This is a genomic window from Empedobacter sp. UBA3475, from assembly GCF_002378465.1.
Lineage (GTDB): Bacteria > Bacteroidota > Bacteroidia > Flavobacteriales > Weeksellaceae > Empedobacter > Empedobacter falsenii_B.
In genome coordinates, this window is record NZ_DFRA01000068.1 from 57,672 (window position 1) to 163,412 (window position 105,741).

The 105,741-nt window shown below is 30.9% G+C and carries 101 protein-coding genes and 1 riboswitch (1 of these 102 cut by a window edge); of the genes, 51 read left to right on the forward strand and 50 right to left on the reverse strand.

The window, feature by feature from the left end; genetic code table 11:
* The 7 genes in view from frr to B3I31_RS14070 are tightly spaced (at most 50 nt apart) and all read right to left on the reverse strand, a layout consistent with a single transcriptional unit that may run on beyond the window.
* Positions 1–7: the start of a ribosome recycling factor gene (frr, locus tag B3I31_RS14040; protein ID WP_115000990.1), read on the reverse strand. Its footprint begins 548 nt before the window's first position; the window shows 7 of its 555 coding nt (coding positions 1–7); its start codon is at positions 5–7; the stop codon falls past the left edge of the window.
* Positions 8–15: 8 nt separating this feature from the next.
* A complete protein-coding gene (pyrH, locus tag B3I31_RS14045; protein WP_115000992.1) occupies positions 16–726 on the reverse strand; it encodes a UMP kinase in 711 nt (236 codons plus the stop codon).
* A 50-nt stretch (positions 727–776) separates the two neighbouring features.
* The gene (locus tag B3I31_RS14050) at positions 777–1,544 is read right to left on the reverse strand and encodes a TatD family hydrolase (RefSeq protein ID WP_221855403.1); all 768 of its coding nucleotides are present in this window, start codon (positions 1,542–1,544) and stop codon (positions 777–779) included.
* Positions 1,534–2,523, reverse strand: coding sequence for a GSCFA domain-containing protein (locus B3I31_RS14055; RefSeq protein WP_221855401.1), 990 nt, complete (start codon positions 2,521–2,523; stop codon positions 1,534–1,536). Before B3I31_RS14055 ends, B3I31_RS14050 begins: the two co-directional genes overlap by 11 nt.
* Before the next feature lie 3 nt (positions 2,524–2,526).
* Positions 2,527–3,498 carry a polyprenyl synthetase family protein gene (locus B3I31_RS14060; protein WP_115000998.1) on the reverse strand — a complete coding sequence of 324 codons (972 nt, stop codon included), beginning with the start codon at positions 3,496–3,498 and terminating at the stop codon, positions 2,527–2,529.
* Positions 3,499–3,537: 39 nt separating this feature from the next.
* Complete coding sequence (locus B3I31_RS14065; RefSeq protein ID WP_115001000.1) at positions 3,538–4,035, reverse strand: hypothetical protein; 498 nt, start codon at positions 4,033–4,035, stop codon at positions 3,538–3,540.
* On the reverse strand, positions 4,036–5,025 hold the full coding sequence (locus tag B3I31_RS14070; protein WP_115001001.1) for an LLM class flavin-dependent oxidoreductase: 990 nt from the start codon (positions 5,023–5,025) through the stop codon (positions 4,036–4,038).
* 363 nt (positions 5,026–5,388) lie between these two features.
* Between B3I31_RS14070 and B3I31_RS14075 the strand changes: the two genes are divergently transcribed.
* Entirely contained in the window at positions 5,389–7,101 is a 1,713-nt protein-coding gene (locus tag B3I31_RS14075) for a transcriptional regulator (RefSeq protein WP_286495188.1), read from the forward strand.
* Positions 7,102–7,155: 54 nt separating this feature from the next.
* On the opposite strand, the gene tyrS is transcribed toward B3I31_RS14075, so the two are convergent.
* On the reverse strand, positions 7,156–8,358 hold the full coding sequence (gene tyrS / locus B3I31_RS14080) for a tyrosine--tRNA ligase (protein ID WP_125349288.1): 1,203 nt from the start codon (positions 8,356–8,358) through the stop codon (positions 7,156–7,158).
* A gap of 301 nt (positions 8,359–8,659) precedes the next feature.
* Between tyrS and ybaK the strand changes: the two genes are divergently transcribed.
* Positions 8,660–9,151 (forward strand): Cys-tRNA(Pro) deacylase, encoded by a 492-nt coding sequence (gene ybaK, locus B3I31_RS14085; protein ID WP_125349287.1) that lies wholly within the window; start codon positions 8,660–8,662, stop codon positions 9,149–9,151.
* 1 nt (position 9,152) lies between these two features.
* Here ybaK and B3I31_RS14090 read toward each other — a convergent pair whose 3' ends face one another.
* On the reverse strand, positions 9,153–10,274 hold the full coding sequence (locus tag B3I31_RS14090; RefSeq protein ID WP_038331384.1) for a redoxin domain-containing protein: 1,122 nt from the start codon (positions 10,272–10,274) through the stop codon (positions 9,153–9,155).
* 180 nt (positions 10,275–10,454) lie between these two features.
* On the opposite strand from B3I31_RS14090, the gene B3I31_RS14095 reads away from it, so the two are divergent.
* Positions 10,455–11,225 (forward strand): hypothetical protein, encoded by a 771-nt coding sequence (locus B3I31_RS14095; RefSeq protein ID WP_286495190.1) that lies wholly within the window; start codon positions 10,455–10,457, stop codon positions 11,223–11,225.
* Positions 11,226–11,516: 291 nt separating this feature from the next.
* On the opposite strand, the gene B3I31_RS14100 is transcribed toward B3I31_RS14095, so the two are convergent.
* The 7 genes from B3I31_RS14100 to B3I31_RS14130 form a co-directional block, all read right to left on the reverse strand.
* Complete coding sequence (locus tag B3I31_RS14100) at positions 11,517–11,855, reverse strand: cysteine-rich CWC family protein (RefSeq protein WP_038331257.1); 339 nt, start codon at positions 11,853–11,855, stop codon at positions 11,517–11,519.
* A gap of 274 nt (positions 11,856–12,129) precedes the next feature.
* Positions 12,130–13,419: a branched-chain amino acid transport system II carrier protein gene (gene brnQ, locus B3I31_RS14105; RefSeq protein ID WP_286495192.1), complete on the reverse strand. Its 1,290-nt coding sequence runs from the start codon at positions 13,417–13,419 to the stop codon at positions 12,130–12,132.
* A gap of 325 nt (positions 13,420–13,744) precedes the next feature.
* Positions 13,745–14,344, reverse strand: a complete 600-nt coding sequence (locus B3I31_RS14110; protein ID WP_219034339.1) for a hypothetical protein — start codon at positions 14,342–14,344, stop codon at positions 13,745–13,747.
* Positions 14,326–15,729, reverse strand: coding sequence for a cell envelope integrity protein CreD (gene creD / locus B3I31_RS14115; RefSeq protein WP_286495193.1), 1,404 nt, complete (start codon positions 15,727–15,729; stop codon positions 14,326–14,328). Before creD ends, B3I31_RS14110 begins: the two co-directional genes overlap by 19 nt.
* A gap of 65 nt (positions 15,730–15,794) precedes the next feature.
* Positions 15,795–16,094, reverse strand: coding sequence for a winged helix-turn-helix domain-containing protein (locus B3I31_RS14120; protein WP_038331250.1), 300 nt, complete (start codon positions 16,092–16,094; stop codon positions 15,795–15,797).
* A gap of 9 nt (positions 16,095–16,103) precedes the next feature.
* Positions 16,104–16,736, reverse strand: a complete 633-nt coding sequence (locus B3I31_RS14125) for a hypothetical protein (protein WP_219034337.1) — start codon at positions 16,734–16,736, stop codon at positions 16,104–16,106.
* A 120-nt stretch (positions 16,737–16,856) separates the two neighbouring features.
* Positions 16,857–17,576: a 3-ketoacyl-ACP reductase gene (locus tag B3I31_RS14130; RefSeq protein WP_221856283.1), complete on the reverse strand. Its 720-nt coding sequence runs from the start codon at positions 17,574–17,576 to the stop codon at positions 16,857–16,859.
* A 229-nt stretch (positions 17,577–17,805) separates the two neighbouring features.
* Here B3I31_RS14130 and B3I31_RS14135 point away from each other — a divergent pair, with 229 nt between their 5' ends.
* On the forward strand, positions 17,806–17,991 hold the full coding sequence (locus B3I31_RS14135; RefSeq protein WP_409410630.1) for a DUF1294 domain-containing protein: 186 nt from the start codon (positions 17,806–17,808) through the stop codon (positions 17,989–17,991).
* A 5-nt stretch (positions 17,992–17,996) separates the two neighbouring features.
* Here the strand turns inward: B3I31_RS14135 and arfB are convergent, their stop codons facing one another.
* From arfB to B3I31_RS14175, 8 genes are all read right to left on the reverse strand, one after another.
* The gene (gene arfB / locus B3I31_RS14140; protein WP_286495197.1) at positions 17,997–18,389 is read right to left on the reverse strand and encodes an alternative ribosome rescue aminoacyl-tRNA hydrolase ArfB; all 393 of its coding nucleotides are present in this window, start codon (positions 18,387–18,389) and stop codon (positions 17,997–17,999) included.
* A complete protein-coding gene (locus B3I31_RS14145; protein WP_286495198.1) occupies positions 18,389–19,570 on the reverse strand; it encodes an MFS transporter in 1,182 nt (393 codons plus the stop codon). Before B3I31_RS14145 ends, arfB begins: the two co-directional genes overlap by 1 nt.
* 1 nt (position 19,571) lies before the next feature.
* Positions 19,572–20,525, reverse strand: coding sequence for an aldo/keto reductase (locus B3I31_RS14150; RefSeq protein ID WP_286495199.1), 954 nt, complete (start codon positions 20,523–20,525; stop codon positions 19,572–19,574).
* A 261-nt stretch (positions 20,526–20,786) separates the two neighbouring features.
* On the reverse strand, positions 20,787–23,819 hold the full coding sequence (locus tag B3I31_RS14155; RefSeq protein WP_291059384.1) for a sensor histidine kinase: 3,033 nt from the start codon (positions 23,817–23,819) through the stop codon (positions 20,787–20,789).
* Positions 23,806–24,600 carry a LytR/AlgR family response regulator transcription factor gene (locus B3I31_RS14160; RefSeq protein WP_221856275.1) on the reverse strand — a complete coding sequence of 265 codons (795 nt, stop codon included), beginning with the start codon at positions 24,598–24,600 and terminating at the stop codon, positions 23,806–23,808. The genes B3I31_RS14155 and B3I31_RS14160 overlap by 14 nt, the downstream gene beginning before the upstream one ends.
* An 80-nt stretch (positions 24,601–24,680) precedes the next feature.
* Complete coding sequence (locus B3I31_RS14165) at positions 24,681–25,835, reverse strand: MFS transporter (RefSeq protein WP_286495202.1); 1,155 nt, start codon at positions 25,833–25,835, stop codon at positions 24,681–24,683.
* A gap of 8 nt (positions 25,836–25,843) precedes the next feature.
* Complete coding sequence (locus B3I31_RS14170; RefSeq protein ID WP_291059386.1) at positions 25,844–26,233, reverse strand: VOC family protein; 390 nt, start codon at positions 26,231–26,233, stop codon at positions 25,844–25,846.
* A gap of 3 nt (positions 26,234–26,236) precedes the next feature.
* A complete protein-coding gene (locus B3I31_RS14175) occupies positions 26,237–27,316 on the reverse strand; it encodes an NADH:flavin oxidoreductase/NADH oxidase (RefSeq protein WP_291049159.1) in 1,080 nt (359 codons plus the stop codon).
* 297 nt (positions 27,317–27,613) lie between these two features.
* Here B3I31_RS14175 and B3I31_RS14180 point away from each other — a divergent pair, with 297 nt between their 5' ends.
* A complete protein-coding gene (locus tag B3I31_RS14180) occupies positions 27,614–28,948 on the forward strand; it encodes an NAD(P)/FAD-dependent oxidoreductase (RefSeq protein ID WP_286495204.1) in 1,335 nt (444 codons plus the stop codon).
* Positions 28,949–29,019: 71 nt separating this feature from the next.
* Here B3I31_RS14180 and B3I31_RS14185 read toward each other — a convergent pair whose 3' ends face one another.
* The 8 genes from B3I31_RS14185 to B3I31_RS14220 all read right to left on the reverse strand — a co-directional run bounded on the left by B3I31_RS14185 (position 29,020) and on the right by B3I31_RS14220 (position 36,440).
* Positions 29,020–29,667: a hypothetical protein gene (locus B3I31_RS14185; protein WP_125349271.1), complete on the reverse strand. Its 648-nt coding sequence runs from the start codon at positions 29,665–29,667 to the stop codon at positions 29,020–29,022.
* A gap of 145 nt (positions 29,668–29,812) precedes the next feature.
* A complete protein-coding gene (locus B3I31_RS14190) occupies positions 29,813–30,598 on the reverse strand; it encodes a zinc ribbon domain-containing protein (RefSeq protein WP_115000894.1) in 786 nt (261 codons plus the stop codon).
* A gap of 2 nt (positions 30,599–30,600) precedes the next feature.
* Positions 30,601–31,698: a Nif3-like dinuclear metal center hexameric protein gene (locus B3I31_RS14195; protein WP_409450812.1), complete on the reverse strand. Its 1,098-nt coding sequence runs from the start codon at positions 31,696–31,698 to the stop codon at positions 30,601–30,603.
* Positions 31,695–32,183, reverse strand: a complete 489-nt coding sequence (locus B3I31_RS14200) for a GNAT family N-acetyltransferase (protein WP_221856269.1) — start codon at positions 32,181–32,183, stop codon at positions 31,695–31,697. Before B3I31_RS14200 ends, B3I31_RS14195 begins: the two co-directional genes overlap by 4 nt.
* Positions 32,155–33,186, reverse strand: a complete 1,032-nt coding sequence (locus B3I31_RS14205; protein ID WP_286495205.1) for a phosphotransferase enzyme family protein — start codon at positions 33,184–33,186, stop codon at positions 32,155–32,157. The genes B3I31_RS14200 and B3I31_RS14205 overlap by 29 nt, the downstream gene beginning before the upstream one ends.
* A gap of 6 nt (positions 33,187–33,192) precedes the next feature.
* Positions 33,193–34,113 (reverse strand): nucleotidyltransferase family protein, encoded by a 921-nt coding sequence (locus tag B3I31_RS14210; RefSeq protein ID WP_038331209.1) that lies wholly within the window; start codon positions 34,111–34,113, stop codon positions 33,193–33,195.
* On the reverse strand, positions 34,103–35,473 hold the full coding sequence (locus B3I31_RS14215) for a Gfo/Idh/MocA family protein (RefSeq protein ID WP_286495206.1): 1,371 nt from the start codon (positions 35,471–35,473) through the stop codon (positions 34,103–34,105). Before B3I31_RS14215 ends, B3I31_RS14210 begins: the two co-directional genes overlap by 11 nt.
* 82 nt (positions 35,474–35,555) lie before the next feature.
* Positions 35,556–36,440 (reverse strand): ChaN family lipoprotein, encoded by an 885-nt coding sequence (locus B3I31_RS14220; RefSeq protein ID WP_291059389.1) that lies wholly within the window; start codon positions 36,438–36,440, stop codon positions 35,556–35,558.
* 75 nt (positions 36,441–36,515) lie between these two features.
* On the opposite strand from B3I31_RS14220, the gene B3I31_RS14225 reads away from it, so the two are divergent.
* The 6 genes from B3I31_RS14225 (at position 36,516) to B3I31_RS14250 (ending at position 43,321) form a co-directional block, all read left to right on the forward strand.
* Positions 36,516–37,412 carry an ABC transporter ATP-binding protein gene (locus B3I31_RS14225; RefSeq protein ID WP_291059391.1) on the forward strand — a complete coding sequence of 299 codons (897 nt, stop codon included), beginning with the start codon at positions 36,516–36,518 and terminating at the stop codon, positions 37,410–37,412.
* A gap of 1 nt (position 37,413) precedes the next feature.
* Complete coding sequence (locus tag B3I31_RS14230; RefSeq protein WP_291071491.1) at positions 37,414–38,244, forward strand: ABC transporter permease; 831 nt, start codon at positions 37,414–37,416, stop codon at positions 38,242–38,244.
* A 98-nt stretch (positions 38,245–38,342) separates the two neighbouring features.
* On the forward strand, positions 38,343–39,368 hold the full coding sequence (locus B3I31_RS14235; RefSeq protein WP_291088186.1) for a DHH family phosphoesterase: 1,026 nt from the start codon (positions 38,343–38,345) through the stop codon (positions 39,366–39,368).
* Positions 39,368–39,895: an FKBP-type peptidyl-prolyl cis-trans isomerase gene (locus tag B3I31_RS14240; RefSeq protein ID WP_115000909.1), complete on the forward strand. Its 528-nt coding sequence runs from the start codon at positions 39,368–39,370 to the stop codon at positions 39,893–39,895. The genes B3I31_RS14235 and B3I31_RS14240 overlap by 1 nt, the downstream gene beginning before the upstream one ends.
* A 25-nt stretch (positions 39,896–39,920) precedes the next feature.
* Positions 39,921–41,000 (forward strand): peptidylprolyl isomerase, encoded by a 1,080-nt coding sequence (locus B3I31_RS14245; protein ID WP_038331198.1) that lies wholly within the window; start codon positions 39,921–39,923, stop codon positions 40,998–41,000.
* A gap of 101 nt (positions 41,001–41,101) precedes the next feature.
* The gene (locus B3I31_RS14250; protein ID WP_291060221.1) at positions 41,102–43,321 is read left to right on the forward strand and encodes a glycoside hydrolase family 2 protein; all 2,220 of its coding nucleotides are present in this window, start codon (positions 41,102–41,104) and stop codon (positions 43,319–43,321) included.
* Positions 43,322–43,386: 65 nt separating this feature from the next.
* Here the strand turns inward: B3I31_RS14250 and B3I31_RS14255 are convergent, their stop codons facing one another.
* Positions 43,387–44,358, reverse strand: coding sequence for an N-acetylornithine carbamoyltransferase (locus tag B3I31_RS14255; protein ID WP_286495216.1), 972 nt, complete (start codon positions 44,356–44,358; stop codon positions 43,387–43,389).
* A gap of 86 nt (positions 44,359–44,444) precedes the next feature.
* Positions 44,445–45,326 (reverse strand): DUF72 domain-containing protein, encoded by an 882-nt coding sequence (locus B3I31_RS14260; protein WP_286495217.1) that lies wholly within the window; start codon positions 45,324–45,326, stop codon positions 44,445–44,447.
* 180 nt (positions 45,327–45,506) lie between these two features.
* Between B3I31_RS14260 and htpG the strand changes: the two genes are divergently transcribed.
* Entirely contained in the window at positions 45,507–47,384 is a 1,878-nt protein-coding gene (gene htpG, locus B3I31_RS14265; protein WP_286495218.1) for a molecular chaperone HtpG, read from the forward strand.
* Positions 47,385–48,022: 638 nt separating this feature from the next.
* On the opposite strand, the gene B3I31_RS14270 is transcribed toward htpG, so the two are convergent.
* The 3 genes from B3I31_RS14270 to B3I31_RS14280 are packed head-to-tail and all read right to left on the reverse strand — an operon-like array spanning position 48,023 to position 51,576.
* On the reverse strand, positions 48,023–48,793 hold the full coding sequence (locus B3I31_RS14270) for a succinate dehydrogenase/fumarate reductase iron-sulfur subunit (protein WP_038337216.1): 771 nt from the start codon (positions 48,791–48,793) through the stop codon (positions 48,023–48,025).
* Positions 48,794–48,853: 60 nt separating this feature from the next.
* Complete coding sequence (locus B3I31_RS14275) at positions 48,854–50,866, reverse strand: fumarate reductase/succinate dehydrogenase flavoprotein subunit (protein ID WP_286495219.1); 2,013 nt, start codon at positions 50,864–50,866, stop codon at positions 48,854–48,856.
* 17 nt (positions 50,867–50,883) lie between these two features.
* Positions 50,884–51,576: a succinate dehydrogenase cytochrome b subunit gene (locus B3I31_RS14280; protein ID WP_286495220.1), complete on the reverse strand. Its 693-nt coding sequence runs from the start codon at positions 51,574–51,576 to the stop codon at positions 50,884–50,886.
* A gap of 326 nt (positions 51,577–51,902) precedes the next feature.
* Here B3I31_RS14280 and B3I31_RS14285 point away from each other — a divergent pair, with 326 nt between their 5' ends.
* From B3I31_RS14285 to B3I31_RS14325, 9 genes are all read left to right on the forward strand, one after another.
* Positions 51,903–52,403: an RNA polymerase sigma factor gene (locus tag B3I31_RS14285; protein WP_038337221.1), complete on the forward strand. Its 501-nt coding sequence runs from the start codon at positions 51,903–51,905 to the stop codon at positions 52,401–52,403.
* Positions 52,403–53,044, forward strand: coding sequence for a hypothetical protein (locus tag B3I31_RS14290; RefSeq protein WP_286495221.1), 642 nt, complete (start codon positions 52,403–52,405; stop codon positions 53,042–53,044). The genes B3I31_RS14285 and B3I31_RS14290 overlap by 1 nt, the downstream gene beginning before the upstream one ends.
* 66 nt (positions 53,045–53,110) lie before the next feature.
* Positions 53,111–53,377 (forward strand): hypothetical protein, encoded by a 267-nt coding sequence (locus B3I31_RS14295; protein ID WP_148098210.1) that lies wholly within the window; start codon positions 53,111–53,113, stop codon positions 53,375–53,377.
* A 50-nt stretch (positions 53,378–53,427) separates the two neighbouring features.
* The gene (locus B3I31_RS14300) at positions 53,428–55,812 is read left to right on the forward strand and encodes a TonB-dependent receptor (RefSeq protein ID WP_221855587.1); all 2,385 of its coding nucleotides are present in this window, start codon (positions 53,428–53,430) and stop codon (positions 55,810–55,812) included.
* Positions 55,813–55,819: 7 nt separating this feature from the next.
* Positions 55,820–56,137, forward strand: coding sequence for a hypothetical protein (locus B3I31_RS14305; RefSeq protein WP_038337229.1), 318 nt, complete (start codon positions 55,820–55,822; stop codon positions 56,135–56,137).
* 53 nt (positions 56,138–56,190) lie between these two features.
* A complete protein-coding gene (locus tag B3I31_RS14310) occupies positions 56,191–56,643 on the forward strand; it encodes a DUF4625 domain-containing protein (protein ID WP_115001091.1) in 453 nt (150 codons plus the stop codon).
* Positions 56,644–56,742: 99 nt separating this feature from the next.
* Entirely contained in the window at positions 56,743–57,597 is an 855-nt protein-coding gene (locus B3I31_RS14315; protein ID WP_221855585.1) for a BadF/BadG/BcrA/BcrD ATPase family protein, read from the forward strand.
* Between the two features lie 2 nt (positions 57,598–57,599).
* Entirely contained in the window at positions 57,600–58,304 is a 705-nt protein-coding gene (locus B3I31_RS14320) for a formyltransferase family protein (protein WP_286495224.1), read from the forward strand.
* A 101-nt stretch (positions 58,305–58,405) separates the two neighbouring features.
* Entirely contained in the window at positions 58,406–58,669 is a 264-nt protein-coding gene (locus B3I31_RS14325; protein WP_286495225.1) for a hypothetical protein, read from the forward strand.
* On the opposite strand, the gene B3I31_RS14330 is transcribed toward B3I31_RS14325, so the two are convergent.
* The 4 genes from B3I31_RS14330 to B3I31_RS14345 all read right to left on the reverse strand — a co-directional run bounded on the left by B3I31_RS14330 (position 58,663) and on the right by B3I31_RS14345 (position 64,692).
* Positions 58,663–60,249 (reverse strand): hypothetical protein, encoded by a 1,587-nt coding sequence (locus B3I31_RS14330; protein ID WP_286495226.1) that lies wholly within the window; start codon positions 60,247–60,249, stop codon positions 58,663–58,665. The genes B3I31_RS14325 and B3I31_RS14330 overlap by 7 nt on opposite strands.
* Positions 60,250–60,744: 495 nt before the next feature.
* Entirely contained in the window at positions 60,745–62,307 is a 1,563-nt protein-coding gene (locus B3I31_RS14335; protein WP_115001100.1) for a hypothetical protein, read from the reverse strand.
* 4 nt (positions 62,308–62,311) lie between these two features.
* Entirely contained in the window at positions 62,312–63,358 is a 1,047-nt protein-coding gene (locus tag B3I31_RS14340; RefSeq protein ID WP_280037837.1) for an HlyD family secretion protein, read from the reverse strand.
* Between the two features lie 2 nt (positions 63,359–63,360).
* Positions 63,361–64,692 (reverse strand): TolC family protein, encoded by a 1,332-nt coding sequence (locus B3I31_RS14345; RefSeq protein WP_291088189.1) that lies wholly within the window; start codon positions 64,690–64,692, stop codon positions 63,361–63,363.
* 160 nt (positions 64,693–64,852) lie between these two features.
* Here B3I31_RS14345 and B3I31_RS14350 point away from each other — a divergent pair, with 160 nt between their 5' ends.
* From B3I31_RS14350 to B3I31_RS14360, 3 genes are all read left to right on the forward strand, one after another.
* On the forward strand, positions 64,853–65,665 hold the full coding sequence (locus B3I31_RS14350) for an AraC family transcriptional regulator (RefSeq protein ID WP_038336064.1): 813 nt from the start codon (positions 64,853–64,855) through the stop codon (positions 65,663–65,665).
* Positions 65,666–65,680: 15 nt separating this feature from the next.
* Positions 65,681–66,208 (forward strand): NADPH-dependent FMN reductase, encoded by a 528-nt coding sequence (locus B3I31_RS14355; RefSeq protein WP_221855853.1) that lies wholly within the window; start codon positions 65,681–65,683, stop codon positions 66,206–66,208.
* Positions 66,209–66,298: 90 nt separating this feature from the next.
* Positions 66,299–66,844: an NADPH-dependent FMN reductase gene (locus B3I31_RS14360; RefSeq protein ID WP_125349252.1), complete on the forward strand. Its 546-nt coding sequence runs from the start codon at positions 66,299–66,301 to the stop codon at positions 66,842–66,844.
* Positions 66,845–66,905: 61 nt separating this feature from the next.
* Here the strand turns inward: B3I31_RS14360 and B3I31_RS14365 are convergent, their stop codons facing one another.
* Both B3I31_RS14365 and B3I31_RS14370 read right to left on the reverse strand, forming a co-directional pair.
* A complete protein-coding gene (locus B3I31_RS14365; protein ID WP_286495230.1) occupies positions 66,906–67,322 on the reverse strand; it encodes an OsmC family protein in 417 nt (138 codons plus the stop codon).
* A gap of 192 nt (positions 67,323–67,514) precedes the next feature.
* Positions 67,515–68,606: a M42 family metallopeptidase gene (locus B3I31_RS14370; RefSeq protein WP_286495231.1), complete on the reverse strand. Its 1,092-nt coding sequence runs from the start codon at positions 68,604–68,606 to the stop codon at positions 67,515–67,517.
* Between the two features lie 61 nt (positions 68,607–68,667).
* Between B3I31_RS14370 and B3I31_RS14375 the strand changes: the two genes are divergently transcribed.
* The 7 genes from B3I31_RS14375 (at position 68,668) to B3I31_RS14405 (ending at position 75,750) form a co-directional block, all read left to right on the forward strand.
* A complete protein-coding gene (locus B3I31_RS14375) occupies positions 68,668–69,321 on the forward strand; it encodes a DUF4294 domain-containing protein (protein ID WP_286495232.1) in 654 nt (217 codons plus the stop codon).
* Positions 69,322–69,393: 72 nt separating this feature from the next.
* Entirely contained in the window at positions 69,394–70,377 is a 984-nt protein-coding gene (pfkA, locus tag B3I31_RS14380) for a 6-phosphofructokinase (RefSeq protein ID WP_291060213.1), read from the forward strand.
* 31 nt (positions 70,378–70,408) lie between these two features.
* Positions 70,409–71,413 (forward strand): type I glyceraldehyde-3-phosphate dehydrogenase, encoded by a 1,005-nt coding sequence (gene gap, locus B3I31_RS14385; protein ID WP_286495233.1) that lies wholly within the window; start codon positions 70,409–70,411, stop codon positions 71,411–71,413.
* 199 nt (positions 71,414–71,612) lie between these two features.
* Positions 71,613–72,809 carry an IS256 family transposase gene (locus tag B3I31_RS14390; protein WP_291060211.1) on the forward strand — a complete coding sequence of 399 codons (1,197 nt, stop codon included), beginning with the start codon at positions 71,613–71,615 and terminating at the stop codon, positions 72,807–72,809.
* A 175-nt stretch (positions 72,810–72,984) separates the two neighbouring features.
* Positions 72,985–73,581 carry an RNA polymerase sigma factor gene (locus tag B3I31_RS14395; protein WP_115001114.1) on the forward strand — a complete coding sequence of 199 codons (597 nt, stop codon included), beginning with the start codon at positions 72,985–72,987 and terminating at the stop codon, positions 73,579–73,581.
* 322 nt (positions 73,582–73,903) lie between these two features.
* A complete protein-coding gene (locus tag B3I31_RS14400) occupies positions 73,904–74,869 on the forward strand; it encodes an NAD(P)H-dependent flavin oxidoreductase (RefSeq protein WP_280049291.1) in 966 nt (321 codons plus the stop codon).
* 8 nt (positions 74,870–74,877) lie between these two features.
* Positions 74,878–75,750, forward strand: a complete 873-nt coding sequence (locus B3I31_RS14405) for an acyl-CoA thioesterase (protein ID WP_286496182.1) — start codon at positions 74,878–74,880, stop codon at positions 75,748–75,750.
* Positions 75,751–75,941: 191 nt separating this feature from the next.
* Here the strand turns inward: B3I31_RS14405 and B3I31_RS14410 are convergent, their stop codons facing one another.
* Positions 75,942–76,547 carry a DUF4126 domain-containing protein gene (locus B3I31_RS14410; RefSeq protein WP_221855583.1) on the reverse strand — a complete coding sequence of 202 codons (606 nt, stop codon included), beginning with the start codon at positions 76,545–76,547 and terminating at the stop codon, positions 75,942–75,944.
* Positions 76,548–76,886: 339 nt separating this feature from the next.
* On the opposite strand from B3I31_RS14410, the gene udk reads away from it, so the two are divergent.
* The 12 genes from udk to B3I31_RS14470 all read left to right on the forward strand — a co-directional run bounded on the left by udk (position 76,887) and on the right by B3I31_RS14470 (position 91,377).
* The gene (gene udk / locus B3I31_RS14415) at positions 76,887–77,555 is read left to right on the forward strand and encodes a uridine kinase (protein ID WP_260392473.1); all 669 of its coding nucleotides are present in this window, start codon (positions 76,887–76,889) and stop codon (positions 77,553–77,555) included.
* Positions 77,555–77,944, forward strand: coding sequence for an FtsB family cell division protein (locus tag B3I31_RS14420; RefSeq protein WP_221855581.1), 390 nt, complete (start codon positions 77,555–77,557; stop codon positions 77,942–77,944). Before udk ends, B3I31_RS14420 begins: the two co-directional genes overlap by 1 nt.
* Positions 77,937–79,211 carry a methylmalonyl-CoA mutase family protein gene (locus B3I31_RS14425; protein ID WP_219034475.1) on the forward strand — a complete coding sequence of 425 codons (1,275 nt, stop codon included), beginning with the start codon at positions 77,937–77,939 and terminating at the stop codon, positions 79,209–79,211. The genes B3I31_RS14420 and B3I31_RS14425 overlap by 8 nt, the downstream gene beginning before the upstream one ends.
* A gap of 127 nt (positions 79,212–79,338) precedes the next feature.
* Positions 79,339–80,505, forward strand: a complete 1,167-nt coding sequence (locus tag B3I31_RS14430; protein WP_115001137.1) for a THUMP-like domain-containing protein — start codon at positions 79,339–79,341, stop codon at positions 80,503–80,505.
* Between the two features lie 62 nt (positions 80,506–80,567).
* The gene (locus B3I31_RS14435) at positions 80,568–82,745 is read left to right on the forward strand and encodes an FUSC family membrane protein (RefSeq protein ID WP_280050133.1); all 2,178 of its coding nucleotides are present in this window, start codon (positions 80,568–80,570) and stop codon (positions 82,743–82,745) included.
* Positions 82,746–82,748: 3 nt separating this feature from the next.
* Complete coding sequence (locus tag B3I31_RS14440; protein ID WP_115001141.1) at positions 82,749–84,548, forward strand: ABC transporter ATP-binding protein; 1,800 nt, start codon at positions 82,749–82,751, stop codon at positions 84,546–84,548.
* A 60-nt stretch (positions 84,549–84,608) separates the two neighbouring features.
* Positions 84,609–85,283, forward strand: coding sequence for a hypothetical protein (locus tag B3I31_RS14445; RefSeq protein WP_280037429.1), 675 nt, complete (start codon positions 84,609–84,611; stop codon positions 85,281–85,283).
* Between the two features lie 146 nt (positions 85,284–85,429).
* Entirely contained in the window at positions 85,430–86,812 is a 1,383-nt protein-coding gene (locus B3I31_RS14450; RefSeq protein ID WP_291060206.1) for a TolC family protein, read from the forward strand.
* Positions 86,813–86,816: 4 nt separating this feature from the next.
* A complete protein-coding gene (locus B3I31_RS14455) occupies positions 86,817–87,809 on the forward strand; it encodes an HlyD family secretion protein (protein WP_286475354.1) in 993 nt (330 codons plus the stop codon).
* 6 nt (positions 87,810–87,815) lie between these two features.
* Positions 87,816–88,997 carry an ABC transporter permease gene (locus B3I31_RS14460; RefSeq protein ID WP_291060203.1) on the forward strand — a complete coding sequence of 394 codons (1,182 nt, stop codon included), beginning with the start codon at positions 87,816–87,818 and terminating at the stop codon, positions 88,995–88,997.
* A 34-nt stretch (positions 88,998–89,031) separates the two neighbouring features.
* The gene (locus B3I31_RS14465; RefSeq protein WP_291088192.1) at positions 89,032–90,921 is read left to right on the forward strand and encodes an ABC-F family ATP-binding cassette domain-containing protein; all 1,890 of its coding nucleotides are present in this window, start codon (positions 89,032–89,034) and stop codon (positions 90,919–90,921) included.
* A 68-nt stretch (positions 90,922–90,989) separates the two neighbouring features.
* Positions 90,990–91,089: riboswitch (SAM-I-IV-variant riboswitch) on the forward strand.
* 42 nt (positions 91,090–91,131) lie between these two features.
* Complete coding sequence (locus B3I31_RS14470; protein WP_291060199.1) at positions 91,132–91,377, forward strand: hypothetical protein; 246 nt, start codon at positions 91,132–91,134, stop codon at positions 91,375–91,377.
* A gap of 57 nt (positions 91,378–91,434) precedes the next feature.
* Here the strand turns inward: B3I31_RS14470 and B3I31_RS14475 are convergent, their stop codons facing one another.
* Complete coding sequence (locus B3I31_RS14475; RefSeq protein ID WP_038337038.1) at positions 91,435–92,922, reverse strand: helix-turn-helix domain-containing protein; 1,488 nt, start codon at positions 92,920–92,922, stop codon at positions 91,435–91,437.
* 123 nt (positions 92,923–93,045) lie between these two features.
* On the opposite strand from B3I31_RS14475, the gene aceB reads away from it, so the two are divergent.
* Together aceB and aceA are read left to right on the forward strand one after the other, a co-directional pair.
* Positions 93,046–94,632, forward strand: coding sequence for a malate synthase A (aceB, locus tag B3I31_RS14480; RefSeq protein ID WP_291071502.1), 1,587 nt, complete (start codon positions 93,046–93,048; stop codon positions 94,630–94,632).
* A gap of 77 nt (positions 94,633–94,709) precedes the next feature.
* The gene (gene aceA, locus B3I31_RS14485) at positions 94,710–95,987 is read left to right on the forward strand and encodes an isocitrate lyase (RefSeq protein WP_257468114.1); all 1,278 of its coding nucleotides are present in this window, start codon (positions 94,710–94,712) and stop codon (positions 95,985–95,987) included.
* 195 nt (positions 95,988–96,182) lie between these two features.
* Here the strand turns inward: aceA and B3I31_RS14490 are convergent, their stop codons facing one another.
* Both B3I31_RS14490 and B3I31_RS14495 read right to left on the reverse strand, forming a co-directional pair.
* Positions 96,183–96,620 (reverse strand): hypothetical protein, encoded by a 438-nt coding sequence (locus B3I31_RS14490; RefSeq protein WP_291071504.1) that lies wholly within the window; start codon positions 96,618–96,620, stop codon positions 96,183–96,185.
* 9 nt (positions 96,621–96,629) lie between these two features.
* Complete coding sequence (locus B3I31_RS14495; protein WP_291060193.1) at positions 96,630–97,820, reverse strand: MFS transporter; 1,191 nt, start codon at positions 97,818–97,820, stop codon at positions 96,630–96,632.
* A 292-nt stretch (positions 97,821–98,112) separates the two neighbouring features.
* On the opposite strand from B3I31_RS14495, the gene B3I31_RS14500 reads away from it, so the two are divergent.
* Both B3I31_RS14500 and B3I31_RS14505 read left to right on the forward strand, forming a co-directional pair.
* Positions 98,113–98,988 carry an AraC family transcriptional regulator gene (locus B3I31_RS14500; protein WP_286485602.1) on the forward strand — a complete coding sequence of 292 codons (876 nt, stop codon included), beginning with the start codon at positions 98,113–98,115 and terminating at the stop codon, positions 98,986–98,988.
* Positions 98,989–99,081: 93 nt separating this feature from the next.
* Positions 99,082–101,031, forward strand: a complete 1,950-nt coding sequence (locus B3I31_RS14505; protein ID WP_291060190.1) for an oleate hydratase — start codon at positions 99,082–99,084, stop codon at positions 101,029–101,031.
* Positions 101,032–101,284: 253 nt separating this feature from the next.
* On the opposite strand, the gene B3I31_RS14510 is transcribed toward B3I31_RS14505, so the two are convergent.
* From B3I31_RS14510 to B3I31_RS14520, 3 genes are all read right to left on the reverse strand, one after another.
* Positions 101,285–101,632 carry a hypothetical protein gene (locus B3I31_RS14510; protein WP_125349230.1) on the reverse strand — a complete coding sequence of 116 codons (348 nt, stop codon included), beginning with the start codon at positions 101,630–101,632 and terminating at the stop codon, positions 101,285–101,287.
* 146 nt (positions 101,633–101,778) lie between these two features.
* A complete protein-coding gene (locus tag B3I31_RS14515) occupies positions 101,779–102,033 on the reverse strand; it encodes a helix-turn-helix domain-containing protein (RefSeq protein ID WP_312067372.1) in 255 nt (84 codons plus the stop codon).
* Between the two features lie 521 nt (positions 102,034–102,554).
* Positions 102,555–103,196: a DUF6266 family protein gene (locus B3I31_RS14520; RefSeq protein ID WP_115001161.1), complete on the reverse strand. Its 642-nt coding sequence runs from the start codon at positions 103,194–103,196 to the stop codon at positions 102,555–102,557.
* A 582-nt stretch (positions 103,197–103,778) separates the two neighbouring features.
* On the opposite strand from B3I31_RS14520, the gene B3I31_RS14525 reads away from it, so the two are divergent.
* The 4 genes from B3I31_RS14525 to B3I31_RS14540 all read left to right on the forward strand — a co-directional run bounded on the left by B3I31_RS14525 (position 103,779) and on the right by B3I31_RS14540 (position 105,690).
* Positions 103,779–104,525 carry a DUF2310 family Zn-ribbon-containing protein gene (locus B3I31_RS14525; RefSeq protein ID WP_291060188.1) on the forward strand — a complete coding sequence of 249 codons (747 nt, stop codon included), beginning with the start codon at positions 103,779–103,781 and terminating at the stop codon, positions 104,523–104,525.
* A gap of 242 nt (positions 104,526–104,767) precedes the next feature.
* Positions 104,768–105,127, forward strand: a complete 360-nt coding sequence (locus tag B3I31_RS14530; protein WP_291060186.1) for a WD40/YVTN/BNR-like repeat-containing protein — start codon at positions 104,768–104,770, stop codon at positions 105,125–105,127.
* Position 105,128: 1 nt separating this feature from the next.
* Positions 105,129–105,542, forward strand: coding sequence for a GIY-YIG nuclease family protein (locus B3I31_RS14535; RefSeq protein ID WP_291060184.1), 414 nt, complete (start codon positions 105,129–105,131; stop codon positions 105,540–105,542).
* Positions 105,517–105,690 (forward strand): hypothetical protein, encoded by a 174-nt coding sequence (locus tag B3I31_RS14540; RefSeq protein ID WP_291060182.1) that lies wholly within the window; start codon positions 105,517–105,519, stop codon positions 105,688–105,690. Before B3I31_RS14535 ends, B3I31_RS14540 begins: the two co-directional genes overlap by 26 nt.
* Positions 105,691–105,741: the final 51 nt, after the last annotated feature.

The window sequence follows — 105,741 nt, forward strand, 5'->3', positions numbered from 1 at the left end:
CTTCCATTTCGGGATTTATTTATTTGTTACTAGAGTACCTACGTTATCTCCTAAAATTAATTTTTTCAAGTTACCATCTGTATTCATATCAAATACAATAATAGGTAAATTATTTTCTTCACTCAAAGTAAAAGCTGTCATATCCATTACTTTTAAGTTTTTATCGTAAACTTCTTGATAAGAAATTGTTTCGAATTTCTCTGCTGTTGGATCTTTTTCTGGATCTGCAGTATAAATTCCATCAACACGAGTTCCTTTCAAAATAACATCAGCTTGCGTTTCAATTGCTCTCAAAACGGCTGCTGTATCTGTTGTAAAATATGGATTTCCTGTTCCTGCACCAAAAATTACGACACGACCTTTTTCTAGATGACGCGTAGCTCTTCTTTTGATAAATGGTTCTGCGATTTGCTCCATACGAATAGCCGTTTGTAAACGTGTATTAACACCAGCATCTTCCAAAGCTCCTTGCAATGCCATACTGTTAATCACAGTTGCCAACATTCCCATATAATCTCCTTGTACACGATCCATACCAGAAGCAACACCTTGTACACCTCTAAAAATATTACCACCTCCGATTACGATTGCCACTTCGCAACCAAGTTCAGCAACTTCTCTAATTTGTTGCGCATATTGTTTCAGCATATTTGGATCAATACCATATTGTAAATCTCCCATTAATGCTTCACCACTCAATTTAAGTAATATTCTTTTGTATTTCATCTTGTCAAAGGTTTTCTTTTGCAAATATAATTTTTCTATTCTGATTTATCCTAACGTTCGAAAATGTCAAACGCATTTTTTGTTGTAATTGCTGCAATTTCAGCTGGTGTTTGATGGTAAATATCAACCAACTTATCGCAAACATGTGTCAAATAACTACTTTCATTTCGTTTTCCACGAAACGGAACTGGCGCTAAATAAGGTGAATCTGTTTCGAGAACGATATGTTTGATATCAAAATCACCTAAAAATTGATCTATTTTACCATTTTTAAAGGTTACAACTCCACCAATTCCTAATTTCAAATTGAAATCTATTGCGCGTTGTGCATCTTCTTTTGTTCCTGAAAAACAATGAAAAATTCCGAATAATTTTTCATCTTTCACTTCTTCTAACACTTCAAAAACTTCATTGAAAGCATCTCGACAATGAATGATAATTGGTAAATTCTTTTCTTTTGCCCATTCAATTTGCATTTTAAATGCATCTTGTTGCGTTTGTAAAAATTCTTTTTCCCAATACAAATCAATTCCGATTTCGCCAATTGCTTTAAATGGTCGTTTATCAATCCATTCGCGCACATGAGCCAATTCGTCTTCTATTGTATCTGGATGAACCGAACACGGATGCAAACCCATCATCGCAAACATCGAATCTTGGTGAGCAGCTTCTAACGCCAACATTCTATCCGTGTAACTTTTATCAATTGCTGGCAAATAAAATCGCTCTACTCCATTTTGCTTTGCTCGCGCAATTACTTCATCTATATCATTCTCAAATTGCTCCGAATATAGATGTGTATGTGTATCAATTAACATGTTTTATTTTTGATTTCAAAAGTTCATTTTCAACTGAAAAATCAAGTTGATTTCCTTTTTCTAATTCATTCATCAATGTAATCGTTTTTACTAAAAATTGTTGATAATTGTCTGATCCTTCATTAAAAGGGCGATGATTAATTGCTGAAATAACTTTATTTATTTTTTGAATAATTGTTTGCGTTGATTGCTCGAAATAAGTTTCTGAAAACTTTTCCCAAATATAATCAACGGCTTGTTTCGATGGATGAATCAAATCTTCTTTGAAAAAACGATAATCTCTCAAATCATCTAAAACTAATTCATATGACGGGAAATATTCAACTTGATTATTTTGAAGACTTAATTGATATAAAGCATCCAACAGTCTAGCTTTACTTACATTATTTTCGATCATTCCATCTTTTGTATGACGAACAGGACTAACTGTTGTAATGATGCGAATAGTTGGATTAATTTTCTTCAAATCTGAAACAATCAATTCCAACGATTTTAGATTATCTTCTGTTGTTAATAATCTTTTTTCAAATTGTTTTGCCTCAACTTTATGACAATTCGCGACAACTTGATTTGAAGTTTTCCATTCATAAATCCACGATGTTCCCAATGTAATCATCAACACATCACAAGAATGAATGTAATCATGAACCTGATTGATTGTTGAATTTAATTCCTCTAAAACAGCTTCTTTCGTCAACGCATTAAACGACGAATGTACATCGAAACAGAAAAATTCTTCTCCGTTTTGATGTACATCAGTTATTGTAAAATATTTTTTATGAATGCTTCTTTCTATTAAATTTTGAATGGAATGTGAATTAAAAATCACTCCAAATGGATTAATTAATCCATCAAACTTTAAATCGGTCAAACGCTTTCCAATTTCATCTGAAAAACAAGAACCTATCGTCAATATTTTGTGTTGATGATTGAGTTTAAAATCAGAAGATTGAATTTGAAAAGACGTTCGAAATTGCATTTTTTATCCTTGTCGATCAATTAAAACTTCGCTTAATTCTCTCAAATAAGATTTACGTTCTTCTGGAACATCAATTTGATCCAAATAGCTGTGCGCTTTATTCGTATATTCTCTAATTAACGTTGAAAGTTTACGGTTAACATTCAGTTTTCTGAATAATTTTTCTACCGCATATACCTTATCGATATTATCTGTATTTGAACTATACCAATATAATAATTCCTCTTTTTCTTCTTCGTTTGCCGCTTCTAAAGCAGAAATGTAAAGAATCGTTTTCTTATTCTCGAAAATATCTCCAGCGTGTTTTTTACCTAAATGTTCAAGGCTACCAAAAACATCCAAATAATCATCTTTCAATTGATACGCGATTCCTAAATTCAAACCATATTGGTACAATTTATCTGAATCCTCCTCCGAAGCATTTCCAATCATTGCGCCTAATTTCAAAGCACAACCAAGTAAAACACTCGTTTTTAGAGATATCATTTTGATGTAATCTTCGTATGAAACATTCAATTTTGTTTCATAATTCACATCCAATTGCTGTCCTTCACAAACTTCTAAAGCAGTTTTAGAAAATAATCTTGTCGAACGTTTAAATAATTCTGGTTCTAAATCTTCTAAATATTGATATGCTTTTACCAACATCGCATCACCAGAAAGAATCGCTGTATTTAATCCAAATTTTTCGTGAACTGTTGGTTTACTTCTTCTTAATGAAGCATTGTCCATAATATCGTCGTGCATCAACGAAAAATTATGAAAAAACTCAATCGCTAACGAAGGTTTCAACGCTTTTTCAACTTCACCATCAAACAAATCAGTTCCCAATAAAGTCAAAATTGGACGAATTCTTTTACCACCAATATTCAAAATATAATCCATCGGTTCGTATAATTCTTCTGGATTTTTAGAAAATGGATTTTTATCGATTGTTTCGGCAATTAATTCGTGAAATTTATCAAATGAGTACATAGTTTGATTTTTGTAAAAATTAAGTTTTGGCAAATATAACTAAGAATGATTGATTTTGGGTTGTTTTCTTTTATTTTTGATTGAACCTAAAAATTCGTTTCCGACAATCAAATACAAAAGAATTTGACCAATAATCGCCGCAATAAAATAAGGATGACCTTTTTGTAAAACAATCTCAGCACTTTGCAGCAAAGGAATTGTCCAAAAATAAGTGGAAACAATTACTAAAAGCAACGCATTAAGCCTAAAAATCCAGATTTTATTCATTTTATATGTTCCGAAATGGATAAATAAAGCGCCCAAAAAAGTATAAGCCAATACCTCAAAAAATTCATTCAGCACAAATTGTTCTCTAAATAAGCCAAAAATATCTTTGTGACTTACAAACAAAAATTCTTCAGGAACAAGATAACTCCAATGGTTTGCAATAAAAAATAAAACAAGATTTAGCATCAAAACAATCGTCAATTGATCTTTGAATTGATCAACAAACATTGAATAATACTTGAACTTTGAGATTGATTTCTTTGATTTCATTTAACGAAATAATTCACTTACAATTTGATACGATTTTCGTTTTGCTTTTTGATCAAAAACATTCGTAGAAACCATAATTTCATCAATTTTAGATTCAAAAATAAATTCATCTAAACTCTGCGCCAAAGCACCTTTACTTCCAATAAAAGACAAAGCTGTCATTCCTTTTAGCATATATTTTTGCTCAGGCGAAGCCAATTCTAATTGTGTTTTTTCGGGTGGAACAATTGGTTGGCGTTTATCGGTAATAATATTCAAAAATCCTTGGTACATCGACATCGATAAATAATGCGCTTCTTCGTCTGTATTCGCCGCAATTACATTGACACAAGCAATCGTATAAGGTTCTTGCAAAAATTCTGAAGGTTGAAATTGAGAACGATAAATCTCTACCGCATTATAAAATTGTTGTGGCGCAAAATGCCCCGCAAATGCATAAGGTAAACCTAATTTAGCCGCCAAAAAAGCCGAATCTGTACTTGATCCCAAAATATAAATCGGCACATTTGCTCCTTCTCCAGGAATCGCACGCACTTTACTTTCTTTATTATCTAAACTAAAATAGTTTTGTAGATTTTTGATTTCAGCTTCGAAATCGTAATTCATAAAATTATCTCCTCTACGCAAAATAGAAGCTGTTAATTGATCAGTTCCTGGCGCACGACCTAAACCTAAATCGATACGATTTGGATAAAGCGCATCCAAAGTCCCAAATTGTTCTGCAACTGATAAAGCAGTATGATTAGGTAGCATTATTCCTCCCGAACCAACTTTAATTCTTGAAGTTCCATTTGCTACATAGCCTATTAATAAAGAAGTTGCCGCGCTCGCTACATTCTGCATATTATGATGTTCAGATAACCAATAACGGCTATACCCTATTTCGTCTACAAATTTTGCGTTATCTAACGTGTTTTTGAACGTTTGATTTAATGTATCTCCTTCTCTTACATAAGCCAAATCCAACACTGAGTAGTTTATTTTTCTCATCCGTTCTTTTCTAATTAAAATATTAAACTAAATTACAAAGAAAAAAATTCAAAAAAAATTCCCCCATAACATACATTATGGAGGAGATAATTTTGTAATTGGATTTATAAATAGGTTTAAGTAGTTGAAGAGTCTAAAATTTTTAATTAATAGTTTGATGATAGATTAGTAATCTTTCGAGATACTTAATTCAAAAATAGATAATAAAAAAAATAAATACTCAATTTAGAGGGGGGACAACTGGGGGGACATTTCATATTCATCTAAATATCAATACTTTGAAAATGAAGTAAAACATAAAAATAATTCAATTTTTTGTTAAGATTTACAATTTTTTCGGTCTATATTTGAAAAAATAATATATTGAAAGTTTCTATTTTTTTTACGCTCCTACTCTTTCCTTTTTTATTTTTATCATCATTTAGTTCTATTAGTAAAAATGATGAACGTATTCTTATTGAAAAAATCATCGAACAGAATAAAAATGTGACAGATACTATTCAATTGCAAAATAATTTCAAGAAATTAGATATCTCATCAACTTCTTTTTTATCAAAAAGTCTAAAATCAATTTATCAAGTTTATTTAGCTAATCTCTATGCACAAACCAACGATAAATTAAACAAAAAAAGTAATTCGTTATTTGAGTCTGCATTAAAAGTTTCAAAAAATGTTAACTCACCAGAATTACAAATTTGGGTGAATACACAATATGGGTATTACTATTATAATTTTAGCCAATATCAAAATGCTTATCCATATTTTATGGAAGCATCAAAACTTCTCGACTTAACAAAAGATGAGGATATTTTTTCTAAAAGTGATGTTTACAAAAAGAATGCATTCTACTTTATGAATGTAAAAGAATTTGATAAAAGTGAAAAATATCTTTTGTTAGCTTTAAAATATACCAACAAAAAAGACCACGAATATGGAACAATTCTGAATGCGATTGGTCATGTTTTTATGAATAAAAATAATATTAATAAAGCAAATAATTACTTCGAATTAACAAAAGAATATGCAATTCAAAATAAGGACGAAATTCGATATGCAAAAGCTTTAGGTGATATTGCCTCTATAAATATTCTCAACAAACAGTACGATTTAGCGATTGATAATTTGAAAAAAGATATTGAAATTTCTAAAAAATTAAAAAACGCTCGAAATTTAATGTACGCTAATATTCAATTGGGAAAATTGTACTTGCAATTAAATCGAATTGATGATGCTAAAATAATTTTGAATGAAGCAAAAGAATATGCTTCTCAGAAAATTTATTTGAACAGTTTTGAATATGACATTTATAAAATCTTATTAGAAATTGCTGTAAAAAACAATAATATCAATGAGGAGTTAATTAGCCGAAGAAAACTAGATGAATTGGAGTTAGAGTTGCAAAAAACTGATGGCCAAAATGTGATTAATGAAATTAATTGGAAAATTCAACAAGATAATTTCAACTTTAAATTTGAAGCAGAAAAAGCAGAACAAGAGAAAACAACCATCCTAAAAAATGCATTATTTCTTATTTCTTTTCTATTAATCATTATCATTTTATTTGTAATAATTTCTTATCGTCGAAAAATAAAAATACAAAATTCTACATACGATAATAAAATATTATCTATTCAAAATGAAAAACTTAAATCTGAAAATAAATTAAATAAAACTGCTCAAACTTTAGAATCTTATAAAACTTATTTGTCTGAAAAGAATAAACAAATAGTTACATTAAAAAATGAAATCAATTCTATTTCCAATTCAAGTACCATAAACAAAGAAAAACAATATAATGAATTAGTTAATCTCTTAGATTCGCATTTAATGACAGACGAAAGTTGGGGAAATTTCAAAAATATTTTTGCTCATGAACAAAACGATTTTGTAAAATATCTTTCTCAAAATTTTCCATCTTTAACCGAATCTAATTTGAGAACTATTTATTTGTTAAAATTAGGCTTGAACAATTTAGAAATTTCGCAAATCTTAGGAATTTCGGCTGATTCAGTCAAAAAAGCGAAACAACGCTTAAAAAAGAAATATAAAAATTTTGATCAAATTTTTCAAGATTAAGAAAATAGGAGATAAAAAAGATGATTTACTAAATAGTAAATCATCTTTTCACTATTACTTCAACTCGAAGAAATCTCGTTTTCCTATTTTAATTTTAGTTTCGGTTTTTAATTCAAAATCATCAAAAGCATCCATTTTTTTCTCTCCATTAATTTGTACTGCACCGCTTTCTATCAAACGTCTGATTGCATTTCTCGATAAATCTTTCTTTAATTGATGACAAACATCTAACAATGTAATATTATCATTCTCAAAGTTTAAAGAACTAATTTTAACAACTTCGAAAACTCTATTTTCATCATTTCTTTTCTGAAATTGATTGTTAAAAAATTCTTCTGCTTGTTCAGCTTCATTTACAGAATGGTATTGAATAATAATATTTTTTGCAACTAATTTCTTAATTAACATTGGATTATCTGTTTTTAATCGCTCATTCAAATTCATTTTTTCTTCAATAGAAAAATCCGTTGCTAACGCAATATATTCTTCTAATAAATCATCTGGAATAGACATTGTTTTCCCAAACATTTCATTTGGTTCATCCGTCAAACCAATAATATTATTCAACGATTTACTCATCTTTTCTTTTCCATCGGTTCCTCTCAAAAGTGGCATACACATTACAATCTGAGCAGCTTCTCCATTGGTTTCTTGCAATTGTCGTCCCATTGTACAATTAAATAATTGATCCGTTCCTCCCATTTCGATATCAGCACTTATCTGAACAGAATCGTATGCTTGTAAAATCGGGTAAACCAACTCATGCATTGCAATCGGCGTATTTTCGGTGAAGCGTTTATTAAAATCATTTCGATGCATCAGTTGTGCAACCGTAACTTTTGACAACAACTGAATAATATCCGAAAAAGGTAAATGATCTAACCAGTCTGAATTAAACACAATTTCAGCCTTATTCACATCAATAATTTTTGACAATTGATTAATGTAGGTTTCCGCATTGTTCTGAACTTGTTCTGCATTCAGCGGTTGACGACTTTTATTTTTTCCTGTTGGATCTCCAATCTGAGCTGTAAAACTCCCAACCAAAATAACTATTTGATGTCCCAAATCTTGAAATTCTTTCAATTTCTTCAATACAACGGCGTGACCAAGATGTAAATCTGGTGCGGTAGGATCAAAACCTAATTTGATTCGTAATGGTCGATTTTCTTTTTCAGCTAATTTTAATTTTTCTTCCAATCCATTTTCTGGTAAAAAAATAGCTACATTTTCCTTTAAACTTTTTAAATTTTCCATGATTTTTTTTAAATAAAAAAAGCCCGAGCAAAACTGCTCGGGCTTGTAGATTATGATTAAATTTTTGACGTACAAAATTAATACGAAGTATACACATAGTCTACCCGAGCAAATATTGTACGATAATAAGTGCTAAAAAACGGTAAACGTAATATGTGTTGCAAAAACTTCATTTATAATGCAAAGGTAAGAATAGTTTTGAGAATAGAAATTTTCGTTCAAAAAATTATCTTAGACAATAATTCTATAGAAAAACCTTTATAAAAGTTTTTCGTAATAACTTTGTGTAAATTATTATAGAATGAGCAATAAAACTGCTAAAACAAATGTAGTACGAATTTTAGACACACACAATATTTCGTACGAATTGCGCGAATATGAAGTTGATGAAGAACATATTGATGCTTTGCATGTTGCAAATTCATTGAACGTAAATCCGGAAGGAATTTATAAAACTTTGGTTTTGAAAGGAAATATAGAACCATTTTTAGTTGCCGTAATTCCTGCAAACACACATCTTGATATGAAAAAATTTGCGAAAATTTCTGGTAATAAAAACTGCGAAATGCTTCCTTTGAAAGATTTGCTGAATGTTACAGGTTATATTCGTGGTGGTTGCTCACCTATCGGAATGAAAAAGCAATTTCCTACTTACATAGAAGAACTGGCTGTTTTGCAAGATCAGATTTGTATTAGTGCAGGAAAAAGAGGTTTACAAATTATTCTAAACCCCGAAGATTTAAGAAATTTGATTGAGGCTAAATTTGAAGATATTACACAATTTGATTCATAATTTATTTACTATTCAGAATGATTTTTTCTAAAATAGTTGGAAATTTTGCTTCATCTTCAAACGTCAAATCTGGATTTGCATACACAATAATTCCATTTTTATCAATCACATAAGTTGCTCTATTATTGTAACCTAAACGATTATAAGAATTATACATCAACGAAATTGCATAATTCTCATCATTCAAATACGTAATATTATTTGTTCGCAAAGCTGATTTCCATAATTCTAACAACGGATTTGTAGAACTAGAAACTGCGTAATTTTTTACATTTTGTAACAATGGATTATGATCGATTAATTGAATTTGAGCAGCACAAGTCATTGCTGCTTTCGTATCAATTGACGTAAAATCAGGCAAAATTTGTCCACTAAACGCCGCAGGATAAAACGTTAAAACTTTAAAAGTCGATTTATCATTCAAAAATTTATCTGTCGAATTAGTCTTATAATTCGGTCCATTCAAAATAAAATCTGGTGCTTTATCACCAACCTTCAAGGTTTTATTTTCTGTGATATTTACTTCTATGTTATCGATTTTAGACGTTCTTTTAATCAATCTTTCCAAAGGTTTCAGATGTTCGCCTTGCGCACGATAATCATTATCTCGCATCAAAATTTTATTGTTTTGATCCACTAGAAAAAGAATCGAACTTTCTACTAAAACATTGTTAGAATTTGACGTTGGAATTATACTCGAAATTGAATTTTGCTTAAAAGGTTTCAACCCTATTGCATTGTAAATTTTTCCAACTTCATCATAAATTACCTTCGTTCCATCCAACTTATTTTGATTAGTCGTTTCATTAAAAGCAAACGTTTGCTGCGGTTCTTTACTCCATTTATTATCTTCATTTACAATATAAATCACATCAATTTTTGGTGGATTTTGAGACGAAAATGCCAAATTCTTCACAAAATAATAATTCAGCGAAGTTGTCATCATGCTCGCATACGGATTCGTTTTGTATAAACTTGGCGTAAATACAATAATTTTAAAGTTTGAAGATTGATTGATATTTTCAATTTTATTAATCGGAAACTGAGCGCCAACATTCAAATTTTGAGCTTTTGTAAAACAAAAACCACATATAATTAGTACTATCGAATAGATTCGTAACATAAAACGTTTATTTTAAATAAACTAATAAAAACTACCACAAGATAACTAAAATTCTACTTTCTCAAAAAAACTATTCATTAAATTCTCATTAGAATTGACGATTAACTTTTGAAATTATCAAGTTTTTTTTGCAGTAAATCAGTTACCTTTGTGTTGATTTTTAATTTAAAATTTACACAAATGGAATTCAATGTTAGCAATGCTTTGAAACAATTAAATAATGATTATTCAGAAGATAAGGCGTCAGAAATTATCGAAAATCTATTGTATAATTCAACTGATTTTTCTGATGAAGACCATGAAATAATCGATCAATTGGGTGATAAATTTCTACGAATTGCTGCACAAATTTTTGTGGAAGATTTGGCGTATGATTTCAATACTTTGGTGAATTATTGGGAAGCTTTTATTGGACAATTAACAGAAGAACAATCTCAAAACTTATTGAATTTCGCTATTGAACAAACAGATACAGAATTTGTAGAAGATTTTATTATTGGATACCGAAAATTTTATTCAAATCCCAAAGAAAGTATTACATTTTTCAATAAACTGAATGAAGACGAATTTTACGAAATTAAATTCTTCAAAGCACGTTGTTATGAGGTTTTAGGTGAAAATGAAAAAGCTGTGGAAGCTTATAATAGTTACTTAAATTCTGCACATTTCAAAAAAGAAGAAAATGCTGAACAAGCTGCTGTAAACGAGTTTTATATTAGTCATAGCATTGCGCCTTTGTTAGTGAGCATGAAAAAATATGATGAAGCCAAAACTTACTTTGATCGTGTTTTAGGAAATATCGATTTCGAAGATTATTTAGCTAATTTTGAAGGTTCTAATCAACAAGAAATCAAAAGTTTCTTAGAGGATTATGTAACAACTTTGGAAGAAACTGAAGATAAAACAACTGCTGAAAAAATTTCAAAAAAAATAATGCAATATTTTTCTTAGAATTACAACATTCGGAAATGTAGTATTGATTTTTTAGCAAATATTCATAAATAGGTAAATTTAATATTTTCTTAACATTAATATAAATTCTATCTATTTGAGTATAAAAAAATAAATATAAATTTATTTATCAAATTAAGAAATCTACCTACCTTTGTACCATAAATAATTTATTCATAGTTGTTAAGGATAATGAAGTTGATTTTCTGAAGAAGAATATCCTTAATCAAATAGAGTTTTTTTATAGTATTTTTAGGTTGGTTAGTGGTTCAATGTAAGTTGAACCATTTTTTATTTCTTATAACCATAAGCACAATGTCTGCAACCATTTTGGCAACATTTTCCTTTCTGATAATGGAAAAATTCTGTAAAAACCCAATACCCATTTTCGATATAATAATGTATATGAGGAACAAACTCCGAAGGCATTGTTGGATGTGGATATTCTTGATCTAATTCTACAAAATAATTCAGTTTTTCTATACAAGAATTACACAAACATTTGTAATGCGTTTTCTTCAAAAACTCTTTTATTTCATCTTTTATAACAATTGTAGTACAAGCACAATTCGAAATATCATCTACCTTACACTCCATTGTTTCGTTACAACGCGAACAATTTTCGATCATTTTTTTGGATTATTTTTTTGATTTTTCAAAATACGAAAAATTCATAAACTTATCTTAAATCATGTGATTGAAATTCTCTATAACCATCATAAATAAATAGTTATAAATTAATTCTATCTAGACATAAAAGAAATCATTTAAGAATAATAGATTTAAAGTCAAAACTTTAAGAAATTTGTAAAAGAATAAAAGATAGACATTATCATTATTCAATTAGTGTTTTTATAGTAGTTTTGATTGGTTAAAATCCTCGGAATAATTTTCCGAGGATTTTTTATTTTCTTAATCTATCAACTAATAAACCAATTACAAAACCGATAATCGAAGGTGCAATCCAACCTAAATCGTATTCGAAAAATGGAATTTTATTCAGATTTTCTATAGTCGATTCATCTAACTTTCCTAATAATTTCAATAATCCTAAAATTGCGATGATTGTAGACGCTATTAATGCAAAAATATAAGGAGTTTTGCTTTTAATTGTTTTTCCAAACAACACTATATAAATAACTAACGTGATTGTAATTGGATATACGAAAGCCAAAGGTGGATATGCAAAATTAATAATTTCGTCTACACCTTTTATTGATAAACCAAACGATATTACTGTACATAAAATCACTAAAGCAGTGTAACTTACTTTTCCATTTGTTAAACGTCCAAAAAATGTACCTACCGCAGATGTTAATGCGATTGAAGTGGTAAGACAAGCAAACGCCATACATAACGCAATTGCAATTAACCCATACTGTCCTAATGTATTTCGAGAGATTTCTATTAATAATTCTGCACGAGAAATTTCTGGATTTGTAATTCCAGAAGTAGCACCTAAATAAATCAATCCACCATATACAAATAACAAACAAGTTGTAGACAATAAACCTGATATAATTACAATTTGAGATTTACTTTTTGTATCAGTATACCCTTTATCTCGTGCTGCTGAAATAATAATTCCAGCAAAAATAACAGAAGCCAAAACGTCTAATGTTTGATAACCTTCTATAAAACCTTTCGAAAAAGATTGCATCATCGTTAAGTCTGAAGGTAAGAAATCAGCGGTTGGGTATATAATTCCAATGACTATTAATAAGGTCAATAAAATCAATAATACTGGTGTTAAATAATTTCCAATAACGTCTACCACTTTTGAGGGACGAATCGCTAAAATAAGTGTTACTGCAAAAAATAGTAACGATCCCCACATCGGATCCAATGTTGGAAAAAATGGTTTTAATCCCACTTCGAATGTTGTTGCGGCAGTACGAGGAATCGCAATTAACGGTCCGATACAAATCATAATAATTGTACCTAAAATAGCCGCCAAATGTTTGTTCACACGATGCCCTAAATCATTAAAATTATCACCCGAAAAAACAACAGATAAAATACCAGTAAATGGCAATAAAATACCAGTTAACCCAAATGCTATCATCGCGACGAAATAATTTGAACCCACTTCTAATCCTATCAAAGGAGGTAAAAGAAGGTTTCCTGCACCAAAAAACATCGCAAACAACGCAAATCCAAGTGTTAATACATTGGTTAACTTTTTACTTTTCATATATTTAATAATTCTATCTGTTTTAAAAAACGGTTCGCAAATTACTACAATTGCATTTTCAAGCCTTAAACTTAGTAGAATTATTCGATAATCACACAGCTAATTTATAAATTTGACAGATTTGAATAATAATTTTTATATTTATCAGATTTTAAACTTTATATATTATGAATGTTTTAATCATCGATATCATCAAATCTTAATTGATTTGAAATTTTATCTAAAGTGATAATTCGATTCGTTGGTGTATAACCTTCTCCTTTTGGCTGAAAATATTGAATATCTATCTTCATAGTTTCAAAGTAAACATTCATAACAAAAATTTTTAAGCTTTTAATTTTAAAATTTTTGTAATAATATTTATGAGGTAAATATTAAACATCATAAAACAGATTGATATTGAAGGATACTCAAAAACAGCGAAAAGTATTATAATCAAACTAAAAAATAGTATTAAAACTACCGCTAAAAAAATCGAAAAATAATTAAGATAATTAAAACCTATCGTTTCTTCATCATCAAAATTAGTGTAGAATATTGCTGCAAAAAAATCGACTATAATTAAAAGAAACAATAAATAACCTAAAAGCGGCAAATAAAAACTTAAATCATGAAATCCTCGAATAATTGTTACATCCAAAACAAAAGCTACTGGAATACAAAGCCATGTAATGTTGGTCCAAACAAATATTTGTCCAGAATTAGAGAAAATTTTTCCTAAAAACAACTCCGAAATCTTATCAATTTTCAAATAAAATGACATTGCAAATAAGCAAATCACAAGCTCTAAAATAAGAATAGAAAAGCTGAAAATTGTATCATTATTTTTAATCACAATATCCGTAAAGGAAATTGCCATCAGTACAAGACCGATGACAAAAATCCCAAAAAATAAGTGTGCAAATGTTATTTTGTTTTGTTCCATTCGATGTTTTTTGAATAGTACATTAGGATTGCAACAATGATAAATAATCCTATACTTCCTACTAATAACGCGTGTTCTTTGAGTTGTAAAACACTGTAAATAAATGTGTATAATAAAATTAACATTAATGTAATTTTGAATGTGAAACCAAATGATTTTAGGAAAGAATTGACAAAAAATGTAATCAATAAAATAGTTGCACCAGATGAAATAAAGTAAGCAATATCAAATCCTAAATATTCTGACAACGATAACAATAACACAAAATTGACACAGATTGCAAATCCAACTAACGCATATTGTACCAAGTGAATGTTGAAATTATTTCGGCTTTCGATAAAGAAAAATGCTACAAATGTTAATCCAATGAACAGAATCGCATATTTTGTCGAACGATATGTTTTGTCATAATGATCGTTCATCTGCAAGAAATTAACGCCAAAACTATAATCAGAAAAGTTAGAAGCGTCTTGCCAAATCTGTCCTTGCAAAGGATTTTGTTGATAAATAGACCATTTTACATTTGTTTTTCCATTCTTCGTTTCGGGATCAGAATTAGGTAAAAAATTTCCATCATATTTCAAATCTTTCCAATTTGTAGCCAAATCAACTTTTGTATTAATCGCAGATGGAATGATATTCAACATTTGAGAACCTTTCATCACCAAATTGATTGAAACTTGATTAAAATCGAATGTAGAAGGATCTATTTTTTGAGACATCATTTGCACAGGCATCACTTTTTTAGTGGTACTCACTTGTTCCAAATATTCTCCATTTTCTACTCTAACTTCTGGTTGAATAGTAATTGTAGAAGTTATATTATCCATATTCAATGGATAATTTTTGTTGTTAGATTGTACAATTACTTTGTTCTCATATCCTTTAGAATCAGAGATTCCAAAAACAATTTTAGTCGAAACTACATTTTCTGCACTTACTTCCACTTCATTAAGCATATCGCTATAATTCTTAAATTTCGAATTGATATTCAGTTTCGAATTGTAAACTACTGCTTCATAAATACTACGACTTTTTAACTGCGTATCAATCGTTCCATTTATATTTAAATCATTAGCAGAAATATACTTTTTCACTTGTTGCTTCACAACTTTTCCTTGTCCATCATTTACATTTTCCATGTAAGTAACCTCGATAAAAGGACCATAAATCGTCTGTTTCCCACTCCATTTATCTGAAATTTCGGTAATTACTTTTTCCTTGTTTCCTTGTCGTTCTTCAATTAAATTTAATATGAACGGAATCGGAATTAAAAGTCCTAAAACTAAAAGACATACCAAAAATCCTTTTATCATTGTTTTGTTTTGTGAATAAACTGATTGATTTTCAGGTTGATATTCATTTTTTAAATCATTGTTTTCCATAAGTTTGAATTTTATTATTTATTTTAAAAAGTACTTTGTTTTTCAAAGTTTAAATGCAAAAAAAATTATTTTATATTCTTTATTAATTTTTCAAGATAGTTCAAATGCTCCTGAAAAGCTTGTTTTCCAAGTGCTGTTATCGAATAAGTTGTATTCGTTTTTCGACCTATAAATCCTTTGTGTACAGTAATATAATCGTTTTCTTCTAGGTTTTTTAAGTGCGAAGCCAAGTTACCATCAGTCAAATCTAAAAAGTCTTTCAAATCCTTAAAAGAAATTTCTTCATTCATGACCAAAGCACTCATAATTCCCACACGAATACGATTATCAAAGACTTTGTTTAATTTATTAAGATTAAAATCCATGTTGCAAATTTAAGCTTTGTAATCATATTTTCGTACCATCCAAATCCCAAAAATTAGATGTAAAAGCCCGAAACCGATAAACCAAAACAATAAACCATTGAAAATAAAATAGAAAGCCAATAACCCTAAAAATATTTCGCACATTGCCAAATATTTTATTTCTACAATTGTGTCACGTTCTACCGTATACAAAGCTAAGCCGTAAAACAAAAGCGTTGCTGGAGCTACATAAGCAAAACTAAAATTATTGATAAAAATCAAACTTACTATTCCTCCAACGATTAAAACAAAAAGAAATTTACGCAATATTCGTTTTGTAACTGGATTTATAAATTTAACGTCATCTTTTGTCGATTTTCTGGTCATAAAAAAGAAACCTCCAATACATGCAACCATTAAAGTTACAATTCCTAAAATGAATAATTTAATTTCTAAATTATTCATTAAAATAGGTGTCAATGTTCCTCTATAATTTACTTGAAGTGCATCTTGTAGAATCAAAACATAAGCGATAAAAGCAGAAATCATTCCCACTACTCCAACCCAAACACCACTCCATCCACTAATACTTGTGAATTTTGATGTGCGTTGCATCATTGATTTGATTTCGTTTAAACTTTCTACAGGATTATTTGTGCTCATATTAAAAGTACTTTGCAATTCAAAGTTAATATAAAAAATGATTCTGCAAAATATTTTTTCAAAAAAAATCCAATTTCTAAATGAAATTGGATTTTATAAATATGATTAATTAATCAATTTTTAAGGATTTGTAGACCACAAAGAAGCTGATGCCAACATTGCGCGTTTATCTAATTTTAATAAATCGACAATTAATTGAGCAAAATCTTCAGGCTGAAGCACTTTTTCTGGATTTCCGTCTGTGATTTTCAACACATCTTTTGACATCTCAGATGCAATTGTACTTGGAGTTAAAGTCGTAACACGAATGTTTTTCTTTCTTAATTCGAACATTAATGATTCTGATAAACCTATCAATCCCGCTTTTGAAGCTGAATAAGCAGAAGTTACTGCGTTTCCTTTTAATCCTGCAGTTGAAGATACATTGATAATATCACCACTTCCTAACTCTACCATCGAAGGAATTACAGCTTTAGAAACATAATATGGTCCAAATAAATTGGTACGCACAATCTCTTCCCAATCATTTTCTGGCATTTCCAAAAAACTTCCGAAAGCCGCAATACCGGCATTATTAATCAAAATATCAAACGCTCCAAAACTCTCAATTAATCGTTCAAGTTGCATTTTCACTTCAACTTTTTCAGCTACATTAAAAATCGAATAATCCGCTTTTACTCCAAAACTTTTGATCTCTTCTACAGTTTCTTCTAATGTCTTTGTATTTCGTCCTGTCACAGCTACATTAACACCTTCTTTAGCCAATGCCAAAGCAACAGCTTTTCCTAAACCTCTACTACCTCCTGTGACTAAAGCATTTTTCCCTTTTAAATCTTGCATAATTATTTTATAATTAGAATTTTACAATTTATTTTTTGAAGATTTTTTATGATTTTGAAGTACAAAGATAAACAACATAGATTTCTAGGAAAAATATTTTTTATCTACCTAATTATAAGTATTTTTACTACTTAATCACACACTGAATGGATAAATATTTATTTTTTACTCTACTCCTTATCAACGTCCTCTCTTTTTTTTTATTTAAAATAGATAAAAAAACTCAATTATTGGTAAAAGACGTGTATCTGAATTAGCACTTTGTTTTGTGACTTTGATTGGTGGAACAATTGGTTCTCTTATGTCAATGCAGATTTATCGTCATAAAATAAGAAAAAAGTCTTTTATTTTTAAAATAGTAATGATTATAGCAATACAATGTAGTTTATTAATTTTTTTAGTTGATCGAATTTAATTGTTCTAAAATTTAAACCTACGACAGTCTTTTTTCTCAGCTTGTTGTTTCTTTTGATTCAGTCTTTTTTGCTGAGAAGCTTTAGTAGGTTTAGTCTTTTTTCTAAACTTTGGAATAATCAATGCTTTTTCAACTAATTCTAACATTTTCTTTGTTGCAGATTCTTTATTGTCCAATTGAGAGCGAGATTCTTGCGAATTGATTTGTAAAAATCCTTCTGAATTAATCTTATTTTTTAGCTTTTCTGTGATTAATGCTTTTTCTTCATCAGAAAAAAATTGGGAAACTTCAACGTTCCATTTTGCTAAAACCATCGTTTCAACCTTGTTTACATTTTGCCCTCCTGCACCGCTACTTCTCGCTGTTTTATATGTTATTTCATAAGAAAAATCTTTCATCACTTATTATTTTTATTGAATAAAATATGAGAAATCAAACAGATTAAAGTAAAAAAAACGCCAACAGCAACCACTCCATTCCATTGAAATTTATCCCACGCATTTGCTGCAATAAATGTTCCTAAAGATCCACCAATAAAATAGCTTGTCATGTAAACTGTATTCACTCGATTTCCTGCTTTGGCATCTAATCCAAAAATAATGGTTTGATTAGAAACATGCATTGCCTGTAAACCTAAATCGATCAAAATTACACCAACAATTAATCCCCAATATGTATAGCCAAATTCATAGAAAAATCCCCAAGAAATTAGCATAGTAATGATGGAATAAAAGATAATTTTTGATGTTGACAGAACTTTTGAAACTCTACCAACTAATGCAGCAGCTAATGCTCCTACTGCTCCAATTAATCCAAAAGCACCAGCAATATCGCTTCCAACAAAAAATGGTGCTTCTTCTAAGTGAAAAACCAATGTTGTCCAAAATGCACTAAATGCTGCAAAACCTGTAGCTCCACGAAAAGAAGCTAATCTTAATTGTGGTTGATTTTTTACTAAATCTACAATCGATTTCATCAAATTACCATAAGTTCCTTTGAAATTTGGTTGTATTTCTGGTAAAAATATATAGATAAAAATCCATAGAACAAACATTAAAATTGCGCCTATCATATAAACTTCTCGCCATCCTAAATATTCACCAATAAAGCCACTAAAAACACGAGAAAGTAGAATACCAACAAGCAAACCACTCATAACCATCCCGACAGCTTGCGCTTTTTTTTGAGGTTCAGCTAATTCAGCCGCCATTGGCACAAAAACTTGCGGAATAACTGAGGTGAAACCGATTAGAAAACTTAATGGAAAAAGCCAGCTTACAGATGGTGCAAAATACATTCCCAAAAGAGCTGCGATTATAAAAACAAAATCGATTAAGATCATTCGTTTTCGTTTCAGTAAATCTCCTAAAGGAATAATAAACAACAATCCACAAGCGTATCCAATTTGTGTTAACATTGCAATATTAGAAACTTTACTTTCGGAAACATTAAAATCTTTAGCGATTAATGACAATAATGGCTGATTGTAATAATTATTTGCCACAACCAAACCGCTCCCAATAATCATTATCCATAAAATGATTGGAGTTAATTTGGGTTTCATTTGTAAATTTTCCATTCTAATATTCGCTTGCTTCAGTCAAAAGTTTAACATCATCATGAGATAATTGCACATTTACACCTTCTACAAAAGCATCAAGATGTTGTTCCTTAGTTGCACTCGCAATGGGAGCTACAACAGTTTTCTGATCCATTAACCAAGCCAATGCAACTGCCGAATAAGAAATATTATATCGTGTAGAAATAGTTTGTAAAGCGTCCAAAATTTTGAATCCTCTTTCATTCAAATACTTTTTGATTCCATTACCGCGCAAACTTTGTTGTAAATCTTCTTCAGTTTTATATTTACCTGATAAAAAACCACTCGCTAAACTGTAATAAGGGATAACAGCTAAATTATATTTCTCAGCAACAGGTTGCAAAAATTCTTCAAAATGCTGACGATCATACAAATTATATTCAGGTTGCAAGGTTTTGTATTGCGGCAAATTATAAAGTTCTGATTTATCCAACGATTCAATCAATCGCTCCGAAGAAAAATTAGAAGCTCCTATAAATCTCACTTTTCCTTCTTTTATCAATTGATTATAAACGGATAAAGTTTCTTCTACAGGTGTATTTACATCATCATAATGAGTTTGATACAAGTCGATATAATCTGTTTGTAAACGGATAAGTGATTCTTCTACTTCTTTTAAGATATGAGCTTTTGTAGTATTTGGCTTATCTTGAATCATATTTCGTCCACCAACTTTCGTTGCCAAAACAATTTGATCTCTCACTCCTCTCGATTTTAACCAATTTCCGATAATTCGTTCAGACTCTGTTCCAACATTACCTTCCACCCAATACGAATAGTTATTTGCAGTGTCTATCGCATTAAATCCTCTGTCCAAAAATCCATCTAAAATTCGAAAAGATTCTTCTTCATTCAATGTCCAACCAAAAACATTTCCTCCGAAAAAAATTGGTTTTATTTCTAAATCTGTATTTCCTAATTGTACATTTTTCATGGGGATAAAGATAAAAAAAAGCTACTTTGCAGTAGCTTCTTGTTGTAAAATTTTTTGACTCACACGTCGAAAAATGTAACTTTTAAGATACTTTTATGGTGTCTTCATAGGTTTAGAAAACAAAGCATCAAAGTTTAATACTTAGTTTGAAATCGATACAACAAATATATATACTGAATAATATCTATCATTAAAATAGAGTTCAGATTTCGTTAATTCACGTTTCAGCAAGGTGAATTGTGAATTTATTCAGGTGAAATTTTAATCAACTTTCAAAATCATTCGAACTTTTGTTCCTTTTTCATGAAAATTTATAAAAATATTTTCTTCAATATTACGATTAAGCAATTGTAAACGCTCATTAACTATCTTAAGTGCTTTCGAATCGTGAGTTTTATTTTGCGTAATTTGTGTTGTATTTCCCTTTCCATTATCTTCAATGATTATTTCTAAATAATCAATTTTTACACGAATAATCAATTTGATAATCGGTTGTAAATGATTTTGATCAAATGCGTGAACAAAAGAATTTTCGATAATTGGTTGAATCAACATTGGAGGAATTTTGATGCGATAAATATCCAATTGACTATCAATTTGAACATCAAATTCTATTTTATTTTTCCATCTAAAATTCTCAACTTCAACATATAATTTCAAAAAATCAATTTCGTCTTTCAAACTAATTTCATCTTTTGTTGAAAGATTTAACATCTGACGAATCAAGTGAGAAAAACGTCCCAACGAATTTAACGCATTATCAATATCATTATCCAAAATATAAAACTGAATAGAATTCAGCACATTGAAAATAAAATGCGGATTCATTTGCGATTGTAAAGCTGTTAACTTCGTTTCGGTTAATTGCCGCTCTAATTGCAAACGTTGATTTTCTTGAGTATTTTTTTCATTTAATTGACTAATTTTTAATTGATTAAATTTATTTAACGTCTTGATTTTATTTGTATTATAACGATAAATAATCAATCCTAAAGTTAAGACTGACAACAAAATAAAATAAATATTCAAGTAAAAAGGTTCGTCAACATTCAACGAAACCAAATCAATAATTTGTTTTTGTCCATTGCTTGTATCCGTTATTTCTAATTGAACACGATATTTACCATATGGTATATTCCGCAAATAAATAGATGGGTTATAAAAATACTCGTTCCACTTTTCATCAGGATTTACACGATATCTGTACTTATAACTTTGAGCAAAATTAGCATCAACCACAGCAAAATTTAATGTAATATTATTCTCATTATTCTTTAAATTCAAATCTTTATCAATCAAATCAAACCACATAAATTTATCTATTCCAAAAGATTGATCATTAATTTTAAAACTTGTAATTATAATCTCTTTCGACTGATTTTTTTGCTTTAATAAATTCTCAAGATTTAACTTATAATATCCATTTTCAACACCAATTGTAGCCGTTTTTCCGTCAAAAATAGACGAATGTATATCCTTATTTACAAAACCTTGTTCATTACCAATCATATATGTTTTACCATTATTGAAAACGAGTAAATTACGATTGGTTCCAATCAGAATTGAGTTCCCAAAAATGTCAATTGAACTGATATTTTCCCCGCCAATTTCACGAATATTGATTACTTTTTTTGTGATTAATTCATCTCCTTTTACCTCTAAAATATAGACTTTCGCAAATTCTGTTGCAACCAACAACTGATTATCTCCAACGCATTTTATCATTTTAATTTTAGATTCATTAAACTGATTATTTTGCAAATAAGAAATAAAATTTCCATTTTCATACTTGAATAATCCATCCAAAGAAGAACCAAAAAATACAGCTTTTTTATTTTGACAAATCGAAACAACATCTTTCGGAACATTCGCTTGCGTAGCTGAATATGCGTGATATTTTAGATTATTCAGATCATCAAAAACCAAAATTCCTCCAAAAGGATTTGTCTGAATAAATTGATTATTAAAATATGTAAATTGACTTGTTCGATTAGGTAAATAATCTTTGAATTCTCCATTAAAATCTAACTCGAAAAGTCCTAAATTAGTTGCTATAATAAACGAATTATGACGAATAATCATTTTATAAAAACGAAGATTTTTTTCTTTCAAATCAAAATCAATTTCATAAAAATCTTTATTTGATTGACTTAAAAAATCTTTGAATTTTGACTTATTTCGAAGCATATATTGATAAAAAGCATTTCTCTTTATCTGCTTATTGAATACATTATTCTCTTGAAAATAAAGTCCTTCTGGTGTTAAAAAATATTGTGTATTCGCAACTTTTAGAATTTCAATGACTCTTTTATTATCAATCGTTGAAAAATCTAAAAAATGATTAAAATGAACTTCAAAAAGTCCTTTATCAGCACTTCCAACATAAATTAAATCATCCGTTTTACTACTAAAAACTCGATATGGATAATCCGAAGTGATTTTAAAATTTTCTGTTTGATCTGTTATTTTATTGTCATTTAATTCGGCAACCATTCCATTTCCTGCACCCGTTTCGTAACCAGCTAATAAAAGAGAATGACGTTTATCTGAAATGTTGTGATTTCTAAAAACTGGAAAATCGTAGGTTTTAAAATTCAATTTTTTATTCAAAAAATCGTTTATCGAAATGATATTAAGACCTTTAGAAGATGACAAATACAAATCATTATTATTCAAAAAACTATAATTAATTCGATTGAAAGGATTGACCAACTTCAACTTATCGCGATGAACTTCATAAACACCATGATCTATTGTTGCAACATAAACCTTGTTTTGATATTCGAAAAAAGATACCGCTTCGAACACAATATTGTTATTTTTTTCAAAAGAAGGATTATAAATTTTCTTTGATTTTGTATCAATAATCGAAACGCCACCTTGCGCAGCAACATATATTAAATCATCTAAATAAAATAAATTTCGAACACGATCCGAAACTAATCCTTTCGCTGTATTAATTTGTTCAAAACGTTGACCAGTAAATTTCAATATCCCTTGTCCGTAACTTCCGAACCAAACATTATATTGCTTATCTTCTATTATTGTCCAAACATTATTGTATTGTACTTTCTCGAAGCGTTTCATCATTTTGAAATTGTCCATGTCTTTCACAAATACGCCAAAACGAGTTCCAACCCACAAGATTTTACGAGAATCTTTGTAAACACTCAAAATCTCATTGGCAGGCAAGCCATTTTCGTACGTGTATTGTTTTGTCAGAACATATTGCGCAGAAAGTTGATGAGAGCAATGAAATAAAACAAGTAAAAAAATGAAGTTACGCAACCACATTCGATAAAATTTTATACCCCAAAGAAGTTACAGGAAGATTTGATTCACCATCTTTTGGATGACAATTCAGAATCAATAAATTGTTTCGTTTATCAAATTTTTTAGCAAAATTAATATTAACCAAATACGATCTATTGACACGGAAAAAATTGGTTTGATCAATTAAATTTTCTACCTCTTTCAGCGTTTTAGTTACCATGTACGCCTCTTTTTCAGTAAAAATTGTACAATAACTATCATCTGCTTTACAGTAAATAATATTTTCAATTTTCAGTACCAAAACCTCTGTTATAGATGGAATAAATATAATTCCATGCTCATTTTTGAAAACGTCTTTCAGATTATCAGTTTCTACTTCATCTTCAAAATCATCTGCAATATTAATAATCTCTTTCGTTATTTTTGTTTGATTTTGACGCTCTACAAAACGATTCAATAATACTTTAAGATCAGAAATTGAAATAGGTTTCATCAAATAACCCAAACATCCCCATTGATTTACAGCTTCTAAAATATAGTCTGAATGAGCTGTTGTGAAAATGACATCAAACGTAATATCATCGAAATAATCAAATAATTTAAACCCAAATTCCTCTGGCATGTGAATATCCAAAAAAACGATATCTGGTTGATTTTCCTTAATTTTTTCAACGCCTTCTTTTACAGAATTTGCAGTATCAATGGAAACAAAAAAATCTGGCAAAGCATGTTGAATAATTTTCTTTAACCCTTGTTGAGCAAAGTGTTCATCATCTATAATAAGAGCTTTGTAATGATTCATTTGAGTTTAATTTGTTACAAATATAAACTAAAAAAGGATGCTCCGTAGAACATCCTTTGATTATGATTGAAGTAATATTTTTAAACTCTTTTCGATTTTAATTGTAAAAAGATTGCTGCAATTATTGATCCTACCGAAGCCATAATAAAGCCAACCCACAATTGCGAATTAAATCCTAACCCCATTGCAATCGGAATTCCTCCTAAAAATGCACCTAAAGCATTTCCGATATTAAAACTTGCTTGACCAGCTGCTGCGGCTAAAGTTTCGGATCCTTTTCCGTTATTAATCAACATCATTTGAATTGGCGAACCAATTGTAAACGCAATTAATCCCGTAATAAACGACATAATATAAGCCATTATTTGTATGTGAGAAGTGAAATAAACAATCACTAAACAAATCGCCATCGAAGCAAATGAGATAATTGCAGCTTTATTTGGCGACATGGTATCTGCCAATTTTCCACCTATAAAATTACCTACAAACATTCCTAGACCAATCAAGGTCATAATAATTGGAACTTTTGTTTTGGGTAAATCTGCCACATTTGTCATTAATGGAGAAATGTAACTTATCCACGCAAATAATCCTGAAGTTCCGATAGAAATCATCACAATTAATACCCAAGCTTCCCATTTTTTGAAGAAACTTAATTGCTCTACTAAACTTCCTTTGTTTGTATTTTTAAGATTTGGAACCCAAAGCGAAATCGCTAACATTGTGATTAATCCTAAACTTGCAATAATCCCAAACGTTAATCGCCACGAAAAAACTTGTCCTAATTTCGTCCCTAATGGAACTCCGACTAAATTCGCAAACGTTAATCCCGCAAACATAATCGAAATAGCTTGCGCTTCTTTTCCTTTTGTTGCTAATTGTGCTGCCACAACAGATCCTACACCGAAGAATGCTCCATGAGGTAAACCAGACATAAAACGAGCAATTAATAAGGTATTATAACTTGGTGCGATAACAAAAAGTGAGTTAAAAATGGTAAACAATAACATAAAAAAGATTAATACTTTTTTAGGCGAATATTTACTTGTAGCCATGATCAATGTTGGAGCTCCAACCATTACGCCCATTGCATACATTGATATAAAATTCCCTGCTGTTGGAATTGAAATATTCAAATCTTTTGCAAAATCTTCTAAAACTCCCATCATCGAAAATTCCGTCATTCCGATGGCTAAACCTCCCATTGCTAAGGCAAGTAAACTCTTTTTTACCATTTATTCTTCTATTCTTCGTATAATTCTATCGGCAAACCGTCGGGATCTTCAAAAAAAGTAAACTTCTTTTGCGTGTATTCATCCACACGAATTGGCTCTACCATCACATTCAACTGCGTTAATTTTTCTACTTCATTTTCTATATTTTCCACAGCAAAAGCAATATGTCTCAATCCATAAGCTTCTGGTCGAGAAACACGTTTTGGTGGATTAGGAAAAGAAAATAATTCGATGCAGTAATAATTTTGCAAAGCTAAATCTAATTTATAAGAATCACGTTCTTTTCGGTAAACTTCTTGCACAATTTCGAATCCTAAAATTTCTGTGTAAAAATGTTTTGATTTTTGATAATCCGAACAAATGATTGCAATATGATGGATTTTTTTTAATGCTAACATAATTTATGCGTAATGATTATTTTTTGCTCTTTCATATTGTGGCAACCACTTTATATCTTCTTCTAACTCTTTTGCAGCACGTAATGCAAAATATGGATCGCGTAATAATTCTCTTCCTAAAAAGATTAAATCTGCTTCTTCATTTTGAAGAATTTCTTCGGCTTGTTTTGGCTCAAAAATTAATCCAACAGCTCCAGTAATGATTTCGACTTGGTTTTTAATTTCATTTGCGAATGGAACTTGATAATTTTTTTTGACATCAATCTTTTGATGACTCACTCCTCCTCCAGACGAAACATCAATCACTTCTACTCCATTTTGTTTTAAAATCTTACACAATTCTATTGTTTCTTCTAAATTCCAACCATTTTCTGCCCAATCCGAAGCTGACAAACGAACCCAAAGCGATTGAGTTGTAATATATTTTTGCATTTCAGCAACAATTTCCAACACAAAACGAATTCTATTCTCGAAACTTCCACCATATTCATCTGTTCGATTATTGATTAAAGGCGACAAAAATTGATGAACCAAATATCCATGCGCACCATGAATTTCTAAAATTTCAAAACCAGCTTTTATCGCGCGTTCAGTTGCTTTTCCCCATTCTTTTACAACATCTTTAATTTCAGAAATTGTTAATTGATGTGGAATTTCATCCGATTCATTAAAAGGTAAATTAGAACTCGAAACTGTTTTCCAACCATTTTTTTCGTCAGATTTTATTTGATGGTGTCCCAACCAAGGCTTTTCTGTACTTGCTTTTCTTCCTGCATGCGCTAACTGAATCCCAGGAACACAATTGTATTTTTTAATTTCGGAAGTTAATTTTTGATACACTTCAATATGTTCATCTTTCCAAATTCCTAAATCGCCATACGAAATTCGACCATCTGCAATAACAGCAGTAGCTTCTTGTATAATCGCCGAAACATTGCCAACTGCACGCGAAACATAATGTTGAAAATGCCAATCATTTGGAAAACCATCTTCCGAAGAATATTGGCACATTGGCGACATAATAATTCTATTTTTTAATGAAATAGATTCATTTATACTGATTGATTCAAATAATTTGCTCATTACTTGTTTTTTTGACTTAATTAATTTGGAATAAAATTCGTGAATTTGATTGATTTCTTAAAACGATTCAGCTTAAAAATTGTTTAAATTCTAATCTTTCAACAAAATTAAAAAAGCTTAGAAATACATGAAATCACAAATAATTTTAACAATTTATTTAAAACTGACAAAAAACATAAATTTAAAAAAATCTAATAATCAATCCGATATCATAGTAAATATCTAAGGTTCAGAATAATTTTTAATAAATGTTTCATTGTTTCTTAGTTTGTTCGTAATTTTACAAAAAAGTGAATTTTGGAAAAGAAAAAGATTGTCATTTTAGGTGCTGGATTTGCCGGACTTAAATTAGCCCGTAAATTAAATAATAACCCACACTTTTCTGTTACACTTATTGACCGTTATAACTATCATCAATTTCAACCTCTTTTTTATCAAGTTGCTACAGCAGGAATAAACGCTAGTGATATTTCGTTTCCTATACGAAAAGTATTTCAAGGAAGTAAAAATGTCAGCGTACGATTAGCTGAAGTAACAGCTATAAAAAAAGAAGCTAATATTGTTGAAACCACAATCGGAGATTTTTCTTACGATTATTTGGTTATTGCCATGGGATGTACCACAAATTTCTTTGGTAATAAGCAAATTGAGGAATTATCATTCCCAATGAAATCCACAAACGAAGCTTTAACGCTAAAAAACAGATTGTTAACAAATTTTGAAAGTGCTTATTCTGCTGAGTCAGAAGAAGAATTAGAAGAAATTTTGAACATTGTTGTTGTTGGTGGTGGACCAACTGGAGTAGAACTTTCTGGTGCAATTGCACATATGAAAAAACACATTCTACCAAAAGATTATCCAGATTTAGATTTCTCTAAATTGAATATTTATTTGATTGAAGGAAGTCCTAATTTATTAGGACCTATGTCTGATTTAGCTCATAAAAAGTCTCACGAATATTTGACAAATATGGGAGTGCATATTTGGACAGAAGGACGAGTTACAGATTATGATGGAAAAACTATTTCCTTAGCTGACGGACGCACAATCAAAACAAAAAATTTAATTTGGTCTGCTGGTGTTACAGGAAATATTCCTGAAGGAGCTGTGTCTCAAGAAGAGTTACAAAGAGGTAACCGTTTTAAGGTAGATCGTACAAGTAAAATTATTGGAACTGATAACATATATGCTATTGGTGACATTTCTTGTATGGAAACACCTAAATATCCTCATGGACATCCTCAATTAGCACGTGTTGCTGGGGATCAAGCTATGAATTTAGCCAAAAATTTCAATAAAATTGGACAAGGTTTATCAGAAGATAAATTAACTTTATTTGAATATCAAGATCCAGGATCTATGGCTACAATAGGAAAACATAAAGCTGTTGTTGACTTACCTAAATTCTCTTTCTCTGGACGTTTGGCATGGTTTACATGGATGTTCTTACACTTAATGTTAATCTTGACTGTTCGCAACAAACTGGCTATTTTCTTTAATTGGGCTCAAAATTATTTTACAAATGATTCATCATTACGTATTATTGTTCGTCCAACGAAAAAAGATTTTAGATTTAATTTGAAAGGTTATCGCCGTTTTCCAAAGAATCGTGATAAAGAAGTAGAAGCTTAATCAAAAAAGTATATCAATAAAAAACTCCGCTAAATATTTAGCGGAGTTTTTTGTATCTATGAATTGAAATTTTATTTTCTTGCAGAAGGTGTTCTCACTCCTGTTTTTACTCTTTCTGTTGATGCAGATTTTGCACTTACAGCATCTTTAGCAGATTTGCTGTATAATTGGATAAAATCAAATAATCCATCAAAATCACCAGTCAATGTTTTACCATTCGAAACTCTCAATGCAAAGTTTGTAGATAATAAACTTCTGTTATAAGGGTCAAAATAATTTTTTAGATTAATAGATCCAGAAGAAAAATCTGTATCTAACAAAGCAAACGTTCCAGAATTAAGAACTGGCACATAATTTTGCATTATAGGATCTTCATAATATTCGATATAATCCAATCCTCTATCATTATTTTCTGTTACGTAAGATCCATTAAAACTTAAATCACCTCTTTGGAAAATTTCTAAATACAAATAAGCTCCATTTAATTTACCATTCTTAGGAACTGGATTTGTAGATAATTCTACACTATAATAAAATCCGCCATCAGCCTTTTTTATATCTGCAACAACTGCATTTCGAAGCGGAAATGATACACCATCATAATTGATTTGTCCAACATTAACAATTTCAGGTTCATAATAGCCATCATCATTATTCACACAAGATGTTAATGAGATAGACGAGACAGCTAACATTGCTAAAAATATAATTTTTTTCATAATTTCTAAATTTTCAAACTAATTATATTGCCAGTATTACAAATAGCGTGCTAAAAAATAACAACAACTAGTTTTAGCATAAAAAAAGTGTTACACAATCGTGTAACACTTTGATATTAAATAAAATATTTTTTAACAAAGAAAATTATCCTTTGATAATGATTTCCATTTTTTCTTGCTCTTCTAAAGCTAATTCCAAATCAACTAAGATACGTCCTGAATGTTCGTCAGCGATAATTTTTTTACGTTGAGCGATATCCATTTGTCTTTGTGGTGGAATTGTAAAGAAAGATCCCGCAGAAGCTCCACGTTGTACAGGAACAACAGCTAAACCATTTTTCACAGAATTTCTGATACGGCTGTAAGCGTCTAATAATCTTTGTTCGATTTTAGCAGAATATTCAGAAGATAATTTCAATAAATTACTTTCTTCTTTTTCTGTATCTTTTACAATTGTATCCAACTCAGCTTGTTTGTGAGATAAATGCTCTTTCATTGAGTTTAATTTTGCATTAAATTCTTCAACTTGTGCATTTTTTTGAGAAATTTTAACTGTAAACTCACGAATACGTTTCTCAGATAACTCAATTTCCAAACCTTGATACTCTACTTCTTTCGCTAAAGCATCAAATTCTCTATTGTTTCGTACGTTATCTTGTTGTTTCGTGTATTTTTTAATTAAAGCTTCAGCATTTTTGATTGCTTCTTTCTTCAATTTAATTTCTTCATCCAAACCTTTAGTTTCGTCAACTATTTTTTGGATTCTCGTTTCTAATTGTGCAACATCGTCGCTCAAATCTTCAACTTCTAAAGGTAATTCACCTCTTGTGTTTCTGATTTCATCTAAACGTGAATCAATTAATTGCAAGTCGTATAACGCGCGAAGTTTTTCTTCTACGCTTAGTTCTTTGATATTTTTTGTTTCAGACATAGTTAACAATAATTAACAGGATTGGTATTAATTCCAGAATTAAAGACCACAAAATTAGTAAATTTTTCTTTAAGATACGAAGTTATTAAGTTTTTTGTAAACTGTTCCGATTCAAAATGTCCAATATCTGCCAAAACAAGCTTATTTTCAGCTGTAAAAAAATCGTGATATTTCAAATCAGCCGTGATATAAATGTCCGCTCCAGCCGAAATTGCATTTTTTATTCCAAATGCGCCAGAACCTCCAAGTACAGCAACCTTCTTTATTTTTTTGTTTAATAATTTCGAGTGACGAATAACGGGTGTATTCATTTGAGTTTTTAGATAATTGAAAAAATCGAGTTCTTCCATTTCATTTTCTAAATCTCCAATCATTCCAATTCCAATATAATTGTTTTGATTATTCAACGAAATAACAGAATACGCAACTTCTTCGTACGGATGATTTTTGAACAAAGCATTCATTACATCACTTTCCAAATGTTGCGGAACAACAACCTCTATTCGCGTTTCATTTACTGATTCCAATTTACCTATTTCACCAATAAAAGGGTTTGCACCAGCAATTGGTCGAAAATTTCCTTTGCCTTCTATCACAAAACCACACGAATCATAATTCCCTATTTTTCCTGCTCCAGCTTCATACAACGCAGATTTCAACTGCTCAGCATGTTCTGTTGGCAAATAGGTAATTAATTGTTTGATGATTTGCAATTTTGGAATAAGAATTTTAGTATTCAATAAAGATAATTGTTCAGAAATCTTGAAATTAACACCAACTTTCGAATTATCTAAAGCTGTATGCGTTGCATAAATATTAATTCCATTTTTGATTGCTGTCATCACTGCTTTTTCAACATAATTTTTTCCGTTCAATTTCTTTAAACCAGAAAAAATAATTGGATGAAAACTCATAATCAAATTACAATTTTTCTCAATCGCTTCTTCCACAACTTCTAGTGTTGTGTCCAATGTTACCAAGATCCCTGTTACCTCATCATTGTAATCACCAACTAGCAATCCAACATTGTCAAAATCCTCTGCATACGCCAAAGGCGCTATTTCTTCCATCGCCAAAGCGACATCTTTTACTCGTATCATTTCTCTTTTAAAAGCAATTTTTCTGTAGGCAAATCATTTTCGATACCTTTCCAATACGATTCAAAATTAAACTTTTCTAACAACTTTCTTGAAGCAACATTATCAGGATCGATGACAGCCATTACTTGCAAATCAGGAAATTTTTCTTTTGATTCTACTAATAAATGTTCGCAAATCATTGATCCAAAACCTTTTCTCCAAAATTCTTTTTTCAATAAATAACCTATTTCAAGTGAATTTTCGATATGTTTGTTATACACCAATTTACAATCACCTAAAAGTGTGTCGTTTTCGTCATAAACCTTAAAAAAACCAAGGTTTTCGTTAACGCTACCTTTTTCTAAGATTGATGTAAATTTGTGATTTGCTTGCTCTTCATTCAAACCTTTTCCAGAGATATATTTCATCACTTCGTCGTCCTGAACAAGTTTAAAAAAGTTATTAAAATCTGTAGGTTTATATTTTTCGAACCGAATTTTCTTCATGAAATTTTGTTAATGCTTTTAATAAATTGATTTGATTAATCGTACGATTTAGATTTTGTTTTGGATAAGAAATCGAATAATAAATATCGTTTTCTAAATAATCTGCCAAAAATCTAACCACCTGAATATAAATCACAATATACGCAACAAAATCCATATTTTCGATCTCTATTGGTTGTAAATCATATTTTAAATGTTCTAAAAACCCATTTTTAACCGCTTTATAATAATCAGGTTCAAACAATTTTTCAGGATTAGGATCGTCTTCAGCTTTCAGGTTTGCGTATGTACGAATCATATCTCCAAAATCGCACAAAATATTCCCTGGCATTATTGTATCCCAGTCTATCACAGCGATTGCTTGCGAATGATTATCATTATTAAATAAGAAATTACTGATTTTAGCATCAGCATGAACGACACGCTTTGGGAAATCTATTTCTAAATACTTTTCAACTTGATACAGATTATCCAAAATATAAGCAACTTCTTCTTTCGTTTCTTCTAAACGCTCTGTTGAAGCATTTTTCAATGCATTTTTGAAATCATTTACACGTTTATGATAATCTAAAAACCCGACAATCGAAGGATAAATTTCATCAACATTAACATCTAACAAATACGAATGAAATTCACTAATTGTTTTCGCCGCTTCATACGCTTGTTCCGCAGATTCCACTTTCTCAAAACAAATAGAATTTGGAATAAAAGAAGTCATTCTCCAAGTTTCTCTATCTTCTTTTGCTAATAAATTTCCTTGCAAATCTTTTACAATTTCGATTACCGAATTTTGATAATTCTTTGCTTTTAGATGGCGAGAAATGATGTCAATATTGTTCGAAATTACTTCTGGTTGAGGAAAAACGTGCGTGTTTATTTTTTGTAAAATATATTTTTTTCCTTCATACTCAACTTCATAAGTAGAATTAATCCAACCAGAACTGATTGGATTAATACTAACTTGATCTATATTTTCGAAATAATGTTTTAATATTTTCTCCATTATATTTTATGTCCAAAGAGAATTTGGATATTTTTGATCATTGATTAAATTGTGAATAGAATTTACTACAACTTCTCTATCTTCTGGATAAGTCATTCCGAACCAATTGTCATCCGATTTTTCTACAATCACTTCCAATTGATCTTCTTTGATCATATCATTTACAACTTTCGGCAAGAAAAATTCTGCTTTCAATTGAGAAGCATTTTCGTGAAGAAATTCCTCAAATTTATCTTCTAATTTTCTGAAAATAGAAGGATGTAAAACAAAGAAATTCATCGATACAGCCGTATCTCCATCTAATGGTAAAACGTTATCATCTTCTTCGAAAACAATTTCTCCATTTTCGTTAGAATAGATATTTGTACGTTCTACAACATTCTCCAAATGACCGTTAGTTACAGTACATACTCCGCGAGAAACAGAACCATTTTCGCTAATCGTATTGGCCAATTTGTACGCAACCATACCATAAGTATTTGCAGTGATTTTTTCGTTTTGAACCAATTCACTTGCTTTTTCAAATGCTTTACGACCATAAAAATCATCTGCATTAATTACAATAAATGGATTGTTTAAATGATTTTTTGTAATCATTAACGCATGTCCAGTTCCCCAAGGTTTTTCACGTTTTTCTATTGTATCATAAATTCCTCTCGGAACAGATGTATACGTCGTTTGAAGAACAAATTCTACTTTACCTCCATTTTTTTCAATTAAATTTTGAAAATATTTTTTAGTTTCTGCATTAAATTGTTCATTAATAATGAATACAAAATGTTTTATTCCGCAAGAAAAAGCATCGAAAATTGAATATTCCATCAACGTTTCTTTACTTGGTCCAATTGGATCAATTTGTTTTTGTCCTTTGTAGCGGCTTCCCATTCCACCTGCTAAAATGACTAATGATAAGGTTTTAGAATCCATAATCTTCTGTACCAAAAACTGGTTTTCTTGTTTTATATTTTCCTCTTGTAAAGTCTGGCATTTCTTGAGAAGTACCATTTCCTTCGATAGATTTTTCACTTAATGGTGTTACTGCATACCAAGTTGCTAAATCATATACATCGAATGGGAATTCTTTGTTTGCTTTAATACATTCGATAAAATCATTCATTAAGAAGAAATCCATTCCTCCGTGCCCAGCACCTTCTGCCTGAGTTTCGTATTTTTTCCAATATGGATGATCGTAAGTTTTTAAATGATCTTCTGAACTTGCCCATTTGTGAGAATGTTTCATTTCATCTTCGAAATAAATGAAACCTTGACTAAATCCTCCTGAACCGATATCTTGCCAAATACCATCAGTTCCTTGAATACGGAAACCTAAGTTATATGGACGCTGTAAAGATGTATCGTGCGTTAATAAGATTGTTTCTCCGTTTTCACATTTTAACATTGTTTGAACGATATCTCCTTGTTTGAATTTAACTTTTGCATTTGGATGATCTACACCTCCATTCTTCACGATATAATCAGTTAAACCAGCTTGTTGAGAAGCCATAGAAGTTAAATGTGTAATTCTATTTCCACGGTTAACATCCATCATTGTACCGATTGGTCCTAAACCATGCGTTGGATATAATTCTGCATTACGTTTTACATAATGATTTGTACGCCAAGCAGCTTCAGAGAAACCTTTGTCTCCAAATTCAACTCCACCACCATAAGGTTGTTTACCATCATTAAATAATACATTTCTTAAATCGTGTTGGTAACCACCTTGTCCATGAACAATTTGACCAAACATTCCTTTACGAACCATATTCATTACAGCCATAACATCGCGACGGTAACAAACATTCTCCATCATGAATACAGGAACTTTCGTTTTTTCGTATGTATCTACGTAATCCCAACATTCTTGTAAATTCATCGCTCCACACACTTCTAAACCTACAATTTTACCCGCATTCATTGCTGCAATTGTTTGCTCAGCGTGAAATTCCCATGGCGTAGCTATAATTACAGCATGCATTTCTTTATTCTTATATAATTTTTTATATCCATCTAAACCTTTAAAATACTCTACAGGTTTTTTATTATGTTTTGCAAAAATTTTGTTTGAACGATCAATCATTCGTTGATCTGGTTCAGCGATCCCAACAACTTCTACATCATTTCTTTTTAATAACTCATCTAAATGTACCTGCCCTCTCATTCCACAGCCAACAATTCCTACTTTCACCTTATCAATTTTTGATGAAAAATCAAATAATGAATCTGGTGATACTAATGCTACCGTAGATGCTGCAGCAGTCGATTTAATAAAATTTCTTCTGTCCATAGTTGTATTTAATTGTTTGCTTTATTTTTTAAAATGCAAAATATGAAAAATAATCAATAAAACTTTCTGCTTATAAGTAAAATTAGTAGGTTTTAGGCGAATCCTTAGGAAATACTATAATAAATTCTGTCGTAGTAACATTTTCGTTTTTAGATTTAATTACAGATAATTTTTCATTTAAATCTTCACTTTCTAGAATTTCAATTACGGCGATTTTGAGCTCAGGTCGAAAATATTTCAAATACCAATAAATTCCGCCATAATTTTTAGAATGATAATCACCATTGTAATGAATGAATAGATTATTTTTCTTCAAATTATTCAAAATTGATTCTGCCATTGTTGCATCCTTTGTAGCTTGTGCTGCAACAAACTGTTTTGCCTTCACTCCAGCATGATCTCCCATCATTTTAATCATCTCAGGATAACCAGGTGCATCATAATCTATGGTAATAGGAAGTTTCGCAATAAAGGCTTTCTCATTATTTGGAACTGTATCCAAAGCTTCAAGTCCATTCTTAGCGACATACGAAGCATATTTGCGTGATACGTTAGTCGCTACAAAATCCAAATTCTTTTCTTTCGCAAAATCAACAAGCGGTTTATAATCTGTTTTATAATTATTCCAAAGCTTTGTACTTTTTTGAAATTCTTCATCCGTCGTTTTGCCTTTCAAGTAATTCGTTAAATCATTTTGTTGATGGCGCTCGAACATTTCTGCTCCGAGTATCAATTGATTTCCTTTTATCTTATACAATTCTTTTGTCGTTTGCAATTGCAACCAATGATTTACCGCATTATTATGATGTTCACCAAATAAAACAACATCATATTTTGCTAACTCTTTAATCATTTTATCAAAATCAACTTTCTTTTCTTGTTGATTATAAATTTGATAAGTTTTTCCGTTTTGCGCTTTAGCCTGAATTGTAAGTACAATTAATAAGGTATAAAGTATCGTTCTCATGTTATTTAAATTAATTCTAAATTGTAACAAATTAACAAAAAAGTCTACATATTAAAGAAAACAAATTCAACTACTATGAATAAAGTTCTTGAAATTAATCAACTTACTAAAAAATTTGACAGTTTTATAGCGGTCAACAATGTCTCTTTTTCGGTAGAAAAAGGAAACGTTTACGGATTACTTGGTCCAAACGGAAGTGGAAAATCGACAACATTAGGAATGATTCTTAATGTAATCAATCCTACAGCGGGTTCGTGGAAATGGTTTGATAAAGAACCAGATAACGATTCATTAAAAAAAATTGGTGCAATTATCGAAAGCCCAAAATTCTATCCTTATTTATCAGCAGAAAAAAATCTTGAAATTGTTGCTGATATTAAAGAAGTTAATTATGCGAAAATTGACGAAAAACTTGAATTAGTTGGATTACTTTCTCGTAAAAAAGATAAATTTCAACAATATTCGTTGGGAATGAAGCAACGTTTGGCTATTGCGGCTGCGTTGTTAAATGATCCTGAAGTGTTGATCTTAGACGAACCTACAAATGGTTTAGATCCACAAGGAATTATTCAGATTCGTGAATTGATTATTAAAATTGCTCAACAAGGAACTACAATTATTCTAGCAAGTCATTTATTAGACGAAGTCGAAAAAGTATGTTCGCATGTAGTGGTTCTGAATCAAGGAAAAATGCTTTATGCGGGTTCTGTAGATCAAATGAATTCAAGTTTTGGAAGTATAGAAGTTGCTGCGCAAAATATGGAAAGTTTGGAATATACACTAAAAACGTTCTCATTCGTTTCAAAAGTTACCAAAGAAAACAACAAACTTTTTGCTGTTTTATCAGAAGAGAAAGATCCAGCAGAAATTAACAAAATGCTTTATGAACAAGGAATTATCGTGAATCATTTAGTAAAACGTAAAGAATCTTTAGAACAACAATTTTTCCAACTAATCCAAAAACAGAACTAACATGAAAAGATTATTTAGCATAGAATGGAATAAATTATTCTACAATAAAGGAACGCGAATTTTCATCATTTTATATTTTGTGATGATTCTGTTAATGGGAATTACGTTACCGAATTTCAAACCAAATATGAATGAAATTGAAGTTGATTTAATCAAATTGGGAGCATTAGAGTTTCCTATAATTTGGCATAATATTACGTGGTTAATTGGTTTTGGAAAATTCTTTTTAGCTATTATTGTTATTAATAATATTACAAACGAATACTCTTTCGGAACTTTCAAGCAAAATACAATTGATGGTTTATCTAAAACTGAATTTTTAAACACAAAAGTTTTGATGAACGTTGTGATAACTTTGATTTCTACACTTTTAGTTGGCGTTTTAGTTTTTGCATTAGGTTCTATTTTTAGCGAAAAGTTTGATTTTGTAAACGGAATCGAATTCTTAGGAGGATATTTCGTCGAAATCTTCGCTTATATTGTATTCGCCATGTTTTTATCATTCCTATTAAAGAAAAGTGCTTTTGCGATTTTATCTTTAATTGTTTTGAATATTATAGAATCTGTTGCTAAAGTTGTTGAATTTTTAGTTCGATTTGGTAAAAATCCTCCAAAAAATCCTGAAGAAATTAAAATCTTAACTAATTATTTACCACTAAACTCAAACGGAAAAATAGTTGATTATCCTTCTGTAGATATACAAAAAGCAATTATGGAAGGTAAGTTATTTGTTGCCGATCATGTACAATGGGATCATTTTGCGGTAAATATTTTCTACATCATTTTATTTCTTGGTTTATCCTTATTAATTATCAAGAAAAGAGATTTATAAATTATAAATATTTCATAAAAACAAGAAAACCTCCAAATTTGGAGGTTTTCTTGTTCAAAGCAATTTACAATATCACTTGTTTGTTTATCTTTGCAACTATGCAAATGACAAATTTCGAAGAGCTAAAAGCTCTGTTAAAATCAACCCCAAAGAAAATTGCAATTCTACCGCACAAAAATCCTGATGGAGATGCGATAGGTTCTACATTGGCGATGTTTCATTATTTGAATAAATTGGGACATACGTGTAACATTGTTTCACCAAACGATTTTCCGAAGTTCCTAAAATGGATGCCTTCAGCAAAAGATATTGTAATTGCAGATTACCGACCAAAAGTTTCTGAAGCAATTATACATCAAGCTGAGTTGATTTTTATCTTAGATTTCAATACTGTAAAACGAATTGATGACTTAGGAAACTGGGTTGAACGTTCGAAAGCTCCAAAAATATTAATCGATCATCACCGCGAACCAGATACATTTGATTTTATGTATTCGGATATCGAAATGCCTGCGACTTGTCAAATGGTTTATAATTTTATCGAAGCGATGAATGATTTAGATAAAATTGATAAAGGCATTGCTGAATGTATTTATACTGGAATAATGACGGATACAGGCGGATTCCGTTTTCGTAATACATCGGCAGATACGCATAGAATTGTAGCAGAGTTAATTGATAAAGGTGTAGAAGTAGATAAAGTTACTTCTTATGTAAACGATTCACAAACACAAGGACGATTAAAGTTATTATCATTAACTCTAAATAATCTAACTTTTTTACCAGAATATCGAACAGCTTTCATGTTTTTAAAACGTGAAGATTTACTAGCAAATGGTTTTCAAAAAGGAGATACAGAAGGTTTTGTAAATTATGGTTTGAGTATAGAAAATTTTATCTTTTCTGTAATTTTTATTGAAGACACACATCATAATTTCATTAAAATTTCGTTACGTTCGAAAGGTGATTTTGATGTGAATGAATTCTCTCGCAAACATTTCAATGGCGGCGGTCATATGAATGCTTCTGGAGGTCGTTCGGATATGAATATGGAAGAAACAATTGCTTATTTCCAATCCCTTTTACCAGAATATCAAGAAAAATTAGCTAGTATCGTTATCTAATGAAAAAAGTTATTTTATTCACTTTCGCTGTTTTTGCGTTAATGAGTTGTGATCAAAAAGTCATACAATATCCCGTTTCATATTCCAATGACGATTTTATGAAACGTTCGCAAGAACGTGGAAAATTATTGCATCAAGAAGAATTACAATGGTTTGATGATTATATGAAAACATCTGACCTAAAATTTGTTAAAACGAGTTCGGGCTTTTGGATTTCAAATAGTGGTCAACGAACAGCTTCTACAGCAAATAATGGAGACTACATCGAATTTGAATATCAAGTAACTGATCTCGAAAACAATATTTTATATTCGTTTAACGATAATAAAGTTCAGAAAATAATTTTAGGAAAAGCTGATATTGTGAGAGGTTTACAAGCTGGTTTGCAATTAATTCCTGAAGGTGAAACTGCTAAATTATTATTACCTTCGTTTTTAGCTTATGGAGGTTATGGTGATACACAAAAAATTGCTCCAGACTCGCCTATTATTATGGATGTAAAAGTTTTAAAAATAAAAAAACACTAATAAACACAAAGACTGTAAAGTTAAAATGAGAAAAATATTATTAATCTTAACTGTCATCACTACTCTTGTTAGTTGTGGCGTTAAAATTCCAAAATCGATGAGTAAAGAAGAATTTAAAAGTTTAGAAGACGGATTGTATGCAAAAATGACAACAAATCATGGTGCAATGACAATCAAATTATACGAAGAAGAAGCTCCAATGACTGTTGCTAACTTTGTAGGATTAGCAGAAGGTACAAAAGAAAATAAAGCAAAAGCAAAAGGAATTCCTTTTTATGATGGAATCATTTTTCACCGTGTAATCAAAGATTTCATGATTCAAGGTGGTGATCCAGACGGAAGAGGTACAGGTGGACCTGGTTACGATTTCGAAGATGAATTTGATGCAACATTAAAACACGATAAAAAAGGTGTTTTATCTATGGCAAATTCAGGACCAGCAACAAACGGGTCTCAATTCTTCATTACAGAGGTTCCAACTCCATGGTTAGATGGTAAACACACTGTTTTTGGACAAGTTGTAGAAGGTTTAGAAGTTGTAGATTCTATTGCTAATGTAGAAAAAACAAGAGATGACAAACCAGTTGTTCCAGTTGTGATTGAGAAAGTAGAAATCGCTCGTAAAGGTGATAAATATGCCAAATATAACGGTGGAGAAGCTTTTGAAACTGCAAAAGCAAATCATGCAAAAAAACAAGCTGAAGCTGAAGCGAAAGCAAAAGCTGAAAAAGATGCTGAAATTGCTCGTCAAAAAGAATTAGAGGCTAAAGCGCAAACTACTCCTTCTGGATTAAAATATGTAATTTTAGAAGAAGGAAACGGAGCAAAACCTGTACAAGGAGATCCAATTCAAGTACATTATACTTTACGTTTAAATGATGGTGAAAAATTAGATTCATCTTACGATCGCAATCAACCACTAGACGCAACAGTTGGTGTTACAGGATTAATCCAAGGTTGGATGGAAGCATTAACAATGTTCAACAGAGGTTCTAAAGTTTTCTTAATTATCCCTGCCGAATTAGGTTACGGATCAAGAGGTGCTGGAGGTGTTGTACCACCAAATGCAACTTTATATTTTGATATGGAAGTTTTAGATAAATAATTTATCTATTCAAAATAAGTAGAAAAGCCACTCAAATTGAGTGGCTTTCTTTTTTGCCTACATTTTTGAAATCACTATTTTTACTGCTTATCAAAACTCACATGAAAAATTTAACATCTCTAATTTTACTCTTTATCGGTTTACAAATAGTAAATGCACGAGAAATAGTAAACTTCAACTCTAATTGGAGCTTTAAAAAAGGGCCATTTACCACTGCAGAAATTAATTACAATTCTATCTTCAAAGGCGATTGGCAATTGGTTCAAGTTCCACATACATGGAATGCAACTGATATGCAAACGAACCAAGTTACACCTGGTTTTTATAGTACAAACGAGCGTTTTTATGTAGGTGATTCGTATTACAGAAAATCTTTTACGCCAAAAGTAAACTGGAAAGGTAAACGAATCTTTATCAAATTTGAAGGTGTTGGAGCAAATGCAGAAGTTTACATGAATAATTCTCCTTTAAAATCAACTCAAAATAAGAACAAAGTAAGCTATCAAGGTGATGTAAACAACGGAAATTATAATTTTGTTGGACGCCATCAAGGTGGATATTCTGCTTTTGTTTTGGAATTGACAGGAATGTTAAAATTTGATCAAGAAAATGAAATTTTGGTTAAAGCTAATAACGAGGAAAATCCAGCAATTATTCCTGTTAATCATGTTTTATTTCCTGTTTATGGTGGAATTTATCGTCCTGTTTCGTTGATTGTTACTGACCCTATCAATATTGCTGTAAATGATTTTGCTTCGGCTGGAATTTTTATTTCTCAGAAAAATGTTAGTAAAAAATCGGCTGATATTCATCTTAAAGTCAAAGTTGATAATAAATCAGCTCAAACAAATAACATCGAAATTTTCACTTCGATCATCGATCATAACAATAAAACTGTAAAATCTATCAGCACTCCTTACACTCTATCACCACAAGGAAGACAAGAAATTATTCAAGATATTAAGGTTAATAATCCACATTTATGGAATGGATTAGAAGATCCATATTTATATAAAGTAGTGACACAAATCAAACAAAATAATCAAGTTTTAGATGAAGTAACACAACCTTTGGGTATTCGTAAATTTGAACTAAAAGCGAACGAAGGTTTCTTCTTAAACGACAAAAAATATCCACTTTATGGCGTGACAAGACATCAAGATCGATGGGGAAAAGGTTCGGCTTTATCAAATGAAGATCACGATGAAGATTTAGCAATTATAAAAGAAATTGGTGCAACTTCTATTCGATTAGCTCATTACCAACAATCTGATTATTTTTACTCGAAATGTGATAGTCTAGGATTGATTGTTTGGGCAGAAATTCCGTTTGTGAATCAGGTTACAACCTTGGAAGAAAATAATGCAATGCAACAATTAAAAGAGTTGATTCGTCAAAATTACAATCATCCATCTATTTACACTTGGGGATTACACAATGAAGTTTATTCGCCAAATAATTACACCATCGAATTGACAACAAAGCTAAATGACTTAGCTAAAACAGAAGATTCTGATCGTTATACAGTACAAGTAAGTGGTTATAATGTGGTCGATCATCCAGTTAATAATAATGCGGATATACAAGGAATTAATCATTATTTTGGATGGTACAATGGCGAAGTAGAAAATTTGACAGACAAAGAAGATGTTGAAACTTGGGCGAATGAAATTTCGAAAAAATTCAAAGATTACAAAATCATTTTCTCTGAATATGGCGCAGAAGCAAAACCTGAAGATCAAGTTGAAGTTGCTGGGAACTATGGAAATCAATGGAGTGATCCTGCATTTTTTCCAGAAGAATTTGCAACTAAATTTCATATTGTTCATTGGGCAACAATAGAAAAACATCCAATATTTTTGGGATCTTATGTTTGGAATACTTTCGATTTTGCAACGCCTATTACACGATTAAATGTTAATCCAAGAAATTTCAAAGGTTTGGTTTCGTTTGATCGAAAAATTAAAAAAGATCCTTTTTATTGGTATAAAGCAAATTGGAGCAAAGAACCTGTTGTTTATTTAACGCAACGTAGAATGGTAAATAGAGGAAATGAATTTACAACTGTTACAATCTTCTCTAATCAAGGAACGCCAACGTTAACTGTAAATGGTAAAAAGATTGAAAATGTAAAAAATGGCTATAATAAGATTCATTTCGTTGCTGAAAATGTTCAATTGCAAAAAGGTGAAAACATAATCATTGCAGAAACTAATCTTAATGGAAAAACCATTTCAGATAAGATTATTTGGAACTATGATTCAAAATATAAAACTTCTCAAAAAGAAGCCACTACGAAAGATATTCATGTTGGACTTTAGTGAGAAATAATATCATTAAAAAAGGCTTAAAAATTAATTTTTAAGCCTTTTTTAATTGTAGTTTACTACTTATTTTTCAAAATCTCGTGAAAAACGGTTTGAGCTGAGAAAATTCGGTTCGTTGCTTCATCAATTACGATAGAACGATCAGAATCTAAAACTTCATCAGATACTACTACATTGCGACGAACTGGTAAACAATGCATAAATTTTCCGTTATTTGTCAAATTCATTTTATCCATTGTCACTTCCCAATCCTTATCACCATCATTCGGTTGACCATAATTTTCATAAGAAGACCAGTTTTTTGCATAGACAAAATCAGCATCTTTCAACGCTTCATCTTGATCATAAGCAATCGTTGCTCCATTAGTAAATTTTGGATCTAACTCCAAACCTTTTGGTTGTACAACTGTAAAATCTACCCAATCTACCTTAGAAAACCATTGCGCAAAAGAATTCGGAACAGCTTGTGGCAAACGACGTGGATGCGGCGCCCAAGTCATCACAACTTTCACTTTCTTTTCAGGTTTTGTCCCAGGCGTATAACCCGTTTTTTCTGCAATTGTAATTAAATCAGCAAAAGACTGTAATGGATGTAAAGTTGCACTTTCCAAAGAGACAACAGGAACAGAAGATAATTCTTTTACTTTATTGAACATGATTTCGTTATAATCTTCATCACGATCTACTAATTTCGGAAAAGTACGAACGCCTAAAACATCACAATACGCACTCATTACCTGAATTGCTTCTTTGATATGTTCTTGCGTATCTCCGTTCATCACAGCACCATCAGCCATTTCCAATGTCCAAGAATCTGCTCCAGCATTCAAAACCCAAGCATTTGCTCCAAGATTATAAGCCGCTTTAATAGAGCTTAGACGTGTACGTAAACTTGGATTAAAAAATATTAAACCAATTGTTTTGTTTTTACCAACCTCTTGTTGAGCAAAAGGATTTGCTTTAATTTCTAAGGCTATTTTTAGTAATTCGTCGATGTTTTCTACATCATTAACCGAAGTAAATTGTTTCATAATTGAGAAGAATCTTTTGTTTTATTTGTTCTGCAAAATTAGTTGAAACAATCGAGGTTTAAAGAATTATTTTTTCTAATTTTCACTTAAAACAACGTCAATTCATCTTGCGGACTACGAATATCTAAATCTAAATCATTGTTTAATTTCTTAATAAAATATTTGGCTAACATTGGCGATTCTAACTCTAAATTTTGATGAATAAAGAAATACAATTTCTGCAAACCTTCTGCTTTCCAAAGTTTAATTGTTTCAATCCATTCATCCAAACGCTCGTAATCAGATGGAATATTTGCTCCAACAAAACGCACAAAAGCTTCATTCGAAGTCAATCGCATATGCACCATATCTCTCCTACCCGCTGTATCAACAATAATATTTGAAATGTTATGCTTTTCTAATAACGAAACCAATCGATTAAAATTTTCTTCGTTCGAAAACCAATCTTCATGACGAAGTTCTACAGCTAACGGATAACCTTTCGGAAAATTTTGAATGAAATTTTCTAATTTTTCAAAATCTTTTGGAGCAAAATTTTCGTGCATTTGTAAGAAAATCATTCCTAATTTTTCTTCAAATAACGCAACTGCATCCAAATATTGATTCAATTTATCTGTCACATTTTGCAATCGTCCATAATGACTAATACTTTGTGGAATTTTCGGGAAAAATTTAAAATCTTTTGGAGTTTTATTTACCCAAGTTTCGACATTTTCTTTACTTGGCGAACGATAATATGTCGCATTTAACTCGATACTATTAAATTGCGTTGAATAATAACTCAATTCATCTTTTGTTTTAGGCGGATAAAAATTCTTCAAATCTTGCTTATTCCATTTTGCACAGCCTACATATACTTCGAAATTATCTGATTTATCAACTTTATTCAACAAATCAATCGTTTCTTTTGGCGTTTTTGGCAATGTAAAATCAACCAATTCTGGGTTTTCTACTTTTCCGAATTTCATCTTTCTAAATTTGAACGAAAATTAAGCAATTATAAGCAGTTCTCATGATCTATTTTACGACAAAATGTCAGAAAAATTTCATTTGGAATATCTTTTGAAATTTACATTCCGTCTACAAATCTCATGATTTAGACTATTTACAAGAAAAACTAATTATTAAAAATAAAAAATACAATAACGATGAATAAAGGAAATATTAATGTTTCGGTAGAGAATATCTTTCCATTAATTAAGAAGTTTTTATACAGCGATCACGAAATCTTTTTGCGTGAGTTGATTTCGAATGCTTCTGACGCAACCCTGAAATTAAAGCATTTAACAAGTATTGGTGATGCAAAAGTAGAATACGGAAATCCAAAAATTGAAGTAAAAATCAATAAAGACGATAATACTTTACATATTATTGACCAAGGTTTGGGAATGACAGCTGATGAAGTTGAAAAATACATCAATCAAGTTGCTTTTTCTGGTGCAGAAGAATTTATTAATCAACACCAAGATGCAGACGGAATTATCGGACATTTTGGTTTAGGTTTTTATTCTGCATTTATGGTTGCGGATAAAGTAGAAATCATTACAAAATCATACAAAGACGAGCCAGCAGTTCATTGGACATGTGATGGTTCTCCTGAATTTACCTTAGAAAATTCGGATAAAACCGAGCGTGGAACTGAAATCGTTTTACACATTGCTGAAGATTCGAAAGAGTTTTTAGACGAATGGAAAATCCGTGAATTATTGAATAAATACAATAAATTCATGCCAATTCCGATCAAATTTGGAACGAAAAAAGAAACACTTCCTTTACCAGAAGGTGCTGCTGAAGATGCTAAACCAGAGGAAATCGAAGTTGATGATATTATCAATAATACAAATCCGGCTTGGACAAAAGCGCCATCAGAATTGTCTGACGAAGATTATCAAAATTTCTACAGAGAATTGTATCCAATGCAATTCGAAGAACCTTTATTCCATATTCACTTAAATGTTGATTATCCATTTAATTTGACTGGAATTTTATTCTTCCCAAAATTAGGAAACAACATCAATATTGATAAAGATCGTATTCAATTATACCAAAATCAAGTATTTGTAACAGACGAAGTGAAAGGAATTGTTCCTGATTTCTTGATGTTATTACGTGGTGTGATAGATTCTCCAGATATTCCATTGAATGTTTCGCGTTCGTACTTACAAGCTGATGGAGCTGTGAAGAAAATTTCGGCACATATTACGAAAAAAGTGGCGGATAAAATGTCTTCATTAATGAATCAAAATCGTGAAGATTACGAGCAAAAATGGAACGATATTAAAGTTGTAATTGAATATGGAATGATTTCGGAAGATAAATTCTTCGAAAAATCTGACAAATTTGCATTGTATCCAACAGTTGATGGTAAATATTTTACTTGGGATGAATTAAATACTGCGATTAAAGACAATCAAACCAACAAAGACGGAAAATTAGTAATTCTTTATGCGTCTGATGTTGATGGACAAGATCAATACATACAAATTGCGAAAGAAAAAGGTTACGAAGTAATTTTATTAGATTCTCCTATTTCTTCTCACTTGATTCAGAAGTTAGAATCTACAAAAGAAAATGTAACATTTGTTCGTGTTGATGCGGATCATATCAATAATTTGATTGAAAAAGATGAAGTTAAAATTTCCAAATTATCTGATGATGATAAAGAAAAATTGAAAACTGAAATCACAGAATCAATCAACAATAAATCATATACAATTCAATTAGAAGATTTATCTGGAACAGATGCACCTTTCATCATTACGCAATCAGAATTTATGCGTCGTATGAAAGATATGCAAGCTTCTGGCGGAGCTGGGATGTTTGGAATGGGTAATTTCCCTGAAATGTATAATGTTGTTGTGAATGCAAACTCGGATTTAGCAACAGAAATTTTAGCTAAAGATTCGAAAGAAGAAAAAGAAGCGTTGATTAATCAAGCATTAGATCTAGCAAAATTATCGCAAGGTTTGTTAAAAGGTAAAGAATTAACAAATTTTATCAATAGAAGTTTTAAGAACATTAAATAATCTCAGAACACTATATTTTAGTAATCTTAAACTTAAAATCCAGCACATAATGTGCTGGATTTTTTATTTCTAAATAGATTTATTGATGTGTTAAACTTTTAAAATTAATCTGAAATAATTTGCAAAACATGATTTTTGTCATTAATTTTACATCAAGGAATTAATAATTATTCGTTCAGGACTTCAAAATACTTTAGTTGTTTTGAAACAGAACATTAAAATTAATAGTTGTTTTTCCACAAAATAACGAAATTTTTAAGCCGACAGAGAATTTTCATAATAAGGTGAAAATTAATTCAAATCATTATCAAAAATTTCGGGAAGGATTTCAAGAAATTGAAATCCTTTTTTCCCTAGACGTTCTTTTTAAATCGATTTTGCTCATAGTTATTGCATAGGATTAATAGTCTCTCATATATGAGTACATTTCATTTATTATTTACAATAGATATTTGTTCTATTTATAAAAATTCTTTTTTATAATCATTTAAAAAGAACAAGTTACAATGGACTTATTCAGAAGAAAGAATTTGACATTGGGAAGGATTTCAAGAGATTGAAATCCTTTTTTTTTGCAATTATTATAACAAAAAAAGAGCGACAAACATGTCGCTCTTTTAATATATATCAGAATGTTATTATTCTTGTGATACAATTTTTGCAGATAAATACTCACGGTTCATACGTGCAATGTTATCTAAAGAAATTCCTTTTGGACATTCGATTTCACAAGCTCCTGTATTTGTACAGTTACCAAAACCTTCTAAATCCATTTGTGCAACCATTTTTTGAGCACGACGAGCAGCTTCTACTTGTCCTTGTGGTAACAATGCGAATTGAGAAACTTTAGCTCCTACGAATAACATTGCAGATCCATTTTTACAAGTTGCAACACAAGCTCCACAACCAATACATGTTGCAGCGTCGAACGCTTCATCTGCATGCATTTTGTTTACTGGAATATTGTTTGCATCTACTGTACGTCCTGATGTATTTACAGAGATGTAACCACCAGCTTGTTGGATACGGTCGAAAGATGAACGGTCTACAATTAAATCTTTGATTACTGGGAATGCAGCAGATCTCCATGGTTCGATGTAAATCGTTTCACCATCTTTGAACATACGCATATGTAATTGACAAGTTGTAACACCTCTATCTGGTCCGTGCGCTTCTCCATTGATGAATAAAGAACACATACCACAAATACCTTCACGACAGTCGTGGTCGAATGCAACTGGCTCTTTTCCTTCCTCTATTAATTGCTCGTTTAATAAATCAAGCATTTCTAAGAAAGAAGAATCAGTAGAAACATCTTTTAAGGAATATGTTTCCATTTTTCCTTGAGCATTAGCGTTTTTTTGACGCCAAATTTTCAGCGTGATGCTGATTGTTTTTGATGATGCCATAATTCTATATGATATTTTGACATTTTGCTTGAAGGTTTGTTATCAAGCAAAATGATTTTATTATTTATAACTACGAGTTTTAAGCTCGATATATTTGTAATTTAATTCCTCTTTGTGTAAAACCTCAGTGTTGATATCATCACCTTTATATTCCCAAGCGGCAACATAAGTATAATTTTCATCATCACGCATTGCTTCACCTTCTTCTGTTTGGTACTCCTCACGGAAGTGACCACCACAAGACTCATTACGGTTAAGAGCGTCAATTGCCATTAACTGTCCTAATTCTAAGAAGTCAGCTACACGTCCAGCTTTCTCTAACTCAGTGTTCATTTCGTTAGCATCACCAGGAACTTTTACATCACGGTAGAATTCTTCACGTAAAGCAGCAATTTCAGCAATCGCTTCTTTTAAACCTTGAGCATTACGAGCCATACCTACTTTGTTCCACATAATATTTCCTAAACGTTTGTGGAAACTATCTACAGTTTTAGTTCCTTTATTGCTTAAGAAATGTTGAATTTGGTCTTTAACAGCCTTTTCAGCTTCATCAAATTCTGGCGTATTTGTAGGAATTTTACCTGTACGAATATCTGCTGATAAATAATCTGCAATTGTATAAGGTAATACGAAATAACCATCTGCTAAACCTTGCATTAATGCAGAAGCTCCTAAACGGTTAGCTCCGTGATCAGAGAAGTTAGCTTCTCCTACTACGAAACATCCAGGAATTGTTGATTGTAAGTTGTAGTCAACCCAAACACCACCCATTGTGTAGTGAATTGCTGGATAGATACGCATTGGATTTTCGTATGGATTCTCATCTGTAATTTTCCAATACATTTGGAATAAGTTTCCATATTTCTCTTCAATCCATTTTTTACCTAATTTCTCGATTTCAGCATCTGATGGATTTTGATCTCCGTTTGCGAAAGCAACCTCACGACCTTTTTTCTTGATCTCATCTGTAAAATCTAAATAAACTCCTTCTCCAGTTTCATTTGCTTCAATACCATAACCAGCATCACAACGCTCTTTTGCAGCACGAGATGCAACGTCACGAGGAACTAAGTTACCAAATGCAGGATAACGTCTTTCTAAGTAGTAATCTCTGTCTTCTTCTTTGATATCAACTGCTTTTTTCTTACCAGCACGGATTGCTTCAGCATCTTCTTTCTTTTTAGGAACCCAGATACGACCAGAGTTACGTAAAGATTCAGACATTAAAGTCAATTTAGATTGATTTGTTCCGTGGATTGGAATACAAGTTGGGTGAATTTGTACATAACAAGGGTTAGCAAAATAAGCACCTTTTTTGTGAATTTTCCATGCTGAAGTTACGTTAGAACCCATTGCATTAGAAGATAAGAAATATACGTTTCCGTAACCACCAGTAGCAATAACTACTGCGTGAGCAGAATGTCTTTCGATTTCACCTGTAATTAAATTACGAGCGATAATACCACGAGCTTTACCATCTACAAGAACAATATCTAACATTTCGTGACGGTTGTACATTTGGATGTGCCCTAAGTGGATTTGCTGATTCATTGCTGAATAAGCTCCTAATAATAATTGTTGCCCTGTTTGACCTTTCGCATAGAAAGTACGAGATACTTGTACCCCACCAAAAGAACGATTATCTAATAACCCACCGTAATCACGTGCAAAAGGAACCCCTTGCATTACACATTGGTCGATAATATTACCAGAAACCTCCGCTAAACGATAAACGTTAGACTCACGAGCGCGGTAATCACCACCTTTGATTGTATCGTAAAATAAACGATAGATAGAGTCGTTATCTCCTTTATAATTTTTAGCAGCATTAATACCCCCTTGTGCAGCAATAGAGTGAGCACGACGAGGTGAATCTTGGTAACAGAAAGCTTTTACTTTATATCCTAACTCTGCTAAAGTAGCAGCTGCAGAACCACCAGCTAAACCAGTACCTACAACAATAACATCAATTTTATCACGGTTATTTGGAGCCACTAAGTTTAGGTGTGCTTTGTGTTCGCTCCATTGTTGTGCGATATCTCCTTCTGGAGATTTTGAATCTAATATACTCATTTCTTGATATTATTTAATTATTTAACAAAAAAATGGTAAACAGCGATGATAATGAAACCTGCTGGAATTAAAATTGAATACCATTTCCCGAAAGCAACAATTACTGGAGTGTATTTGTTGTGTCTTGCACCAATAGATTGGAATGCTGATGCAAATCCATGTTGTAAGTGTAATGATAAAAATACAAATGCAACAATGTAAATTACTAATCTTACAAAACTTAAAGCACCTTCTAATGTGAAAACGTGGTTTAAGTGATCCATAAAGTAATTTCCTTGAGCAAACTCAGGATTTGGAACAATGTAGTGATCAGTAATTGTAGGAACCCAAAAGTCATACAAGTGTAATAATAAGAAAATTAAAATTACAGATCCAGAAACTAACATGTTTCTTGACATCCAAGAAGCATTTGCAGCACCATTATACTTTTGGTAAGCAACTGGTCCACGCGCTTTCTTGTTTTGCGCTTCTAATACAAACCCCATTACAAAGTGGTATACAACACCAATTAATAAAATAGGCTGCATTAAATATTGGATAAAAGGGTTATCACTCATGAAAGCCGAAACTTCATTGAACCCATTCGGATTAATAACAGATAATGCATTAATCACGAAATGTTGTAACAAGAACACGATCAAAAATAACGCTGAAAGCGCCATCGCGAACTTCTTACCAATCGACGATTTTAGTAATGATTCATTTGCCATAAAGCAATTCGTTTAATTTTTTAGATATTTCCACAAATTTAATCATCCCATTGCTCTAATCACAATGAATTATATCATTTCGTTAACAGATTTCAATAGTTTAGAATCATTCTTAGTTAATTAAGACATTTTTAACAATTTTTCTAAATTTTTATTGCTTAATAAATAATTAATTTCTATACTTGCAGTAGAAAAGTAGAACAACTTTTCATAGGTTTAAGTTAGTTAGGTTAATCCTCTTATATTTCTATAAGAGGATTTTTTATTTTTTTAGTTGTAACATTATTCTTTTTTTTACTACAAATAAAGAGCAACAGAATAATAGTTTGAATAATAAAGCAAAAATATTTACCGAATTAGTCGAGAAAAATCAGGGAATTATCCATAAGGTTTGTCGTATTTACACAGACGACAAGGATTCTCATGACGATTTATTTCAGGAAATTGTATTGCAATTATGGCGTTCTTACGATTCCTTCAAGGGAGATTCAAAATTTAGTACGTGGATGTATCGTGTTAGCTTAAACACAGCAATTACATTAATCAGAAAAAAAACAAAATCCAGTGAAACTGATTTTAATGAAGCTCAATTTTTAAACTTAAAATCAGACGACAAAGACGAATTTTTAGAAGAGCGTATCACACTTTTATACGCGGCAATTAGATTATTAAACGACGTAGAACGTGCATTGGTACTGCTATTTTTGGAAGACTTACCTTACAAAGACATTGCCGAAACTTTAGGAATTTCGGAAGTAAATGCACGAGTAAAGATGAACAGAGTGAAGATAAAATTAAAAGAAATAATGTCTAAAATGGAACAATAATGGAGTTAGATGACTTAAAATCAATTTGGGGTTCCATAAAGGAAGAAGAAAAGTTTGATCAAAATCAAATTTTTCAAATGTTGAAGAAAAAATCATCAACAACAATAAAATGGTTATTTATATTCACTTTTTTCGAATTTATCCTTTTTCTTGTCTACAATTTATATGTTTTAATTTCAGGAAAAAATTTTTTTAATAACGAAGTCAAAACATTAGTCGAAGAAAAAACAATTAACAATTACGAGATCGCTTCGGTTTTTAGTATTGTGATTACGTTTGGATTTTTGGTGATGGCTTATCGTTATTTAAAAAAAATAGATCTTAATCAATCTGTGGTCGATTTGATGAAAAACATTATTTCATTTCGTCGATTGGTGAACTTGTTTATTCTTTTCACCGTTTTAAGTTTAATTGTTTCTTCTGCCCCATTCTATTACGAATTAGGCCAATCTATTTATTTGGCAAAACACGCTCATGATATACAGCCAATTGTGAATAATGCTGCTGTTTATGGTTGGATTGCAATAATAACTGCTGTTGCTTTTATTGTGATTATAGGAACGGTTTATTATGGGATTATTTATTTTTTATTTTTAAGAAAACTTCAACAAAACATGAAAGAGTTGAAAGAAATGAAATAAAATCTTATTTTTGTAAACTGAATGAAAAAATTTATCCAATATCTTATGCTAACGATTTCACTGTTTATGACAGTGTATCAGTCTGCGCATATATTGGATCATGCTCTAAATAAAGAGCACAAAGAGCTGAAAGACAAATTCTCTAACGTACACGATCATAGCTGTACAATTTGCCATTTCAATCAACATTTTATAGAAAATGATTCAGAAATTGAGTTATTTGAATGGTCACAATCATTTATCCAAAAAGATAAAACACTTTACACAACTCGTGTAAAACAAGCTGTATTACTTACTCAAAAAAGTCTTCGAGCACCGCCCTACGCAATTTAATTTCAGAAAAAACCACCTTATTTTTTTAACGTTATTAAATTATTGTATTTATGTCAATCAACATAAAATGTAGTATTGCGGCTACATTATTGTGCGGAACTGTGTTTGCACAAAACATTTTCGAAGGTCAAATTATAGATAAAAATCAAAAACCAATTCCTTTCGCAACTGTATACTTCAACAACGAAGAATATCACACAAATGCCGAAGGAAAATTTAGAATTGAGAATTTAAACAAAGGAAATTATCAAGTTCAAATTGATGAGCAAGGTTACGAACCTTTTTCTCAAAATATTACGTTTGATTCTCAACAAAAATTTGTTTTTACACTTACTTTTCACAAAGCATATAATTTAGATGAAGTTACTGTTTTAGGGCATCATCACGATTTTTCAACAGCTAATGTAGAGCGTGTCGATCAATCTTATATTCAAGAAAACTATGCAGGATCATTAGCCAAATCACTTGAAAATATTGCAGGTGTTAATGCTTCTGGAATTGGATCATCAGCTTCAAAACCAATTATTCGTGGACTTGGTTTCAATCGATTAATTGTTGCTGAAAATGGTGTAAAACAAGAAGGACAACAATGGGGAGCCGATCATGGTTTGGAGATTGATGCGCTAAATGTTGAAGATGTCGAAGTGATAAAAGGGCCTGCGGCTTTGGAGTACGGAAATGAAGCTATTGCTGGAGTTATCAAGATTAACAATAACAATTTACCAGCGAAACATTCACTTTCTGGAGAAGCAAAAACTTTATATCAATCAATAAATGATAATTACGGAATTGGATTTAATTTGAAATCTCGTAACGATCATTTTTTCTATAAAATAAAAGGTTCTTATTCTGATTATGCAGACTACAGAACGACTACCGATCGCATTTATTACCTGAATCGCTATTTACCAATTTACAATAAACGTGTAAAAAATACGGCTGGACAAGATTTGAATGCTGAAATACAAACAGGTTATATTGGTGAGAAATTTCGTTCAATTTTAACGGTTTCTAACGTTAATCAGAAAATCGGTTTCTTTCCTGGTTCACACGGAATTCCTTCTGTAGATAGACTTCAAGATGATGGAAATTATAGAAATATCGAATTTCCTTATCAAAAAGTGAATCATTTTAAAGTAATTTCCGAAAATGAATTTCGTTTAAATTCAAAAGACGTTTTAAAATTTTTAGCAAGTTATCAAAACAATCGTCGACAAGAAGTTAGTTCATTTCACACACATTATGCAAATCAACCAGTTCCAACAAAAAATCCTGATTTAGAATTAGATTTTAATTTATCAACGTATGATTCTCAATTAAAATTTGAACATAATCATAGCAAAAATTTCAAAACAATAATTGGCGCACAAGCGCAATTACAAGCCAATAATATTGCCGGTTACAATTATTTATTACCAAAATATGACCGAAATATTTTTAGCGGATTTTTGATTGAAGAATTCAAAAAAGGAAATCGTTGGAAAGTAACTGCTGGTTTACGTTACGATTATTCGACGTTCAAATCGGAAGGTTATTTTGATGAATTTCTTTACAATTATTTGATTGAAAAAGGTAATTCTGAAGGCATTGCAGATTATTATGCAAATCGTAGCAAATCAATCGATCGTAGTTTCAGTAATTTAAACGGAATGATTGGTGCAACTTTTCAACCAAATGATTTATGGGATTTCAACTTGAATGTTGGAACAAATTTCCGTTTACCAACCGCTATAGAATTGGGTTCTAACGGAATTCATCACGGTAGTTTTAGACATGAACGAGGTGACGAAAATCTTGATATAGAAAAAGGAATTGCTGTAGATTTCAAATCTGTTTTTCACAAAAATGATTGGAATATTTCGCTAAGTCCGTATTTATATTATTTCAGCAATTATATTTTCTTAAAACCTTCGGGACAATTTTCGATTCTTCCTCATGGTGGACAAATTTATCAATATACACAAAGCAAAGCTTTGTTGACTGGTTTTGAATTTGAAGTTCGTAAGAAAATCAACGAAAATTTTGATGCAAATCTTGTGTACGAATATTTATACAATCGACAAATTACGGAAAATAAAAAATTCGGAAATTATCTTCCTTTCACTCCTGCAAATAATTTATTTGGACAAATTAATTATAAAATCAATCAAAATATTGCATTTTTAGAAGGTTTGAGCTTTTTTGCAAATGGAAAATATACATTTGAGCAAGATAAAATTGCACAAAATGAAGATATCACTCCAAGTTATTTCTTGGTTGGAATTGGAGGAAAAACGAAACTTAAATTCAATAATTTTAGTGCAAATTTAAGTGTTCAGGTTTCTAATTTATTCAATAAAAACTATTACAATCACACCAGTTTTTATCGTGCATTGCAATTACCAGAACAAGCTCGAAACATACAAATTATGTTAGGAATTCCGTTCGGAAAATAGTTGATACATGAAAAAGAAACATCCTATTTTTGGACTTTTCTTTAGTATTATTCTTTTTTCGATTCCAACTTTTAATCAATTACATTTTTCTTTAATCGATCATTCACAAGATTTTTCGAATCAAAAGAAAGAAATTATTCATCATCAATGTAATCATTTCACCTATTACTCTGTCTTTATTGACACGCATGATGAACCAAAAATAGAATCAAAACCGAACGAAGAATTTTACAGTAAAGAAAGTTTTGAACAAGTAGAAAAAATTAAACATTCTACAATTGAATATCATTTTACACGAGGTCCGCCTCAGGATTTTGTTTATTAATAAATCAACCAAAATCTTAAAAAAATAATATTCAATTCAAAAAAAATAAAACAATGAAAAATTCAATTTTAAACTATTCATTTATAACATTATCAGCATTATTCATTACATCTTGTTCATCAGATGATTCTTCATTAGATACAACAAAACCTGAAATTAATTTGATTGCACCTAAAGACCACGATGAATTTCATTTAGGCGAAACCATCTCAATTGATGCTATTTTGAAAGACAATGTAGAATTGGGAACGGTAAAAATTGAAATTCATTCCGCAGAAGATGGTCATCAACACAGAACAGCAAATGTTAATTGGACGTATGATGCAGAAGAAGCTATTCCAGCAGGAAAAACTGAGCACACATTAAGTCATAAAGTAAATATTCCTACAGAAGGAATTACGGAAGGACATTATCACTTAGGATTATTCTTAATTGATCGCGCTGGAAATCAAACGCAATCTTTTATCGAAATCGTTGTAGGTGAAGATTACGACCATGATCACTAAAAAAAAAATTTGAAAACGTCCGAAATTTCGGGCGTTTTTTTATGTGCATTGTTAAAAGAATACTATTTTAGCACTCTTCAATTATATCAAAACAAAAAAATGATTGCAATAGCAGATAGTGGTTCTACTAAAACGGATTGGGTAATTTTAGATAGCGACCTTAATGAAGTTTTTAGAACAAGTACAATTGGATTTAATCCGTATTTTGTAACAGCAGAAGATATTACGACTGAATTACAAAAAAATGAAGATTTTGCACCTGTTGCAAATGATTTCGCAAAAATCTTTTTTTATGGTGCTGGAACTTCCAGCGAAACAATGCATGCTGTTGTTAAAGAAGGTTTACAAAACTTCTTTACAAATGCTGAATTTGTAATAGACCATGATTTATTAGCCGCTTGTTATGCCACTTACATGGGAAAACCTGCAATGGTCTGTATCTTAGGAACAGGTTCTAACTCTTGTTATTTCGATGGAACAACAATGCGTGAAGAAACAAAATCTTTAGCTTATATCTTAGGAGACGAAGGTTCTGGAAATGACTTAGGAAAACGTGTATTACGCGCTTTTTATACAAAAAAAATGCCTCCACATTTAGCAAAAGCTTTTGATGATTATTATAAATTATCTGTAGATGAGTTAAATAAAAATGTGTACCAAAATAAATTTGCAAATACATATTTAGCTTCTTTCAATAAATTTGTTGTTGAACATAAAAATGATCCATTTATTCAGAAAATTATTTATGATGCGATGTCTTCTTTTATCGAATATCAAATTATGCCTTACGAAGAAGCTCGTCATTCTGAATTAAATTTTATTGGTTCAATTGCTCATATTTACGAAGATGTTATTCGTTCAGTTGCGGCAGAATATCACTTAACAGTTGGTCATATTATTAGAAAACCAATTGATAATGTTGTTGATTATCACAAAAAATATTTGATTAAATAAGCATGGCAGCTCAACCAAAAATAGCGGTAATTTCTTACAATACTCCTCATCGCAAAACACAAGATGTTTTGCACGGATTAAAAGCTAAAGGTTATCAAAATGTAAAAATATTTGCTTTGCCTTTTGTACAAAGAGAAAATCCGTTCAAACCAATTTATCAACATCGTCCAAGTAAAGCGATTCAAGTAAATTTAGATGATTACTGTAATAATTTTGGTTATAATTTCGATTTGACAACTGCTGAAACGTTGAATAATCAATTAAACGATTATAAAGCTGAATATGTAATTATTGCAGGTGCGGGATTATTACCAGATGAGTTGGTTGACAATCATAAAATTATCAATACACACCCAGGTTTTTTACCTTTGACAAGAGGTTTAGATTCATTAAAATGGGCAATCACAAAAGGAGTCGAAATTGGTGTTACAACTCATTTTGTAGACACAGAAGCCGATGCTGGCTTTTTGATTGAACAACAATATGTTCCTGTTTACGGGAATGATACGTTTCATTCTTTGGCTAATCGTCAATATGAAACAGAAATTGAAATGTTAGTTAATTCGATTGAATTAATACCAACACTTTCAGAATTCAAATCACTTTCATCAAATGAATTTGAAGCGACGCGCAGAATGCCAAAAGCTATTGAAGAAAATTTGATGCAAGCATTTGACACTTACAAAGAAAAATATAAAAGGGATTAAAAATTTTTTAGAAAAAAATTAAAAAGCTAACCGAATTGGTTAGCTTTTTTGTTGAATCTATTTTTTAATTTGATTTTACTATCTTTAATAAAATAATTAAGATGAACAAAGAAAAACCTTTGAGCGAATTAACATTAGAAGAATTAAATGAAAAAAGAAAAAAAGTTAATAAACTTAATCTTAGCATTCAAATTCCTTTATTACTCATTGCAATCGTTTTATTAATTCTGAAGATGACAAACAAATATGATATCAATGTAACATTCGTTATTTTATTATCATGTTCTGTAACTTTTATTCCTCTTATAACAGGTTTAGCGAAAATAAATGCAGAAATCAATACCAGAAAAAAAGCGAATCAATGAGTTTCTTTTCTCTTTTTCCTAAGATGTAAAATTCCTTTGATTGGATTATAAATCATAATAAAAACCATCATTACAATTCCGAAATAAAATAAGGTTCTAAAAATTTGAATATCTGCGATCAACAAAGCTTGATTATACAATTGAGATTTTAGATTGCTTGCTGTCAAACTGATAGACTCATTTACTAAATGAGTTGTATCGTGTTTATTGAATAGATTATTCCATTGTTCTTGAAAAATTGTATTGGTAATATCTAAATTTTTCGTCATCAAAAATTGATGTTTAGTCGTCAAGAAAAGAATTGCATTTTGCATAATCGAAAAACTAATTGTTGACGACCAATAACGCATTGCAACTGCTGCTTGCATGGTATTCATAGAAAAATTAGCATGTACAGAACATACCATATATTGCAAAATTGGCGCAAACAACATTCCTTGTCCCATTCCTTCCATCAACAATGGCGGAATAACTGCATTCGGACGAGTATCTGGAACCAAAATGTAACTAAACCACAACATAGCAAACGTTAAACAAAAAAAACCTCCAAAAAACACATACTTATATTGCGTTTGAAATTGTGTTATGATGTAATAAGCAAACAATGCTCCAATATAAATTCCGGCACAATTATAATATTGTATTTGCAAAACAAACTCCCAATTCCATTTCCAAACAACATTCATCACTTGATAAATGTTACTCATACTCGATTTGAAAATATAAAATGTAAAAAACAACAACATACCTACAATAACTCTTTCGGAACGAAGAATCTCGAAATGGAAAATTGGTTTTTTAGACGTTAATTGTTGCAAAATAAATAAGCCTGAGAAAATAAACATTGCAGCAAACGCAATAACGATATAAAGCGATTCGAACCAATAATATCTTTTACCATAAATCAATAAAAAAGCTCCTGCTATTAATGACATCATCATCAAAAAATAACCCGCCAAATTTAACTGATACAATGGTTTTTTGGGATACAATCTACCATGACTAAAGAGAAAAACATAAATCAATAACGATAAAACATGAAAAAAGATGACAGTATAAATCACCATATTGAAATTATAATTTTCGATGGCAAATTTTACAATAGAGGTTGTATATTTATCAGCCGTCATCATAAATCCATACAAAAACGTATTTCCTAATAATCGTCCATATTCGCCTTTTATACGCGACATAATTAGCGGAACAATAATACATCCTTCGAGATAAGATGTTGTTCCTTGTATCACACGAAGTAAATAAATCAATTGCGTATTTGTTGTCAACGAAATTATTAACATTAATATAATATTGATAATAGTCATAAACAATAAATAAGAGCGAATATTAAAGAACTGAAAAAGCCGTTCGTTAATAAAAAGTCCACAAACAATTGTGGCGTAAGCCAAAGAAAAAATGAATTGTAAATCGTCTACATCAACATCTAGAAATGAAGCTGTAAATGTACTATTCATATTGAAAAGTGAGAGAATCATCACATGCGGAATCAACGCGGCAATGAGAATTGGAAGCACCAATTTTTCTGGTATCCATTTCTTGAAAATGGGATGTTGATTGTGCATTGAGTTATTTATTCAATTTTACAATCAAGTTCAAAACATTCATTCGAAAGTTTGTCTAATTAAAAATATTTTATTGATTTCGTGATTATCTTACCTAAAAAGTAAAAAAAGGAAGCTGCCTGAGAAAAGTCAAAAGGCTAAAATGTGATTCTGAATAATAAATCGTTAAAATACGATGATTCATTTTATAAAAATATAACAAATTTAAAATCAATAAAATACAACTAACATTTATTAAAACAATTAATCATTTTTCGTTTGATTTATTTTGATGGCAAAAGTAAGTGCTAGCGCATAAAAACAAGTTGATTATTTGAGAATAAAATTTGTTCATTTAAGCCATTTATAAATTTAAAAAACTTTAAAATATGACCTTTCTACAGGATAATTTTGATAAAATATTCATTTTAAAAAATTTGTCATAAAAAAAAACGTACTTGATTCTATTAAATCAAATACGCCAATTAAATAAAAAAGTAATATATAAAAATTATTTTAACGATGTAAAAGTCTATTTTTTATCGGTTGATAAAGAATTACAAAAATCGCAGCGATAATTCCCACAACAAACAATGTTCGGAAAATCTCTATATTACTAACCAACAAAGCTTGGTTATACAATTTTGCTTTTAAAGCTGCGGCAGTAATACTTTCTGCTTCGTTTGGAAGATGACTCGCAATATTTTTATTGAACAAACTATTCCATTGTTGTTGGAAAATCGGACTCGTTTTGTCTAAATTTTTGGTCATCAAAAATTGATGTTTAGTCGTCAAGTATAAAATTGCATTTTGCATCAGCGAAAAACCAATTGTTGTCGTCCAAAAACGAATCGCCGTACCTGCTTGCGCCGCACTACCAGTAATAGAAGGATGTACAGAACCTGTAATATACAACACTAATGGCGTAAAAATAACACCTTGCGCAATTCCTTCTAATATCAGCGTTGGCGCTACTGCCTCGACTTTTGTATCTGGATAAAACAAGTAACTAAACCACAACATGCTCATGGCTAAAAGTACAAATCCAAGAAAAAATATTTTTCTAAAATCAACTTTATTTTTAACCATGAAAAATGAAAATACAATACCAATGATGGAACCTGCTACATTAAAATATTGAATCTGCAACACATATTCCCATTGCCATTTCCAAACTGTTGACATGACTTGGTAAATATTGCTCATCCCAGCACGCAAAGTATAGAAAACAAAAAACATTAATATTCCTAAAATGACACGTTCTGATCTGAAAATCTCAAAATGAAACAAAGGTCGTTTGGCTGTTTTTTGATGCAATAAAAATAAGCCACTAAAAACGAGTGTTGATGCAAATGCTGTGATAATAATTGGCGATTCGAACCAATAATATTTTTTCCCATAAATCAAGAAAAACGCGCCAGAAATTAGGGAAATAATCATCAAGAAAATTCCTCCTAAATTTAATTGATACAATGGTTTTTTAGGAAACATTCTGTTGTGATTAAAGAAAAATACATAAATAATTAATGCTACAACATGAAAACTCATAATCGTATACACCATCATATTGTGGTTATAATTCTCAATCGCAAACTTCACGATAGAAGTCGTAAATTTATCACCTGTTAACATTACGCCATACAAAAACGAATAAGCAATCAATTTTGAATGTTCACTTTTAATATTCGACATAATGATTGGCAACAAAATACAACCTTCGAAAAGCGATAAAGGTCCTTGAATAAAACGCAGAATCAAAATCAATTCTGTATTTGTCGTTAATGTCATTCCAAACAATACCAAAATGTTAAGCATGGTCATTGTTAGCAAATAACTTCTGATATTGAAAAAGTGAAAAAATCGAACGTGAATAAATAAGCCACAAACAATAGTGGCATACGCCATCGAAAAAAGGAACTGCAAATCGTCGACCTCCAAATCCAAAAATGATGCTGTAAACGTACTATTCATGTTGAATATAGTCAAAATCATCAAGTGTGGAAATAGCGCAAGGATAAAAATTGGCACAACCAATTTTTGCGGAACCCATTTATTAAATATTGAATTTTGTTGTGACATTTATTTAATTTACTTTTTCTGCGGAAACATTTACATTCATTCCGGTACGTAATTTTTCGTTGTTTTTAGACTCTTTCAGAATTATTTTTACAGGAAAACGTTGTTCAATTTTCACGAAGTTTCCTGTAGCATTATCAGGTTTAATCAAAGCAAACTCAGACCCAGAAGCTGGCGAAAGTGATTCAATTTTTCCTTCAAACTCAATGTATTTGTAGGCATCAGCTTTTATAATAACTGGTTGATCCAAATCGATTTCTCCAATTTGCGTTTCTTTAAAATTTGCAACAATCCATTTCTCTTTCGAAACTACTTGCACCAAGGCCTGCCCTTCTTTTATTAACTGACCTTCTTGTATATTTTTTGTTCCAACCCAACCATCGTAAGGTGCTACAACATAGGTATATGAGAGAATAAGTTTAGCATCGTTCAATTGGGCTTTTCGTTGTAAAATTTGAGTTTTTGCAGGCGCAACTTTTGTTTGTTCTGCAGACGCACTAACATTCACGGCATTACGTTGTTGTTCCAAAGCACTCAAACTTGCTTTTGCTTGTTTATATTTCGCTTCAACTTCTTCAAACTGTTGCACGGTTGCAGCATCTTCTTGCACTAAATTTTTGAAACGATTATAATCTTTTTCAGTTCTCCAAACCTCTATTTTAGCAGCTTCTATATTTGCATTAACAATATTAACATCACTTGATTTTGTATCTACCGCTTTTTCATATGTTAAAACAGATTGCGAAGTCGATTCTAAATTTGCTTCTGCAATATCAATCTGGTTCTGAAATTCTCTATTGTCAATCACAACAAGCGTATCACCTTTGTGTACAAATTGATTTTCTTCGAAATTTACTTTTTTGATAAAACCAGAAACTTTACTCGAAACTGGCGTAATATATTGTCGCACTTGCGCGTCATTTGTATTGACATGTGAACTCGAAAAGAAATAAAACCAAGCTACTGCAGTGATTCCTATGATAATAAAAATCCAAGCAATCGCAGAAAGCGTTCTATTCATTCGTTTTTCTCCTTTTGTCTGTTGTTTTCCCATTTTTATAAGTTTCCTAAAATGTATTGTAATTGATAGTATTTTAATTGTTTGTTAATTTGCAATGAAATCAAATTCGATTGAGCTTCTAAATAAGCGTTATCCGCATCGATAAGTTCTGTAATCAAACTCAATTTGTTGACATATTTTGTTCTAACAATTCGATAATTTTCTTTGGCTTGACCAATTGCATCTTCCGCAATTTTTATTTTATCGATCGATTCTTCTAATCGTTTATTCGCTGCAAAAACATCATGTCGAATTTGTTCTTCTTTCTCTTCTATTTCTAATTTTGCAATTGAAATGTTACGATCTGCGATTTGCATTTTTTGTTTATTCTTGAAAAAATTACTCAATGGAATCGAAACATTTACACCAACAGAACCAAATCTGTACAAATATTCTTCTGGAGGAAAAAACATAAAGTTTGGATAATTATATCCATATTCCGCACCAGCAGTTATTTTTGGTAATGTATTGGATTTGGTAATTTTCTTATCAATTTCTTTCAAATTCAAATCATCTTTCGCAATTTTCAAACTTTCACTTTGATCCATTGCTTCCAAAATCATTTCATCAACTAACCCCAAATGCTCTTCATTTGTAAACAAATCATAAGTATCAATATGCATTTCTTGATTTTCTGGTAAAGCCAAAATTGTTTTGATTTGATGTTCGATAATCGAAATTTCATTCGCCAATTCTGTAAAAGAAATTTTATGATTTGACAATTGCAATTCTGTTCTCAAAACTTCATTATACGTTACCAACCCATTTTTTTTCAAGGATTCTGTTTGTTTTATCACAACCGAATCTTCTCTCATTTTATCCAAAATCAACTTTTGTTGCTCTTGTAAATGCAACGCTTGTAAATAAGCTGTGATAATTTGCATTCTCAATTCTCGCTCATCTTTTCGAACTTGCAGTTTCGAAATATTAGTTTCTATTTCAGATTTTTTCTCATCATTTTTTAATTTACCACCTAAATAAATTGGGATTTCTGCCGAAAGTGTAAAATCGTATTTCACTCGAGGAACAGCATATTTTGTAGAAGGTTTTAAAAAACCGTCTTCATATTGGCGTAAATTACTCAAAACATGAAAACCAGTATGAAAGTCTACATCTGGCAATTTCTCATTTTTAAGATCTTTCTCTTTTAATTCAGCAATATTAGTTTTTAAAGCGCTAATTTGTAATTTTTTATTATTTTGAAGTCCAATTTCAATTGCTTTGCTTAATTTCAGTTGGTTATAGTCTATTTCATTTTGAGCATAACTCAACCCACTCAGCATTAACAACAATGTAAGCAACTGATATTTAACGAATTTAAATATCATTTTGTATTATTTATAAGTCTGTTATTGATTTTTAGTGATGCAAAGTTACATTCAAAACACCTTTACCCTCTTGATAAAAAAAGAAAATAATTTGCTCATTTACGCCAAAATAAAGTAATTTGCAAAAGCAAAATATTTCACTTTATAAAAGTATAAAACAATGTTGTTTGATCAGTTTTTTTTTAACGAAGTTGACAAATCTAAAGTCCATTTTTACATACAACATGCACATTTAGATACGATAGGAACGCGCGTACATGAACACAAAAAAGCACAATTATTATATGCAGAAGGCGGAATTGTACATGTTTTTGTAAACGACAAACATTGGTATTTGCCTGCGCGTTGTTTTATGTGGATTCCTGCAAATACGCCACATTCTATCTTAACGAATAGTAAAACAGGCGATTTGTATAACTTTTATTTCAAGACCGAAAAAGAAGAAAACGATTTTTATTCGATTACAAATATTTATTACACGAATGAGTTGTTAAGGGAAATGATTTTGTACACCAAAAATTGGAGTGGATCAATTTCGGAAAAAGATCCTGCAAAATATGATTTTGTAAAAGCCATACGATCTATTTTGCCCGAAATGGAATCGAACAAATTGCCCGCTTTTATTCAGCATCCATTTCCAAAAGATCAGAAACTGATCGATATTGCTCGATTTCTGATGAAAAATATCGAGAAAAACTATACAATAGATGAAGTTGCGCAACAATTTGGTTTGAGCACGCGAACATTATCTCGAAAATTCAAAGATAATATGGGAATTAATTATGTTCGATTTTTACGCGCATTACGTATCACAAAATCATTGGAATTGATTGCTGAAAATAAATACAATATGTACGAAATCGCAATGTTAGTTGGTTATAATTCGTTGTCATCTTTCAGTAATATTTTTCAGAAAGTTTCAGGAATTCGACCAACAGAATATGCGCAATTATTACACACAAAAAAACAATAACTTAAGATAAAAACTATGATTATTAAAGCTTTTGCCGGAAGTAACAGCTCTACTTCTATCAATAAACAACTCGTAACTTATGCTTCTTCTTTATTAAACAAAGATCAAATTGAGATTTTAGATTTAGATGACTTTGATATTCCTACTTTTGATATTGATATAGAAAAAGAACAAGGTTTTTCTGATGAAGTAAAACGATTTTATCAAAAACTTGTTGATTCTGATATTTTACTTATTTCATTAGCAGAACATAATGCTTGCATTACAGCAGTTTTTAAAAGCTATATGGATTGGTGCTCAAGAATTAATTATAAATTTCTTGAAGGAAAAAAGGTCTTCGTTATGAGTACATCTCCTGGTGGTTATGGAGCTAAAAACTCTTTAGAAATAGGTTCTAAATTAATTACAAAATTGGGAGGTGACATTTTAGTCGATTTCTCTTTGCCTAAATTCAACGAAAATTTTGCAGAAGATAAAATCACTAATGAAGAATTAAACAGAGAATTGATTCTTAAAATTGATGAATTTAGAAAAAAAATATAAGTTTTTATCTTTTCCTAACATAGGTCAATAAAATTTATGGTTGCTTGCAATAACTTTGCTTCATCAAAAATGAAAATACTCAATAAGAATATGAAAATTTTAGCTTTCGCTGGTAGTAACAGCAAAAAATCAATCAATAAAGAATTATTAAATTATACTTTAAATCAAATCGAAAATGCAGAAATCGATTTAGTTGACATCAATGATTTCGAGATGCCTATCTATTCTATTGACCGTCAATTAGAAAATGGATTTCCACAAGAAGCGCAGGATTTTTACAATAAAATCAAAGATGCAGAAGGTGTTGTAATTTCTTTGGCAGAACATAATGGAAACTTTTCTGTTGCATTAAAAAATATTTTGGATTGGGTTTCTCGTATCGAAATGCCATATTTGAAAGATAAAAAATTGTTGTTATTAAGTACATCTCCAGGTGCTTATGGTGGAGGAAATGTAATGGAAGTTGCAACAAAATATTTTGGAATGTTTGCAAGCGGAGAAATTGTAGCAAGCACAACTTTCCCATCTTTCAACGATAATTTCCAAAATAACGAAATTGTAAATGAAGAATTAAAAAATAAAGTATTAGCGCAAGTTAGTATCTTTCAAGAAGCTTTAACTATTGTTGAAGCTTAATTGAAAATGTATGTATTAAAAAAAGGTCTTTCGTTCGAAAGACCTTTTTTTTGTTATCAATTTAATTTACATTTATCTCGTAAGTGATATCAATTCCTCCATTTGCAAGCATATCATGTACACTACAATACTTCTTAACCGCTAATTCAGCAGCCTTATTTGCTTTATCTAAATCAATATTTCCTTTTAAGAAAAATTTGATATGAATATTTGTAAAAATATTTGGAATTTCATCTCGACGCTGACCTTCAACCTCAACTTTAATATCTTCAATTTCTTGGCGTTGTTTCTTCAAAATTTCATTCAAATCAAAAACACTACAACTTCCCAAAGCAATCAAAACCAACTCCATTGGGCGAACTCCTTTTCCTTCTCCTCCAATCGATTCAGGTCCATCAATATTTACTTTTACCGAAGAACTTGACGCAGTCGCTTCATAGTGAGAAGCCTGATTTACTCTATTTAATTCAATTTTCATCTTATTTCTTTTAAAGTATAAAAATAATCATTCTCTAAAGATTTATTCTAATATTTGATTGAATAATGATTTTCTGAATAAATTTAGCTAAATTTAAATTCAATTATAGAAATTTTTGAAGTAGATCGAAGCACAAAATAGCAACAAAGGCTGTCTCACGACAGCCTTTATATTTTTTAATCACTTTATAATTTAAACAGTATGATATTTAAAACTTTGTTCGTTTTTAATTGTTTTCACTGATTCGTAAATCAACTCGATGACATTTTTTACATCAGCTTGATGAACCATTTCTACAGTTGTGTGCATATAACGCAAAGGCAACGAAATTAAAGCTGAAGGTACACCACCATTACTATATGCAAAAGCGTCTGTATCCGTTCCTGTTACACGAGAACTTGCAGCACGCTGAAAAGGAATATTGTTTTTCTCAGCTGCATCAATAATTAATTCGCGTACATTATTTTGCACAGCAGGCGCATAATAAACAACTGGGCCATCACCACATTTTTGCTCACCTTCTTTCGATTTTGTAATCATTGGTGTCGTTGTATCATGTGTAACATCAGTAATAATCGCAACATTTGGTTTGATTGTTTGCGTAATCATTTCCGCGCCACGCAACCCTACTTCTTCCTGAACCGCATTTACAACGTATAAACCAAAATCTAATTGATCTTTATTTTCTGCCAATTTACGCGCAACCTCAGCAATCATAAACCCTCCCATTCTATTGTCTATTGCACGACAAACAAAATAACGATCGTTCAATGTAAAAAATTCATCAGGATAAGTAATCACACAACCAACGTGAATTCCAAGTTCAAGAACTTCTTCTTTCGATGTACAACCTGTATCAATCCAAATTTTATCTGGAGTTGGCGCTTCATCTTTTCCTGCTTGACGCAAATGAATTGCTGGCCAACCAAAAACTCCTTTTACAATTCCTTTTTTGGTATGAATATTAACCACTTTAGAAGGTGCTATCATATGATCTGATCCTCCATTACGAATCACATAAATCAATCCATCATCAGAAATATAATTCACAAACCAAGAAATCTCATCAGCATGGGCTTCAATCACAACTTTATACTTCGCTTCAGGATTTATTATACCATAAGCAGAACCGTAATTATCTGTTTTTACTTCATCTACATATGGTTTGATATAATCCATCCAAACTTTTTGTCCTTCACTTTCAAAACCTGTAGGTGAAGCTGTATTTAAATATTTTGTCAAAAAATCCAAAGATTGTTGATCAAACAAATTATTTGTACTCATTTTAGTTTATTTATCTAACAAATGTACTAATTTTAGGAACAATTTTTGAACTAATTCTGATATGAAATTTTATATCTATCATATAACTTTACTACTTACTTTTGTTGGATTATCTAATGTTAATGCTCAAATTTTTGGGTTAGATTTAGGTGGAAAAAATCCTGCACAAGAAATTAAAAATGATTCAATTAATTTAGATGAATTTGCGTTTAATCCTTTAGACACAATACATCTTAATGAAATGAATAGTTATTCGGTTCATTTAAAAACTGATTTAGAAAAAAAATATTATTTATGGCTAAGAAAGCGTGTTCGCGATGTTTGGCCGTATGTAAGAACTGCTGTTAGAGAATATAATTATGTATCAGACACCATTCAAACAATGGATAAAAGACGAGACAAAAAACGTTTTATTAAATCTCGCCAAAAGGATTTGGCTGATCAATTTGAGAATCAATTAAAAAATATGTCAAGTTCTCGTGGACAAATTCTTACTAAATTAATCTATAAAGAAACAAATAAAACAACATACGATATTATAAAAGAATTACGTGGCGGATTGAATGCTTTTCTTTATCAAGCAGCAAGTGGCGCGTTTAATATTGATCTAAAACAAACTTATGATCCGAAGCGAACACGAGAAGATTTGTATATTGCGGTTATTCTTCAACGAGATTTTGCAGACGGAACGTTAAAACCTGTCGACGAAGATTAATTTATCTTTCATACTACCAATTATAATAATATTCTGATTTTTTATTATATTTGATTTAATAAAGGGAAAAACGTGGGAAACAATATAAAAAGAATTGGTGTATTAACCTCTGGAGGTGATGCGCCTGGAATGAATGCGGCCTTACGTGCCGTTGTAAGAGCATGTAAGTACTACGATATCAAATCAGTAGGGATTCGTCAAGGTTACGAAGGTTTGATTAACAATGATATGATTGAACTTGGACCTCGTTCAGTGAAAAATATTATCAATCAAGGTGGTACAATTCTTAAAACTGCTCGTTCTTTAGAATTCAAAACTACAGAAGGTCGTCAAAAAGCATACAATCATCTAAAACAAAATAACATTGATGCTTTAGTTGTAATTGGTGGAGATGGTTCTTTTACTGGAGCAAATATCTTTCATCAAGAGTTTGGTGTTCCATTTATTGGAATTCCAGGAACAATTGACAATGATATTTTCGGAACAGATTTTACAATTGGGTACGATACAGCTTTGAATACTGTAATTGATGCAATTGATAAATTAAGAGATACTGCTACATCACATGATCGTGTATTTTTTGTGGAAGTAATGGGACGCGATGCAGGTTTTATTGCTTTAAATAGTGGAATTGCTTCAGGTGCACAAGATATTTTGATTCCAGAACAACGTGATAGTATCGAAGAATTATGTTCTTCTTTAGAACGTTCAGAAAAATCTGGAAAAAAATCAAGCATCGTTGTAGTTGCAGAGGGTGAAAAATTAGGTGGAGTTTTTGAATTAGCAAAACAAGTACAAAATCGTCATCCAGAATATGATATTCGTGTAACAGTTTTAGGACACATACAGCGTGGTGGTTCTCCATCTTGTCACGATCGTGTTTTAGCAAGTCGTTTAGGAATTGCTGCTGTCGAAGGTTTACTAGAAGGTAAAACAAATCTTATGGCTGGTATTCGCTCTAATAAAGTTGTATTTACAGCGATAGATGAAGCCATCAAAAAACACAATGAGATTGACGAAGAGTTAATCAAAGTAGCTAATATTTTAGCGATTTAAACATTTAATATAAAGGGAAATTATATATACTATGTCAAAAATTAAAATTGGAATCAACGGATTCGGAAGAATTGGTAGCCTTGTTTTCGGGGTTGCTATTGAGAGAAACGATATTGAAATCGTAGGTATTAACGATTTAGTAGACGTTGATTATTTAGCTTATATGCTAAAGTATGATTCAGTTCACGGAAAATTTAACGGAGAAGTTAAAGTAGAAAACGGAAACTTAATTGTTAATGGACAAACAATTCGCGTTACAGCTGAAAGAGACCCAGCGAACTTGAAATGGGACGAAGTTGGAGCTGATATCGTAATCGAAGCAACAGGTTTATTCTTAACAAAAGAAACTGCAGGAAAACACATTGAAGCTGGAGCAAAAAAAGTTGTTTTAACAGGTCCTTCTAAAGATGATACCCCTATGTTTGTAATGGGTGTTAACCACGAATCTGTAACAGCAGAAGACACAATCGTTTCTAATGCTTCTTGTACAACAAACTGTTTAGCACCATTAGCAAAAGTAATTCACGAAAATTTCGGAATTGTGGAAGCTTTAATGACAACAGTTCACGCAACTACTGCAACTCAGAAAACAGTTGACGGACCATCAATGAAAGATTGGAGAGGTGGACGTAGTGCAATGGTAAACATCATTCCTTCATCTACTGGAGCTGCGAAAGCAGTTGGAAAAGTAATTCCAGAATTGAACGGAAAATTAACAGGAATGTCTTTCCGTGTACCAACTGTTGATGTCTCTGTAGTTGATTTAACAGTTAAATTAGCAAAAGAAACAAACTACGACGAAATCAAAAAAGTAATGTGCGAAGCTGCTGAAGGAGATTTGAAAGGAATTGTAGGATACACAGAAGATGCTGTTGTTTCTCAAGATTTCGTAGGTGATACAAGAACATCTATTTTCGATGCAGAAGCTGGTATCATGCTAAACCCTACTTTCGTTAAGTTAGTTGCTTGGTATGACAACGAAATTGGTTACTCTAACAAAGTAGTTGATTTAGTTCAGCACATCGCAAAGATTTAATTCTTAATTAATAATTAACAAAAAGGCTGTTCTCAATAAATGAATGGCCTTTTTTGGTTTAGACTTCTAAAATTTTAAGAAAATTTTATTCTTTTTTAAGACTTTTTATGACACTGTACCAAAAACTGTGTAAGTATAAAATTCTGCTTGGGTTAAAATCGAGCAGAATTTTTTTTATACATTTAATATTTACATATTTATGGAAACAAAAGACCTATTTCCGGATGATTTTTTCAAACAGTTTAAAACTGGCGATGAACTCCAAAACTTTCTCAAAGACTTACAAAAGCGAGGAATTGAAAAAATGTTAGAAGGTGAGTTAGATGCTCACCTGGATTACGATAAGCATGATTTACGCAAGCAAGAAAATGCGCGTAATGGTTATTCTAGTAAAAAGATAAAAACGAGTTATGGCGAAGAAGAAATAAAGGTTCCTAGAGATCGTGATGCTAGTTTTAATCCGATGCTGATACCTAAACGAAAAAGCATGGTTGAAGGCTTAGAAAACGTCATTGTGTCGCTTTACGCCAAGGGAATGTCCGTTTCTGATATTGAAGAACAGATCAGAGAAGTCTACAATTTTGACGTTTCTCAATCGACCATTTCACGTATAACTGATGCTATAACTTCTGATATCGTAGCTTGGCAAAATCGCCCATTAGAACCTGTTTATCTAATCGTTTGGATGGACGGAATTGTTTTTAAGGTTAGAGAAGGTTCCAAAGTAATTAATAAAACCATTTATATCGCAGTAGGCTTAAAACGCGATGGACGCAAAGAAGTTTTAGGATTATGGTTAGGTAAAAATGAGTCATCATCCTTTTGGATGAGTGTTTTAACCGATATGAAGGCTAGAGGAACTGAAGATATCTTGATTACAGCAACCGATAACTTAAATGGTTTTACCGATACCATACGTACCGTTTTTCCTGAATCTAAAACACAAATATGTGTAGTACATCAGATTCGAAATGCTTGTAAATACGTTGTTTGGAAAGATAAGAAACAGTTTACTGCTGATATGAAAGAAATCTACAACGCGCCAACTAAACAGGCTGCTGAAGCTGCTTTAAATGATTTTGCTTCTAAGTGGGAACATAAATATTCTTATGCCATCCAAAGCTGGAAAAACAACTGGGAAGACCTTACGGTTTTCTTTGAATTCCCCGTAGATATTAGGAAAATCATATACACCACCAATCTAATTGAGAATCTAAACGGTAAAATAAGGAAGTACACTAAAAATAAATTATCCTTCCCTACAGATGAAGCTGTTATGAAATCCGTATATTTGGCTGTGAGAGAAGCAACTAAAAAATGGTCAATACCAGTAAGAAACTGGGGAGTTATTATTGATCAATTTTTAATCCTATATCAAGAAAGGGTTAGACTCTAAAAAGTAGAACCTAACCCAAGCTTAATTTTTGAACTTACACACTTTAAGAGACAGTCCTCTTTTTATGTTAATTCACTTGTTTTGATTCAAACTTTGACTATATTTGAATCACTTATAAAAAAACAAGAAGCCTATAGATAAAAAAATCTACTTACTAAACCAAATTATCTACCTTATGAATTACGAAGAAGACTCATTGCTAATCAAAGACTATGTTGATGGTAATGAATATGCTTTAGAAATTTTAATTGAGAAGTATAAAAGTAGAATCTATAGTTTCATTTTCTCAAAAGTTTTAGACAAAGATATCACTGAAGATATTTTCCAAGATACTTTCATAAAAGTTATTCTTACACTAAAAAGTGGCGGATATAATGAAGAAGGAAAATTTTTACCTTGGCTAATGCGTATTGCGCATAATTTAACTATTGATTATTTTCGAAATATTAAGAAAATGCCTGCTGTTAGAGAAACTATAGGTAAATATGATGACGAATATAATATTTTCGATTTTATTGGAAATTCTGACGAATGTTCCGAAACCAAAATCATTAAAAAGCAAATTGAAAATGATTTAAGATACCTTGTTACTTTATTACCAAGTGATCAAAGAGAAGTCTTAGAACTGAGAATCTTCAAAGAATTAAGTTTCAAAGAAATTGCGGAAGAAACAAATGTTAGTATTAATACAGCATTAGGAAGAATGCGCTATGCAATTATCAACTTAAGAAAAGTTATCGAAAATAATAACATTATTTTAACAATCGATTAAAAAATAAACTTATCTATTTAACGTTTTTAAAGTAAATAAGTTTTTATGATTGAATTTTACTCAGAAAAATTTGAACCAAAACAATCAACGATTGAAAAATTATTAATGTTTTCAAAATCAATTTCAGCATTGAAATTAAATAACGTGAAGGAAATAATAATCCTAAATTTAAATTAATCGAACACTGCTTTTATCAAATAAAAAATCCTGAAAATATTAAACATTTCAGGATTTTTTTATGCAAATAAATTAATCTTTTCTGAAAATCATAACTCAATTTATAACTATATTGCATCCTATACCACATCAAAAAAATTTTAGTATGACCCTACAAGAATTTAAAAATAGTTTAGATTTACCTTTAATCACTTCACCTATGTTTCTTGTTTCTCGAACTGAATTAGTTGTAGAAGCATGTAAAAATGGTGTATGTGGAACTTTCCCTTCTTTGAATGGAAGAACAGCCGAAGATTTCGAACAAATGTTAATTGATATCACTTCTCAATTAAAACAATTTGAAGATGAAACAGGTAAAAAAGCAGCTCCATTTGGAGTGAATTTAATCGTTAACAAAACAAACCCTCGTCTCGAAGGTGATTTAGCTTTATGTGCAAAATATAGAGTACCGCTTATTATTACGTCGCTTGGTGCTGTAAAACAAGTTGTAGATGCAGTTCATAGTTATGGAGGTTTGGTTTTTCATGATGTGATCAAAAAACGTCATGCGGAAAAAGCTGCTGAAGCTGGTGTAGATGGAATTATTGCTGTAGCTTCTGGTGCTGGTGGACATGCTGGTACGGCTAATCCTTTTGCTTTGATTGATGATATTCGCACTTTTTACGATGGTTGTTTAATTTTAGCAGGTGCGATGAACAACGGAAACGATATCTTAGCAGCTGAAAATATGGGTGCTGATTTTGCATACATCGGAACTCGTTTTATCGCGACAAAAGAAGCCTCTGCGAATCAAGATTATAAAACAATGTTAGTCGATTCTACTTTCGAAGATGTGATTTATACAGATGGAATTTCTGGTGTAAATGCAAATTTCTTGAAACCAAGTATTATACATTCTGGAATTGATTTAGACGAAAAGAAAGAAGAAGATTTTTCGAAATTAATTGGAGGCGATGGACATAAAGCATGGAAAGACATTTGGTCTGCTGGACACGGAGTTTCTGGAATTCATGATATTATTTCAACCGAAGAATTAGTCTATCGAATGAAAAATGAATATAAATGTGCATTAGAACAAAATGTGCAGAAATTAAATAATTTGAAATTTTAAATTTAATAATGAAAACTACTCAAGAACTCATCGAATTAATTTCTCTCAAAAAATTAGAAGAAAATTTATTCGAAGGGAAAAGTTCTTTTATGGGAAGTCCAAATGTTTTTGGAGGACAAGTTGTAAGCCAAGCTTTGCATGCTGCGTATCAAACTGTCCCTTCAGATCGTTTTTGCCATTCCCTTCACTCCTACTTTATTTTACCTGGACATTTAGAAAAACCTATCTATTTTGAAGTAGCAAATCTTCGTGATGGAGGAAGTTTTAGTACACGTGTTGTCACAGCAAAGCAAGACAGTGTGCCTATTTTTGTAATGGCTTGTTCCTTTCAGTTGAAGCAAGAAGGTTACGAGCATCAAGAAAAAATGCCTGTTGTAACGCCTCCTGAAGAATTAATGAGCTGGAATGATGTAGCAGAACAATTTGGTTCAGTTTTACCAAAATCAATTATGCGATTTGTCTTAGCAGAGCGTCCGTTAGATTTTAAACCTGTTGAATTTGTGAATCCTTTTGAGAAAAAAGATTATCCTAATTTTAGTAATGTTTGGTTAACTTTTAATGATGTTCCAGAGGATTTACCTTTACCAATTATTCAGCAATTAATTGCGTATAGCTCTGATTACAATTTATTATCAACAGCAATAAAACCTCATGCTTCTAAAGCTCACTTTGGAAACACACAAATGGCCAGCTTAGATCATTCAATTTGGTTTCACCGAGAACCAAATTTGCATGATTGGATATTAGTTAATGTTGAATCTCCAAGTGCAAATGATACAAGAGGTTTTACACGAGGAAATTTATTCAATCGTTCTGGTGAACTAATTTGTAGCGTTGCGCAAGAAGGTCTAATAAGACCAATAGTGAAAGAGAAGGAATAATTTATATTTCAAAAAGTCTTGTAAAAAAATTACAAGACTTTTTCTATTTTATAAACTTAACTTCTAGTTAATCTTATTCTAAATATTTTTGAATTAATATTTACTTAAAAAGAAAAACTTGAAATACTAATATATAACAAAAAAAAAGAGCTAATAATTTAGCTCTTTTATATATTCAATTCTTCACTCTTTCACAATTCTTCCGCCAATAACTGATCACCTTTTTTTCTAACACTTTTATATGCTCTATAACACACATATAAAATAATCAGTACAAAAATAAACGCCAAAGGAGCCAATACAATTGCCGTAATACTTAATACAATAGAACTAAACGTTTCACCTGTATTAACCAAAAAATTTCCAGCTCCCGCAGTTGTGGTGGTCGAAACAGCTCTTGCAGCAGCAGTTGTACCGCTAATCGCAGCCGCAGTTCCTCCTCCTGCTATAATCGCCAAAGCCCAAGTTGCAACTTCGTTCATTTCTGGCATCGTAATTCCAACCGCTATTGTTCCTGCAATTCCAGCTAAGGGAACCGCAATCGTATCCAACAAATTATCAATAATTGGAATATAATAAGCTCCAATTTCCACTAACATCGCTACACCAAGTGTTATAAGAGCTGGTGTACTCCCAACCCACATCCAATTTTCGTCGAGATTAATAAAACTTCCTGCAAATTTGACAGCTAAACTCAATATAAATAAGGGAAGAAAAATCCGAAAACCAGCAGCGGCGGCTAATCCTATTCCGAGAAATAACGAAAAAATAGTAGACATTGAGATTAAATCGTTCATAGTTTAGTATTTTATAATAGTTCTGATCTTATAAATATAATGATAAAAAAGATAAAGTTTTTATATTTTTTTCTTTCCTTTGCATCCGATTAAGAGAAACCAAGTACTGCAAAGTACTTTTTTTGTATAAATAAACCTAAATGTTTGAGTTACATCTAAATAATCGAATAATAAATCAATCATTTTTTAAATGCATCGATAATTATTTCTTTTCTCAAAATCAATCAACCAAAACTTCTTCACGACAACATTTAAAATTTTGCAAGAATCGATTTCTTTTTATTTTAATTTCTGATAGGAAAATTTTATCTTTAAGGAAATTTTACGAGAACTCTTGCAATGGAAACATCAAACGAAATTAAAAAAAATAATAAAACAAAAATGCTAGTAATAGGAATTGCAGGAGGAACAGGTTCGGGAAAAACAACTGTTGTAAATAATATTTTAAGAGATCTTAACGCGGAAAGCGTTATCGTTATTTCTCAAGATAATTATTATAAAGATCATCCTGAATTATCTTTTGATGAACGTTCTAAGATCAATTTTGATCACCCAAGATCAATTGATTTCGAATTACTAAAAGAACATGTCGCTTTATTGAAAAATGGCGTATCAATAGAACAACCTGTCTATTCGTTTATTACGCATAGTCGCAAGGAAGAAACGATTTTAACACATCCACAATCGGTTATTATTGTAGAAGGAATTTTGGTATTGACTGACCCAGATTTACGCGATTTATTTGATGTAAAAATCTTTGTTCATGCAGATTCTGACGAACGTTTAATTCGTCGCGTACGCCGTGATATACAAGAACGTGGGCGCGATTTAGACGAAGTTTTAACACGTTATCAAAAAACGTTAAAACCTATGCATCAGCAATTTATAGAACCATCTAAAAACTATGCAGACATTATTATTCCGAATATGAAAAAGAAAAATTCTGTCGCAATCAAAGTTTTATCAACTGTAATTAAAGAAAAACTCAACTCGAAAACTACTGTATAATGAAAGAAAAATCGGAAGAAATCTTTGACAAAGAACTTACACCAGAAGTACCGAAAAGAAAAATTAAGGATACACGTGTATTCAAATTTGTTTGGAATCGTTACTTTGTTCTAACGGTTGCGTTTGCTGTTTGGATGATTTTTTTCGACCAAAATTCTTTTTTCGTACATCGCGAGTTGGATAAACAAATCAAATTATTAGAAGTTGATCAACAATATTACCAAGAACACTTGGATACTGAGTCTGAAAAATTAAATCAACTAAATAGTAATCCTGCTGAAATTGAAAGGATTGCAAGAGAAAAGCATTTCTTGAAAAAAGATGATGAAGATATTTTTATCATTCAGCAAGAAAAAGTTACGAAGCCGCAAAATAAAGAAAATGAGTAAGTTATTTGAAAATTTTGATTCTATTTCTGAAAAAGAATGGAAAAATAAAGTTCAAGTCGAGCTAAAAGGTTTAGAATATAATGAAACTTTGGTTTGGGGAACGAACGATCAAATAAATGTAAAACCATTATATACAAAGGATGATGTCGATTATTCGGCTGTACAACCATTACCAAAATCCTCAAAAGATTGGAAAATTATTTCGAAATATACTGGAAATAAAAACCAAGATTACAGCTTTTTGTATGGATATTTGATTAATCAAAATCAAATTGATTCATCGTTAGAACTTCCTAATTATCTAGATTTATTTATTAAATATAATGGAACTTCTGATTTAAAATCGCTTGAAAATCTTCCAAATCTGAAATATTTAGATTTAGATATTTATGGATATTTGGCACAGAATGGACTTTGGCAAAATGATTCAGAAAAAGCATCAAAAGAATTGGTGAAAGAAGCTTTGGCATTGAAAAATTTCGAAAAAGTAATTTCAATTCAAGGAGATGTTTATCAAAATGCTGGAGCAAATCATGTTCAACAAATTGCGATTACACTTGCACATGCAGTAGAATATTTAGAAAATTTTGGAGCTGATATTGCGGACAAAATTTATTTTAAATTTGCTGTTGGAAGTAATTATTTCTTCGAAGTTGCGAAATTAAGAGCATTTCGCTTTTTATGGAAAATGATTTTGGAGCAATATAATAAAGAAAGTGAAGCATTTATTTTCACTTCAACATCCGATCGCAATAAATCTAAATTAGATATTTACAACAACGTTATTCGCTCTACAATAGAAGCTTCTTCGGCTATCTTCGGATCAAGTGACGCTATTTTTGTTGGATCATATGATGAAGTTAATAAAGAGTCTGATTTTGGATTAGAATTAGCCGCAAAACAACAATTATTGTTACAAAAAGAATCTTATTTGAATCAATTTACTGATCCTGCTGCTGGTTCTTTCTACATTGAAAGTTTGACAAATCAAATGGCTGAAAATGCGTTAGAATTGTTTAAAACAATACAAAATGTAGGAGGTTTTGTAAATGCTTTACAAAATGAAACTATTCAAGATTTTATTTACACAAGCGCGAAAAAAGAGCAAAAAGATTTCGATGAGCAAACCATTAAATTAATTGGTGTAAACAAATTTAGAAACCCTGCAGATGTGATTGAGAAATCGCCAAAAGAAAAAGTGGTAAAACAAGCACTTTTTGTTCCGATTGTTCCAACTCGTTTGGCAGAAAAAGAGGAAAAAAAATAGTTTTTACATGAATTGGATGCCAATTTCATTAAAAGAACTTAATAATATAATCGAAACTTCAGTAGCTGTGATGGATACTGAAGTTTTGTGTTTAATAAAATAATATTTTACGTCAAAAAATAACATTTTGAATCCAACTATTTTAACAAAAGAATTTCAAGATTATCTGAAAATAATCGAACATGAAGACATCAAATCTATAGGTTTGAAAAAATCGTTGTTTGAAGAAATTTCTTCTGCTGAAATTGCACAACAATTGAAAGGAATTCAAGTTTCAAAACATAAATTTCCAACACTTTATTCGACAGAAAATATTTATTTTCCGCCTTCAATTAATTTGGAACAAGCAAGTTCAGAAGCCACAGCAAATTATAAATCAACTTTAGTTAAAGGAAAAAATTTGATTGATTTAACCGCAGGTTTTGGAATTGATACCATGGCTTTTGCAAAGAATTTTGACAAAGTATATCACATCGAACAAAATCCTGAATTGAGTGAGATTGTACAACATAATGCTAAAATTTTAGCGCCAAATTTAGAAACCTATACAGGAACTTTTCAGTCTTTTTTTGAAGAAAATCCTACATTAAAATTTGATGTTATTTATCTCGATCCAGCAAGAAGAAATTCGAGCGGAAGAAAATTTATTTTGGAAGATTTAGAGCCAAATATTTTAGAATGGATTCCAACTTTTTCCGAAAAAACAGAGAAAATTATCATCAAGCTTTCGCCTTTATTAGACATCACTTCTACCCTACAACAAATTGATTCAATTTTTGAAATACACATTGTTGCATTAAAAAATGAAGTGAAAGATTTTCTAATCATTTTAGATAAAAATTCTTCAACAAAAAACCCTTTGATAAAAGCTGTTAATTTAGAAAATAATCAATCCGAATTTTCTTTTCATTTTGAAGAAGAATATAGTGCGAATGCAAGTTTTGGAGGAATTCAACGTTATATTTACGAACCAAATGTTGCGATTCTAAAAACTGGTGCTTTCAAATTATTGAGCGAAAAATTCAATCTTCATAAACTTCATCAGAATACTCATTTGTATACTTCGAATGAACTTTTAGAGAATTTTCCTGGAAAAATTTACTTGATTGAAGAAGAAATTAAAAATCAAAAAAAAGAAATTCTAAAAACAAAAGCGAATTTATTAGTCAAAAATTACAATCAGCCAATAGACGTTATCAAGAAAAAATTCAAAATTATTGATGGCGGTACAACAACTTTAATTTTTACTCAAAGCATTGATGGGTTTCATATTCTAAAAACTTCACGAGTTTAGTTGGGTTTCGAAAAAAGTTGTGTTAATTTTATACAACAATTTTCAACCTTAAAAAATTACACTTGAAAATCATCAATAAAATTGAAAACTTTATCTACGGAGAAGCGCTTTCAGATGGCTTAAAAACTTCCTTAGCGATTATCATTCCGCCTATCGTAGCCAGCTTGTTTGGCGATTTATATGCCGGTGTAACGATAAGTCTTGGTGCAGTTTTAGCACACATGACGGATACACCTGGTCCATTTAAAGAACGCCGAAACCTGATGTGGCTTTCCGTGCTCTTGATTTTCCTTGTTTCATATTTCACCAAAACGATTAACAGTTACCCAATATTTCTAGGTATTTGTTTAACACTTATCGTATTCTTTTCTAACATGTTAACCGTTTGGGGACAACGTACAAGTGCGCTTGGAATGGTCATTATGATGTCAATGGTAATGAATATGAATGATTTACGACATGAGTTAAGTCCTCTTCATATTGCACTTTTTGTGACTGCTGGAGCAGCTTGGTACACTATTTTTAGCCTAGCTATTAGTACCTTTCGTCCTTATCGTATGGCGCAGCAAAACTTAGCTGACACAATGATTCATATTTCTGAATACATTCGAATCAAGGCTTCTATGTTTGATAAAGATTCAAATTACGATGATATTATCAAAAAATTAATCGATGAACATGTTGTAATTAACGAAAAACAAAGTTTAGTTCGTGAATTAGTTTTTTCGAACAAAAAATTGGTAAAAGACCAGACACCAATTGGGCGTTCGATTGTGTTTATTTTCTCTGATTTGGTGGATATATTTGAGAATGTAACAGCAAATCAATACGATTATGTAAAAATTCGAGAAGTTTACGGTGATACAAAAGCAATGCGCAAAATCTATAATTTAATGAATAAATTAGCGCATGAGCTTAAAATGATTGCTTATCATATTAACTCGAACAAACGTCCTAAACAACCTACTTTTGACTTTGAAGTTGAGTTGAAAAAGATTGATGATGCCATCAAAGAATTATATGCAGAAGGACAAAAACCAATCGTTTTATCTAAAATTTATATCAATCTAAAGCAAATTGTTTATAAAATAGAGTTTATCCATAAATTTTTCTATGATGATTCATTCACTGAAAAAAAGAAAAATCCACTGGATCATGCCGAACATTTTGAACCTACAGTTGATTATTCTTTACGAAAATTAAAAGATCATCTGAATCTAAAATCTTCAATTTTTAGACATGCAATTCGTGCATCAATTGTAATGTTATTAGCTTATGGTGTCACGTTTATTATTCCGATGACTTACCATAGTTACTGGATTTTGATGACAGTTTTAGTGATTTTAAAACCTGGTTTTAGCGTAACAAAAAAGCGAAACTTTCAGCGTTTGAAAGGAACAATTGGCGGTGGATTAGTTGGGGTTTTAATATTATTGATTATTCCTCAACACAGTATCCGATTTGCTTTAATGCTTATTTTCATGTTGATGGCTTACACTTTTATTCGTCATAAATATGCAATTGGTACATTTTATTTAACCGCATATATTCTTATTTCGTTTAGTTTTTATTCGCAAAAAGATTCATTGTATATTATTCAAGAACGTTTTATTGACACACTTGTTGGAGGATTTATGGCGTTTATTTCGAGTTATTTGATTTTACCAACTTGGGAAAAAAATAATATGAACGAATATATTCAAAAAGCATTGATTGCAAATTATGAGTTTATTTATTTGGTTTTTAAAAAATTAGCAGACAACGAAGTTTCTACAACAGATTATAAATTAGCTAGAAAAGATGTTTTTATTGCAATGGCAAATATTAATTCAGTTTTTCAGCGTGTAATTTCTGAACCGAAAGGAAAACAAGAAAATGCTAACGTACTGAATAAATTCACCATTTTCAACCAGTCATTTGTCTCATATTCAGTTGGTTTAGTTAAAATTTTAAAGAAAAACAATTCTGTTATTTTAACTTCAGAACACATTCGATTGATGAAGAAAATTTTGCAATTATTGTTACAAAACATTCGGCTTTATGGCGAATATGAAACAGAAAATTTACCTAAAACAATAGAATTTGGAGAAAAAACTGTTGCATATACTGAAATTGAAACAGAGGCTTTGCAAAATGATTCTGAACTGATTGAAGATCTATTAGAGTATTTATACGAGATTGCTTACGATTTCACAAAAGTTGGTCACGTTTTTGTGAAAGAACAACCGTTAAAAGAATAATAAATGACAATCATTCAACTGTTTAAAAATCTACGTCCATTTGTAAAACCTTATCGTTCTTTGGTTGTCGCAACTTTGCTCCTAACCTTAGTTGGATCTTTTACGTCACAGGTAAACGCCCTTATTTTACAGTATACCGTAGATTCTATAAATGGTTTGGTTGAAGCTGGAAAAGGATTAAAAGAAGGTCTGAAAATCATTTCGTTTATTTCAATTGTTTTGATGACAAAAGAAATCTTGAATGCTTTTATCACATTTGGTCAAAAATATTATGGTGAAAAGCTTAGAATCTTAGTTTCACAAGATTTAGCACAAACCATTATCGAAAAGATTTTGACGTATAGAATGGCATTTTATACAAATCAAGATAATCAAGCAGGAAAACTTCAAACCCGTATTGACAGAGGAATTGAAAGTTTGACACGTTTAGTTCAAAACTTTTTTATCGATATTCTTCCACTTTTTGCCAATTCAATTGTTGCTTTAATTTTAATGTTCAATGCTAATTTTTATGTTGGATTGGTTGGACTTTGTATCGTTCCGATTTATTTCATTATCACGCAACAGCAAGCGAAAAAGCTGAGTGGTTGGCGACGAAACTTAAGAGGTTATCGTGAACAAAAATCACAAGGAATTATCAGCATAATTGATTCAATTACAGTAATTAAATCATTTAACCGAGAAGATATAGAAGGTAAAAAACAACTTGATTTGCAAAAAGAATTGACGAATAATCAAATGCAAACACGCAAAACAAGCTTCTTTTTTGATGGTTTAAAATCTTTTATCGAGCAGTTTGGCGTAGTGATTATCATTATTTTAACTTCGTATTTGGTTCTTGACGGACAAATGACAATTGGTGCAATTATGTTTCATATTTTGTTGTTTAACAACGTTTCTGCGCCTATTCGTCAACTGCATCGTATTTACGATGAAATGAATGATGCTATGATTTATTCCGAAAGTTTCTTTGGAATTTTGAAAGCAGACAATGAAAAAGAATCATCTGGGAATTATCTTCCAACAAATCTAAAAGGAAAATTCGAAATCCAAAATGTTGACTTTTCTTATCCAAATGGTTACAAAGCCTTGAAAAATATCAACATGACAATTCAACCCAATAAAATTACTGCTTTAGTTGGTTTGTCTGGTGCTGGAAAAAGTACAGTGATTAATTTGTTAGATAAATTTTATCAACCTGATTCTGGAAAAATTCTACTTGATGGAATTGATTTAGAAGAATATGACACGCAATTTTTACGTGATAATATTGGGTTGGTTTTACAAAAAAATCACATTTTTAATGGAACAATTGAAGAAAATATTCGTTATGGAAATGTAAACGCAACTTTCGGAGAAATAGAAGATGCTGCAAAACGCGCTTATATTCATGAACAAATTATGGACTTGCCAGAAGGTTATCAATCCAAAGCCTTATTGTTATCTGGCGGTCAACAACAACGCATCGCCATAGCACGTATGTTTCTCAAAAATCCACCAATTATTTTTCTAGACGAACCTACTGCAAGTTTGGATGCAATTGCGACAGAACAGATTAAAAATAGTTTGGATGCCATCAAAAAAGATCGAACAGTTATCATTATTTCGCATAGTATTTCTCAAATTATCGATGCCGATTATACATACGTGATGAAACAAGGCGAAGTTGTAGAACACGGGATTCATGAAGATGTCTACAAAATGAACGGCACTTATAAAGAGATTTTTGATGCGATGGCAAAAAGCTTAAACATTGAAAAAATTGCCAAAACTTTTGACGATGAAGAAGAAGAAAATTATTAGCAATAATTTTATTATAAAACATTATAAATCACTACCTTTAAAGAGGTAATAGGATAGTGTATGAAAAAATTAGTTTATTTTATTGTTGGGGTATTGTTTTTTACCCAATCTTGCGAGCAAAAAAAAGAAGCTCCAAAAGAATTAGCACTTAATACGGTAACTTACGAAAATGCTTTAGACGTTCCTGTAAACAAAGTTGGTGTTCTCATTAACATAGATTCTCTTGGTTTTTTTGATCATAATTCTCAAAATTTAGATCAAAACATTGATTCAAAATCAATTGAAAACCAGCTCAAACAAATAAATTCTAAATTTGATATTGTAAAAGTAATTCGTGATAAATCTGAAAAAATATTAAACGACAACAAGTACACTTATCAAATGATTGATAGATTTGATAAAAATTTAGTTCCGAATGAATTAATCACAAAGGAAAATGTAAATCAAGTTAAATTTAATGATTTAAAAAAAGCGATTAATCAAGATGATTTAGTTTTGATTAATGTAAAATCGGGTCTTGATTATGATCCTGCCAACAAACAGAAATACATCGCAAAAACATATGTCTATATTAATATTTTAGACCTTAAAAATAATGCTTTAAAATATAGCGAAACAATTGGTGGAACTAAATATATAGACGAAACAATCAATAAAAGTACGACGGATTATTTAGAGAAAATGATGAAAGAATCATTAAACGAAACGTTGGATATTATTGATAATAAATATTAAATACATTGAACTATGCGCCATTTTTTTGGCAACTTTTGGAAGTCCTGAACCCTTAAAAAGTTTCAGGATTTTTATTTTTAATGACATTCTAATATTGACTTTTATTCATGGTATATTTTTTGTTAATTTTATGCTAAAATTATAGGATGCCTATTATACGATATTTATCTTTTATTCCATTATTGACTTCTATTTCGGGATTTGCACAACAATTGATTGATCCGCAACTTCGATTGCCTGTTGAAAAAGCGATTGAGTCGAGTTACGAATTAAAAAATAAACAATTGGAAGTCGAGAAAAACAATTACCAATATAACGAAGTAAAAGGTAAACAACAACCAAGTTTATCTGCAATTGCGCTGGGTGGTTATCTAAACTCGAACGGAATTATCGATATTCCAACCAAATCAATCGATATTTTGTCCACAGAATTGTTTTCGGGTAATCAAAAATTCAATACCTCTGCAGGATTATTTACTGTTGGAGTTAACGCCACTCAAATTATATTTTCGGGATTACAAATTCCAAATGCGTTGAATGCTATTCAGGAAAAAAGTACTGCTTTAGATTATTTGAAAGAAGCCGAAAAAGAAACTATAACCAAAGATATTTTACAAACTTATGATCAATTGATGTTATTGGTCAAAGTAGAAGAATTAATTTCAAATTCTGCAAAACGATTGGATAAAGAACATCTTAAAGTGCAGAAAGCAATTCAAAATGGTTTAGCTATTCCATACGATCGGGAAAAAATAAAATTAGCAATTCTAGAGTTAGAAGCCCGACAAGTAGAATTGAACGGTAATCGACAATTGCTATACAAAAAATTAGAAATGTTGACGCATCTATCTGAACAAGATCTTCAACAAATTCAATACGAACTTACACCTATTGACATTCTTGCTTCAAGCTATACTTTAGAAAATAAAAAAGAGTTGAAAGCACTTGAACACTCTGTGAAAGCTTACGAATTTTTATATCAAAAAGAAAAAGGTTCGCACTTACCACAAGTTTTTGCATTCGCGAACACCAATTATACGTCAATTTTTGGAAGTCGTTTCAAATTAAAAGATGTTGATATATTAGGTGATGTTAATTTGAAAATAAACCAATTTTCGATGTTTCCTAATATTTTGATTGGTATTGGCGCAAAGTGGGAATTGTTGGATGGCGGACAACACAAAAATAAATTAGTACAAGCGAAAACTGACATTTTAATAAATGAAAACAAGTTGAAAGATTCCCAAGAAAAACTGAATTTATTATTAAGTAAAAACAAAATTGATTACGAAACTTCTACTGAAAAATTGAAAGTAAATAATCAACAAAATACCATTGCAACAAATAATTTAGAAATTGCTTCAAGACGATTTCAAGAAGGATTAATAGATGTAACCGAGCGTTTGGCTGCTGAAAATGATTATTACAAAGCCAATCTAGGTTATTATGCTCAAATCTTAGATCAACGCTCTAAAACCTACGAATTACTTCAAACATCTGGAGAATTATTTAATCAATTATCAAATTAGAATCATGAAAAATACATTATCCTATATTTTTGCTTTAAGCGGATTAATTCTTTTTACAAATTGTAAATCATCTAACAAAGAAAATAAAAAAGAAGAGCAAACTATTTTTCAAGGTAAAATTGAGCGCGATCAAATTAGTGTTGTAACAAAAATCCCAGGAAAAATAGATCAAATATTAGTTCACGAAGGCGATGAAGTAAAAAAAGGACAAACGCTTTTTGTTTTACAATTACCAGAAGTTGACGCGAAGAAAAGTCAAGCTGAAGGCGCAGTAAATTCTGCCGAAGCTCAATATGAAATGGCTAAAAAAGGTGCAACAGATAATCAATTGAAACAATTGCGTGCAAAAGTTGCTGGCTTGAAAGAACAATTAGATTATGCAGAAAAATCAAATCATAGATTAAAAAATATGCTTCGAGATAGTCTTGTTCCGCAACAAAGTTATGATGAAGTTTATGCTAAATATCAAGGTGCTAAAAATCAATATTTAGCTGCAAAAGCGGAATTAGCTGATGCCGAAAATGGAGCGCGTGTAGAACAACAACAAATGGCTTTGGGACAAAAAGAGCGTGCTTTGGGAGCTTTGCAAGAAGTAGATGTTGCTGAGGCGGAAAGACACATCAAAGCACCACAAGACATGACGGTTGAAACAATTAATCTAAAAGTTGGAGAATTAGCTTTGGCTGGATATTCTATTGCAAACGGAATTTTGGAAGAAACTACATTTTTTAGATTTACAATTCCTGAGAATAAAATCGGGCAATTGCAAAAAAATCAAATCGTCAATTTAAAAGTTCCTTATAAAAATAATATGGTTTTGAAAGGTAAAATTGTTTCGATAAAAGTTCTTAATTCGTATGCAAATATTTCGACTGCTTATCCTGATATCGATCAACAACAATCGCAATATGAAGTGAAAGTTGTTCCTGTTGACTATAAACAAGCTGCTCAACTATTGACAAAAGCAAATGTAGTTTTAGATCTTAATGCTAAATAAATTCTGATGAAAACGATTTTTCATTTAATTATACGAGAATTCAAACTTTTCTTCAAGAATCCTGTTTTACCTATTTTATTCTTGGGAGCACCTATTATGTATGGTGTTCTGATCGGAAATGTTTATAAAAAAGGGAATGTAACCGATTTACCAATTATTGTTGTAGATGAAGATCATACAACGACAAGTCAGAAAATTATTCAGATGTTAGATGAAAATGAATCGGTTAAAGTTGCTGAAGTTTTACCTTCAACATTTGATTCTAAGAATAAAGCTTTAGCAATCGGAGCTGAAGTTGTGGTTGTTATTCCTCGAAACTTTCAATCTGATGTACAACAAAAAAAATTACCCGAAATCGCTTATTTTGTAGATGCTTCAAACACGTTAACTTCTAATACAGCAGCAATCGCAATTACGACAGTTTTAACAACAATGAAAGCTGGAATTTCGATAGAAACAGCTCGAAAACAAGGCGTTCCTGAATATATTGCAACACAAAGCTACGAACCATTCAAATCAACGATGATTCGTCAAAATATCAGAAGTGGAAACTACTTATATTTTATGCTTCCAGGTGTTTTATTAACCGTTTTACAACAAGTTTTATTATTAGGTTTAGCACTTTCATTTGCTTCAGAATTTGAGAATAGAACATTTAATGAATTAATCTCAAAATCATCTAATCCGTTTACCATTTTATTCGTCAAAACTTTCCCTTATTTATTTATGTCAGTATTTATATATATGCTGTATTATTGGTTCGGAATGTTTTATGACATGAAATTAGAAACCGAATTCTGGTCATTCTTCACTTCTTCTCTTGCATTTATTTTAGCCGTTTGCTTTTTAGGATTTTTAGTCAGCATTCTCCTTCCAAGTCAACTAAAAGCAACTGAAGTTTTGATGGTTGTTGCAACACCAAGTTTCATTTTAAGTGGATTTACATGGCCTTTAAGCCAAATGCCAAAATGGATTCAAGCAATTGCAGATTGCATTCCATTAACACATTATTTGAAAATATTCCGAATACTTTTCATAGAAAAAGGCGATCCTGCGTTAATTCAACCACATTTAAATAATCTAATTGTAATAGGAAGTATTTGCTTTGTCTTATCTTTGGCTATTCTAATCGTTAAAATAAGAAAAGCTAAACAATCGATGAAACAAATCGAAACAGAAAAGATTTAGCATCTTTTTTAACTTACAAAACAGATAATAAACCATGAATTTTCTTACAGTTGAAAATCTAACCAAATCATACGGAATCCAAACTTTATTTAAAGATGTAAATTTTCATGTAAACGAAGGCGATCAAATTGCATTTGTTGCAAAAAATGGAAGTGGAAAATCAACTTTACTAAAAATCTTAGCAGGCTTAGAAACTCCCGACTCTGGCGAGGTTCGTCCTGGGAAAGGTGTAAAAATATTGATGTTGGATCAAAGTGATGATTTTGACGAAAATTTAAAAAGTGAAGAATATATTTTCAATCATTCGAATGAAGTTTTAGATGTTGTTCGTCAATATGAAAACATGATCGAAAATGATCCAACAAATCCTGATTTAATTGATTTAATGGGAAAAATGGATGTTTTAGATGCATGGAAAGTTGAACCAACAATCAAGGAAATTTTATCAAAATTGAAAATTGATTTCTTGGATCAAAAAATTGGAAAACTTTCTGGTGGTCAGCGCAAACGTATTTCTTTAGCAAAATTTTTGATTGATTTAAGTTTTGAGAAAGGTTACGTTCTTTTAATTTTAGATGAGCCTACCAACCACTTAGATATTGAAATGGTGGAATGGCTTGAATATTTCTTGAACAAAGAAAACAAAACATTGATTTTGGTTACGCACGATCGTTATTTCTTAGATGCAATTTGTACCAAAATTCTCGAAATGGAGGACAAAACATTGTATGTACATTCGGGAAATTACGAAACTTATATTACGAACAAAGCATTGCGTATCGAAAATCAAAATGCAACAATTGACAAAGCGAAAAACCTTTATCGTAAAGAGATTGAGTGGATGCGTCGTCAACCACAAGCGCGTACAACAAAGTCTAAATCTCGTATTGATGCGTTTTATGATACTGAAAAAGTAGCTAAACATAAAATTGTCGATCAACAAGTAAAATTAGAGATGGTAATGACGCGTTTGGGTCAAAAAATCATCGAAATGGAACATGTTTCGAAAGCATTTGGTCAAAAGAAAATTTTAGATGATTTCTCATATATTTTCGCTCGTGGTGGAAAAATTGGTTTAGTTGGAAAAAATGGAGTTGGTAAAACGACTTTCCTAAAAATGTTAGAAGGAATCGAAACTATGGATTCTGGAACAATTGAACGTGGAGAAACCTTAAATATTGGACATTTCAAACAAGATGGAATTGATTTTAAAGAAGATGAACGTGTCATTGAGTTTGTGAAAGATATTGCCGATTTTTTCCCGCTTGCAAATGGAAAAGAAATGCGTGCAGAGCAATTCTTAGAAATGTTTTTGTTTACGCCAGAACAACAACATACTTTTATCTCAAAGTTGAGTGGCGGAGAGAAAAAACGTCTGCAATTATTAGCAATTTTGTATAAAAATCCTAACTTTTTGATTCTCGATGAGCCAACAAACGATTTAGATTTACCAACTTTGACGGTTCTTGAAAGTTTCTTAGAAGAATATCAAGGCTGTTTATTAGTTGTTTCCCACGATAGATATTTTATGGATAAAGTGGTTGATGAATTAATGATTTTCGAAGGCGAAGGGAAAGTTTCTCGTTATATGGGAACGTATACCGAATATCATATCGAAAATAAAAATAAACCTGAGTCAGAAGATAAAAAAGCTGAAAAAGAAATCGTTATTCAGGAAAAAGTTGAATCGAAAGAGAAAAATGTAGAGACAAAACCAAAAAAATTATCGTTTAAAGAACAACGAGAATTAGAAGAAATTAATAAATCTTTACCAATTCTTGAAGCCAAAAAAGAAGAATTAACGAATTTACTTTCCGACCCAAATTTAGGGTACGATAAAATCGCAACTATTGGAGATGAACTACAAAAAATTGTAGACGAATTAGAAGAAAAAGAATTTCGTTGGTTAGAATTAAGCGAATAAAAATATTGAATAGGAACTTTTTTTGAGTTCCTTTTTTTGTTTTAAAAATTCATTTCTATATTTACTCTATCAATCATCAGGAGTTTCTGAAAAATCAGAACACCAACCGAGCCAAAACCGCGCTACGATGGTATAAAATGAGGGCAAACGCTAAAATAAAAGGTTATTCTCCACTCTATCCTGTAGTTTTTATCATTAAAAATTGAAACAATGGAAAATCTAAAAAATGAATTTGTCGTATTATTTCGTGAATTAACTGACAACGAATTAGTCGAACGCTTTAATCAAAATGTAGGAAACAGTTCTTGGAATTCTGCAAGAAGATGTTATGTCAAAACATTATTCAACGAATTACAATTCCGTAATTTTGATTGCACAACCATAGAAAGAGGAAACACATTTTCGCTTCAACATCATGTAATATTAATTGAAAATAGATTAGAATATTTAGATTAAATATAAAAAAAGGAAAACTTGATTTAAGTTTTCCTTTATATTTTACGGTAGATAATATTACTTACTCTGCTCTTTTATAAAATCATTAATCGTAACATTTAATCGTTTATTTCGGATATCTTTTTCAAAACGAATTGGTTCAGCAACACGTTCTGCACAGTCTTTCATACCACAATTTTCACACGTAACCGCAACTTCTTTTACAGGAATTGATGGGTCATTCATAAATTTCACTTTACGTTGAGCTGATTTATACAATACACCAATCGTTACGCTTCGTAAATAATTTGGATTGAATGGATCTTTCGTTGCAGAAGAAATTACATAATATTTTTGATTATTATTGAACGGATACAACGAAATTTGTGCAGAAATCTCATGATGATCATCTTGATGTTTTTCCAATTCTTTCAAAACATTTAACGAAACCCAACGACGACAATAATGCTCATCCGTTTCATTTGCTTGTGGCGATTGTTGTTGATTAAGATGAAGTTCTTTCGTTAATTTATATGAATTTGAACCAACTTTTGCTGACAAACGCAAGAAAAACAAATCACGAATATTAAAATGTTTGGGTAACAAATTTGTCATTCGTTGATAAACCGTTTCAGGTGATTCGGTATATTTTCCAAGAATTTCTTGAAATTTAGACAAATCATGATGCTCTATAGCAAACAAATTCTGCATATCCTTCAACAGTTTTTCTTCTGGTAACAACAAAGCTCCAGCAAAATAAGATGCATAAAAATTGTTTAACAATTGATCAAAATTATCAAAACTTGCCCACGAAAATGTATACAAACGTTCCTTCAAATCAAGGTAATTATAGCCTAATTCTTTCGCTAAAATAAATCGTTTTTGATCATTGTCAGAATTGATATTGATATACAAAAGTTTTTTCTCTTTGATAAAAATAGAACGCAATTTCGCTAAATCCTTTCCTCCTAAAGAAGTGAAATCTTCATAAAGAATGGTATAATTATATTCCTCTTTCAGAATTTCCTCCATCGTTTCATTTTTCACAAAATCTTCTGATTCAATCAAATATTCTTGTAAAAAACTCTTTGCCGATTTCTCAATTTCAGGAAAATAATTATCATTTGCTTCCTGAAAAGACCTCAACGAAGCCAAGAAAAAACTTTCGCGTGTAAGATTGTAATTATTACCTATTTCAATCAACGTAGAAATAAATGCATTTACCTTCATTGGGGCGTTAGAAATGATCTCAATTAAATCTCTTTCTTCAATTCCGAAGAGTTCCAAAGGAATTTCTTGCAATAAATTTGATTGTAGAATCTCAGCGACTGGTGCTAAATTTTTATCTAATTTTAATGAAACTATCTCATCGTAAGGAATTTCCAACGCTTCGGCAAGAGCAACAATTTTATCAGTTTTTGGATATTTTTTACCTTTTTCGATCTCATTCAAATACGATTTCGAAAGACCAGTTAACTTAGATAACTTAAACAATGACAAATCCTTAGCCGTTCTTACTTGTTTTAGTTTTAACCCAAAAATTAATTTAATGTATTCTTCTTGCATAATTTTTTCAAAAATATTTGGTAAATGTAAACGAATTTTTATAATTTAGCGAACGTTCGCTGGCGCTGGAAGTAAAATTCCGCTCGAATAACCAAAACCAAAATTACAACAAAAACACAAAAAATGGATACTATTACAAGTGAATTAAAATTATCGCAGAATAAGCTGGATAGTTATCCAGATGTTTTGACCACCGAAGCAGTTAAATTTTTAACAGCTTTACACAAAAATTTCAACGAAAGACGTTTAGAACTTTTGGCGAATCGACAAGAAAGACAAATCTTTTTTGATTTGGGGAATTTTCCAACTTTTTTGTCAGAAACAAAGGAAATCAGAAATGGCGATTGGACAGCAGCTCCTATTCCAGCTGATTTACAAGACAGACGCGTTGAAATAACTGGTCCAGTTGACCGCAAAATGGTAATTAACGCGTTAAATTCTGGCGCTAAAACATTTATGGCCGATTTTGAAGATAGTAATTCTCCAACGTGGGATAACAATCTTCAAGGGCAACAAAATTTAAGAGATGCAGTAAATGGTACTATTTCATTCGAAAATAATGGAAAAAAGTATCAATTAAACGAAAAAACTGCTGTCTTGCTTGTAAGACCGAGAGGTTTACATTTGAATGAAAAGAATATCATAATAGATAAACAAGAAATATCAGGCTCACTATTTGACTTTGGTTTATATTTTTTCCATAATGCACACACGTTACTTTCCAAGCAAAGTGGGCCTTATTTCTATCTTCCTAAATTAGAACATCACCTAGAAGCACGCTGGTGGAACGATGTTTTTGTTTTTGCACAAAATTATTTAAACATTCCACAAGCTACGATTAAAGCTACAGTTTTGATCGAAACTATAACAGCCTCTTTTCAGTTAGATGAAATTATTTACGAATTAAAAGACCACATCGCAGGCCTTAACTGCGGTCGTTGGGATTATATATTTTCTTATATCAAAAAATTTAAGAAACACCCAAATTTTATTGTTCCAGATCGTTCTCAAGTTACGATGACTTCGCCTTTTATGGCTGCATATTCGCAAGCAGTTATTCAACGTTGTCATAAACGAAACATACATGCAATTGGTGGAATGGCTGCTCAAATTCCGATTAAGAATGATGAAAAAGCCAATGAAATTGCCTTTGAAAAAGTGAAGAATGATAAACTTCGCGAAGTAAAAAATGGACACGATGGAACGTGGGTTGCGCATCCTGCCTTGGTAAAAGTCGCAAAAGACATTTTTGACGAATATATGCCACAAGCTAATCAAATTGCCAATAAGCGAGAAGATGTTGTAACAACTGCCGAGGCTTTGTTAGAATTGCCAAAAGGAACAGTTACAGAACAAGGAATTCGAGACAATATTAATGTCGGAATTTTATACATCGAAAGTTGGTTATCTGAAAAAGGTGCCGCAGCTTTATATAACTTAATGGAAGACGCAGCAACAGCAGAAATCTCTCGTACGCAGGTTTGGCAATGGTTAAGCCAATTGATTACGTTAGAAAACGGATGCGAATTTAACAGTGACAAATACAAAAAATTAAGAGCCGAAGAGGTTCAAAAAATAAAAAAATTAGTTGGTGAGGAAAACTATTTGAACGGAAGATTTGAAGAAGCTATTTCAATCTTTGACGAATTAGTTTTATCGCACAAGTTTACCGAATTTTTAACATTAGAAGCCTATAAGTATATTGATTAAGCCCTTATAACCAGACACACTCAAAAAGAAATACACACACAACACACATTCATAAACAAAACACAAAAAACACAATTATGAGCAATCAAGAAAGAATTCAGAAGATTCGACAGGATTGGGAAACTAATCCTCGTTGGACAGACATTGTTCGTCCTTATTCAGCAGAAGATGTAATTCGATTAAGAGGTTCTTTGGACATCGATTACACTTTAGCAAGATTAGGTGCTAAGAAACTTTGGGAAGGTTTAAATTCGAAGCCATTTATGGCGGGTTTAGGCGCTTTGAATGGTAATCAAGCCATACAAGAAGTGCAAGCTGGTTTAGATGCAATCTATCTTTCGGGATGGCAAGTTGCTGCAGATGCAAATCTTTCGGCAGAAATGTATCCAGATCAATCATTGTATCCAGCCAATTCGGTTCCAATGGTGATAAAACGTATTAACAATGCGTTGCGTCGTCGCGATGAAATACAATCTGTTACCGAACAGGGAAACATTGATTATATGGTACCAATTGTTGCCGATGCAGAAGCTGGATTTGGAGGAAACTTGAATGCTTATGAATTGATGAAACAAATGATAGAAGCTGGTGCTGCTGGCGTTCATTTCGAAGATCAATTGTCATCAGCCAAAAAATGTGGTCATCTTGGAGGAAAAGTTTTAGTTCCAACACAAGAAGCAATTAACAAATTGGTTGCAGCTCGTTTAGCAGCAGATGTTTGCGGCGTTCCTACTCTATTGGTTGCAAGAACTGATGCAGAAGCTGCGAATTTGATTACTTCGGATATTGACGAAAGAGATCAACCTTTTATCATCCAAGGAAGTAGAACTTCTGAAGGTTTTTACAATGTGAGAAATGGTTTGGAACAAGGAATTAATCGAGGCTTAAGCTATGCGCCTTATGCTGATTTAATTTGGATGGAAACATCTAATCCAGATCTTGGAATGGCAAGAGAATTTGCACAAGCGATTCGAGAAAAATATCCAAATCAGATGTTAGCCTATAATTGTTCGCCTTCATTTAATTGGGCAAAACATTTAACAGAAGCTCAAATGGAAACATTTCGCGAAGATTTAGCTGAAATGGGATACAAATTCCAATTCATCACTTTAGCAGGTTTCCATGCGATGAATACCTCTATGTTCGAGTTATCACGTGCATACAAAGCCAAAGGAATGGCGGGATATTCGGCATTACAAGAAAAAGAATTTGCGTTACAAGAAGAAGGTTTTGCAGCTGTAAAACACCAATCTTTTGTAGGAACACAATATTTCGATTACGTACAAAACACAGTGCAACAAGGCATTTCATCTACTACAGCTATGGCCGAAAGTACGGAAGCCGCACAATTCTAATACATACTTTTCAATTAGAAAGGACGTACCGCAACTACGTCCTTTTTTTATTTTTGATTTTGACTTCTTTACGACATCCTTAAAAGATATATTTTTATTTATGGTCAGGCTAAATTCCGTTAAATTTAGCATTCAAAAAAACACCTCTATAATCTCCTCAAGGGGATATTGTTCACATATTTTCATTCAAAATTATCAATCAACTTTCATAATCTGAAACGACTTTCCATTCATTTCGAAAGTATCTTGTTCCGATTTTCCAACCAAGATTCTAGCCAAAGGAGTTTGAGTTGATAGGACAAATATCTTTTTATTCTCGAAAATAATTTCCCCAAAACTACACGCCATACAGAAATTTCCCATCGTAGTTTCAACATAACTACCTAAACCAATGGTTTTGTTCTCCACAATTTTTATTTTAGAAAACACGTCTTGCTGAATTAAAACTTCATTCAATTGATTTTGAATTCGAGTAATTTCCTGTTGCATCATTTCGCGCGACGTTTCATACTTATCACCCATACTACTTTTAGTATCGTTGTTTGAAGCACGTAAATCGTCAATCAAACCATTCAAATACGTTATCTTATCGTCGATTTGTTGTGCTATAAATTGATATAATTCTGCTTTCATTTCTTTCAATTAAATTGTTTGAGGCTTATTCTTAAATTTCAGCATGTAAATGGTTCCCAAAAGACAAATAAATGCCGAAACATAAATCACCATCGGAATACGATCCAAATAATCCTGAAAATACCAACCCGCGCACAATGCTCCAAATCCTATCCCCGCTTCCAACGCAATATACATCGTTGCCATTGCCTTTCCACGTTCATCAGGTTTGCTAAAATCTATTGTCCATGCATTTAGTGCAGGAGAAAGAATTCCGGTTGAAATGCCATACATCAAACCTCCTAAAATCAACCCTATTTTTGCATCAATAGAAGCCAAAAGTACCAATGCAATAATCAATAAAACTAAGCCTAATTTTATCACCAACACACGCCCTTTTTGGTCAGATATCTTACCTGCAAAGAAAAGAACCATCATAGATGATATTGTAAATACGATAAAGAAAACGCCTTTATTTTGAAAACCTAAATGTTCGGTCCAATCTGGAATTAATGTCAATATAGAACCATAAGCAACATACGAAAGAAACGTAATCAATGCCGCTGGCAAAGCTTCTTTTGCAAAAACATCTTGCTTCGAAATCTTTAGTAATCCGAACGAAAATTTCTGTTTATTTTGCAAGGTCTCTTTCATATTGAATAAAATCAATATCGATAATAATGCGAAAAACGAAGACGTAAAAAACATCACATTAATCGATGTATATAATGTAATTGTACTTCCCAATGCAGGTCCAATTGCCATTCCGATACTGAAACAAATTCCGTGCAAGCCCAATGCTTCGCCCCAACGTTCGCGCGGAATAATATCTGCAATATAAGCTGCTGTTGCAGTGGGTTTGAAACCTGTCGAAAAGCCGTGTACCAATCTCAAAAATAAAAAACCTGAAACGGTTGTTAAAACAGGATATAAAATTCCGCACACAAAACAGACAATAGAACCGACTGCCATAATAGGTACCCGCCCCACTTTATCGGTTAATTTTCCACTAAAAGGTCTCGAAATTCCCGCTGTCAAGGTAAATAATGCAATAATAAATCCTTTGTATTCTGCTCCTCCCATGCTGCTTAAATAAGCAGGTAGCTCGGGAATCATCATATTAAAACTCGCTGAAAACAACAACGAACTCAAACACATTAAAATAAAATGGAGATTATAAACGGGATCTGAATTTAATTTTTTATTAATGGCAGAAAACATAACGGATTTTTTGCAAAGGTAATTTATCTTAACCGAAACAAACTACACAATCCAAAAGTATTACTTGTTACAAAAAATTACTACATCATTCAACATTGTTAGCCGATATTTCATTGATTCTATTAATGAAATTTCTTATTTAAGAGTTACTAAGTTGATATGAAAATAACTTCTACATTAGAATACAGTTAAAATAACTTATTGTATTTAATTACTTGCTGAACAATTCTTATTTTAGCTTTATCAATTCTACTACCCTAAAAAACGATCTAACCAACTATTATTTTCAAGCATGAAAAACTATGAAAATCTAAAAGAGACCTTGTCTTTTTATGGCGTAAATTGTAATAAACTATATTATATCTCATCAGGAAATCCAATTTTTGCGTTTCCTGAAAGATCATTTCGAATCGACTTTTATGCATTTTGTATTTGTTTATCTGGCTCAATAGAAGTTGAGATAGATTCTCAGAAATATTGTATTACTCAAAATGAATTCTTAATTTCTGCTCCTTCTACTGTTTTGAAAATTCTAGATACTAGCTCTAATTTCAGAATGAAATTGTTATTTTTTGAGAAAAACTTTCTCCTTAAAAACATTTCTAATCCTTTCTTTATTGATAAACTTAATTTGTTTACACATCAAAACTTTACAGTTTGTAAGGCAAATAAAAAAGAAGCGAATCATCTTTTTATGTTAATCAATTATCTTCAAGAGCAACGAGAAAGAAATGTTTTGTTCTTAGAAGATATTATTCGATCTATTATTTTTACTTTACTACTTGAATCTGCCTCTATAATTGCTGAACAATATTCAAAAGAAAATAAAAATCATTCTCGCGAAATCAACACTCTATTTTGTAAGTTTACACAACTTGTACAAGAAAATGTTATCGCTCACAAAGACGTACAGTTTTATGCAGATCAATTATTTATTACAAATAAATATTTGATTCACCTTGTAAAAAAAGCAACTAAGAAAACTCCACATGTTATTATTGACGAATATTTATTAAAAGAAGCGTATGTTTTGCTTGGTTATTCAGAGAAAACAATTGTCCAAATAGCATTAGATCTAGGTTTCAACTCTTCTTCATCTTTTGGTCGGTTTTTTAAAAAATACACTTCTATTTCACCTCAACAATATAGAAAACAACAACATATATAAAAAAAGAAATTTGGGATACAAATGACGAATTTCGGGATACTTTAGAAAAATAATAAAGCGTAATTTTATTCTAGAATCTTAAAATAAATAATTATGAATAAAGTTACTTCAAAATTTGACAACGTTTTAAATCATTCTACTATCTACGGAAATATTGATCATCAACCAGATGCGAGTAAAGAAACACCAAGAAACACTCCAGAAAAATCTTATCCTTTCTCTGATCAAATAGGAAATTACCAACGCAATAAAGGAATTCCTACAAAATCTTATAAGGACAGTAAGGTATTTATTGTAGGAAGTGGTATTGCAGGTTTAGCTACTGCTTATTATTTTATTAGAGACGGACATTTCACTCCAGAGAATATCACATTTATAGAACAACTTCAGGTCGAAGGAGGTTCGTTAGATGGAGCTGGAAATGCAAAAGATGGTTACATAATTCGAGGAGGTCGAGAAATGGATTGTACTTACGAGAATTTATGGGACATCTTCCAAGACATTCCTGCATTAGAGTTGCCAGAACCTTATAGCGTTTTAGACGAATATAGATTAGTAAATGATAATGATTCTAATTATTCTATTGCACGTTTAATTCATGAAAAAGGGAAAGTAAAAGACTTTAGTAAATTTGGTTTGAATAAGAAAGATCAATTAGCTATTATCAAACTTTTGTTGAAGAAAAAAGAAGAATTGGACGACATAACGATTGAAGATTATTTTAATCAATCATTCTTAGAAAGTAATTTCTGGACATTTTGGCGTACAATGTTTGCCTTTGAAAATTGGCATAGTTTACTAGAGTTCAAATTATATATGCATCGCTTTTTACATGCGATTGATGGTTTAAATGATCTTTCTTCATTGGTATTTCCTAAATACAATCAATACGACACTTTTGTTACGCCATTAGGTAAATGGTTAAAAGAAAAAGGAGTAAAAATTCAGTTAAATACACTGGTTAAAGATTTAGATTTATTAATTAATACAGAAGGAAAAGTAGTCAAAGGAATTATAACAGAACAAGATGGACAAGATGTAATTATTCCTGTCACACCGAATGATTATGTTATTGTAACTACTGGTTCCATGACCGAAGATACTGCGTATGGAGATAATACAACAGCTCCAGTCATAGCGATAGATAATAATACAAGTGGTCAAAGTGCAGGGTGGAAACTATGGAAAAACCTTTCTGCTAAATCTCCTATTTTTGGTCGTCCAGAAAAATTTTGTGGGAATATTGAAAAATCTTCATGGGAATCTGTTACTTTAACTTGTAAACCTTCTGCATTAGTAGAAAAACTAAAAGAATATTCTGTTAATGATCCATATTCAGGTCAAACTGTTACAGGCGGAATTATTACCATTACAGATTCTAATTGGTTAATGAGTTTTACTTGTAATCGTCAACCACATTTTCCTACACAACCAGATGATATTTTAGTTCTTTGGGTTTATGCATTATTTATGGATAAAGAAGGAAACTACATCAAGAAAACAATGCCTACTTGTACAGGAAACGAAATCCTAACAGAATTATGTTATCATTTAGGAATTGAAGACCAAATAGATGACGTTATTGAGAATACAATCACTCGTTCTGCTTATATGCCTTACATCACATCTATGTTTATGCCTAGAGCAAAAGGAGATCGCCCACAAGTAGTTCCAGCTGAGTGTAAGAATCTAGGTTTAGTTGGTCAATTTGTAGAAACCAATAACGATGTAGTTTTCACAATGGAAAGTTCTGTTCGTACCGCACGTATTGCAGTTTATGAATTACTTAATTTAAATAAGCAAGTTCCAGACATTAATCCATTACAATACGACATTCGTCATTTATTAAAAGCAACTAAAACGTTGAACGATGATAAACCATTTATGGGTGAAGGTTTATTGAATAAAGTTTTAAAAGGAACTTATTTTGAACATATTCTACCTATTGGATCAGATTCTCCTCAAGAGGAAGAAGAAAAAGAATCTTTTCTATTAGAACAATTTGGTAAATTCAAAGAATGGGTAGGACATTTTAGAGGTTAAAATCACCCTCAATTCAATCCTGAATATCAATACTATAAAACCAATAAAAGCTTCTAAATCTTTAGTGATTTAGAAGCTTTTTGAGTATTACTATATTTTTTCTATTTAAAAACTATACCAGCTTTTATTAATAAATATTAGCTATAGTGATATTATTATTGAATTATTAAAGGTTTTATTTCAAATTCTGATTCAATATTTTCCTTTAATTTTAGAAATTCTATTGTATGCATACTATGCAAATCAACATCAGTTAATCCAAATGGTCCATTTTCTCAGTAATATATAGTCCATTTTCAAGCTCAATTATTGCTTTCTCCATTTCATCAAGTTCATTTTCGAAATATTTAAAATGATAATTAATGATTTTTAAATTTAAAATTAATTCTATTGGTTTAGATTCAACTTTCCTTGCTAATTCAAACTTTTTTAAAGTTTCACTTTCATTCCATTCTTCTGTTGGAAAGTAAGGAATTTGAATTAGTTTATCATTATCAATTTTTATAAAAGACTCAAACTCCTGTAATCCATATTTATTTTCTGGGTTATAACAATATTTTATTTCGGTTATAATTTTTCCAATACTATCAGTCAGGGTCATTTTACAAAATTAAACTTAACAATATTTCTTTACAAGAATAAACAAAACCTGTTTTACAAAAAAGTTGTCATTTCTATATTTCATTCAACAACATTCCAATATACAAAATCTCAACCACTCCCAACACCCCACAAAAAAAGCTCTTATCAAAGAGCCATTTGGTTAAAGAACTGTTTTGGATAATAAAATTTATTTCCAAATTTTATATAAGGAATCTTATTCGTTTTCCTCATCCTATACAACGTTTTGTCACTCACGTTAAGCAAACTTTTTAGGTCTGCGTTATCATAGAATTTCTGATTTTCTTCTAATAGTAGAAAAGTTTTTTGGAATTCTATCAGCAGGAGCTTCATATCCTTTAATGCCTCTCCATCGTTTTGTAAAAATAAATCATTTTTCATATATTTAGTTGATGTTAAGATGTACTAATTTATAAAATAAATACTTAATAACCAAATATTTACCAAACAAACAATATTCCTTTACACGAAATCTAGCTATCACCCTACTTTTTGTAGAGTACTCAAATCGATTATGTTCGACAATAAACCAATGTATCGTTGAACAGTTTTAGGATTAAAACCATAAATACAAGCAAGGTTCTCCCAGAATTTTACACCAAACATAAAGATGAAAAAAAAACACATATTCACTTTGCAAAAAAAATACCACATAGAAACATAGAACCAAATGATTTTGCTTTCCAATTAGTAGTCTACCTATTCGTATTTTCAACTAATTTTTACAAGCCATCACAACTAAAACTATGTTTCTATGTGGTCAAAATAAATTTGAACAACATCTATAAAATTCTATTTTCGATACGATTCTTCTTCACTCTTCTACGCCGTTAAACAAAGTATTGTACCGAAAAATCACTCCAATCAACGAACTTCATTTTACTACTACCTCACTACTACCTTTACACAACCATATACTCGCCAAGATAAATACTGGTACTCGCCATAGCCTTTGTTTCACTATTCAGAAACGCCCAAAAATTCACTTTTTTGCCATTGTAATACGTTGGTAAAGTAACATCTATAATCATAGAATCACGAGTTACAACATTCTGAAACACTTCGAACGAATTTAGTTCCTCGCAATAACAAACAAGATTCACAAAATCCGAAGGTTGCGCATTGCCTTGCCCAGAATTATCTTCCCAATTCATTTGGAAACTATCCCCACCTGCCGTCTCTATCGTAGGTTGTAAAAAGCCAACCAAATCGCCTTTCGACACCAATACACGCTCTAATACAATAACAGGTAAACCATTCTCCATTTCCAATGCATTGTTCAGCATATAAGAAGTCGCGATGTTGTAGCGCGATTTTAGCCCGACTCTATTCCCAAAATATAAATTAAGAATAAGACGAATTGGTTGCAAAAAACCAATAATTTTCTTAAATTTGATTTGTTGCATCAATTGCAAATCAGTAGGTTGGCTTTTAGATTTTTTTGGCAAACTACGGATAATGTCTTTGCCGCGCCAATTAACGCCTACTACAGTTCCTACTTTTCCTGAGAATCCACCAAGGATTCCTTTTTTAATTTCTGCCATAATTGCAAGTTTTTATTGTTAATATTCATAAAGTTAGCAACAGAAACAACACCATTTACAAAAACACAATTTTGTGCCCGCATTTGCCCTGCTCTGCCCGCATTTGTCCACTTTTGTCCAGTTGCTTTTTACACAATAATAGTAATATAACAAAATAAAAACCTCGCTAACCTCCTATTTATAAGAGCTAGAGAGAAGTTGAATTTTTGGTCAATTTTGGTCTTGTTCGACCATTGTTCGACCATTGTTCGACGAATCTTCGGAAAAACGGCATTCTCGTCGAAGAACGGTCGAAGAAAACACGAACAAAAGTGGGAGGAAATTGAAATTGTAAAAATAAAATGATGCAAGAATACTTTGTTTCGCTATCCATACATTCATTATTACATTCTACATTAAATTATTTCGTGATACATGAATATTGTTTTTATAAATATCTTATTTACAAAAAATTAATTATATTTGCTTCTAATTTTACGAAATGCAGATATAGGTGATTTTTTACGAAACAAAAGCTAGATCAGTTTCGTGAAAAAACAATGTTGGTGGCAATTGTAAAACGACACCGCAATAAACTTGACAATGACAGACAAACCAATTCCTGCAAAAATTCTTTTAACTCTTGCTGACAACAAGTTGACAGGCGAAGATTTTATCGGTTTATCGAACACACTTTACAGACAAAATTTAATTTTTTCAGAACCACGAGAATTAAGACGAAACGAAAATGTTTTAGAACTAACTATTATTTTTAGAGACCTTTTTTCGTATAGGCATTGGTCTAAAAATGCGGAAATAAAAGAATATTGGACTTCCAAGTTTGACAAATTGCTTGCAGGCAAACCGAAGACAATTAAAGAAATGGACATTATTGTTGAAGTAGACAATGTCCAAAATTGTACTTGCGACAAGTCTGATTTTTATATATTGCAAGGACGTTCTTTACAATTCACAGACGAGTTGATTTGCAACAACTGTTTAGGACAAGTTCCTTATTCAAAAATACCTTTAGAAATTAAACTTGAGGACTGGCAAACAAAACACGAAAGAGTTTATTTGAACTGGCTTGAAAGTGGGCTTTTTGAAAAAGAGGCTTATAAAGAACTGACAAACTACAAAAAAGGCAAACTGAACTTAGCAGGCGAAAAAATTAGACAACAACTTTCTGACTTTTTCAAAATTCCTGTTTACATAAGTTACTTTGTTGAGCAACCAGACGACAATCATCCTTGCTTAATTTGTGGACAACAAGGAACTAAATCTGGACTTAAAAAACCAAACAGAATTTGTAAATCTTGCAATACAATTTTTGGCTATGACACCGAGTAGACAAACAACTGCCACCAACAAGGGTTTTGCAATAGTGGGGAGAAACTGCAAAGTTCAACGATAGTTCTTCGGTTCAACTTTTGTACAAAATTGAAGATTTGTGCTTCGATTGCCCCACCATCGCAAAGCCCCAAAACGTTGTGTGCAATGTTAGAACTACATTTAATAAATATAATTTCAAAACGACATATTTTGACATAACAACATTTTAAGTTTACATAAAAAATTAAAAACTATAAATTATGCCCCAAATGATTCAAAGAGGAAATGAATTAATTAGAATTAATCCATCTAAAAAAAATGAACTAGATTACTCTAGAGATAATGGAACTAATTGGAATCGAAAATTTTTATCTCATTCCGGAATAGGAGATTTTATAGATTTATTAGATTTTGGACATGAAATTTTAGCCATTACTAAAAACGGACAAGAAATATATTATTCTAAAGACAATGGAAGTAATTGGAATCGAAGATTTTTATCTAATTCTGTAGTAGGTTCTTTTCAATCATTAGCCTTAAATGGTTCAGAATTGTTAGCAACAACAGATAAAGGTTTATATTATTCAAGAGATAACGGAGCTAATTGGAATAGAAAATAAAATGAGAACAGCAGAGGTGTTAAAATTAATAGAGCAATTTTCACAAACTTATCGCAACTCTGATTTGGAAAAATTTGAAATAGGAGAAAAATATGTTTTATATCCCAAAGAAGGAGAAGAAACAGAATTTTCTTGGCCAAATCAATGGCAATTTTGTGGAGATTCAGGAATTTATCTTTTTATTGACGAAAATGACGAAGTAATTTACATTGGTGAAACTACTCATTTTGGTAATCGATTTGGCAGTTATTTTTCTTCTAAAATAGAAAACCTTTTAAAACACAATTGGAATTCAAATCCACATTTTGTAATCCCAATAAAAGTTCCAACTGAAAGCAGTTTTGAACGATTAGGTTTAGAAGAATATTTAATCAAAAAAACAAATCCAATTGACAACAAAAGATTTAACAATTAAAGAACTGAATGAAAAGTTAGTAAATATTACTGAAGATAAAATTAGCAATATTAAACTTCAGAAATATGAAGAAGCATCAAAATTACGAGCAATAGAAGTCGATATTTTGAATAAAATTGAAGAACTAAATAAAAAAGCGGTTAAATAACACTGCACACAACATAGGTAACTGTTGCATAACTCCAATTTACAGTAAAAA

Coding starts and splice junctions, on each gene's coding strand:
- B3I31_RS14330 (WP_286495226.1), bottom strand. CDS start 60,249: ATGCACAATCAACATCCCATTTTCAAGAAATGGATACCAGAAAAATTG.
- B3I31_RS14295 (WP_148098210.1), top strand. CDS start 53,111: ATGACAGTGTATCAGTCTGCGCATATATTGGATCATGCTCTAAATAAA.
- B3I31_RS14395 (WP_115001114.1), top strand. CDS start 72,985: ATGAATTACGAAGAAGACTCATTGCTAATCAAAGACTATGTTGATGGT.
- B3I31_RS14520 (WP_115001161.1), bottom strand. CDS start 103,196: ATGGCAGAAATTAAAAAAGGAATCCTTGGTGGATTCTCAGGAAAAGTA.
- B3I31_RS14060 (WP_115000998.1), bottom strand. CDS start 3,498: ATGTACTCATTTGATAAATTTCACGAATTAATTGCCGAAACAATCGAT.
- B3I31_RS14100 (WP_038331257.1), bottom strand. CDS start 11,855: ATGATCGAAAATTGTTCGCGTTGTAACGAAACAATGGAGTGTAAGGTA.
- B3I31_RS14525 (WP_291060188.1), top strand. CDS start 103,779: ATGACAGACAAACCAATTCCTGCAAAAATTCTTTTAACTCTTGCTGAC.
- B3I31_RS14510 (WP_125349230.1), bottom strand. CDS start 101,632: ATGACCCTGACTGATAGTATTGGAAAAATTATAACCGAAATAAAATAT.
- B3I31_RS14505 (WP_291060190.1), top strand. CDS start 99,082: ATGAATAAAGTTACTTCAAAATTTGACAACGTTTTAAATCATTCTACT.
- B3I31_RS14145 (WP_286495198.1), bottom strand. CDS start 19,570: ATGGAAAATTTACAAATGAAACCCAAATTAACTCCAATCATTTTATGG.
- B3I31_RS14530 (WP_291060186.1), top strand. CDS start 104,768: ATGCCCCAAATGATTCAAAGAGGAAATGAATTAATTAGAATTAATCCA.
- B3I31_RS14360 (WP_125349252.1), top strand. CDS start 66,299: ATGAAAATTTTAGCTTTCGCTGGTAGTAACAGCAAAAAATCAATCAAT.
- B3I31_RS14235 (WP_291088186.1), top strand. CDS start 38,343: ATGCAAATGACAAATTTCGAAGAGCTAAAAGCTCTGTTAAAATCAACC.
- B3I31_RS14050 (WP_221855403.1), bottom strand. CDS start 1,544: ATGTTAATTGATACACATACACATCTATATTCGGAGCAATTTGAGAAT.
- udk (WP_260392473.1), top strand. CDS start 76,887: ATGGAAACATCAAACGAAATTAAAAAAAATAATAAAACAAAAATGCTA.
- B3I31_RS14190 (WP_115000894.1), bottom strand. CDS start 30,598: ATGTCTGAAACAAAAAATATCAAAGAACTAAGCGTAGAAGAAAAACTT.
- B3I31_RS14270 (WP_038337216.1), bottom strand. CDS start 48,793: ATGGCATCATCAAAAACAATCAGCATCACGCTGAAAATTTGGCGTCAA.
- B3I31_RS14200 (WP_221856269.1), bottom strand. CDS start 32,183: ATGAAGAAAATTCGGTTCGAAAAATATAAACCTACAGATTTTAATAAC.
- B3I31_RS14165 (WP_286495202.1), bottom strand. CDS start 25,835: ATGGTAAAAAAGAGTTTACTTGCCTTAGCAATGGGAGGTTTAGCCATC.
- tyrS (WP_125349288.1), bottom strand. CDS start 8,358: ATGGAAAATTTAAAAAGTTTAAAGGAAAATGTAGCTATTTTTTTACCA.
- B3I31_RS14205 (WP_286495205.1), bottom strand. CDS start 33,186: ATGGAGAAAATATTAAAACATTATTTCGAAAATATAGATCAAGTTAGT.
- B3I31_RS14110 (WP_219034339.1), bottom strand. CDS start 14,344: ATGGAACAAAACAAAATAACATTTGCACACTTATTTTTTGGGATTTTT.
- B3I31_RS14445 (WP_280037429.1), top strand. CDS start 84,609: ATGAAAAAATTAGTTTATTTTATTGTTGGGGTATTGTTTTTTACCCAA.
- B3I31_RS14215 (WP_286495206.1), bottom strand. CDS start 35,473: ATGGACAGAAGAAATTTTATTAAATCGACTGCTGCAGCATCTACGGTA.
- B3I31_RS14125 (WP_219034337.1), bottom strand. CDS start 16,736: ATGAGCACAAATAATCCTGTAGAAAGTTTAAACGAAATCAAATCAATG.
- B3I31_RS14425 (WP_219034475.1), top strand. CDS start 77,937: ATGAGTAAGTTATTTGAAAATTTTGATTCTATTTCTGAAAAAGAATGG.
- B3I31_RS14335 (WP_115001100.1), bottom strand. CDS start 62,307: ATGTCACAACAAAATTCAATATTTAATAAATGGGTTCCGCAAAAATTG.
- ybaK (WP_125349287.1), top strand. CDS start 8,660: ATGAGCAATAAAACTGCTAAAACAAATGTAGTACGAATTTTAGACACA.
- B3I31_RS14400 (WP_280049291.1), top strand. CDS start 73,904: ATGACCCTACAAGAATTTAAAAATAGTTTAGATTTACCTTTAATCACT.
- B3I31_RS14290 (WP_286495221.1), top strand. CDS start 52,403: ATGGAGTTAGATGACTTAAAATCAATTTGGGGTTCCATAAAGGAAGAA.
- arfB (WP_286495197.1), bottom strand. CDS start 18,389: ATGAAAGATTTTTCTTATGAAATAACATATAAAACAGCGAGAAGTAGC.
- B3I31_RS14440 (WP_115001141.1), top strand. CDS start 82,749: ATGACAATCATTCAACTGTTTAAAAATCTACGTCCATTTGTAAAACCT.
- B3I31_RS14490 (WP_291071504.1), bottom strand. CDS start 96,620: ATGAAAGCAGAATTATATCAATTTATAGCACAACAAATCGACGATAAG.
- B3I31_RS14350 (WP_038336064.1), top strand. CDS start 64,853: ATGTTGTTTGATCAGTTTTTTTTTAACGAAGTTGACAAATCTAAAGTC.
- B3I31_RS14220 (WP_291059389.1), bottom strand. CDS start 36,440: ATGAGAACGATACTTTATACCTTATTAATTGTACTTACAATTCAGGCT.
- B3I31_RS14535 (WP_291060184.1), top strand. CDS start 105,129: ATGAGAACAGCAGAGGTGTTAAAATTAATAGAGCAATTTTCACAAACT.
- B3I31_RS14340 (WP_280037837.1), bottom strand. CDS start 63,358: ATGGGAAAACAACAGACAAAAGGAGAAAAACGAATGAATAGAACGCTT.
- gap (WP_286495233.1), top strand. CDS start 70,409: ATGTCAAAAATTAAAATTGGAATCAACGGATTCGGAAGAATTGGTAGC.
- B3I31_RS14325 (WP_286495225.1), top strand. CDS start 58,406: ATGAACAAAGAAAAACCTTTGAGCGAATTAACATTAGAAGAATTAAAT.
- B3I31_RS14450 (WP_291060206.1), top strand. CDS start 85,430: ATGCCTATTATACGATATTTATCTTTTATTCCATTATTGACTTCTATT.
- B3I31_RS14245 (WP_038331198.1), top strand. CDS start 39,921: ATGAGAAAAATATTATTAATCTTAACTGTCATCACTACTCTTGTTAGT.
- B3I31_RS14475 (WP_038337038.1), bottom strand. CDS start 92,922: ATGCAAGAAGAATACATTAAATTAATTTTTGGGTTAAAACTAAAACAA.
- B3I31_RS14300 (WP_221855587.1), top strand. CDS start 53,428: ATGTCAATCAACATAAAATGTAGTATTGCGGCTACATTATTGTGCGGA.
- brnQ (WP_286495192.1), bottom strand. CDS start 13,419: ATGAAAAGTAAAAAGTTAACCAATGTATTAACACTTGGATTTGCGTTG.
- B3I31_RS14095 (WP_286495190.1), top strand. CDS start 10,455: ATGGAATTCAATGTTAGCAATGCTTTGAAACAATTAAATAATGATTAT.
- B3I31_RS14175 (WP_291049159.1), bottom strand. CDS start 27,316: ATGAGCAAATTATTTGAATCAATCAGTATAAATGAATCTATTTCATTA.
- B3I31_RS14375 (WP_286495232.1), top strand. CDS start 68,668: ATGAAATTTTATATCTATCATATAACTTTACTACTTACTTTTGTTGGA.
- B3I31_RS14515 (WP_312067372.1), bottom strand. CDS start 102,033: ATGAAAAATGATTTATTTTTACAAAACGATGGAGAGGCATTAAAGGAT.
- B3I31_RS14315 (WP_221855585.1), top strand. CDS start 56,743: ATGATTGCAATAGCAGATAGTGGTTCTACTAAAACGGATTGGGTAATT.
- htpG (WP_286495218.1), top strand. CDS start 45,507: ATGAATAAAGGAAATATTAATGTTTCGGTAGAGAATATCTTTCCATTA.
- B3I31_RS14460 (WP_291060203.1), top strand. CDS start 87,816: ATGAAAACGATTTTTCATTTAATTATACGAGAATTCAAACTTTTCTTC.
- B3I31_RS14370 (WP_286495231.1), bottom strand. CDS start 68,606: ATGAGTACAAATAATTTGTTTGATCAACAATCTTTGGATTTTTTGACA.
- aceB (WP_291071502.1), top strand. CDS start 93,046: ATGGATACTATTACAAGTGAATTAAAATTATCGCAGAATAAGCTGGAT.
- B3I31_RS14155 (WP_291059384.1), bottom strand. CDS start 23,819: ATGTGGTTGCGTAACTTCATTTTTTTACTTGTTTTATTTCATTGCTCT.
- B3I31_RS14255 (WP_286495216.1), bottom strand. CDS start 44,358: ATGAAACAATTTACTTCGGTTAATGATGTAGAAAACATCGACGAATTA.
- B3I31_RS14065 (WP_115001000.1), bottom strand. CDS start 4,035: ATGAAATCAAAGAAATCAATCTCAAAGTTCAAGTATTATTCAATGTTT.
- B3I31_RS14365 (WP_286495230.1), bottom strand. CDS start 67,322: ATGAAAATTGAATTAAATAGAGTAAATCAGGCTTCTCACTATGAAGCG.
- B3I31_RS14260 (WP_286495217.1), bottom strand. CDS start 45,326: ATGAAATTCGGAAAAGTAGAAAACCCAGAATTGGTTGATTTTACATTG.
- B3I31_RS14390 (WP_291060211.1), top strand. CDS start 71,613: ATGGAAACAAAAGACCTATTTCCGGATGATTTTTTCAAACAGTTTAAA.
- aceA (WP_257468114.1), top strand. CDS start 94,710: ATGAGCAATCAAGAAAGAATTCAGAAGATTCGACAGGATTGGGAAACT.
- B3I31_RS14055 (WP_221855401.1), bottom strand. CDS start 2,523: ATGCAATTTCGAACGTCTTTTCAAATTCAATCTTCTGATTTTAAACTC.
- B3I31_RS14230 (WP_291071491.1), top strand. CDS start 37,414: ATGAAAAGATTATTTAGCATAGAATGGAATAAATTATTCTACAATAAA.
- B3I31_RS14470 (WP_291060199.1), top strand. CDS start 91,132: ATGGAAAATCTAAAAAATGAATTTGTCGTATTATTTCGTGAATTAACT.
- pyrH (WP_115000992.1), bottom strand. CDS start 726: ATGAAATACAAAAGAATATTACTTAAATTGAGTGGTGAAGCATTAATG.
- B3I31_RS14495 (WP_291060193.1), bottom strand. CDS start 97,820: ATGTTTTCTGCCATTAATAAAAAATTAAATTCAGATCCCGTTTATAAT.
- B3I31_RS14500 (WP_286485602.1), top strand. CDS start 98,113: ATGAAAAACTATGAAAATCTAAAAGAGACCTTGTCTTTTTATGGCGTA.
- B3I31_RS14070 (WP_115001001.1), bottom strand. CDS start 5,025: ATGAGAAAAATAAACTACTCAGTGTTGGATTTGGCTTATGTAAGAGAA.
- B3I31_RS14275 (WP_286495219.1), bottom strand. CDS start 50,866: ATGAGTATATTAGATTCAAAATCTCCAGAAGGAGATATCGCACAACAA.
- creD (WP_286495193.1), bottom strand. CDS start 15,729: ATGGAAAACAATGATTTAAAAAATGAATATCAACCTGAAAATCAATCA.
- B3I31_RS14305 (WP_038337229.1), top strand. CDS start 55,820: ATGAAAAAGAAACATCCTATTTTTGGACTTTTCTTTAGTATTATTCTT.
- B3I31_RS14410 (WP_221855583.1), bottom strand. CDS start 76,547: ATGAACGATTTAATCTCAATGTCTACTATTTTTTCGTTATTTCTCGGA.
- B3I31_RS14150 (WP_286495199.1), bottom strand. CDS start 20,525: ATGAAAAATGTACAATTAGGAAATACAGATTTAGAAATAAAACCAATT.
- B3I31_RS14320 (WP_286495224.1), top strand. CDS start 57,600: ATGGCAGCTCAACCAAAAATAGCGGTAATTTCTTACAATACTCCTCAT.
- B3I31_RS14120 (WP_038331250.1), bottom strand. CDS start 16,094: ATGGATTTTAATCTTAATAAATTAAACAAAGTCTTTGATAATCGTATT.
- B3I31_RS14465 (WP_291088192.1), top strand. CDS start 89,032: ATGAATTTTCTTACAGTTGAAAATCTAACCAAATCATACGGAATCCAA.
- B3I31_RS14130 (WP_221856283.1), bottom strand. CDS start 17,576: ATGCAAGATTTAAAAGGGAAAAATGCTTTAGTCACAGGAGGTAGTAGA.
- B3I31_RS14185 (WP_125349271.1), bottom strand. CDS start 29,667: ATGAAAAAAATTATATTTTTAGCAATGTTAGCTGTCTCGTCTATCTCA.
- B3I31_RS14090 (WP_038331384.1), bottom strand. CDS start 10,274: ATGTTACGAATCTATTCGATAGTACTAATTATATGTGGTTTTTGTTTT.
- B3I31_RS14280 (WP_286495220.1), bottom strand. CDS start 51,576: ATGGCAAATGAATCATTACTAAAATCGTCGATTGGTAAGAAGTTCGCG.
- B3I31_RS14420 (WP_221855581.1), top strand. CDS start 77,555: ATGAAAGAAAAATCGGAAGAAATCTTTGACAAAGAACTTACACCAGAA.
- B3I31_RS14240 (WP_115000909.1), top strand. CDS start 39,368: ATGAAAAAAGTTATTTTATTCACTTTCGCTGTTTTTGCGTTAATGAGT.
- B3I31_RS14210 (WP_038331209.1), bottom strand. CDS start 34,113: ATGGATTCTAAAACCTTATCATTAGTCATTTTAGCAGGTGGAATGGGA.
- B3I31_RS14250 (WP_291060221.1), top strand. CDS start 41,102: ATGAAAAATTTAACATCTCTAATTTTACTCTTTATCGGTTTACAAATA.
- B3I31_RS14310 (WP_115001091.1), top strand. CDS start 56,191: ATGAAAAATTCAATTTTAAACTATTCATTTATAACATTATCAGCATTA.
- B3I31_RS14345 (WP_291088189.1), bottom strand. CDS start 64,692: ATGATATTTAAATTCGTTAAATATCAGTTGCTTACATTGTTGTTAATG.
- B3I31_RS14455 (WP_286475354.1), top strand. CDS start 86,817: ATGAAAAATACATTATCCTATATTTTTGCTTTAAGCGGATTAATTCTT.
- B3I31_RS14160 (WP_221856275.1), bottom strand. CDS start 24,600: ATGAATCATTACAAAGCTCTTATTATAGATGATGAACACTTTGCTCAA.
- B3I31_RS14170 (WP_291059386.1), bottom strand. CDS start 26,233: ATGTTAGCATTAAAAAAAATCCATCATATTGCAATCATTTGTTCGGAT.
- B3I31_RS14195 (WP_409450812.1), bottom strand. CDS start 31,698: ATGATACGAGTAAAAGATGTCGCTTTGGCGATGGAAGAAATAGCGCCT.
- B3I31_RS14355 (WP_221855853.1), top strand. CDS start 65,681: ATGATTATTAAAGCTTTTGCCGGAAGTAACAGCTCTACTTCTATCAAT.
- B3I31_RS14225 (WP_291059391.1), top strand. CDS start 36,516: ATGAATAAAGTTCTTGAAATTAATCAACTTACTAAAAAATTTGACAGT.
- B3I31_RS14405 (WP_286496182.1), top strand. CDS start 74,878: ATGAAAACTACTCAAGAACTCATCGAATTAATTTCTCTCAAAAAATTA.